Here is a 111,668-nt window from a genome sequence, read left to right on the forward strand (position 1 = left end):
ACGAGCGAGGAGACGGTGTTGACGACGACCAGCATCACCGCCGTCAGCGTGTCGATGCGGAAGGCCCAGTCGACCTGCAACTGGCCGGACGAGATCCAGCTCGCGATCTGGATGCGCGTCGTGCCGTGGCCGAAGCCGACCTGGACGAAGGCGACCCAGGACAGGACAGCGGAGACGATCAGCAGCGAGGTCGTGACGATCTCGGAGCCGCGCGTGCCGATCAGCCGGCCGAAGAGGCCGGCAATCAGGAAGCCGATCAGGGGGAGGAAGACGATCGCGTGATACATGGGCGTGAGGTCCAGGCGCGGCGGCGCGCTCAGCCTTTCATCATGTTGATGTCTTCCACCGCGATCGAACCGCGGTTGCGGAAGTAGACGACGAGAATGGCGAGGCCGATCGCGGCCTCGGCCGCTGCCACCGTGAGCACGAGCAGCGCGAAGACCTGGCCGACGATGTCGTTCATGAAGCTCGAGAAGGCGACGAAGTTCAGGTTGACCGAGAGCAGGATGAGCTCGATCGACATCAGGATGACGATGATGTTCTTGCGGTTGACGAAGATGCCGAGCACGCCGAGCGTGAACAGGATAGCGCTGACTGCGAGATAGTGGCCCAGTCCGATCGTCATCATGCCATCTCCTCCGGAACGCCGGCGCGCGAGGGCACCTGCTTGACCTCCATCGCCGCGTCCTTGGTGCGGGCGTTCTGGGTCGGGACATGCTGGCGCTTGATGCCGTGGCGCTCGCGCAGCGTCAGCACGATGGCGCCGATCATCGCGACCAGCAGCACGAGGCCGGCCGCCTGGAAATAGTAGACATACTGGGTGTAGAGCACTCGCCCGAGCGCCTCGGTGTTGGTGATGCCGGCGGGGATCGCGGCGACCGGCGCCTTGACGATATGCGGATCGATGACCCAGGCGCCGACGACCAGCAGCAGCTCGACCGCGAAGATGAAGCCGATCAGCGCGCCGATCGGCAGGTAGTTCAGGAAGCCCTGGCGGAACTCGGCGAAATCGACGTCGAGCATCATCACCACGAAGAGGAAGAGCACCGCGACCGCGCCGACATAGACGACGACCAGCAGCATCGCGAGGAACTCGGCGCCGAGCAGCATGAACAGCCCGGCCGCGTTGACGAAGGCCAGGATCAGGTAGAGCACCGAATGCACGGGGTTGCGCGAGGCCACCACCATGAAGGCGGATGCCACGGTCACCCCTGCGAAGAGATAGAAGAAAGCCGCTGCGGCATTCATCTCGGCCAGCCCTTTCCGCCCCTTTGTGAAGCGGTCCTCGTTTGGTTCGTGCTCCGGGACTCGGTCCCGCAGCAATTTGGAGCGTCTATAATCAGCCCCGCCGGGCGGGACAACCGCGCGGGGGTCTGTCACTCTAGGTTCGTCATTCTCGGGCGAAGCGAAGCGCCGACCCGAGAATCTCCTGCAGAACGAGGCGTCGGAGCCTTCTTCTTCACGAGATGCTCGGGTCAAGCCCGAGCATGACGGCAATTCACCTCACCGATAGGGCGCGTCCATCGCGATGTTGCGCGCGATCTCGCGCTCCCAGCGCGCGCCGTTCGCGAGCAGCTTGTCCTTGTCGTAGAACAGCTCCTCGCGGGTCTCGGTCGCGAACTCGAAATTCGGGCCCTCGACGATGGCATCGACCGGGCAGGCCTCCTGGCAGAAGCCGCAATAGATGCACTTCGTCATGTCGATGTCGTAACGGGTGGTGCGGCGCGTGCCGTCATTGCGGCGCGGACCGGCCTCGATGGTGATGGCCTGCGCCGGGCAGATCGCCTCGCAGAGCTTGCAGGCGATGCAGCGCTCCTCGCCGTTCGGATAGCGGCGCAGCGCATGCTCGCCACGGAAGCGCGGCGAGAGCTGGCCCTTCTCGAACGGATAGTTCAGCGTCGCCTTCGGCTTGAAGAAGTAGCGCATCGACAGGCCGATAGCCCCGACGAACTCCTTCAGCAGCAGGCCCCTTGCGGCTTGCGCGAGTGACATCGCCTTCGTCCTTCCATCCTCAGCCGAACAGCGTCCGGCCGATCACGAAACCCAGTATCGGCATCAAGCCGATCGTCATTGCCATCAGCGCCCACCGCAGGATGCGGATGCGGCGCTCGTAATCGTCCTTCTCGGCCTCTGTCTCCGAGCGATCCGTGCGCCTGAGCGCCCCGATCACCACGGCCGAGATCAGCCGGTATTCCAGCAGGCCGAGGCCGAAGCCGATCAGGGCGCCGAGCGGGCCGGCCCAACTCATCCGGCGACCGGACCCCAGCCCGTCAGCTGCAGCACCAGCGCCACGATCACCACGCTGGCGAGCGAGAGCGGCAGGAAGACCTTCCAGCCCAGACGCATCAGCTGATCGTAGCGGTAGCGCGGCACGAAGGCCTTCACCAGCGCGAACATGAAGAACACCAGGCAGACCTTGAGCGCGAACCAGAACACGCCGGGCAGCCAGGTGAAGGGCGGCAGCGCGACCGGCGGCGCCCAGCCGCCGAGGAACAGGATCGTCGTCAGCGAGCACATGGTCATGATCGCCACGTATTCGCCGAGCATGAACAGCAGGTACGGCGTCGAGGAATACTCGACCATGAAGCCCGCCACGAGCTCCGATTCCGCCTCGGCCAGATCGAAGGGCGGCCGGTTCGTCTCGGCCAGCGCCGAGACGAAGAAGACGATGAACATTGGGAAGAGCGGCAGGAAATACCAATTGAGGATGCTGAGCCAGGGCACGCCCAGCGCATGCGCCAGGCCGCGGTTCTGCTGCGCCTCGACGATCGCCGAGAGGTTCAGCGAGCCGACGCAGAGCAGCACGGTGATGATGACGAAGCCGATCGAGACCTCGTAGGACACCATCTGCGCCGCCGAGCGCAGCGCGCTCATGAACGGGTATTTCGAGTTCGAGGCCCAGCCGGCCATGATGATGCCGTAGACGCCGAGCGAGGAGATCGCGAGGATGTAGAGCACGCCGACATTGATGTCGGCGATCGCCCAGCCCTCGGCCACCGGGATCACCGCCCAGGCGCCAAGCGCCAGCAGGCAGGAGATGAACGGCGCCAGCAGGAAGATGCCCTTGTTGGCGCCGGACGGGATGATCGGCTCCTTGAGCGCGAACTTGATCAGGTCCGCGAAGCTCTGGAACAGCCCCCAGGGACCGACGACGTTCGGGCCGCGGCGCAGCTGCACCGCCGCCCAGACCTTGCGGTCGGCCAGCAGGATATAGGCGATGAAGACCAGCAGGCAGACCAGCAGCAGCAGGCTCTTGCCGAGGATGATCGCGATATCGAGGACGAGGTCCCAGTTCATGGCCGCTTACTCCGCCGCCTGCTGGTGCCGGCCGGAGGCCAGCGCCGAGCATTCCGCCATCACGGCAGAGGCACGCGCGATCGGGTTGGTCTGATAGAAGTCGCCTATGACCGGGGCGAACCCCGCCCTGTCGGTCTTGCCGCCGAGGCCCGCGAGCTGGCCGATGCCAGCCGCATCATTGCCCGGCAGAACATCGAGCGCGGCGAAATGCGGATGCGCCTCGTAGAGCGCCTTGCGCAGGCCGGCGAGCGAGTCGAAGGGCAGAGTCTTGCCGAGAGCGGCCGAGAGCGCACGCAGGATCGCCCAGTCCTCGCGGGCATCGCCCGGCGGGAAGGTGGCGCGGTCGCCCATCTGCACCCGGCCTTCGGTGTTCACATAGGTGCCGGACTTTTCGGTATAGGCGGCGCCCGGCAGGATGACGTCGGCGCGATGCGCGCCCTTGTCGCCATGCGTGCCCTGGTAGACGACGAAGGCGCCTTCCGGCACCTCGATCTCGTCGGCACCGAGCAGGAAGAGCACGTCGAGCGCACCGGGCTGGAGCATGGCGGCAACGTCCAGGCCGCCTTCGCCGGGCACGAAGCCGAGATCGAGCGCGCCGACGCGGGAGGCCGCGGTGTGGATCACGCCGAAGCCGTTCCACTCGTCCGTCATGGTACCGAGCGCCTGCGCAGCCTTGGCCGCGAGCGAGAGCACCGCTTCGCCGTCGGCACGGGCGAGAGCGCCCTGCCCGACCAGCACCATGGGCCTGCCGCCCTTGGCCTCGGCCGATTTGACGATTTCGGCGAGCGTTTCGGGGCCGGCGCCGAGATAGTCGGAAGCGTAAGTGAGATCGGCCTTCTCGCCGATGACGCTGACCTTGAAATCGCCCCGCAGCCAGCGCTTGCGGATGCGGGCGTTCAGGATCGGCGCCTCACGACGCGGGTTCGAGCCGATGATCAGCAGCGAGGTCGCATCCTCGATGCCGGCGATGCCGGCGTTGAGGACGTAGGAGGCCCTGCCGAGCTTCGGATGGAGCTTCGTTCCGTCCTGACGCGCGTCGAGATTGGCCGATCCGAGCGAGGCGATCAGCGCCTTCAGCGCGAACATCTCCTCGACCGCCGCGAGGTCACCGGCGATGGCGCCGATCTTCTGGGGCGAGGCGGCCTTCACCTTGGCGGCGATGGCGGCGAAGGCTTCGTTCCAGCTCGCGGGGCGCAGCCGGCCGTTCTCGCGGATATAGGGCCGGTCGAGGCGCTGCGTGCGCAGGCCGTCGACGATGTGGCGGGTCTTGTCGGAGATCCACTCCTCGTTCACCGCCTCGTTGAGGCGGGGCAGGACGCGCATCACTTCCTTGCCACGCGAGTCGACGCGGATGGCCGAGCCGACGGCGTCCATCACGTCGATGCTCTCGGTCTTGGAGAGCTCCCAGGGCCGGGCCTTGTTCTGATAGGGCTTGGAGGTCAGCGCGCCCACCGGGCAGAGATCGACGACGTTGCTCTGCAGCTCCGAGCTCATCGCCTGCTCAAGATAGGTCGTGATCTCCATGTCCTCGCCGCGGCCGATGGCGCCGAGATCGGAGGCGCCGGCGACTTCGGTGGTGAAGCGGACGCAGCGCGTGCACTGGATGCAGCGCGTCATCGTCGTCTTGACCAGCGGGCCGATATACTTGTCCTCGACCGCGCGCTTGTTCTCGGCATAGCGGGAGGTATCCGCGCCATACGCCATTGCCTGGTCCTGCAGGTCGCATTCGCCGCCCTGGTCGCAGATCGGGCAGTCGAGCGGGTGGTTGATGAGCAGGAACTCCATCACCCCTTCGCGCGCCTTCTTGACCATCGGCGACTTGGTCAGGACGACCGGCGGCTCGCCGTTCGGGCCGGGGCGCAGATCGCGCACGCCGATGGCGCAGGAGGCCTGCGGCTTCGGCGGCCCGCCCTTCACCTCGACCAGGCACATGCGGCAGTTGCCGGCGATCGAGAGCCGCTCGTGGAAGCAGAAGCGCGGCACCTCGGCGCCAGCGGCCTCGCAGGCCTGGAGCACAGTGTACTCCGGCGGAACGTCGACCTCGATGCCGTCGATGAGGAGTTTGGTCATCGCTCAGTTGGCCTCAACAAATTTCAAAGTCATGCGGCGAACCTTCCCGCATTCAAGGCATCAATCCCGCGCAAGCGTATCCAGTTGCTCACCAGTGCGGACAACCGCCAGAACCCCATTCCACCCATGAGAGCAAGGAAGGGAAAGATCACCAACATTACGCCATCGCCCATGCTCATCCGCATTGCCGGAATGTAGCGGCTAACCAACACAGCAGCGAACAACACGACGGGCAAAAGCACGGAAATCACGATCCAGCGCTCTCGGCCGATCAATCGAACCATTTGATAAACAGACCATACGACTAAGGCGCAGCCCAATACGGCGAGTCCGCTCAGGATATGCCAAGAAAAAACGAGCACAAATCTCGGGAGAGTGACCAGCGTGCTTCCCGCTACAATCAAAAGCCCGATTGCAGCGAGCGTATACCCATAAACTGGAGTGCCAAATCTATCTTCGCACAAGATTTCCTGCATACGCCATGACGCTATGCCGCATGCGATGATCGACACCGATCCGATCATGCTCGCAAGACGCGTAAGCAGCGTTTGGCCCGTCAGGCTACCGCTCAAAGCGATCAACCACGAAGCGCACGCAATTGTAATGACGACAGCCGGCCAAGCTGGAGCGCCGGACGCCAATACGATACGCCAAGCTGCGACCGCAACGATAAGAACAGGTACGATTGGCAAGGCAAAAGTTATAATCAAAATCGAAAAGCCCATGGTCAAAGGCAAGGAAGCCAAGGCTCCCCCGATGACGACCACAATCCAGAAGATGTAGCTGGCGGGCGGCATCACACTCACTCCGCCGCCATCAGCCGCACAGGCTCGCTGTGCGGGTTGGCGGCATAGTCGTCGATGCGCTGCTCGATCTCGTGACGGAAATGCGCGATCAGGCCCTGGATCGGCCAAGCCGCGGCGTCGCCAAGCGCGCAGATGGTGTGGCCCTCGATCTGCTTGGTGACGTCGAGCAGCATGTCGATCTCGCGCTTCTGGGCGCGGCCCTCGGCCATGCGCTCCATGACGCGCCACATCCAGCCCGTGCCCTCGCGGCAAGGCGTGCACTGGCCGCAGCTCTCATGTTTGTAGAAATGGCTGATGCGGGCGATGGCGCGGACGATGTCGGTCGACTTGTCCATCACGATCACCGCAGCCGTGCCGAGGCCGGAGCGCAGCTTGGAGAGCGAGTCGAAATCCATCGGCGTGTCGATGATCTGCTCGGCCGGCACCATGCGCACCGACGAACCGCCGGGGATGACCGCCTTGAGGTTGTCCCAGCCGCCGCGGATGCCGCCGCAATGCTTGTCGATCAGCTCGCGGAAGGGAATACCCATCGCCTCTTCGACGTTGCAGGGCTTGTTCACATGGCCGGAGACGCAGAAGAGCTTGGTGCCGACATTGTTCGGAGTGCCGATCGAGGAGAACCAGGCCGCGCCGCGGCGCAGGATGGTCGGGGCGACCGCGATCGACTCGACGTTGTTCACCGTGGTCGGGCAGCCATAAAGGCCGACATTCGCCGGGAAAGGCGGCTTCAGCCGCGGCATGCCCTTCTTGCCCTCGAGGCTTTCGAGCAGCGCCGTCTCTTCGCCGCAGATATAGGCGCCGGCGCCGTGATGCACATAGAGATCAAAGGGATACCCGTGGACGTTGTCCTTGCCGATGAGCTTGGCCTCATAGGCCTCGTCGACGGCGCGCTGCAGCGCCTCGCGCTCACGGACATACTCGCCACGGATGTAGATATAGGCCGCGTTCGCACCCATGGCGAAGGAGGCGATCAGGCAGCCCTCGACCAGCGTATGCGGGTCGTTGCGCATGATCTCGCGGTCCTTGCAGGTGCCGGGCTCCGACTCGTCGGCGTTGACGACGAGATAGGACGGGCGCCCGTCGCTCTGCTTGGGCATGAACGACCATTTCAGCCCGGTCGGGAAGCCGGCGCCGCCGCGCCCGCGCAGGCCCGACTTCTTCATCTCGTCGATGATCCAGTCTCGGCCCTGCTCCAGGATGAACTTGGTGCCGTCCCAATGGCCACGCTGGATCGCACCCTTCAGGGAGCGGTCGTGAAGGCCGTAGAGATTGGTGAAGATGCGGTCGCGATCTGCGAGCATGTCCTAATGCCTCACTCTGCCGGCTTGTCGCCGCTCTTGGCGGTCTTAGCACGTGCCCGGGTGGGCTTCGGCTTGCCCTCTGCGGAAGGCGTATCCTGGGCGGCGCTGGTCGGCTGAGCCGGGTCGGACGGCTTCGGCCTGGCCGGCGCGGCGGTCTCGCTCGCCGGCTTGGCGGCGGCCGCCGGAGTAGCGTCCACCTTGGCCGCCTCGGCCTTCTTGGCTTCCGCCTCTGCGGCAGCCTTGGCAGCTGCGGCTTCCGCCGCAGCCTTGCGCTGCTCGGCGATGCGCTTCTGCCAATCGCCGGCGCCGATCATCGAGCCGTCATAGAGCGCCTTGTCGTTCAAGGTCTCGCCGCCGCCTTCCGGCTCGGAGCCGGTGCGGCCGTTCTGCGGGCCGGGATTGGTCGGGCGGCCGCTGCGCAGATCGTCGAGGAGCTGGCGGAAATTGGCGGGCGTCAGGTCTTCGTAATAGTCGACATTGATCTGCGCCATCGGCGCATTGCAGCAGGCGCCGAGGCATTCGACCTCGAGCCAGGAGAGCTTGCCGTCGGCGGTCACGGTCGATTGCGGGCCGATGACGTCCTCGCAGACCTTCTTCAGCGCTTCGGCGCCGCGCAGCGCGCAGGGCGTCGTGCCGCAGAGCTGGACGAAATACTCGCCGACCGGCTGCAGATTGAACATGGTGTAGAAGGTCGCGACCTCCAGCACCCGCATCGGCGCCATGCCGAGGCGACGGGCGACGGTCTCGATCACGGCGCGCGACACCCAGCCCTCCTGCTCCTGCGCTTTCCACAGCAGCGGAATGACGGCAGAGGCCTGGCGGCCTTCCGGATACTTGGCAATCTGCTGGTCGATCCAGTTCTCGTTCGCCGCGGTGAAGGCGAAGGAGGCAGGCTGGACCGGATCGGGCGCGAGACGACGGACGGACATATCAATTCACTCCACGCGCGTCATGCTCGGGCTTGACCCGAGCATCTCTGACTCGCTGGCAGATGGCGACGATTCTGCAAGAGACGGCTGAGGGACGGCTCACCGATCGACCTCCCCGAAGACGATGTCCAGCGAGCCGAGGATCGCGGAGACGTCGGCGAGCATGTGCTTGCGGCACATGAAATCCATGGCCTGGAGATGGGCGAAGCCCGGCGCCTTGATCTTGCAGCGATAGGGCTTGTTGGTGCCGTCGGAGACCAGATAGACGCCGAACTCGCCCTTCGGCGCCTCGACGGCGGCATAGACCTCGCCTTCCGGCACCTTGTAGCCTTCGGTGTAGAGCTTGAAGTGATGGATCAGCGCTTCCATCGAGCGCTTCATCTCGCCGCGCTTGGGCGGCACCATCTTGCCGTCGAGCGATGAGACCGGCCCGCCGCCATCGGCAGCCAGCAGCTTGTCGCAGCACTGCTTCATGATGCGCACGGACTGGCGCATCTCCTCCATGCGGATGTGGTAGCGGTCGTAGCAGTCGCCGTTCTTGCCGATCGGAATGTCGAATTCCATCTCCTCGTAGCACTCGTAGGGCTGCGATTTACGCAGGTCCCACGCCGCGCCGGAGCCGCGCACCATCACGCCCGAGAAGCCCCATTTCCAGCAGGTCTCGAGATCGACCACGCCGATATCGACATTGCGCTGCTTGAAGATGCGGTTATCGGTCAGCAGCGTCTCGAGATCGTCGCAGACCTTGAGGAACGGGTCGCACCATTCGGCGATGTCGTGAATCAGCGAAACGGGCAAGTCCTGGTGCACGCCGCCGGGGCGGACATAGGCCGCATGCATGCGCGAGCCCGAAGCGCGCTCGTAGAAGATCATCAGCTTTTCGCGCTCTTCGAAGCCCCAGAGCGGAGGCGTCAGCGCGCCGACGTCCATCGCCTGCGTGGTGACGTTGAGCAGATGCGAGAGGATGCGGCCGATCTCGGAATAGAGCACGCGGATGAGCTGGCCGCGGCGCGGCACGGTCACGCCGACGAGGCGCTCGACCGCGAGCGCATAGGCGTGCTCCTGGTTCATCGGCGCGACATAGTCGAGCCGGTCGAAATAGGGCACTGCCTGGAGATAGGTCTTGGCCTCGATCAGCTTCTCGGTGCCGCGATGCAGCAGGCCGATATGCGGGTCGACGCGCTCGACCACCTCGCCGTCGAGCTCCAGCACGAGGCGCAGGACGCCGTGCGCGGCCGGATGCTGCGGGCCGAAGTTGATCGAGAAGTTGCGGATGTTGTGCTCGGTCATTGCCGGCCTTCCTGCGCAGCGAAGAACTCTGCGACCACCTGCTCGCCCGTCTTGCGTCGCCGCTCGCCGGCGAAGGCATAGAGTTCAGGCTTTTCGTCGATGAAGATTTCCTCGGCAAAGGCGAGGCCGGGGGCATTGTCGAGGCTCGGGAACGCCACCGCGACATGCCCCTCGCCGGAACGCTGCCGCCAGAACAGGCTGGTGCCGCAATTGCGGCAGAAGACGCGCTCGCCCCACTCCGAGGAGTGATAGACACCGAGATGCGCCTCGTCCGCGACCGCGACATCCGTGCACGGCACCGTCATCAGCACGCCGCCGCTCCAGCGCCGGCACATGCTGCAATGACAAACGTCCATCTCCGCCTTCGCGGCGACCGCCATGAAGCGAACGGAGCCGCAGAGACAACCACCGGACAGTTTTTCCGTGCCAGCCGCCATCACGCGCCCTTCGCCTTCTCGTCGCCCGGCAGCACGTAATCCGTGCCTTCCCAGGGCGAGAGGAAATCGAAGTTGCGGAATTCCTGGTTGAGCTTCACCGGCTCGTAGACGACGCGCTTCTGCTCGTCGTCGTAGCGCACCTCGACGAAGCCGGTCAGCGGGAAGTCCTTGCGCAGCGGATAGCCCTCGAAGCCATAGTCGGTGAGGATGCGGCGCAGGTCGGGATGGCCGGAGAACAGGATTCCGTAGAAGTCGTAGGCCTCGCGCTCGAACCAGTTCGCCGCCGGGAAGACGTCGATCACGGAGGGAACGGGCGTCGCCTCGTCGGTCTGGACCTTTACACGGACGCGGCGGTTATGGTGCGGCGCCAGCATATGGTAGACGACGTCGAAGCGCTTCTCGCGGCCGGGATAGTCGGCGCCGGCGATGTCGGTGAAGTTCACGAAGCGGAAGCGCGGATCGCTGTAGAGCGTCCGCAGTACCTCGACGATCGAGGCCGCTTCGGCATGGATCGTCAGCTCCTCGAAGGCGACGACCGCCTCCGTCACCGCGCCGGGCAGCGCGGCCTTGATCTCTTCGCCGAGTTGTACGAGCGCTTCGCTCATCGTCTCACCTTCATCGCCTGCAGCATCGACCGAAAGAGCGCTCAGCGCTCGATCGTGCCGGTGCGCCGGATCTTCTTCTGCAGCAGCAGCACGCCGTAGAGCAGCGCCTCCGCCGTCGGCGGGCAGCCCGGGACATAGATGTCGATCGGGACGATGCGGTCGCAGCCGCGAACCACCGAATAGCTGTAGTGATAGTAGCCGCCGCCATTGGCGCAGGAGCCCATCGAGATGACGTAGCGCGGCTCCGGCATCTGGTCGTAGACCTTGCGCAGGGCCGGAGCCATCTTGTTGGTCAGCGTGCCCGCCACGATCATCACGTCGGACTGGCGCGGAGAGGCGCGCGGCGCGAAGCCGAAGCGCTCGACGTCGTAGCGCGGCATCGAGAGCTGCATCATCTCGACGGCGCAGCACGCCAGGCCGAACGTCATCCACATCAGCGAACCGGTGCGGGCCCAGTTGATCAGGTCGTCGGTCGCGGTGACGAGGAAGCCCTTGTCGGCAAGCTCGTTGTTGATCTCGACGAAGAACGGGTCACGCGTGCCCATGGGCTTGCCGTCGGGGCCGAGCAGCCCCCTCGGTGCCGGCGCGACGAGCGGGTCGCCGCGATCGATCGCTGTGATTGCCATGAACTAAATCCTCGTGACCTTCAGCCTGTCAGATAGAAAGCGGAACGCCGCCTCGCGACCGGACAGTCAGTCCCACTCCAGCGCGCCCTTGCGCCACTCGTAGACGAAGCCCACGGTCAGGACGCCGAGGAACACCATCATCGACCAGAAACCATACCAGCCGAGGGTGCCGAAGGCGACGGCCCAAGGGAACAGGAAAGCGACTTCCAGATCGAAGATGATGAACAAAATCGCGACCAGATAGAACCGGACGTCGAACTTCATGCGCGCATCGTCGAAGGCGTTGAAGCCGCATTCGTAGGCCGAGAGCTTTTCCGCGTCCGGCTTCGAATAGGCGATCGCGAATGGGGCGATCAGCAGGGCCAGGCCGATGACCGCCGAGACGCCGATGAACAGCACCAGCGGCAGGTAGTCACTCAGGATGGATGGCACCGGAACAGCTTGCATGGTCGGACTCACTTCAGACGGCCGCGGGGCGACGCGCTGTCCCAGTCGCTTAGACCCTCGATTAGAATGAAGCAAGACTCCGCCGCGCCGCACAATTGCGCGAGTGGGTTGAATGCAGCGCAGAATGGGGCAGAATTCGCAGGCGCTCGGGCAGCGCTTCGGATATCCGCGGCGAAAATCGGCCCGAAACGCGTATTTGCAGCTCCGCGAGGATGGCATCAATCCGTTCACCGTGCCGAATCGTTGCGGCCCGGCGGGTGTTGCCCTCCGAAAGGCCTTCGATGTTTCGACCTTTTCCGCCGGCCCCCGAACCTGAACTCCCACAGGCACCGGCGGCATAATGAACCCTGCCTGCCTGCGCGCCCGTCTCGCCCCGGCGCTCTTCGTCCTGCTCTCCACGACGACGGCCATTGCCCAAGAGGGCGAGCGCGTGCGCGCGCCGCTGCCGCCGCAGCGCCCCTTCGATCTCGATCTGGAAGGCACGCCGAAGCTGCCGGATATCGTCGTGCCCTCGGCAGCGCCCACCACGACGGCCCCCCCGACTCGCAGCGCGGCTCAGGACACCCCGCCTGCCGCGCCGTCGACAGAGACGCCGGGCGCCACCCCCGCATCGGCAACACCGCCCGCCGAAGGCACCCTGCCCGCGCCCGGCGAGCCGGACGACGACGAGGGCGTGGAATGGCCGAAGCTCACGCCTGGCCAGAAGGCCGGCGCAGAACCCGATTTCGACCCGAACGAGAAGCCCGAGCGGCCGGGTGTCTCGACCGATCCGGGCACTTCGATCGCCTGCCTGCCAGACCCGCTGAAGCAGATCCTCGTGAAGATCGTCGACCGCTACGGCGCGGTGAAGGTGACCTCGACCTGGCGGCCGCCCTGGCGGGCGAGACGCGGCTCCTATCACAAGGGCTGCCAGGCCATGGACTTCCGCGTCCCGGGCGTGCGGCCGCGCGTCGTGCTGGAATGGGCCCGCAACCTGCCGGAGGTCGGTGGTCATCATGTCTACTGGAACGGGCTGATCCACATCGACACCGGCCCGCGCCGGCCCTGGTAGCGAGCGACGGCGCGCTTCAGAGCTCCACTCCGGTCATATCGGCAGAGGCGCATGGCCGGGGACCAGCCCTTCGGCCTTGAGGTCGCTCCACAGGCCAACCGGCACCGGCAGGGCGACCAGATCGAGATTGCGCGCGATCTCGGCGGGCGTCACGGCGCCGAGCACGATGCTGGCGACGGCCGGATGAGCAGCGGCAAAGGCGAGAGCCGCCTGCGGCAGCGCCACACCATGCGCGGCACAGACCGCCTCGATACGCGCGACCCTGGCTAGGATCGCGGGCGGCGCCGGCTGATAGTTGTAATACGCCCCTTCGCGGGCACCGGTGGCGAGGATGCCCGAATTGAAGACGCCGGCCAGCATCACGGCGATCTTCTTCTCCAGAGCCAGCGGCAGGAAGCTATCGAGCGCGCCCTGCTCCAGCAGCGTGTAGCGCCCCGCCAGCATCATCACGTCGAAATCCCCGGCACGGGCGAAACGCTCGCACATCTCGGCTTCGTTGACGCCGACTCCGATGGCCTTGACCCCGCCGCTCGCACGCAGCTTCTCCAGCGCCTTGTAGGCGCCATCCATCGCCTCGGCGAAGCGCTGTTCCATCTGGTCGCCATGCGTCCAGACATCGACGTCGTGGATCAGCAGGATGTCGACATGGTCGGTGCCGAGCCGCAGGAGCGACTGCTCCAGCGAGCGCATCGCGCCATCATAGGAATAGTCGATCACCGCCGGATGCGGCAGGCCGCCGCGATAGCCCGAACCGTCATGCTTCGGCCCGCCGGGCTGCATCCAGCGGCCGACCTTGGTCGAGAGGATGACGCTCTCGCGCGGAACCGTGCGCAGCGCCGCGCCGATGCGGTGTTCAGACAGGCCGTGGCCGTAGAGCGGCGAGGTGTCGACGAGATTGATGCCCGCCGCGAGCGCAGCCGCGACCGTCGCCTGCGCGGTGGCTTCGTTAAGATGGGCATAGAGATCGCCAAGCGGCGCGCCACCGAAGCCGATGAGGCTGGGCAACATCCCGGCGATGGCTCGGCCGGGAGGAACGGTACTAGCGGGGCTCTCGGTCATTGCGCCTCTACCGGGGGCTTCGGCAGTGTCGCCGATGCGATGGCCGACACATCCGCCAGCAGCGCCACACCCGGATCATCGTCATCCATTCTCCCATGAAGCGGCTCAAGCCTCCGATTACCTTTGCGGAGCAAGCCGCTTTCAACAAGCAAAAATGCCCGAGGTAAAGCCTCTCTCGGCATCATCCTCTCTTAGCCAACCCCGGCGTCCGTGACGACGCCGGGCCTCATATCTTTCCCGCCGTAATGTTCGCACAAGCTAAGGGAGAGATTGTCGAGACGAAATCGTTTCGGTTTATGGGTACCTGATGCGCCTGCTGCTGGTGGAAGACGAACCGGAGTTGGCGGCCGCCTTGACGGCTGCGCTCCAACGGCATGACGCCGTGATCGACCATGTCGCGACGTTGGGTCTCGCCATGGCGGCGGTCGACGACCGGGTCCATGACGTCGTGATACTCGACCGCCAGCTCCCGATGGCGATGGCATTGGCCTCATCCGGCATGTGAGAGCGCGCGCCAGCAACGTGCCGGTCATCGTCCTGACGGCGCTCGGCTCCCTACCGGACCGCGTCGACGGGCTCGATCACGGCGCGGACGACTACATCGCCAAGCCTTTCGCCGTGGAGGAACTGCTCGCCCGTATCCGCGCGGTGCTCAGGCGGCCAGCGCAACGCCAGCCCATGCATATCCGGATCGGCCGGCTGGTCTTCGATCTCGACGGGCGCGAAGCACGGATCGGCGAGGCGCCGCTCGATCTGCGGCGCCGGGAATTGCTCGCGCTCGAGGCGCTGGTGCGCCGCCAGGGGCGTACGGTGCTGCGCAGCGCGCTTGAGGACGCGGTCTACAGCTACGACGACGAAATCGCCTCCAACGCCTTGGATTCGCACATCTCTCGCCTGCGCAAGAAGCTCGCCGACGCGGAAGCCGGCGTCGAGATCCATGGCATCCGCGGCGTCGGATATCTGCTGCGACCCTGCGCATGAAACTGGGCTGGCCGCGCTCGCTGCGCCGCAGGCTGATCGTCCAGCTCCTGATGTTCCAGATCGCCGTGCTGTTCGCCTTCTGCACCGCCTTCGTCGCCTACATCCTGCAGGTCGGCGAAGGCGTGTTCCTGATCAATCCCCAATTCGCCGAGGCGGCAGCCCGCGCGATCGTGCGTGAACCGGACGGCACCCTGCGCCTGCAGGAAACCGGGGAACTGGTCGAGCTGCGCCGCACGGCGCCGGACTTCTGGTTCGTGGCACGAAGCAGCCGTGGGGAAATCGTCGAGACCGGAGACGTCCCGGCGATCTACCGGACGATGGCGCGCCACCTCGACAGCATCTACTTCGTCGACATTCGCGACAGCCAGCCGCCCTTCACCTATCTCGCCGTGGCGCGGCGCGCCTCGGGACCGGCCGGCGACTTCACGGTGCTCGGCAAAGGCCCTGTCTTCAGCATGACTTTCGCCGTTCTGCTCCTGTCGAATCTGCTGATGATCCCGATCCTCATCCTCCTCGTGATCGTGACGGTCATCGTCATACCCTGGATCGTCAGCCGCGCTTTCTCCCGCGTCGCCGTGGTTGCGAAGGCGGCCGAGTTCATCGATGTCGACCGGCGTGGCTATCGTCTGCCCAGGGCCGACGTGCCGACGGAAATCCACCCTCTGGTCAGCGCGATCAACGGTGCATTGCAGCGGCTCGACGAGGGCTACGAGCGCCAGCGTCGCTTCATCCTCGATGCCGCCCACGAGCTGAGGACCCCGATCGCCATTCTGCAGACCCGGCTGGACTCGATGCCCCCGGACGCGCTCAGGACGAAATTGCAGACGGATACGGCCCGGATCGCCGGCCTTGCCGAACAGTTGCTGGACATGCAGCGCCTCAGCCATGACGAGACGCGCTTTCGCCATCTCGATCTCGTGGCCTTGTGCCGAACCGTCGTCGCCGACCTCGCCCCGCTGGCGATCGCCGGCGGCTACGAACTCTCCCTCGAAGGGGCCGATGTCCCTGTTGTCGTCGAAGGCGATTCAGGCTCTCTCGAGCGCGTCGTCACCAACCTGATCCAGAATGCGATCGAGCATGGCGGCGGTCGCGGCCTCATCCTCGTGAATGTCGAAGCCGCCGGCACCGTCGAGGTCATGGACGAGGGGCCAGGCGTTCCGGAAGCCGAACGCGACGCGATCTTCGAACCGTTTCACCGCCTGCAGCCACGCGACCATGGCGCCGGGCTGGGACTCAACCTCGTCCGCGAGATCGTGCATCGGCATGCAGGCCAGGTTTCGGTCGTCGAAAGCCCGCTCGGTGGAGCATGCTTCAGGTTGACGCTGCCTCTCGACGATACGCAAACCAAAATACTAAATAAATACTAACAAGATCGGTGCTTTATCTAAAATAAACTTACAATAATCATGTGAATACTCAGGGCGCCCAATTTAGCTGCAATGCAGCGGCTCGACCATGAATGCATCGACGGCGCGTAACCAGATCTTCTCCACGCGCCGGGATCTTCATGGAGAGTTCGATGTTTCGTTCCCTGTTTGCCTTCGCCATGGTCGGCGGCCTGTTGCCGCTGACGGCCAGCGCCGCCGATTTGCGCAGCCGTTATCAAAACCCGCCCGCGGAATATTACGAGCAGCCCGCCTATCGCTGGCAGGGCTTCTATCTCGGCGCCCATGGCGGCCTCGCCTTCGGCAAGAGCTTCAGCTTCTCGTCCGACCGCAACGGCTTCGTCGGCGGTCTTCAGGGCGGCTACAACATGCAGTTCGGTCCGGCCGTCGCGGGCGTCGAGGTCGAGGGCTCGTACATGGGCGGCTCCGAGCGGCTCATCGACGGAGCCCGCGTCGAGCAGAACTGGCGCATTGCCGGCAAGGGGCGGCTCGGTCTCAGCTTCGATCGAACCTTGCTCTACGCCACGGCCGGCTATGCCATGACGGAGTTCGAAGCGCCGAGCGGCTCCGGCGTCTCGGACGGGTGGAAAGGCGGCTATCTCGTCGGCGCCGGTCTCGAGCAGGCCTTTGCCGGCGGCCTTTCGGCAAAGGCCGAGTACAACTATGTCAGCTCGAACGGGGTCAAGGCGATCCTGCCCTTCGGCCGTTCGGAAGGCTCCAATGGCGGCCATGTGCTCAAGGCGGGCCTCAACTATCGCTTCTGATGTCCGGAACTCGGCCCCTCCTCCCGAGGAGGGGCGAAGCGATAGGCTCAGGCGAACAGGCTTTCACCCGTCGGAACGACCGGGCGTATCCAGGCGCAGGGTGACCCGCTTGACCGATATGTCATCCGGGTCGAAGGCGATCTCGAAGCCGAGGCTCTGGCAGAGTGTGAGCATCGGCCCGTTCTCCGCCAGCACCTGGCTATGAACGCGCCGGATGCCTTCGGCTCTGGCCCAGTCGATCATCAACAGCATCAATGCGCGGCCGAGGCCCATGCCTTTCAGGTCCGAGCGAAGCAGGATCGCGTATTCGGCCTCGACATGCCCGGGGTCGGCATGCAGCCGGACCGCCCCGGCAGCCTCGCCGTTATCGTCCTCGATGGCAAGGAACGCCATTTCCCGAGCATAGTCGAGCTGGGTCAGGCGTGCGAGGAAGGTGTGGCTGAAGGACTTCAGCGGCGCGAAGAACCGTAGCCTCAGGTCCTCCGGGGTGACCCGGTTCAGCATCGCGCCGATCAGGAGCTCGTCTTCCGGCTTGATCGGGCGCACCGAAAAGCTGCGGTCACCCAGCACCAGCCGCCTTGTCCATGCGGAAGGATACGGACGGATCGCCGGGCGGCGGCGGCGCATGGGGGCAGGCTCGAGCGCTATGCGCGCATCCACCGCGATGGCACCGTTCGCGTCGGCAAGGACCGGGTTGAGATCGAGCTCCCGGATCTGCGGCAGCTCGGACGCCATTTGCCCCAGCGCGACCAGCACAGTGGCGACCGCCCGTCGGTCGGCGGCAGGCACGTCGCGATAGGCCGCCAGGATGCGCGAAACCCGCGTACGCGAGATCAGGCTCTCGGCCGAAGCGAGATCGAGCGGCGGCAGCGCGACATGCGTATCGGCGATTAGCTCGGCCGCCGTGCCGCCACGGCCGAAGACGATCACCGGCCCGAAGCAGGCATCCGTGGCGAAGCCGGCGATCAGCTCCCGTGCTTTGGCGCGATGGGCCATCGGCTGCACCATGAAGCCGGCCAAGTCAGCCTCCGGTCGCAGCCGGCGGAGACGCTCTGTCATATTCTCTGCGGCCGCACGGACCGCGCCGGCATTGGCCAGGTCCAGTTCGACGCCGCCGACATCGGATTTATGCGGAATGTCGGGAGAGACGATCTTGAGAGCGACCGTCCGCCCTGCACCGAATTGCACCTCTGCCGCCGCGACAGCCGCCTCGACATCCGGAGCGATGACGAGATCGAGCATGGGAATCCGGAACAGCGTGAGCAGCCGCGCGACCTCGTCCGGTTCGAGCCAGCTCCGATGTTCTCCGAGCGCCCGCTCGATGATCGCCTCCGCGGCGGCGACATCGGGCAGATATTGTTCGTCGATCGATGGCGGCGTCGCCATCAGCTCCTTGATTAGCCGAGCGTGGCGGGTGAGATGCTGGAACCCCACCACTGCTTCCTGTTCCGTGGAGAATGAGGGAATCCCCGCGGCAGCGAAGATCGCAGCAGCGCTTTCGCCCGCGCCGATCCATGCCGCGAGGACGGGTTTGGTCCGAGAGGTGCCGCGAGCGCTGGCGACCGCGCGGGCGCAATCTAGCGGATCGGCGGGAGCGACCGGCGCGTTGAGCGCGAGCACCGCATCGACCGTCTCTTCCGCCAGCAGGCGAGAGACCGCGTCGTGATAGTCCTGCGCGCTGCGGACAATCTCAGGCTCCGGGCGTGGCAGCTGCGCGCCTCCGGCCTGACGGAACCGGCCGGCGGCGAGGGCTGCAAGCCCCTCCCCGTTGCTCACGATGGCGAGCCGGCCGGCAGCGGCCGCACGCGTGCGCCCGAGCGTCTCCGCCGCCGCGAAGAGCTCGTCGAGATCGTTCACGCGCAGCAATCCGGCGCGATGAAAGGCCGCGTCATGCGCGGCATCGCTCGTAACGATCAACCCGGAATGCGTCAGGGCAGACGATGCAACATCGAGACGCGGCGGTCGCAGCACAAGCACGGGCTTGATTCGCGCGGCAGCCCGCGCCGAGGACAGGAAGCGCCCGGCATCGGTAACATCGTCGATAGCCAGCAGGATGGTGCGCGTCACCGGATCCGCCGCGAAATGATCGAGGCAGTCGGCGATATCGACATCGGCCCCCTCGCCCACCACCACGGCTCCGGACAGGCCGATCTCGCGCCGCGCGGCCCAGGCCAGGATACCCGCGGCCACGGAGTTGGACTGCGCGACCAGCGCGAGCGTTCCCGCGGAAAGCTGTACGGGCACGGCGGTCGCGTTGAGGCTGAGACGCGGCGCGGCGAGGCCGAGCGATGACGGCCCGACCAGTCTCACGCCGGCCACGCGGGCCGCCACGCGCAGGCGGTTGCGGTCGGCAGCCTCCCCGTCCGGTACAAGCAAACCGGCGCATCCGCGTTGTGTCGCCGCTGCCAGGGTCGTCTCCGCAGCCTCGCTGGAGGCGATGACGAGATCGGTCGGGGGCATCGATGGCAGCTCGTCCACCCCCGCGAGCACGACCAGATTGCCGCGATATCCCCCGGCACGGATTTGCCTCGCCAGCTCATCCGTTTCGGCAGACCCGCCGATCACGGTCGTCGTGGCGGGCTCGAGAAGGCGCTTGATCAAGGCGAGCGTCATCGGTCGGCCACGTCCGTTGCGGTTCCGCCATCTGACACGATCCCGGCCGGTTCGGCCAAGCCGTTCTCAACTGATTCCATGCGAACCGGAGCTGTTTTCGTCGCTGACGAGGGCGAGACGACGCATCGCCCGCAGAATCGGCCCCGCGCATTCTGCGCTGCACGCCGGGTCCGTCTGCGCAATGTCATTTGCTATTGCCCTGCGCTGCGCAATTGGCCAAGACACCGGAACGATCCCCCACTGGTTTGCTCGATGCCGATTTCCCAGGCGTTCTTCCGACGCTCGAACGCCTTTCTGTTGGCCGTCGGCATCGCCGTACTGGTCATCATCGTTTCGACCTCGCTGTGGCTTACGACCGCCAGCGAGCGCTATTTCGGCGAGGTCACGGCGGCGCGCGCGGTTCGCAGCGCTTCTGCCGATCTGCTTTCGCGCGTTCAGGATGCCGAGACGGGACAACGCGGCTATCTGCTCACCCGCGACGAGAGTTATCTCGAGCCCTATACGGCTGCAGTCGCCAATCTGCCGGATAACAAGGCGCGGCTTGAACGGGCGGTTGCAAACCTGCGCGAGGTCGAGCCGAACGTAAAGCGGCTGTCGAGCCGCCTCGACCAGAAGATGGCGGAGCTCGCATCGACGCTCGCGCCGGCGCGCAACGGCGATTTCGAAGCGGCACTCGCCGTGGTCGGAACCGGAGCCGGCAAGCAGCTGATGGACGAGATCCGGACCGACCTCGCGGCGATCCTGAACAAGTCCGAAGCGGAACTGCGGGAGGCGATGGACGCCCAGATCACGGCCTCCACCCGGCTGCGCTGGACGACGATCATCGGCGCCATCCTGATCCTGGCGATGGCCGGCGCGGCCAGCTGGACGATCATCAGCTACACGCGCGAGCTGGTCGCCACCCGCCGCGAGGTCGAGACACTCAATGTCGGCCTGGAGGAGCGGGTCCGCCAGCGAACCGATGCGCTCGTGAAGGCGAATGAGGAGGTCCAGCGCTTCGCCTACATCGTGACGCATGACCTGCGGGCGCCGCTCGTCAACATCATGGGCTTCACCAGCGAGCTGGAGGCGATGTTCAAGCCGATCGACACCTATGTCGCCGCCGGCCCAGCCGCCTCGCCCGAGCAGAAGGCCGAAGCCGAGGAAGCGCTGCGCGTCGACGTGACCGAGGCGATCGGCTTCATCCGGTCCTCGACCCGCAAGATGGACGGGCTGATCAACGCCATCCTCAAGATCTCGCGCGAAGGGCGCAGGGAGCTGCGTATCGAAAGCGTCGATCTTGCGGCGCTGATCGAGGCCGCGGCCGCAGCGGTCCATCATCAGGCGAGCGACGAAGACGGCGGCGGCATCGCGATCGACTCCCAGGCGCCGCGCATCGTCAGCGACCGCCTTTCGCTCGACCAGATCATGGGCAATCTCCTCGACAACGCCATCAAGTATCGGGCGCCGGAGCGGCCGATCCAGATATCCGTCCGGACGCGGCGCGAGCGCGGCGGCTGGGTCAGAATCGAGATCGAGGACAATGGCCGCGGCATCGCGGCCAGCGACCGCGAGCGCATTTTCGAGCTGTTCCGCCGGTCCGGCGTCCAGAACACCGCCGGCGAGGGAATCGGCCTCGCCCATGTGCGGACGTTGGTGCGCAATCTGGGCGGCGACATCGGCGTGCGCTCAGAACTTGGAAAGGGCACGACCTTTACGGTCACCCTGCCGCCGGACCTTGCGGCCTACAAACGGAGTGCCGAAGCGTGACCAACGGAAAACCCGTATCGATCGTCATGATCGAGGATGACGAGGGCCATGCCCGCCTCATCGAGAAGAACATTCGCCGTGCGGGGGTCAGCAACGAGATCATCCCCTTCGCCAACGGAACGGATGCGCTGAATTATCTGCTGGGTCCGGACGGCTCCGGCAGCGTCAGCGTCGGCCGCCAGTTGCTGATCCTGCTCGACCTGAACCTGCCCGACATGGGCGGCGTCGACATCCTGGAGAAGGTCAAGGCCAACATCCACACCAAGCGCTCCCCCGTCGTCGTGCTGACCACGACTGACGACAGCCGCGAAATCCAGCGCTGCTACGATCTGGGCGCCAACGTCTACATCACCAAGCCCGTCGACTATGACGGCTTCGCCCATGCGATCCGCCAGCTCGGGCTGTTTTTCGCCGTCATTCAGGTCCCGGAAACACCATGACCACCTTGCGTGGCCGCTGCTGATGCCGAATCGGCCCATCAACGTTCTGTATATCGACGACGACGCCACGCTCGGACGGCTCGTGCAGCGCATGCTGGCGCGCCATAGCTACGTCGTCGAGCATGTCGAGACCGCCGAGGCCGGCCTTGCTCGCGCCGCCGCAGGAGAGCTGGACGTGGTCATCCTCGATCACGACCTCGGCACGGCGTCGGGCCTCGACGTTCTGGCGGCTCTCGCGACCAGCGAAGCCTCCTTGCCCGTGATCTATGTGACGGCGTCGTCGGAGCTGTCGATCGCCGTCACCGCCCTGAAGGCGGGCGCGATGGACTACGTCGTCAAGACGGTCGGCGAGGATTTCGAGATCCTGCTGACCTCGGCGCTGGAGCATGCCGTCGCCAAGGCCCGCCTGACGCGGGCGCGCGAGCAGGCCGAGCGGGATGTCCGCGCGGCGCGCGATCGCGCCATCATGCTGCTGGCCGAGGTCAACCATCGCGTCGCCAACAGCCTGTCGCTCGTCGGCTCGCTCGTCAGGATGCAGGCCAATTCCGTGGAGGACCCCGGCGCCAAGGCCGCCCTCGCCGAGACGCAGGCTCGCATCACCGCGATCGGCAACCTGCACCGCAGCCTCTACACCTCGGATGATGTCCGGGCGGTCGATCTCGCCGGCTATCTCCGTTCGTTGCTTGACGAATTCGCCCAGTCGCTGGGCAGTTCCGGCCAGATGCCGACCATCCGGTTCGACGCCGAACCCGTGCTGGCGAAGACAGACAAGGCGATCTCGATCGGGCTGATCGCGACCGAGCTCGTCACCAATGCGCTCAAATACGCCTATCCGACCGGCGAAGGCGAAGTGCGCGTAAGCCTGTCCTCTACGGCTGACACAGCCACGCTGAAGGTGCTCGATGACGGGATCGGCTGGAACGGCTCGGGCACGGTGAAGGGAACGGGTCTCGGCAGCAAGATCGTCCGCGCGATGGCGAAAAGCCTGGGCACCGAGCTTCGTTACGACGACACCGGCGGCCGCGGCACGCAGGCCGTCATGGAGCTGTCGCTGGCCGAGATTGCCCCTCCCCCCGCCGAAGCGGATTGAGCGGACGGCTGTCCCAAGGGGGTCAAGCCCTCAAGCGCTCCGTAACAGTTACAAGCTTTCTGACCGGGGCCGGATGTAGTTCGATGTTCGTCGCGATGACACATGCGGCGAGGCACATCATGGATCAATCCGTCTCATCTCCAGTGCCCGTCACGAGACGGAAAACCCTTGCCGCAGCCGCTTTCGTGTCCATGGGGCTTGCCTTCGGCGTCGGCCCCGTCGCGGCGCAGCCCGATCCGCTTCCATCTTGGAATGAGGGCAGCGCCAAGCAGGCGATCAAGGCCTTCGTCGAGAAGGTCACCAAGGAAGGCGCCCGGATTTCGTTCCGGTGGCAGAGCGCATCGCAACCTTCGACAATGACGGAACGCTCTGGTCGGAGCAGCCGAACTACTTCCAGGGCATGTTCCTGGTCGACCGGGTCAAGGCGCTGGCGCCCGGCAAGCCGGAATGGCAGACGCAGGAGCCCTTCAAGTCGCTGCTTGCCGGGGATCTGAAGGGAGTCGCCGCCACCGGCGTCAAGGGCATCGAAGAACTCCTCATGGCGACCCATGCCGGCATGGACAGCGCCGAGTTCGAGCGGATCGTCAGGGAGTGGATGGCGAACGCAAGGCATCCGAAGTTCAACCGGCCCTACAACCAGCTCGTCTACAAGCCGATGGTCGAGCTGCTCGCCTATCTCAGGGCAAACGGCTTCAAGACCTATATCGTGTCCGGCGGCGGGCTGGAGTTCATGCGCCCCTGGGTCGAGGCCGCCTACGGCATCCCACCCGAACAGGTCGTCGGGTCGAGCATCAAGCTCAAATACGAGCTCTCCGGCGACAAGCCGGCCCTGCAACGGCTGCCCGAGGTCGACTTTGTCGACGACGGCCCGGGCAAGCCCGTCGGCATCGCCAAATTCATCGGCCGGCGACCGGTCTTCGCCGCCGGCAACTCCGACGGCGATCCGCAGATGCTGCAGTGGACGACCCTCAACACCGGCCCGCGCTTCGCGCTCATCGTTCACCACACCGACGCCGAGCGCGAATATGCCTATGATCGCCAATCCCATATCGGAAAGCTCGACAAGGCCTTGGACGAAGCTCCGTCGAGGGGCTGGCTGGTCGTCGATATGAAGAACGACTGGAAGACGGTCTACGGCCCGTAAGCGCCACCCGAAACGGTCCAGCGACGATACCGAATGGAGATGCGGACGCACGTCGACCTCGGCGCAGGACCTCCTTGCATCTTGGTGACGGCGCCTCGATGCGGCTAAGAGTGGCCTCGGCGAAAGTTTCGGGGCCATCAGGATGAATAGCCGCCAGATCGAGGTCTTCGCCGCCGTGATGAAGGCGGGGACCATCTCGCGTGCGGCCGAGATCCTGGGGGTCACCCAGCCCGGTATCAGCCGGCTGATCGCAGAGCTCGAAAGATCGCTGGCTTTCGCGCTGTTCGACCGCGTGCGCAACCGGATCGTGCCGACGCCGGAAGGGCGAACCTTCTTCGCGGAGGTTGAAGCCAATTTTCGGGGCATGGACAGGCTGCGAGCGAGCGCCGCCCGCATCCGGGACTATGGCGCCGGGCAGTTGCGCGTCGCCACCCTGTCGGCCCTGAGTTCCTCGATCGTGCCGAATGCCGTGCTGCGCTTCCGCCATCTGCGCCCGGACGCCACGGTGACGCTCATGGTCCTGCCCTCGCGCGACGTCAGGGACGGCGTCGCCGCAGGCACCTTCGACTTGGGCCTGGCAGCCGACGAGATCGATGTGACCGGCGTGGTCCATCAGCCCTTCGTGCAGCCCCGCGCGCTCTGCGCCATCCCGCTCGGCCACCCCTTGGCGGAGCGCGAGACGATCGGCCCGCATGACCTGTCGGGCGTCGACTTCGTCGCCTATGTGCCGGAGGATCGCGCGCGCCAACGCTTCGACATGATCATGTCCGAGGCCGGCGCGGCACCGCCCCGCGTGGTCGTCGAGACGATCTACGCCGCGACGGTCTGTGCGCTGGTATCGGAAGGCGTCGGCGTCGGATTGGTCAGCCCCTATGCGATCGCCGGCCATGACCAGCGCCACCTCGTCCTGCGGCCCTTCGAGCCGGCAGTGCAGAGCCGCAGCCTGCTCATCCTGCCCCCCGACAGGCCGAAGTCGCAGCTCGTGCGCGATTTCATCGACTGCCTCATGGAAGCCCGCTGACGAGGTATAATAATTCGGCATCGAGCTATGCCCTGGCTCGAATTGTAACGCGCTGCTGCGCCGCTACCCTTTGCCTGAACGCGTTCGAGACGCGCGACGACACCGCCCCGGCAAGGGAAACGACCATGCACGACCTGACACTTTGCGTTCATCACCCCCGCGTCGACGAGGACGGCTACGCCAGCCTCGCCGTGCCGACGCACCGCGCCTCGACCATCGTCTATCCCGACGCCAAGACCTTCGCCGCGCGCAAGTATCGCGGCTTCGACGGCTATACCTATGGGCTGCACGGCACCCCGACGACCCGGACGCTGGAGGCGCAGCTCACCGCGCTCCATGGCGGCGTGCGCACGGTGCTCGTCCCCTCGGGCCAAGCTGCCGTCACCATCGTCATGCTCTCCGTGCTGATGCCGGGCGACAAGGTTCTGATCCCCGATCATGTCTACCCGCCGGTGCGCAGCTTCTGTGCCGAATATCTGGCGCCGCGCGGCATCGCCTATGGCGTCTATGATCCGCTGATCGGCTCAGGGATCGCCGATCTCATCGACGAGACCGTCAAGCTGGTCTGGGTCGAGTCGCCGGGCTCCGGCACGATGGAGGTGCAGGATGTGCCGGCCATTGTCGCAGCGGCCAAGGCAAAGGGCGCGCTGGTCGGCTGCGACAACACCTGGGCGACACCGCTGATCTTCAAGCCGCTGGAGCATGGCGCCGATTTCGCCTGCGAGGCGCTGACCAAATATGTCGGCGGCCATTCCGACCTGCTGCTCGGCTCGGTCACGGTCAAGGACATGGCGTTGCGCGAAAAGATGAAGGAGACGCTGCGCGCCTTCGGCGTCGGCGTCTCGCCCGACGAATGCCAGCTCGCTCTGCGCGGCATCGAGACCATGGGCCTGCGCGTCGCCCATATGGGCAAGGTCTCGGAGGATTTCGCGCGCCGGCTGACGAAATCGCCCGCGGTCGAGACCGTGCTGCATCCCGCCCTGCCCTCCTGCCCCGGCCACGATATCTGGAAGCGCGACATGGGCCGCTCCTCGGGCGTGTTCAGCGCCGTGCTGAGGCCGGTCGCGGAGGCGACGCTCGAGGCGGCGCTGACCGCGCTCAAGGTCTTCGCCATCGGCGCCTCATGGGGCGGCACGCGCAGCCTCATCGCCCCGATGGCCGTGGCTGGCGACCGCACGGTCAATCCCTGGACCTACGAGGGCACGGTCCTGCGCATCAGCATCGGACTGGAGGATCCCGACGACCTCTGGAACGACCTCGATGCCCTGCTCGTGAAGCTGGAAAGGGTGCCGGCGGCCAGCGCCGCCTGAAGCCAACGACAGAAAAGGAAAGCGAACGCGGCGGGCCGTTCCCGCCGCGCAGGAACTGCTTTGTCGAAAACCAACCATAAAAAGGGGAAGTCTGATGAAGACCATCATCACCGGATTTGGGATCGCTCTGGCCGCGGCGGGCCTGGCAACGACAGCCGCGTCGGCCGACACGCTCAAGACGATCCGCGACCGCGGCAAGATCATCTGCGGCACCAGCACCGGGGTCGCCGGCTTCTCGACGCAGGACGCCAACGGCCGCTGGCAGGGCTTCGACATCGACATCTGCCGCGCGCTCGCCGTCGTGCTCTTCAACGATACGGAGAAGGCCGCTTTCGTCCCGCTGACCTCGAAGGACCGTCTGATCGCCCTGCAGGCCGGCGAGGTCGACGTCCTGCCGCGCACCACCACCTGGACGCTGGCGCGCAACACCGGCCAGGGCGTCACCTTCACCGGGGTGAACTACTATGACGGGCAGGGTTTCATGGTGCCGAAGAAGCTCGGCGTCGCCAGTGCCAGCAAGCTCGACGGCGCCTCGATCTGCGTCGCGCAGGGCACGACGAGCGAACTCAACCTCGCCGACTATTTCCGCCGCACCAGGATGAAATACGAGGTCGCCGCTTTCGGCACGGCGGAGGATGCCCTCAAGGCCTATGAGTCCGGTCGCTGCGACGCCTACACCACGGACGTCTCGGCACTCTCGGCGAACCTGCTCAAGTTCCGCGACCCGGAAGAGCATGTCGTGCTGCCTGAGGTGATCTCGAAGGAGCCGCTCGGCCCGTGGGTGCGCAGCGGCGACGACAGCTGGTTCAATCTCGTCCGCTGGACGCTGTTCGCCCTGATCAATGCCGAGGAGCTCGGCGTGACCAAAGCCAATGTCAGGGAGCTCGCCGAAACCTCGACCAATCCGGAGATCCGCCGCTTCCTCGGCAAGGACGGCAAATATGGCGAGGGGCTCGGTGTCAACAACGACTGGGCGGTGCGGATCATCGCCACGATCGGCAATTACGGCGAGAGCTTCGAACGCAATCTCGGCATGAGCTCGCCGATGAAGCTGCAGCGCGGCCCCAATGCACTCTGGACGCAAGGCGGGCTGCAATACTCGCCGCCGTTCCGGTAAGGCGCGCCGGCATATGGCGGCCTCAGGCTGAGGCGCGAGAAGCGAACACGCTCTCAAGGCGGCGCGCTCGTTTCATCGCGTCGCTCCCTTCTCTTCCGATCGTCCATCGAACGGAATCACGCCAGGCGCGTTGCACTCTCCGCACCGAGCAACCGCGGAGAACGATGATGAATTTCGATGTCTGGGGCGAAGTCGATCTCGTGCTGCGGCTGCTCGCTGGCATGACGGCGGGCATCGTCGTGGGCTGGGAACGAACCATCAAGCAGCGAGCTGCCGGCATCCGCACCTTCGGGCTTGTCGGCCTCGGCACGGCCGCAGCCGCCACGATCTTCAGCGAACCGCATGAGGCGGACGCCGCGAGCCGGGTCGTGCAAGGATTGCTGACCGGTATCGGCTTCCTCGGCGCGGGCGTCATCGTCTTGCGGAAGGGCGACGAGGCGCCGAGGGGCCTGACCACAGCCGCGGCCGTCTGGGTCACGGCAGCGCTGGGCTGCGCAGCCGGCCTAGGCGATCATGCGATCGTCCTGTCGGCAACGGCTCTCGCTATCCTGCTGCTCGCGATCAACCATTCCGTCGAGCGCTGGGCCGGGCGCGACGCGGGCTGAACCTCCTAGGACCAGTCGTCATCGTCGTCGTGGCGGGCTTCCCATTTCTCGATCGCTTCGAGAAGACCGATCAGCTCGAGCTCCTCCGGCGAACCGGCAGCAGGATTTCCCAGTTCGGCGACTCGCTGGACCGCGCGCTCGTAATCATCCTCGCAGCGGACGATGGCGCGCCCGGGATTCGCTTCGCGCCAGGGGTTGGAGGAGAAGAATGAAAACATGTCGCCTCCTATTCCTTCGGGACCGAAGCAGGCCTCATCTCATAGGCCAGCATGGCGGCGGACAGGTCGAGAAATGCGGCTTCGTCCCGCGCCTCGTCGGGCGTCTCCGCCAAGGCTTCCAATCGTTCGACAGCCTCTCGGTACTGTTCTTCCGTCTCGATCGTCATGGTTCGACCGTTCGTCTCGATGACGGATGAACGCGCAACCCACGATCTTTGATCCCTCCCATGCGTCAGCGAGAGAGTTCCGTCTGCATTCCCGCCCCACTCGGGCGTCATCGTTCCCTCATGAACCTGGGACAGCAAGAATTACGGCGCGCGTTCAAGCGCCTGGATCGCGAACTGCCGCCGCGTCTGGCGGCCTGGATGCGGTGGCTTCGCCACCCGGCGTCGCGGTGGGTGCGACTGCCTGCGGGAGCGCTGCTCATCATCGGCGGATGCCTGTCGATCCTCCCGGTCCTCGGGCTCTGGATGCTGCCGTTGGGCCTCCTGCTGCTGGCGATGGACACGCCGTTCCTGCAGCGCCCGATGGCGCGGCTGGTCACCCGAATCCTGGATTGGCTGGAAAGGCGCAGGCGGCGTGCGGAATCCTAGCGCGTCATTTTCAGCCGAGCGCGCTTCGGTGCGGCATCCCGGCCTGCGCGCCTGGGGCGAGGCAGGATAGCGCGGCGGCGCGGCAACCGAGGTCGAGCGCCTGCCGGAGGCCGAGCCCCTCGTCGAGCGCAGCGGCGACGGCACCGACGAAGGTGTCGCCGGCTCCGGTCGTATCGACGGGTTCGATGCGCGGCGCCGGAACATGAAAAGTCTCGCCGTCGGGTGTGTGAGCAAAGGCACCATCGGCGCCGGCCGTGACGATGCAACTCGTCGTGGTTCCCGTGATGAAGCCGGCGATCCCGGCGCCAGAATTGCCAAGGATGGCGGCGATGTCGGCCGCCTCGTGCTCGTTGACGATCAGGACATCGCTGGCGGCAAGCAGCGCGCTGGCATCCTCCGCACTGAAACCGTCCGGCACAGGCGCGCAATTCCAGATGACCCTGCCGCCGGCCTGCCGCGTGCGCCGTGCGAGCGCAATCGATTGCGCGAAGGGGACTTCCATCTGCAGCACGAGCGTCGCGTCGGAGGTCAGCAGCGCGTCCGGCACATCCTCCGCTTTCGGCGAAAGATTGGCGCCGCTGGCAACCGTGATCGCATTCTCCGCTCGCGCATCGACGGTGATGAAGGCGCAGCCGGTCGGAGAGGCGTCTGCCCGGACCAGCTCGATCCCGACGCCGTTGGCGGCGAGGTTGTCGATCGACTCCCGGCCGAAGCCGTCATCGCCGACACAGGCCGCCATCGCGACCCGGCCGGGCGCGGCAAGGCGCGCGGCCGCGACGGCCTGGTTCGCGCCCTTGCCGCCGAAATGGCGCTCATAGGACGGAGCGAGCACCGTCTTGCCCGGCCCCGGAATGGTCGCGACCCGCGCGACCAGATCGACATTGATCGATCCGAAGACCAGGATCATAGAGCGCCCATCCTCTGCTCAGCCTTCGGCATCCATCTGATGCAGCTTCTCGACGCGGCGGCGGAAGTCCTCGTCGGTCGAGAATTCGGCCGAGAGATAGGACGAAATCAGGTCGCTGGCGAGCCAGGGACCGACGATCTTGGCGCCGATGCACATCACGTTGACGTCGTCATGCTCGACGCTCTGATGGGCGGAGTGGATGTCGTGGCAGACGGCGGCGCGGATGCCCTTCATCTTGTTTGCGGCGATCGAAGCGCCGACGCCGGTGCCGCAGACCATGATGCCGCGCTCGGCCTCTCCGGAGGTGACCTTGCGGGCGACCTCGCGGGCGATATCGGGGAAATCGACCGGCTTGTCGTCATGGGAGCCGACATCGACGACCTCATGACCCAGCGATTTGATGTGGTCGATGACGTGCTGCTTGAGGGACCAGCCGGCATGGTCGGAGCCGATGACGAGACGCATGGGTTTTCCTGTTGTGGTTGGAGCAAGGGGCCGGCGCCCAGGAAGGGCGCCGGCTTGAGGAGCGATCAGCCGCGCATGTTCGCGGGCAGCTCGGTGCCGTGGAACTTCTTGTAGATCGCGTTGAGCTTGCCGTTCTTGAGGTTCTGCTCGACCCAGGCGTCGAGCTTCTCCAGCAGCTTGGGCTCGCCCTTCTTCACGCCGATGGCGAGGTCGAAATTGGTGATCGAGACCTTGGGCTCGAAGGCGCGCACCGGCGCCTTGACGCCGATCTGCGAGACGATCGTCGCCGAGGTCGCGACGCAGTCGGCCTGGCCGGAGATGGCGGCCGTGACCATCGTCGCGTCGTCCTCGAACCGGGCGAGCTTGAGGTCGCGCTCCTTCATGTTGGTCAGGGTCGTGTCCTGCGTGGTGCCGCGCGAGACGGCGATCGTCTTGCCCTTCAGGTCGTCCCAGCCCTTCACATCGAGCGACTTCAGGCAGCCGACGACCGATTGCAGCGCCGCATAGGGCTTGGAGAAGTCGATGACCTTGGCGCGATCCGGCGTGACCGACAGCGTCGAGATGATGATGTCGGCCTTGTTGGTCTGGACGTTGGGGATGCGTGTGGCACCCGTGGTCTGCACGAATTCGAGCTGCAGGCCCCAATCCTTGGCGAGCAGTTCGGCGGTCTCGACATCCGAGCCCGTCGGCTTCATGGCGCCGTCGATCATGCCCGAGGGCGGGATCGCCAGATCGGTCGCGATGCGGATCTTGCCGGCCTTGGTGATGTCGTCGAGCATGTCGGCGCGGGCGGCCTGGCCGGCGCCGACGAGAGCCGTCGTGCCGAGCACGGCGATGGCGAGAAAACGTTTCATCCTTGGTGTCCTTCCCGTTTTTGGTTGTTAGAGCCCGGTTCCGACGAACTGGGCGAGTTCCGGCGTCGCCGGTGCGGAAAGGATCGAGGCACTTCCGGCCTCGTGGACCCTTCCGGCGTGCATGAACACCACCTGGTCGGCGATGCCCCGTGCAAACCCCATCTCATGGGTGACCATGACCATGGTCATGCCATCGGCAGCGAGCTGCTCGATGACCTTGAGCACCTCGCCGGTCAGCTCCGGATCGAGGGCGGAGGTGACCTCGTCGAACAGCATCACCTTGGGCTGCATGGCGAGCGAGCGGGCGATCGCCGCGCGCTGCTGCTGGCCGCCGGAGAGCTGCTCGGGATAGGCGTCGAGCTTCTCGGACAGCCCGACCTTGGCGAGCATGGCCTTGGCGAGCTCGCGGGCCTCGGCCCTCTTGATGCCCTTCACCGAGACCGGCGCCAGCGTGATGTTCTGCTCGATCGTCAGGTGCGGAAACAGGTTGTAGCTCTGGAAGACGATGCCGACGTCCTGCCGGAGCGCGCGCAGGTCGATATCGGCGGCGTCGACGCGATGTTCGCAGACGCGGATTTCGCCTGAATCGATCTTCTCGAAGCGGTCGATGCAGCGCAGCGCCGTGCTCTTGCCGGAGCCGGAGCGGCCGATCAGCACCAGCACATCGCCGCGCGCGACGGTGAAGCTGACGCCGTCGAGCACCTTGAGCGGGCCGAAACTCTTATGGACCTTGTCGAGGACGACGATGGGGCGCTCAGCGGTGGGGCGTTCGATGATGGGGCGTTCCTGGCTCATGGCTTTCACATCTCGTCAGGCCGGCATCAGCTTCGCGCGGCCGACGCCCATGCGGCGCTCGAGACGCCGGCTGAGGAGCGAGATCGGGAAGCAGAGCGCGAAGTAGATCAGGGCGATGATCGCGTAGATCAGGAAGGGCTCGAACAGCGAGTTGTTGATGATCTGGCCGGAGCGGGCGAGCTCGACGAAGCCGACGACCGAGGCCAGCGAGGTGTTCTTGATGATCTGCACCATGAAGCCGACGGTCGGCGGCGTGGCGATGCGCATGGCCTGCGGCAGGATGACCTTGAGCATGCGCTGAGTGCGGCTGAGCCCCAGCCCCTCGGCCGCCTCCCATTGCGGGCGCGGCACGGCCTGGATGCAGCCGCGCCAGATCTCGCCGAAATAGGCGCCGACATAGATCGTCAGCGATGCCCCGGCGGCCCAGAGCGGCGTGATCGAGAAGCCGAGCGCCGAGAGCCCGAAATAGCCGAGGAACATGATCACCAGCAGCGGCGTGCCCTGGATCAGTTGCACATAGGCGCCGCTGAGCAGGCGCACGGCCTTGCTCGGCGAAACCCGGGCGAGCGCGATCAGGAATCCGACGAGGCCGCCGCCGATCAGCGCAATGGCCGACAGCCCGATGGTCCAGAGCGCGCCCTGGCCGAGGAAGAGGAGATGGTTCGCGTTGAGGGAGCCGCCCATCATCGACCTCTAGAGCGACGTGCCGAGGCGCCGGCGGCGCGGGAAGAGCACGAGCCCCAGCGCCCAGAAGCCGGCGCGCAGGACGAGCGAGAGCGCGATATAGGCGAGAGCGACGAGGATATAGGTCTCGAAGGCGCGATAGGTGTCGGACTGCACGTAGTTGGCGACCGCTGTCAGCTCCTCGGCCGATATCTGCGAGGTGACGGAAGACGCCAGCATCAGCAGCACGAACTGGCTGGTCAGCGACGGATAGACCTTCTCGACCGCCGGCAGCAGGATGACGTGCCAGTAAATCTGGAAGCGCGAGAGGGCGAGGCCTTCCGCCGCCTCGATCTGGCCGGGCGGAATTGCCTCGAAACCCGCCCTCATGATCTCGGCGGTATAGGCGCCGACATTGATCGCCAATGCGGCAGCCGCCACCGAGAAGGCCGAGAATTTGAGGCCGATGCTGGCGAGACCGAAATAGACCAGGAAGATCTGGACCAGCAGCGGCGTGTTGCGGATCGTCTCGACATAACCGGCGCAGAGCGCCGCGATGAAGCGATTGCTGCTGCCGCGGCCGATGGCACAGAACGTGCCGATCGCGCCGCCGATCAGGATCGCCATGAAAGCGAGCTGCAGCGTCATCACCGCGCCGTCGAGGAAGAGCGGCCAGCGCTCCAGAACGACGGAGAAGTCGAGATTGAGACCCATGGCCGCGGTCAGGCCCGGTTCGTCATGCGGTCATAGACCTTGAACAGCGCCTGATTGCCGTTGCCGCCTTCGCCATGAGCCCGTGCTTCGATGTACTGGCTGGTGACGAGTGCGGTGCCCGGCAGCGGCACCGAGAGCGCTTGCGCCTGCTCCTGAACGAGGCGCAGATCCTTCAGCATCAGGTCGATGCGGAAGCCCGCCCCGGCATCGCCAGCGATCATCGCGGGGCCGAGCTTGTCGAGCATCCAGGATGCCGCCGAGCCGCCGAGCAGCACGCTGCGCATCTGCTCCAGATCCACGCCGGAGGCCCGGCCGAGCGCGATCGCCTCGCAGACGGCCTGGATGTTGATGCCGCAGATCAGCTGGTTGCAGAGCTTGACCGCCTGGCCGGCGCCGGGCGCCCCGACATGCGTGATCGTCGTGCCCATGCCGCGGAAGAACGGCTCTGCCTTGGCGAAGGCCGCGGCCTCGCCGCCGGCCATGATCGTGAGCGTCGCGTTCTTGGCGCCGAGCGGTCCGCCCGAAACCGGCGCATCGATGAAATCGGTCCCGGCAGCCTTGAGATCGGCATGCATCCTGCGGACGGCGACAGGCGAGATCGTGCTCATGTCGACGATGAGACGCCCGCGTGGCGGCGCAGCTAGCAGCCCGCCCTCACCATAGATGACATCCTCGACCTGCGGCGTATCGGGCAGCATGGTGATCGCGATATCGGCGCTCGCCGCCGCCTCGGCCGGACTCTTCGCCGGCTTCGCACCCTCTGCGACCAATGCGGCCACCGCATCGCCGACGATGTCGAAGACGACGACGGGATGCCCCGCCTTCATCAGGTTGCGCGCCATTTCGCGCCCCATCGTGCCGAGGCCGATGAAGCCGACGCTGCCTTTTTCGTTCCCTGCCATGTTCTGCTCTCTCGGCATCTTGTCTGGTGAATCCGGAGCCCTCAGGCTCCCTGCGCGCTCAGCGTCTCCGGCCTGTCGCCCTCGCCGGTGACGGCGCGGCGCCGGTATTCGTCGCCGATCGCGAAATGGCGCCGCAGCGTCACCTCGGCGCGATCGGGATCGCGTGCGACGATGGTGTCGAAGACGCGTTTGTGGTCGTCGATCAGGTAGCTCTTCATCGAGCTGAATTGCTGGACGAGTTCGCGGCGGCTGCGGTGCGAGCGCGCCAGCAGCGTCGACATGGATTCATGCAGCACCGCGAGCGTCGGCGAGCGCGACGCCAGCACGATGGCACGGTGGAAATCGAAGTCGGCGGAGCCGCCCGCATCGGCATCGTCGATCGTCTCGCCGATCCGGACCAGCGCGCGCTGCAAGCGCTCGAAATCGGCGATGGTGGCGCGCTCGCAGGCCAGGCGCACGGCTTGGCACTCGATCGCGATGCGCGCTTCCATAACGTCGTCGATGAGCTCGGCCTGCTGGGCCAGCGCGAGGGTAAAGAAATCCCGCAGCATCGAGGCGTCCGGCCGCTTCACGATGGTGCCGACGCGCTCGCGGATTTCGACGATGCCGAGCATGTGCAGCGCCCGCAGCGCCTCGCGCACGACCGGCCGGCCGACGCCGAGCTGAGTAGCGAGTTCGCGTTCGGCCATCAGCCGCTCGCCCTGCCTCAGCGTGCCGTCGAGCAACCGCTCCTGCAGGTAGGCGAAGACGCGCTCGAAACCCGACGCGCTGTCGGAACCCTGAGCTTCCATTCCCTGAACCATCGTTTTTTTCTGGTAAGACCAGTACGATGACCAGAGTAAAAGGTCAATCTGGAGCTGGCTCTGCCCTGTGAGCAAACCGGTCGCGGTCCCGCCGCGGCTTCGCTAAGGTGCCGGCTCGCCCCAATGGAACGGCCGACGATGGTCCTGTTCGAATCGATCCTGATCATCATGCTGGCCGCCGTCCTGCTCTCGGCGGCCTCGCGTCGTGTCGGCATTCCCTATCCGGTGGTGCTGGCGGTGGCGGGAACGGGCATCGCCTTCATTCCGAACGCGCCCGAGATCGCGCTCGACCCGGAGCTGGTGCTGGCGCTCTTCGTCGCGCCGATCCTGCTCGACGCCGCCTTCGACACCTCCGTGCGGGATCTTCGCAAGAGATGGCGGACTGTCGGGAGCCTGGTCGTCGTCGCCGTGGGCGTGACGACGATCGCCGTTGCCGCCGTCGCCAGATGGTTCTTGCCGGATCTCCCCTGGGCGGCAGCGGTGGCGCTGGGCGCGATCGTCGCGCCTCCCGATGCCGTCGCCGCCACCGCCATCCTGCGGCGCGTGCGCCCGCCGCATCGCCTCGTCGTCATCCTGGAGGGGGAAAGCCTCCTCAACGATGCCACGGCGCTGCTGATCTACCGGGTTGCGGTCGCCGCTATGATCGCCGGCAGCTTCTCGCCGGCTTCCGCCCTGCCGACCTTCGGCCTCGTGGTCGTCGGGAGCCTCGTCCTCGGCGCGCTGCTCGGCTCGTTCTTCGTCCGTTTTCTCGGGCGCTTCAACGATCCGCCGAGCGCGATTATCCTCCAGTTCATCACGACCTTCGGCGTCTGGATCCTGGCCGAAAAGCTCCATCTCTCCGGCATCATCACCATCGTGGTCTATGCCATGGTGCTGGCGCGCACGGCCCCTGCCCGCACGAGCGCCCGTCTGCGCATTCCATCCTATGCGGTGTGGGAGACCACCGTGTTCGTGCTCCAGACCATGGCCTTCGTGCTGGTCGGCCTGCAATTGCGGCCGATCCTCGCCGATCTCGGCCCGCAGCGAAGCGCCGCCTATGTCGGCATCGCGCTGGCCGTCCTGGCAACGGTGATCGTCGTGCGCCTGAGCTGGGTGATGGCCTATCAGATCGTCGCGAAGCAGGCGGGCCGCGCCGTCGCCCACTCGGCCGGCGAGGAGCCGCCCCGAACCTCGACGCTGAGCGACGGCCTGATCATCGCCTGGTGCGGCATGCGCGGCATCGTCACTTTGGCGGCGGCCTATGCCCTTCCCATAGGTTTTCCCTATCGCGACCTGATCCTGATGTGCGCCTTCGTCGTCGTGGTCGGCACGCTTCTGATCCAGGGCCTCACCTTGCCGCTGCTGCTCAAGCGGCTCGCCCCGGTGGAGGACCGGACGGTCGAGCACGAATTCCGCATGGCCCGCAAGCTCGCGCTCAAGGCGGCGATCGCGACGATCGGCGACGCCCCTTCAGAGGTCGCCGAGGCGATACGCCGGGAATACGGCGCCATGCTGGAACAGACGCGCGACGGCGCGGAGTTCGACACCGCACAGAACCGATTCCGGCGCGACGCCCTCGCCGCGGCGCGCGACACGGCGCTGGCGCTGCGGCGCGACGGCACCATCGGAGACGATGCGTTCCATCGGCTCGAGGAAGAACTCGATTGGCTGGAGCTCGGCGCGGCGCCGAGGGCGGTGGAATGAACAGCGAATATGATGTCGTCGTGATCGGGGCCGGAGCCGCGGGCATCGCCGCCGCCCGGCGGCTTGCGCAGGCGCGGCTTTCCGTTCTCGTCGTCGAAGCCGAGAACCGGATCGGCGGCCGCGCCTGGACGATCCATCACGACGGGCTACCGATCGATCTCGGCTGCGGCTGGCTGCATTCAGCCGACCGGAACCCCTGGGCCGCGCTCGCCCCGACCCTCGGCTTCGCAGTCGACCGAACGCTCCCGCCCTGGGGCCGCCAGTTCCGCAATCTCAGCTTCACCGAGGCCGAGCAGGCAGCAGCACGGGCCGCCTCGGCCCGCTTCGAAGCCGATCTACGGCATGCTCCTGTCGAAACCGACCGAGCGGCCGATCTGCTGGCGGCCGGACACCCATGGAAGCCCTATCTCGAAGCCCTCAGCAGCTACGTCAACGGCGTGGAATTGGAGGCGCTGTCGATCCGCGACTACCTCGCCTATGTCGACGCCGATACCGGCGTGAACTGGCGGGTCGTCAAGGGCTATGGCAGCCTCATCGCCGCGGCTGCCGCAGAGCTGCCGATCGCACTCGGCACCCCCGTCACCGCGATCCGGGCGGATGCACGGTGGCTCGCGATCGTCACGGAAACCGGCACCATCCGGGCCCGGACAGCGATCGTCTCCGTACCCACCGACGTGCTGGCGGCCGGCGTCATCGAGCTGCCCCACGCACTCGACGACTGGATCGAGGCCGCAAGCCGGCTGCCCCTGGGGCTTGCCGACAAGATCGTCTTCCATATCGACGAACCGAGCGATCTGGAACCGGACACCCAGGTCCTCGGCAATCCCCATCTGTCCCGAACGGCGAGCTACCATTTGCGCCCGTTCGGCCGCCCGCTGATCGAGGGTTTCCTGGGCGGCGCCACGGCGCGCGAACTCGAAGAGGACGGCGCGATGGCCGCCTTCGCGCTGGATGAGCTTTCAGGCCTGTTCGGCTCCGGAATGAGGCTCAAGCTGAAGCCGGTCGCTCAATCGCGCTGGGCCCGGCAGCCCTTCGCGCGCGGTTCGTACAGCCACGCCCTCCCGGGCCATGCCGCGGCCCGATCGGTTCTGGCGCGCCCTTGGGACGAACGCATCTTCTTCGCAGGTGAAGCCTGCTCGGCGCAGGACTTCTCGACCGCTCACGGCGCCTATCGGACGGGTCTCGATGTTGCCGACACCATCCTGTCGCTGCAACGCGATACGCGCAGCAATGCCGGCGGCACAGCTGCCGGCTGAGGTCGCAGGCAGACAGATTTCAGCCATGCCGCAAAACTGAAACGCCCTAGGTGCCGCAGAAGGTCGCCAGCACACGCTCGTGAGCGGCGGGCGGCAGCGTGTAGGCCTCTCGCCCGGGCTGATCGTCATAGGGGTTCGCCAGAACAGCCAGCAGCTCCTCGAACGGCGCCAGATCGTCGCGCTCCACGGCGGCCTGGATCACCGCCTCGATTCGATGGTTCCTGGGAATGAACAGCGGATTGACGCCGTGCATCAGGCGCTGCCGCTCCTCCGCGGACAAGGTCTCCTGCTGCAGGCGCTCATGCCAGCGGCTCAGCCAGCCGTCGAATTCGCCTGTGTTGGCAAACAGCTCGCGACAGCGCCGCCCGCCCTCCAGGAGGTCGTCACCGAGCCTCCGGAACGTCAATGTGAAATCGGCCTGTCCTCGTTGCATCGTCTCGAGCAGCGCCTTGATGAGCAGCACATCGTCCGGCGCCTCGCTGACGAGGCCTAGCTTGTGGCGGAAACCGGCAACCAGTCGGCTCTGGAACAGATCGTTGAATCGGTTGAGCGCGTCCTGCGCGATCGTCACCGCCCTCTCCTGGTCATCCGACAGCAGCGGCAGCAGCGCCTCGGCGAGGCGAGTCAGGTTCCACAGCGCGATCGGCGGCTGGTTGCCATAGGCGTAGCGGCCGTGTTCGTCGATGGAGCTGAACACGGTCGCAGGATCGTAGCTGTCCATGAAAGCGCACGGCCCGTAGTCGATCGTCTCGCCCGCGATCGACATGTTGTCCGTGTTCATCACCCCATGGATGAAGCCGATCAGCATCCAGCGCGCGATGAGATCGGCCTGCGCGGCGATGACGGCTTCCAGCAAGGCGAGATACGGCGCTTCGCTGCCGGCCACACCCGGATAATGCCGGGTGATGACGTGGTCGGCCAGGAGGCGAAGGGCCTCGACATCGCGGCGGGCCGCAAAGAACTGGAAGGTCCCGATCCGGATATGGCTGGAAGCGACCCGGGTGAAGATGGCGCCCGGCAGGAGCGTCTCGCGCCTGACGACCTCGCCGGTCAGAACGGCGGCAAGTGCACGCGTCGTCGGCACGCCGAGCGCGGCCATCGCCTCGCTGACGATGTATTCGCGCAGGACCGGACCGACCGCAGCCCTGCCATCCCCCCGGCGCGAGAACGGCGTCGGGCCGGAGCCCTTGAGCTGGATGTCGCGGCGCCGGCCCTCGCGATCAACAACCTCACCGAGCAGGATCGCGCGACCATCCCCGAGCTGTGGGCTGAAGCCACCGAACTGATGGCCGGCATAAGCGGTCGCGATCGGGCTTGCCCCATCGGCGATGCTGTTGCCGGCTAGCATCGCAAGGCCATCCGGCCCCTTCAGCCAATCGGGATCGAGGCCAAGCTCAGAGGCCAGCGTCTCGTTCAGTTTGATAAGCCGTGGCGCGGCGACCGCGGTCGGATCGACCGCGGCATAGAACCGCTCGGGCAGGCGCGCATAGGAGTTGTCGAACGGAATCGCGGTCATGGCTTGTAGATAGGCATAAGCCGCGATGTCGCAACACGGGCGATCAGGCCGCCGCCGGCACGAGGTCCCGCTCGCGCGGCTCACGCACCGCGACGATCGCCACCGCGGCGATCAGGCAGAGCACGCCGGCAATGAAGAAGGCCGGCAGATAGCTCGCATAGACCGTGCGGCTGAAGCCCGCCCCCCAGGCCGCGGTGGCGGCGCCGAGCTGGTGCCCCGCGAAGATCCAGCCGAAGACGAGATTGGCGCGCTCGCCGAAGCGATCGGCCGCGAGCTTCACGGTCGGCGGCACGGTGGCGACCCAGTCGAGCCCGTAGAACACGGCGAAGATCGACAGCTCGTAGAAGCTGAAACTGGTGAAAGGCAGATAGATCAGCGAAAGCCCACGCAGGCCATAATACCAGAACAGCAGCTTGCGGCTGTCGAAACGGTCGGACAGCCAGCCCGAGCCGACCGTGCCGGCGAAGTCGAAGATGCCGATGACCGCGAGCATGCCGGCCGCAGCCACCGGCGCCATGCCGAAATCGCCGCAGAGCGAAACGAAATGGGTCTGCACCAGGCCGTTCGTGCTGGCGCCGCAGACGAAGAACGTGCCGAACAGCGCCCAGAAGATGCCGGAGCGCGAGGCATCCTTCAGCGCGATCAGTGGCGAGGCCAGCATCGCGCGGAACGTCGCGGGCGCCGCCGGCGGCGCGGCTGCCGGGGCCGTCGCGCCATAGGGGGCAAGCCCGATGTCGGAAGGCCGGTCCCGCATCAGCACCAGCACCGCGATGGCGGCGAGCAGCAGCATCACCAGCACGACCGTGAGCGCGCTGCGCCAACCAAGCGTCTCCGTCAGCGAGGCGAGCAGCGGGAGGAAAACGAGCTGGCCTGTCGCCGTGCTGGCCGTGAGCAGGCCGATCACGAGGCCGCGCCGTGCCGAGAACCAGCGTGTCGCCACCGTCGCGCCCAGCACCATGGCGGTCAGCCCCGTGCCAAAGCCGACGACGACGCCGAGGAACAGCATGAGCTGCCAGAGCGTCGTCATGACGAAGGAGCCGAGCACGCCGGCTGCGATCAGCGTCAAGGCCACGGCCGCGACGCGCCTGACGCCGAAGCGGTTCATGAACGCAGCGGCGAACGGCCCGATCAGCCCGAACAGCACCAACCGGATCGCGAAGGCGGAGGAGATCTCCGAGGTCGACCAGCCGAACTCCTGATGCAGCGGGCCGATCAGCACGCCCGGCGCTCCGACGGCGCCGGCCGTGACCAGCATGGTCAGGAAGGTGACCGCCGCGACCACCCAGCCATAGTGGATGCCGCGTCGAGCAAAGAAGCGTGGAAGCGCCGAATTGTCGGCGGAGGCGGCAATCTGCGACATGAGAGCATCCAATTTATGGGTATATACCCGCTTAAGATTAAACGATCAGAGAAGGTCGCTCAGTTCGTTGAGAGCCTTGAGACGCTCGGTGCCAAGGCGCCCGGTGATGTCCTGCTGGCACGTCTCCCAGAGCGGCGACGCCTCTTCCAGAACCGCCTCGCCTTGGCCGCTCAATGACACGACCAGCTCCCGCTGATCGTCTCCGCGCCCGAGCGATACGAGGCCCATCTTCTCGACCACCCGGATATTGCGCCCCATGGTCGATCGATCGAGTTCCAGAAGCCGGCCCAGTTCCGTCAGGCTGACCGGCTGGTACCTGCGGACGTTTCTGAGGATGGCGAACTGGGCGATGTTGATCCCCACCGGCGCCAAAGCGACGTCATAAAGCCCCGCGATCTTGCGGGTCACGGTCTTGAGGCGCGTGCAGTAGCAGGCAATGGACATAGTTGCGGGTATATGCCCGCTTCGATCGGAAATCAAGCGCGATCCGATCACCGCGCCGCGACCTAATCCACCACAGCGGGCCCGCATAATGCCGACTACGAAAAGGAGATCATTCATCTCCAAAACCGGAAAATAACGATAAGGACATTCCCCGTATCGCCCGACTAGATTGCCGACCGAAGAAGGAAATTCTTCGCCTGAGCCGTCGCAAGCGGCATTATCTCGGACCGGCTGAATGTCTCTCAATCATATTCTCGGCGTCGACCATGTCGTCGTCGCCGTTCGCGATCTCGCTCTCTCGGCCAAGACCTGGGAAGAGCTTGGCTTCACCGTCTCGCCGCGCGGCCTTCATTCGTCGCATATGGGCTCAGCCAATCACACGATCATGCTGCAGGACGACTATCTCGAGCTGCTCGGGATCGTCTCCGACACCGACCAGAACAAGCCGACGCGCGATTTCCTGACGAAGCATGAAGGCATCGAGCGCATCGCCTTCACTACGGACGACGCCGCGGCCGGCGCGGCCGAGATCACGGCGCGCGGCTTTCCGGCGATCGGCCCTGTGCATTTCGGCCGGCCGGTGCCGCTGCCCGGCGGCGGCGAGGCCGATGCCAAGTTCAACGTCTTCCGCTGGCCGCTCGACGAGCAGCCCGGCGGCATCCGCATCTTCGCCTGCCAGCACCTGACACGTGAGAACGTCTGGATTCCGGTTCTCCAGCAACACGCCAACAGCGCCGTCGCGCTGCGTCGCGTCGAGATCCTGTCCGCCGATCCGCAGGCCGCCGCGGCGCATCTCTCGCAGCTGATCGACGAGCCGGCGCATCAGGAAGGCGCGGTCTGGCGCGTCGCCTCCGGACGCTCGCGCGCCGACATCCTGTTCTACACCGCCGAGACCTTCGCCGAGCGCTATCCCGACGCCGTGCGCGAAGGCGCCGCAAGCCAAGGCGTCGCGGCGCTCGTGCTCGCCACGCGCGATCTCGACGCCGCCGCCACGGCCTCCGGGGCGATCCGCCACGGCGAAGTAGCCAGCGTTCCCGCCGCCCGGGCCTCCGGCTCGGTGCTCAGCTTCGTGCCGGCCTGACCGGCACGACTACTGCATTCCGTTTTTCAGCCTCCGAGCTCAGATCGTCGAGGATCCCCATGGACTTCACCCGTCGCTCAATCCTGATGACCTCCGCCGCCATCGCGGCCAATGTCGTCAACCCGTTCAAGGCCTTCGCGCAGGAGACCCCGCGCAAGGGCGGCGTCTTCGGCGTCCACTACGGTGCCGAGCAACGCCAGCTCAACCCGAGCCTGCAGGCCTCGACCGGCGTCTACATCATCGGCGGCAAGATCCAGGAGCCGCTGGTCGATCTCGATGCCAACGGCAACCCGATCGGCGTCCTCGCCGAGAGCTGGGAAAGCACGCCCGACGGCAAGACCATCACCTTCAAGCTGCGCAAGGGCGTGACCTGGCATGACGGCCAGCCCTTCACCTCGGCGGACGTCCAGTTCACCGCGATGGAGATGTGGAAGAAGATCCTGAACTACGGCACCACGCTGCAGCTCTTCCTCACCGCCGTCGACACGCCCGATCCGCTGACCGCGGTCTTCCGCTACGAGCGGCCGATGCCGCTCAACCTGCTGCTGCGCGCCCTGCCCGATCTCGGCTACGTCTCGCCGCGCCATCTCTACGAGGGCAAGGGCGACATCCGGAACAACCCGGTCAACCTCGCGCCGATCGGCACGGGCCCGTTCAAGTTCGTCTCCTATGAGCGCGGCCAGCATGTCATCGCCGATCGCAACCCAAACTATTGGCGCGAGAATGCGCCCTATCTCGACCGCATCATCTGGCGCGTGATCACCGACCGCTCGGCCGCCGCCGCCCAGCTCGAGGCCGGCCAGCTCCACTACAGCCCGTTCTCGGGCCTGACGATCTCGGACATGGCCCGCCTGTCCAAGGACAAGCGCTTCATCGTCTCGACCAAGGGCAATGAGGGCAACGCCCGCACCAACACGATCGAGTTCAACTTCCGCCGCAAGGAACTCGCCGATATCCGGGTGCGCCGCGCCATCGCGCATGCGCTCGACATCCCGTTCTTCATCGAGAACTTCCTCGGCGATTTCGCCAAGCGCGGCACCGGGCCGATCCCCTCGGTCTCGACCGATTTCTACCCGGCCGACAACGGCCCGCAATATCCTTTCGACAAGGCGCTCGCGGTCAAGCTGCTGGACGAGGCCGGCTACAAGCCCGGTGCCGGCGGCACGCGCTTCTCGCTCAGGCTCACCCCTGCCCCATGGGGCGAGGACATCTCGCTGTTCTCGACATTCATCCAGCAGTCGCTGGCCCAGGTCGGCATCAAGGTCGACATCGTGCGCGTCGATGGCGGCGGCTTCCTGAAAAGCGTCTACAACGATTGGGATTTCGACCTCGCCACCGGCTGGCACCAGTACCGCAACGACCCGGCCGTCTCGACCACGGTCTGGTACCGTTCCGGCCAGCCCAAGGGCGCGCCCTGGACCAACCAGTGGGACTGGAAGGACGAGGCCGTCGACAAGATCATCGACGACGCAGCGACCGAGGTCGATCCGGCCAAGCGCAAGGCGCTCTATGGCGATTTCGTCCGCAAGGTGAACACGGAACTGCCGATCTGGACCCCGATCGAGCAGATCTTCGTCACCACGATCAGCGCCAAGGCCCGTAACCACTCGAACACCCCGCGCTGGGGCTCGTCGAGCTGGCACGACCTTTGGTTGGCCGAATAAGAACAGGAGAGCGGGCCGGCCCTTCGCACGGCCCGCGACAACACGGCGCGTCGATCATGCGTATCTTGACCCTTGCGGGGCGGCGGCTCGCCGCCTCGATCCCGACCCTGTTGCTGATCCTGATCGGCATCTTCCTGCTGCTGCAGTTCGCACCCGGCGATACCGTCGACGCCATGATGGCGCAGATGGGCGGCGGCGACGCCAAGCTCGCGCAGGAACTGCGCCGCTTCTACGGGCTCGACCTCTCGACCGCCGAGCGGCTCGGACAGTATCTCTGGCGGCTGGTCCGCTTCGACCTCGGCCACTCCGCCATCTACGGCAAGCCGGTCGCCAGCGTCATCGCCGAGCGCCTGCCGGCGACGCTGCTGCTGATGGTTTCCGCCCTCTCCTTCGCCTTCTTCGCCGGCATCGTGCTCGGCGTGCTCGCGGCGCGCGACGTCAATCGCTGGCAGGACACGCTGATCTCGACGCTCGGCCTGATCTTCTACGCCACCCCCTCCTTCTGGTTCGGGCTGATGGCGATCGTAGTCTTCTCCGTGCATCTGCAATGGCTGCCGGCCGGCGATTTCGAGGATATCGGCGCCGGGCTGACGGGCTTCGCCCGCACGCTCGACATCGCGCGCCATCTCGTCCTGCCGACGCTGACGCTTGGGCTGATCTATCTCGCCATCTATCTGCGGCTGATGCGCGGCGCGATGCTTGAGGTGCTCAACCTCGACTTCGTCCGCACCGCCCGCTCCAAGGGCCTCGACGAGACCCGCGTCATCACCCGCCACGTCCTGCGCAACGCCTTGCTGCCGATGGTGACGCTGATCGGCTTGCAGGCCGGCACGATGCTCGGTGGCTCCGTCGTGGTCGAAAGCGTCTTCTCGCTGCCGGGGCTCGGCCGCCTCGCCTATGAATCGGTGATCCAGCGCGACCTCAACACGCTGCTCGGCATCGTCTTCGTCTCGGCGCTGCTGGTCATCGTCGTGAACTTCATCGTCGACCTGCTCTATGCGCGGCTCGACCCGCGCATCGCGCCGGAGGGCTGAGGCGATGGACATCCTCAAGCGCTATCTCCGTAGCCCGGCTGCCGTGATCGGCCTGATCCTCTTGCTGATCGTCATCGCGATGGCGGCGAGCGCCGGCTGGCTCTTCCCGCGCGATCCCCTCGCGCTCGCCGGCCGGCCGCTGCAATGGCCGCTCGCCAATCCGCGCTTCCTGCTCGGCACCGACAATTCCGGCCGGGACATCGCCGCCCAGATTTTTTACGGCGCGCGCATCTCGCTGCTGATCGGCATCGTCGCCACCGTCATCGCAGTCGCGATCGGCATCGTCATCGGCGCGCTCGCCGGCTTCTACGGCGGCAAGGTCGATACCGTGCTGATGCGCATCACCGAGGCCTTCCAGACCCTGCCGAACTTCCTGCTGCTGCTGGTGCTGGTCGTGGTCTTCGGCTCGACGCTGACGACCGTGATGGTGGCGATCGGCATCGTCTCCTGGCCGGCTCCAGCCCGGCTCACCCGCGCCGAGTTCCTGTCGCTGCGCAACCGCGAATTCGTGCAGGCCGGCCGCACCATCGGCCTGCCCGACATCAAGCTGATCTTCGGCGAGATCCTGCCCAACGCCCTGCCGCCGGTGATCGTCTACGCCAGCGTCGTCATGGCGGTCGCGATCCTGCTCGAAAGCTCGCTCGCCTTTCTCAAGCTCTCCGATCCCAACGTCGCCTCCTGGGGCAATCTGATCGGGCTCGGCCGCGATGTGCTGCGCGTGCAGTGGTACGTCTCGGCCATTCCCGGCGTCGCGATCCTGCTCACCGTGCTCGGCGTCTCGCTCGTCGGCCAGGGCTTGAACGACGCCCTCAACCCGAGGCTCAAGGGACGATGAGCGCGATCCTTACCCTCGACGGACTGACAGTCGGCCTGCCCAGGGGCGCTGACCGGCCGCATGCGATGCAGGATGTCTCGCTGGAGCTGAATGCGGGCGAGATCGTCTGCGTCGTCGGCGAATCCGGCTCCGGCAAGTCGATGACGGCCAATGCCATCATGCGCCTGCTCCCCACAGGCGTTGCGATAGAGCGCGGCCGCATCCTCTTCGAGGGCCGCGATATCGCGACCGCCGGCGAAGCGGAGATGCGCAGGATTCGCGGCGCCGGCATCGCCATGATCTTCCAGGAGCCGATGACGGCGCTGAACCCGCTGCGCAGCATCGGCGACCAGATCGGCGAGATGCTCGGCATCCACACCGATCTCGGCAAGCGCGCGATCGCCGCCCGCGTTCAGGAACTGCTCGTGGAAGTGCAAATCCCCGAGCCGGAGCGTGCGGCGAAGGCCTATCCGCATGAGCTCTCGGGCGGCCAGCGTCAGCGCGCCATGATCGCGATGGCGCTCGCGCTGGATCCGAAGGTGCTGATCGCCGACGAGCCGACGACGGCGCTCGACGTCACCACCCAGGCGCAAATCCTGAAGCTCATCCGCGAATTGCAGGCGCGGAAGGGCACCGCCGTGCTCTTCATCACGCATGATTTCGGCGTCGTCGCCGAGATCGCGGATCGCGTCATGGTGATGCAGCACGGCCTCGTCGTCGAGCAGGGCGAGCCCGAGACCGTCCTGAACCATCCCAGCCACCCCTATACGCGCCAGCTCATCGCCGCCGTGCCGGCGCTGAAGCCGCCGCCGCCGCGCCCGCTTTCGGACGAGGCGATCCTGACGATCGAGAACGTCTCGAAGACCTATCGCACCGGCGGCTTCCTCGGCCGTGGCCAGCGCATCACCCACGCGGTCAAGGACGTGACGCTCACCCTGCCGAAGGGCGCGACGCTTGGCATCGTCGGCGAATCCGGCTCCGGCAAGTCGACGCTGGCGCGCTGCATCATCCGGCTGATCGACCCCGACACCGGCGCGATCCGGCTGAACGGCGAGGATCTGACCAAGCTGTCCCGCGCCGAGATGCGCGCGCGCAGCCGGCATATCCAGATGGTGTTCCAGGACCCCTTCGCCTCGCTCAATCCCCGCCGCAAGGCCGGCGATCTCGTCGCGCAAGGGCTCGTCGTCAACGGCATGCCGCGCAGGCAGGCGCTCGAACGCGCCCGCGAACTCTTCGGCCTCGTCGGACTCGATCCCGCTGCGGTCGACCGCTATCCGCACGAGTTCTCCGGCGGCCAGCGCCAGCGCATCGGCTTGGCGCGTGCTCTGGCGCTCGAACCCGATGTCCTCGTCGCCGACGAGCCGGTCTCGGCACTCGATGTCTCCGTGCAGGCGCAGGTGCTGAAGCTGCTCGCAGACCTGCGCGAAAGGCTCGGCCTCTCCATCGTCTTCATCACCCACGACCTGCGCGTCGCCGCACAGGTCTGCGATCTGATCGCTGTGATGAAGAACGGCGAGGTCGTCGAGGCCGGGACGGTGGCCGAGGTCTTCGGCCAACGCCGGCACCCATATACGCAGGCCCTGCTCGCCTCGATCCCCGGGCAAGGCTTCGGCACGACCGAAGCCACCCGCGAGTCGGCGGAGGTTTCGTGATGAAGCGCATCGCAACGCCAGTGCCGATCGCCGACGGTCTTGCCCGCCACGAAGCGCAGGTGAAGCGTGACCTAGCCTTGCTCGGCATCCCGGCCAAGCCCTGGCTTCATCCCAAGGCGATGGCAGACGGCGAGCCGGTCCTCGACGTCGCCATCATCGGCGCCGGCATGAACGGCATCGCCGCCGCCTCGGCCCTGCTGGCCAAGGGCATCGTCAACATCAGCCTATTCGATGCCAACGAGCCCGGCCGCGAAGGCCCGTGGAACAGCTATGCGCGCATGGACACGCTGCGCTCTCCCAAGACGCTGACCGGGCCGGCGCTCGGCATGCCGTCGCTGACCTTCGCCGCCTGGTACAACGCCAGCTTCGGCGAAGCGGCCTGGGAGGCGCTCTACAAGATCCCGAACGCCGTCTGGGTCGATTACCTCAGCTGGCTCCAGCGGGTGCTCGCCCTGCCTGTGCAGCACCGCACGGCGCTGACGAAGCTGCGCCCGCATGACGGCCTACTTGCACTCGATCTGAAGACCGCCGAGGGAACGAAGACCGTATTCGCCCGCCATGTCGTCCTCGCAACCGGACGCGGCGGCGCGGGCGGTGATCTCTGGCCGGATATCGTCCCGCGCGACCTCAAACCCGCTCTCGCGGCCCACAGCAACGACCCGATCGACTTTGAAAGGCTGCGCGGCAAGTCGATCGGTGTGCTCGGCGGCAGCGCCTCGGCCTGGGACAATGCTGCGACCGCCTTGGAGCAAGGCGCGGCGAGCGTCGAGATGTATCTGCGCCGGCCGCATCTGCCGCAGATCAACAAGGGCCGCGGCTCTGCGACCCAGGGCTTCTTCCACGGCTGGAGCGCCCTCCCCGACGCCGACCGCTGGGCGCTCGCAGCCTATCTCGACGACATGCTCGCGCCGCCACCGCACGAGACCGTGCTGCGCGCGCTGAAATCCAGTGGGCTCGGCATCCGCTTCCGGCATCGCGTCGCTTCGGTCAGGCGCGAGTCCGGGCAGGTCGTGCTCGACATCGACACGCCCGACGGTCGCATCGAGCGCCGCCACGACTTCCTCATCGTCGCCACGGGTTTTCAGGTCGACGCTACGCGTATTCAGGAACTGTCGGAATTCGCCGGACATATCGCGCGCTGGAGCGACCGCTATACGCCGCCGGCCGAGCTTGCACGCCCGACATTGGCGCAGGCGCCCTATCTCGGACCGGGATTCGAGCTCCTGCCCAGGGATGCCACCGCGCCGGCCGAACTCTCCCGCATCCATCTCGTCAACCACGGTGCCAATGTCAGCCATGGCGCGATCGCGAGCGACATTCCGGGCGTCGCGATCGCCGGCGAGCGTGTCGCGCAGGCCCTCGCCGCCGCCTTCTTCAGGGAGGACAGCGCCGCAATCAGGCGCGATCTCGAAGCCTTCGACGAGGCGGAACTGAAGGACACGCCCTTCTTCCGGCCGGAGGATTTCCCGCGTTCCTGATGCGGGACAGAAACGCGATCAGCGGGGAGCGTCGGCTTCGCCGCTCTTCGCCTGCCCTTGCGTGATCAGGCGGGCGCTGCGGTGGCCGCTGACATAGATCCACAGCCAGTTCAGCGCGACGGCGAGGCGGTTCCGCAGTCCGATCAGGAAGAAGATGTGCGCGACGCCCCAAGTCCACCAGGCGATGCGCCCTTTCAGCTTGATCCAGCCGAAATCGACGATCGCCGCGCGCTTGCCGATCGTCGCGAGATTGCCGGCATTGCTGTAGGCGAAGGGCGGCGGCGCGGTCTCGCCCTTCAGCCGCGTCTTGATCACTCCGGCGACGTAGCGCCCCTCCTGCTTGGCCGCGGGTGCCACGCCGGGCACCGGCTTGCCGTCGGCCGAGACGACACGGGCCGTGTCGCCGACGACGAAGATATCGCGCTGGCCGGGGACCGTGAGGTCGGGCTCGACCATCACCCGCCCGGCCCTGTCGGCCGGCGCGCCGAGCCACTCCGCCGCAGGCGAAGCAGCGACGCCCGCCGCCCAGAGGATCGTCCTGGCCGGGAGAAAGGCGCCGCCGAGTTCGATCCCGTCCGCGGTGCAGTTCGAGACAGCGTGACCGAGCTTGATTTCGACGCCGAGCCCGATCAGCGCCCGCTCCGCATAGGCCGAAAGGTCCTCGGTGAAGCCAGCCAGGATGCGCGAGCCGGCCTCGACCAGGATGACGCGTGCGGCGCGCGTATCGAAGTTGCGGAAATCGCCGCGCAGCGTGTCATGCGCCAGCTCGGCGATCGTGCCGGCAAGCTCCACACCGGTCGGACCCGCGCCGATGATCACAAAGGTGAGGAGCTCGGCGCGCCGGGCAGCGTCCGTCTCCCATTCCGCCTGCTCGAAGGCGGAGAGAATACGCCGCCTGATCTTCGTCGCATCTTCGAGCGTCTTCAGCCCGGGCGCATAGGGCTCCCACTCGTCATGACCGAAATAGGAGTGTCGCGCCCCGGTCGCCAGGATCAGGCTGTCGAAGGCAAGCGGCGGCTCGCCCTCTATCAGCACCTTCTTGTCGCTCGGATCGACGCCGACGACGCTGCCCAGCAGCGTGGTGACGTTCTTGTAGCGCCGCAGCAGCGAACGGGCCGGCCACGCGATTTCGGAGGTCGGCAGCGACGCCGTCGCGACCTGATAGAGCAGAGGCTGGAAGAGGTGATGGTTGCGCCGGTCGATGAGCGTGATCCTGACCGACTCGCCGGCGAGATTTCGCGCCGCCTCCAGCCCGCCGAAGCCGGCTCCGACGATGACGATGTGATGGGGCGTGCCGGCCGTCACGGGCTACCCGACATGGAACAGGCTGCGATAGCGATATCTGGAGATGCGTCTCATGAGTTCTCCCGCTTCACCAATAAGCCAGCGCCGCCTTTGCGAGAAGCGGGGGATGGCGCGGGACGACAGAACCGTCCCGCAGCCGGCGCTATTGCAGATCGCGGAAAGCTTCCTTCAATCGCTCGACGGCCTCGATCACGGTGGCGCGCGGCGTGGCGAGGTTGAAGCGCAGGAAGCTGTCGCCCCCCGCCCCGAAGCTCGCGCCATGGTTCACCGCGATCTTCGCCTGCTTCTCGACGCGGGCGGTGAATTCCGCCGGCTCCATGCCGGCCCCGCCGAAATCGACCCAGGCGAGATAGGTCGCCTCGAGCGGCATCGAACGCAGGCCGGGGATCGTGTTAACCCCGTCGTCGAACAGCTTCCTGTTGCCGTCGAGATAGGCCACGAGCCGGTCGACCCAGGCCGCGCCTTCGGGACTGTAGGCGGCGGTCGCCATCGCCATGCCGAAGGAATTGGGCGAGATGCCGTGGGCGTTCATCCGGGCGCGGAACCGCTCCCGCAGCGGCTCGTCGGGAATGATGACGTTGCCGACATGGGCGCCCGCGATGTTGAAGGTCTTGGTGGTCGCCGTCATCATCACGAGGCGGTCCGCGATTTCAGGCGCAGCCAGCGGCATGACGGTGTGCCTGGCGCCCGGCATGACCAGATCATGATGGATCTCGTCGGCGACGAGGATCAGGTCGTGGCGCTTGCAGAAGGCCGCGATCTCGCGGAGTTCGTCGCATGTCCAGACGCGCCCGCCCGGATTATGCGGCGAGCACAGCATCAGCATCCGCTCGCGGCCGGTCATCTGCGCGTCCCAGCCGGCGATGTCGAGGACGTAGCGGCCCTCCTCGATCCGCAGCCGGCACTCCACGACCTCCCGGCCGGCCGAGCGGATGATGCGGGCGAAGGCGTGGTAGACCGGCGTCATCAGCACGACGCCATCGCCCGGCGCGGTGAAGGCATCGACGCAGAGCGCCGTGCCATTGACGAGGCCATGGGTGGTGAAGATCGCTTCCGACGCCACGTCCCAGCCATGGCGGGTCTTCATCCACCAGCGGATGGCGTCGCTATTGGTGCGGTCGTCGCCGAAATAGCCATAGACCCCGTGAGCCGCCATGCGCTCGACCGCCTGCTGGACGCAAGGCGGCGGCCGGAAATCCATATCGGCCACCCACATGGCGATGCCGTCGGAAGCGGCCACGCCATAATACTTCTCCATCGTGTCCCATTTGGCCGAATGGGTCCCGCGGCGGTCGATCTGCTCGTCGAAGTCCGGCAACCTAAGCATCGTCATCCTCGGCAACAGCAGAGCGGCCAAGCCGCGGAAAGCGCCGAGAGATGGTGATTCCGACCCGGCCCGTGGCTTCTGTTCTGCCGTGCCGGCTCGCGGGCGTAAACCGGCGCGATCGCGACGGCTGGCCTCCGGATACGACATGGCGCGCGATCTCCCGCCCCCGTCCTTACCTTTGGTTAAACCTATTTGACGACGACACTTTTCCGCCGTAATCGTCACCGGGACGGTTCCCTCACGGGATCAAAAGGGAACGCGGTGCGGGTGGCCAGCCACCCCATGCCGCGGCTGCCCCCGCAACTGTAAGCGGCGAGCCTTTCGCCATACGCCACTGGGACCTCGGACCTGGGAAGGCGGCGAAGGGCATGGACCCGCGAGCCAGGAGACCTGCCGTCAGCCGTGGTCACACGCGAACACGTTCGGACGGGGTGCGCCGATCGCTGATTTGACTGTTTGCCGCCTTTTGCGCGGCGATGGGAGATCGCGTTCGCGGTGACGTGCCACTGACGTCAACGCCCGAGGTCTCCATCGTGATCCCCGCCCTTCCAGCCGCAGAACGCGGCCGCCTGCTGCTATGCGTTTCCTTCCTCGCACTGGCCTGCTCCGCCCCGGTACTCGCCCAGAACGCACCCGCCCCGCTCGCGCTCGACGAGATCGTTGTCAGCGCGACCGGCACGCCGACCCCGGCGCGCGAGATCGCGAGCTCCGTCACCGTCATCACCGCCAGGGAGATCGAGCAGCAGCAGCGCCGCACCCTGCCCCAGGCTCTCGCCACCGTGCCCGGCCTCAACATCGTCCAGACAGGCGGACCGGGCGGCCTGACCTCGGTCTTCATGCGCGGCACCAACTCCAATCACGTCAAGGTTCTGATCGACGGCATCGAGGCGAACGACCCCTCGACGCCCAACCGCTCCTTCGATTTCGGCTCGATGCTGACCGACGACATCGAGCGCATCGAGGTGCTGCGTGGCCCGCAGAGCGGCCTGTACGGCGCCAATGCGATCGGCGGCGTCATCTCGGTCACCACGAAACGCGGTGAGGGGCCGCCCAGGGCGACCGCGCGGGTCGAAGCCGGTTCCCACGGCACCTTCAACCAGTCCGCCGGTTTCAGCGGTGGCGACGATCGTTTCAACTATGCCTTCAACGTCGCGCATTTCCGCACCGATGCGACCGACGTCACGCCGCCGAACCTCGTCCCGCCCGGCCGCCGCATCAATCCGAATGCCTTCGACAACTACAGCTATTCCGGCCGCATCGGCGTCGCGCTCGGCGACACGCTGTCGCTCAACTGGGTCGGCCGCTATCAGGACGGGCAGTTGCGCTATACCGGCGACACCGGCTTCCCGAGCCGCCCCGCCCCCTATCGCTCCCTGCAGAATTACGCACAGGCCTTCACACGCGGCGAGGTCGTCTGGGATCCGTTCGCCGGACGTTTCGTCAACACCTTCGGCGTTTCCTACACGAACCAGGACCGGGCGACGCGAACGGCCAACGGCACGACCGGCATCCTCGGCCTGCCCAACGAAAACCTGGGCGAGCGCACCAAGCTCGACTGGCGCGGCAATATCGAGATCACCAAGGGTCACAACCTGATCATGGGCCTGCAATACGAGCGCGAGCGCTTGGACACCGCGAGCCTCGTCGCTTCCAACGGCAACAAGGCCGCCTATCTCGAATACCAGGGCAATATTCAGGACCGCTATTTCCTGGCGGCCAACATCCGCCACGATAATGAAGACAGCTATGGCGGCCACACCACCTATCGCATCGCGCCGGCCGTCATCGTCCCGGGCATCGAGACCAAGCTGAAGGCGAGCTACGGCACCGGCTTCAAGGCGCCGACGCTGAGCGAGCGCTTCATCGACTATCGCCCCGGCTTCAATTTCTTCGGCAACCCGAACCTGAGCCCGGAAGAAAGCCACGGCTGGGATATCGGCTTCGAGCAGCCGCTCTTCGACAAGCGCCTTCAGTTCGGCGGGACCTGGTTCCAGAACGACATCGACAACCTGATCGTCACCAACACGGCAGGCAACTCCTACGCCAATATCGGCAAGGCGCAGACCAAGGGCGTCGAAGCCTTCGCCGCGCTGGAGATTTCGCCCCAGTTCCGCATCCGCGCCGACTACACCTTCACCCTCGCCAAGGACGAGATTGCGCGGCAGGAATTGCTGCGCCGCCCACGCCACAAGGCGAGCGCAACCGCGACCTGGACGCCGACCGACAAGCTCACCTTCTCGGCGACGCTGCTCTATGTCGGCTCCTGGGTCGACGGCAATCGCGACTTCTCGGTCCCGCGCATGAACGCGAAGGGCGCGACGCTGGTCAATCTCGCCGCCGAGTACAAGGCGACCGACAAGGTCACCGTGTTCGGGCGGATCGACAATCTCTTCGACAAGCGCTGGGAGAACCCCATCGGCTTCCTCGTCCCGGGCTTCGGCGCCTATGGCGGCATCAAGGTGGCGATCGGCGGATGACGCCGTTCCGCGCCAGGCATGGGCTGACCGGCTTGTGCGCTCTCGCCATCGCGGCCTTCGCCGCCATGGCGTTTGGCGCGTCGCCAGCGGCGGCGAAGCCGGCGCGGATCGTCTCGCTCAACATGTGCACGGACGAACTCGTCCTGCGCCTCGCGCCGCCCGAGCACATCGCTTCGATCACCTGGCTCTCGCGCGATCCGCGCAACGCCAATATGGCAGAGGCGGCACGCGCGATCCCGGTCAATCACGGCCTCGTCGAGCAGGTGCTCGCCTCCCGGCCCGACCTCGTCATCGCCGGCGCCTACACCACCCGCGCGACGGTCGCCCTGCTCAAGCGGGTGGGGATGCCCGTGCGCGAGTTTGGCGTGCCCCGCAACATCGCCGAAATGCGCGCGCAGATCGCGGAGATGGCGGCGCTGCTCGGAGAGGAGGAACGCGGCGCGGCGCTCGTTTCCGACATCGACGCGCGCCTCGCCGTTCTGGCGGCGAAGCGTCCGACCGAGCGCCGCCGCGCCATCGTGCTTCGCCCGAACGGCTTCACGGTCGGGCGCGGCTCGCTGGTCGACGAGATCCTGACGCTGGCCGGGCTCGACAACATCGCCGCCGGCCTCGGCATCGACAGCTATGGCCAGATCGCGCTGGAGACAGTGGCGCTCGGCGGCGCGCAGATGCTGATCCTCAACGACACGCCGGGCGGCCAGCCCTCGCTCGCCCATGAGGTGCTGCACCATCCGCTGATCGAGAGGCTCCGCGAGCGCCTGAAGCTGGTCGCCCTGCCCTCGCGATTATGGACCTGCGCCGGTCCGAGCGTGCTCGACGCCATCGAGTTGCTCGCACGCGCCGCCGAAGAGGACCGATGAAGACCTTGCCCTTCCAGCCGCCATCGCTGGCGCTTCTCATCGCGCTGCTCGCGCTCGCGACGCTCGCCGTCTTTGCTCTCTCGACGGCGGTCGGCTACGCCCCGCTCGATCTCGGCGCGGCGATCCGCGATTGGCTGGCTGGGCGCCCGACGCTGCCGGCGCTCGTGCTGACGGAGCTGCGGCTGCCGCGCGCGATCCTCGGCACGCTGGTCGGCTTCAGCCTCGGCCTGTCGGGCGCCGCCATGCAGGGCCTGCTGCGCAATCCGCTGGCCGAGCCCGGTGTCGTCGGCATTTCGAGCGCCGCCGCCTTCGGCGCAGTCGTCGCCTTCTACAGCGGGCTTTCAGCCAGCGTCGCGCTCGCCCTGCCGCTCGGCGGCATCGCAGGCGCCGTCGTCGCCACGCTCCTGCTGTTCATCCTGCTCGGACGCGGCGCCGGCACCACGACGCTGATCCTCGCCGGCGTCGCCATCAACAGCTTCGCCGGTGCCGCCACATCGCTGGCACTGAACCTTGCGCCCAACCCCTATGCGGCGCTGGAGATCGTGTTCTGGCTGATGGGCTCGCTCGCCGACCGCAGCCTGAACCATGTCCTGCTCGCCCTGCCCCTGATGCTCGTCGGCTGGGCGTTGTTGCTCTCGACCGCGCCGGCCCTCGACGCGCTGACGCTGGGCGAAGACACGGCCGCCAGCCTGGGCTTCGATCTCACCTGGCTGCGCGCCCGCCTGATCGGCGGCACGGCGCTCGCCGTCGGCAGCGCGGTCGCGGTCACCGGTGCGATCGGCTTCGTCGGCCTCGTCGTGCCGCATCTGCTGCGCCCGCTGGTCGGCAACCGCCCCGGCCGCCTGCTGCTGGTCAGCGGCTTCGGCGGCGCCAGCCTCGTCCTGCTGGCCGATACCGCGCTCAGGCTCGCCCCGATCCCGCCGGATCTGAAACTCGGTGTGGTCACTGCGCTGATCGGGGCACCCTTCCTCTTCAGCCTCGTCAATCGCATGCGGCGGGAGGCGTGATGGCCATCGAAGCGCACGGCATCACCGTCGAGCTCGGCGGCAAGGCGGTCCTCCAAGAGGCCGACCTCACTGTTCGACCCGGAGAACTCCTCGGCCTCGTCGGCCCCAACGGCGCCGGCAAGACGACGCTGCTGCGCGTCATGGCCGGCCTGCTCGCCCCGGCGCGGGGCGCCGTCCGCTACGATGGCGAGAGCGCCAGAGAACTCCGGCGGCAGGCGCTGGCCCGGCGCGTCTCCTTCCTGGCCCAGGGCGGCGATACCTCCTGGCCGCTCTCGGTCGAGACCGTGGTCGGGCTTGGCCGCCTGCCGCACCGCCGCCCCTTCGGCGGGCTCTCGGAAGCCGACAAGGCGGCCATCGCCACAGCGCTCGACCATTGCGACGTCGCGAGTTTCGTCGATCGCACCATGGGCACGCTTTCCGGCGGCGAACGCCGGCGCGTCCTGCTGGCCCGCGCCCTCGCGGTCGAAGCGCCCTATCTTCTCGCCGACGAACCGCTCGCCGGCCTCGACCCGCTGCACCAGCTCGAAGTGATGGAGCTGCTGCGGCAGACCGCGCGACGCGGCGCCGGCGTCGTGGTCGTGCTGCACGATCTGACGCTGGCAACCCGCTTCTGCGACCGGCTCGCCTTGCTCAATCTCGGTCGGTTGGTCGCCGAGGGCGAGCCGGCAGCCGTCCTCGACGACGCGCGCCTGCGCAGTGTCTTCAGCGTCAGCGCCCTGCGCGGCAGCCATGACGACGAGCCCTTCCTCCTGCCCTGGCGGGCCCTGAGCCACGGAAGATCCAACGATGAGCGATAGCGAAACCATCCGCGCCGTGCTGCGCGAGCACATCCATGACGCATCGAGCCAGTGGAATCTCGGCACCTTCGGCGCGATCGCCGAGTTCATGCGCGATCCCGGCGAGGAGGTCGTGATCGTCGATAAGCCCTCCCGCCTCTCCGCCACGACCGCGCGCGGCGGCATCGGCTTCGACAATCTCGACGGCGCCCCCCTCTTCGCCTCGGAAAGCGCCGTCGGCGCGAGCTGGAGCCCCCGCGTCTCGCTCTGCCTGCTGGAAGACGCCTGCGCTATGAACCGGCGCACCGTTCTCACCGAACTCGGCCCCGATGCCCAAGCGCTGCGCACCGAGGATGCCAACGCGATCCTGTTCGACATGGGGCTCGGCACCCTGCAGACCGACATCTGCATCCGCACCGGCGATCCCGAACTGATCGCGCTGCTGCGCGCCCAGGCCGGCCGCTCGCTGTTCGAGCCCGGCAATCCGGCGATGCCGGCGATCGTCGCTGCCGGGCCGCATCGCGTCTTCCTCGCCCGCATCGGCCGCTGCGAGGTCTACCAGCCGATCCCGCCGGCCGGTGGCAAGAGCCCCGAGGGCCCGCACACCCATGTGCTGCCGCAGCTGCTGCGCAGCGGCCGCACCCATGCCGCGACCGAACCGGTACCAGAGGGCTACGTGCCTTGTGCCCATCTCGTTCCGGCCCATCCGGTCCGCGACGCGATGGGGCACCCGCGCCCCTTCGACGCCGCTGCCCACCAAGGCTTCGAAAGCCTGATCGCCCGTTTCGCCGACCCGGCAATCGCCGCGGTGAAACAGGCGCTGCGCGAAGCCGTCGACAAAGGGGTTTCGCCGGAAGCCTTTGCCGTGCCGGGGACCAAGTTCGAGCGCCACGCCTTGCGCGTCGCGCTGCGCCAGCTCGCCGCCGTTGCGCCCGACACGGCCGGGCTGGCGGACTGGCTCGCCTGGCACGAGGCCCGCGAGCGTGGCGGAGAGACGGAAGCGGACCCCTACGCCCATTGAGCCGGGGTCGGCTTGATCTCCCGGCCTGAGCTCGCCGCATGGCCGCTGCGGCGGGAATGGAGAGGCGTAGCCGTTGAGAGGCGCGGTATCACCCCTTAGGCTGGTCGCGCCTGGGAGCCGGCCCGTCATGACGGCCTGCTCCCTGATTCACGATCTCAACGCTTCCTCGCAAAGGCCTGCACCGAAATGGCTTCCTCCGACGCATTGGCTCCGGTCTTCGATCACATCGAAGCCAACCGCAGCGCCTTCCTCGACCGGCTGATCGCCTATCTGCGCCATCCGAGCATCAGCGCCGAGAACATCGGTATCGCCGAGGTCGGTGCGCTGCTGGTCGAGATGCTGACCGAGATCGGACTGGAAACCAGCCTCATCCAGACCGAGGGCCATCCCATGGTCGTCGCCCGCTGGGAGAAGGCGCCGGGCAAGCCGACTGTGCTGCTCTACGGCCACTACGACGTGCAGCCGCCGGACCCGCTCGAGAAGTGGATTTCGCCGCCCTTCGAGCCCACCATCCGTGACGGCCGGCTCTATGCGCGTGGCGTCGGCGACAACAAGGGCCAGCATTTCGCCCAGATCCTCGCCATCGAATCCCATCTCAAGATCCACAGCGAATTGCCCTGCAACGTCATCCTGCTGCTGGAGGGCGAGGAGGAGATCGGCAGCCCCCGCATCGCGGGCTTCGTGCGCGCCAACAAGGAATTGCTGCAGGCCGACCTCGCCGTCACCGCCGACGGCCCGCGCCATGCCAGCGGCGCGCCGACCATCAAGTTCGGCTCGCGCGGCGTCGTTTCCTTCGACCTGCGCTGCCGCCATGCCAGCCGCGACGTCCATTCGGGCAATTTCGGCGGCGTCGTGCCGAACCCGATCTGGACGCTGGTCCACCTGCTCGCCACCATGAAGAACGAGGCCGGCGAGATCACCATCGAAGGCCTGCACGACGCGGTCGAGCCGCCGACGGCCGAGGATATCGAGGCGATCAAGCACCTGCCGCTCGATATCGACGCGTTCAAGCAGGGGCTCGGCCTCACCCGCCTCGATGCGCCGCTCGACCGGCCCTTCTACGACCGTCTCTGCTTCCAGCCGACGCTGACGATCAACGGCTTCCACGGCGGCTATGGCGGGCCGGGCACCAAGACCGTGCTGCCCAATGAAGCGCTGGTGAAATGCGACATTCGCCTCGTCGAAGCGCAGGACCCGCAGGACATCCTGCGCAAGGTCGCGGCCCATGTCGCCAAGCACGCGCCGGAGGTCGAGTTCATCGTCGAGGAAACCGGCATGCAGCCCTCCAAGACGCAGATCGCCTCGGCCTATACCGCGCCGCTGCGCCGCGCCTTCGTCGCGGCCCATGGCGAGGAGCCGCTGCTGATCCCCGCCGGCTTCGGCAGCCTGCCGAATTACGTGTTCACCAAAATCCTCGGCATCCCCGCCTATGTCACGCCCTATGCCAACCATGACGAGGCCAACCACGCGCCCAACGAGAACATGACGCTGGATTGCTTCCAGAGCGGCATCAGGACGGGCGCGGCGCTGCTGCACGAGCTTGGGCAGTTGCAGAACGAGGGCTGAGCCTGGCCTAAAACTCGTCATTCCGGACAAGCCGCGAAGCGGCGCCGATCCGGAATCCATCGGAGGTCTGGGCGCTCTACGATGGATTCCGGGTCAAGCCCGGAATGACGGCGTGTTTCTGAATCATGCGGGAACCACGCCGAACCTATGCGGCCGACGATCCCTCGTCGGCCTTGCCCCTCAACAGGAAGACCACCGCCCCGGCGCTCATCAGAGCCAGGCAGAACCAGGTCAGCGCATAGACCAGATGCGTGTTGCGGAAGCTGACCTGGGTCATGCCGCCCTGCGGCAGCGGACCGGGCTCCGAAGTGGCGTCGGCATCGACGAAATAAGGCGCGACAGCACCAAGGCTCCCCGCCCCGGCGATCGCCGCCACGTCGCGCGAGTACCAGCGCCCGGCAGCCGCGTCGTTGGCGCGTAGGAAGCCGCCTCCGGGCTCGCTCGGCCGCAGCAGCCCGACCACCCTCGCCTCGCCGGCAACCTTGCGCCGCTCGTCAGGCCCGCGCCGATCCTCCGGCACGAAACCGCGATTGACGAGGACGGTGAAGCCGGCATCGGCCCGGAACGGCGCCAGGACCCAGAAGCCGGGGCCAAGTTCGGTCACGGCCATCGTCAGCGTCTCCGGCGCATCGAGATAGCGCCCCTGCAGGGCGACGCGGCGGTATTCGTCATTGGCTGGATTGAGCGCCGGCCACTCTGCCGGCCCCGGCGCAGCCATGGCCTGCGCATGGATGCGCGCATCGACACGGGCGATCAGATCGAGCTTCCAGCTCCGCCGCTGGACCTGCCAGATCCCGAGCGCGACGAAGACCAGCGTACACAGGCAGAGCGCGGCGGCGAAGACGAAACGTTCTGTGCGCGGGCGGCCCCTCGCTCCTGTTTCCGGCGGCGTCATCGCGGCGCCCTCGGAGACTGTTTGGCAACTCGCTGCGGGGTGTCGAATGGCGGTGCTTTCGAGAACCGGAGCGGAGCGTACTTCGGTACGTGAGCACCGGAAGCCCAGAAAGTGCCGTCAGTCGACCGCAGCAGCAGAGGTGCCAAGCAGTCTCTCACATCTTGTGCAGGTCGCTCGGCATCATGTTGGTATTGAGGTGGTACATCACCCACAGCGAGCCCGAGAGCGCGATCACCACGATGATGATGGTGAAGATCAGCGCCATCATGCTCCAGCCGCCTTCGGCACGGCTGCTCATGTGGAGGAAGTAGATCATGTGAACGACGATCTGCACGGCGGCGAAGGCCATGATCACGATCGCCGTCAGCACGGAGTTGCCGAGCACGTCGTTCATGACGAGCCAGAACGGGATCGCCGTCAGGATGACCGAGAGCACGAAGCCGGTGACATAGCCGCGCAGGCTGCCATGCGGCGCGCCGTGCCCGTCATGGTGGTCGGTATGTGCCTCGGCGTGGTTCTGGCTACCGCTCATTTCAGCACGCCCATCAGGTAGACGAAGGTGAAGACGCCGATCCAGACGACGTCGAGGAAGTGCCAGAACATGCTCAGGCACAGCAAGCGGCGCCGGTTGGCCTCGATCAAACCGCGCTTCGAGACCTGCACCATCAGCACCGTCAGCCAGATCAGGCCGAAGGTGACGTGCAGCCCGTGCGTACCGACCAGCGTGAAGAAGGACGACAGGAAGGCGCTGCGCATCGGCGTCGCACCCTCATGGATGAGGTGCGCGAATTCGTAGAGCTCGATCGCGAGGAAGGCGAGGCCGAAGAGCCCGGTCACCACGAGCCAGCCCTGCATCGCCGCCTGCCGGCCCTTGTCCATCGCCAGCATGGCGAAGCCGTAGGTGATCGAGGAGAACAGCAGCATGGCGGTGTTGACCGCGACCAGCCTGAGGTCGAACAGGTCGGCGCCGGACGGCCCGGCCGCATAGTTGCGCCCGAGCACGCCGAAGGTCGCGAAGAGGACCGCGAAAACCAGGCAGTCGCTCATCAGATAGAGCCAGAAGCCGAGCATGGTCGAGCCGCCCGAATGCTCGTGCTCATCTTCCGTGACGTAGAACGCCGGAACGCTCGCCGCGGCCTGCGCCTGCGCTTTCGCCTTAGCCATCATCGCCCCTCAGGCCCCACGCAGCTGCTCGCTGCGCAAATCCTCTTCGCGCAGAACGGCTTCGGCCGGGATGTGGAAGTCGCGGTCGTAGTTGAAGCTGTGCGCGATCGCCGTCCCGACCACGCCGACGAAGGTCAGCGCCGCCAGCCACCAGATGTACCAGATCAGTGCAAAGCCACAGATCGTCGCCAGCCCCGCGATGATGACGCCGGCGCCGGTATTCCTGGGCATGTGGATCGGCCGGAACCCGCCGAGCGGGCGCCGGTAGCCGCGCTTCTTCATGTCGGCCCAGGCGTCGAGGTCATGCGCGATCGGCGTGAAGGCAAAGTTGTAGGCCGGCGGCGGCGAGGAGGTCGACCACTCCAGCGTGCGCCCGTCCCAGGGGTCGCCGGTCGTGTCGCGCAGCTCTTCGCGGCGCAGGATGCTGACGACGATCTGGATCAGCAAGCACAGGATGCCGAGGGCGATCAGCACCGCGCCGAACGCCGCGACCACGAACCAGATCTGCAGCGAAGGGTCCTCGAAGCGGCTGAGGCGCCGCGTCACGCCCATCAGGCCGAGCACGTAGAGCGGCATGAAGGCGACATAGAAGCCGATGACCCAGAACCAGAACGAGAGCACGCCCCAGAAACGGTCGAGCTTGAAGCCGAAGGCCTTCGGGAACCAGTAGGCGATGCCGGCGAAGACGCCGAAGACCACGCCGCCGATGATGACGTTGTGGAAGTGGGCGATCAGGAACAGGCTGTTGTGCAGCACGAAATCGGCCGGCGGCACGGCGAGCATCACGCCGGTCATGCCGCCGATGACGAAGGTCAGCATGAACGCCAGCAGCCACATCATCGGCAGCTCGAAGCGGATGCGCCCGCGATACATCGTGAACAGCCAGTTGAAGATCTTCGCCCCCGTCGGGATCGAGATGATCATCGTCGTGATGCCGAAGAAGGAGTTCACGCTGGCGCCGGAGCCCATTGTGAAGAAGTGGTGCAGCCAGACGAGGTAGGAGAGGATGGTGATGACCACCGTCGCATAGACCATCGAGGCGTAGCCGAAGAGGCGCTTGCCGCAGAAGGTCGAGGCCACCTCCGAATAGACGCCGAAGATTGGCAGGATCAGGATGTAGACCTCGGGGTGCCCCCAGATCCAGATCAGGTTCACGTACATCATCGGGTTGCCGCCGAGATCGTTCGTGAAGAAGTTGGTCCCGACATAGCGGTCGAGCGTCAGCAGCGCGAGCGTCGCCGCCAGGATCGGGAAGGTCGCGACGATCAGCACGTTGGTGCACAGCGACGTCCAGGTGAAGACCGGCATCTTCATCATGTCCATGCCGGGCGCCCGCATCTTCACGATGGTCGCGATCAGGTTGACGCCCGAGAGCGTCGTGCCCACGCCCGCGATCTGCAGGGCCCAGAGGTAATAGTCCATGCCCACCCCGGGCGAGTATGCCGCCCCCGAGAGCGGCGGGTAGGCGAGCCAGCCCACCTTGGCGAACTCGCCGACGAAGAGCGACGCCATCACCAGCACGGCGCCGCCGACCGTCATCCAGAAGCTGAAATTGTTGAGGAAGGGGAAGGCGACGTCGCGCGCGCCGATCTGCAGCGGCACGACATAGTTCATCAGCCCGGTGACGAAGGGCATCGCCACGAAGAAGATCATGATCACGCCATGCGCCGTGAAGATCTGGTCGTAATGGTGCGGCGGCAGGTAGCCTTCATTGCCGGCGAAGGCGATCGCCTGCTGGCCGCGCATCATAAGCGCGTCGGCGAAGCCGCGCAGCAGCATGATCACGCCCAGGATCATGTACATGATCCCGATCTTCTTGTGGTCCACGCTGGTGAACCACTCGTGCCAGAGATAGCCCCAGAGCTTCAGCCGGGTGACAAGCGCGACGAGTGCCAGGCCGCCGAGCGCGACAGCCGCGAAGGTCCCGATCAGGATCGGCTCGTGATATGGGATCGCCTCGAGCGTGAAGCGTCCGAATACGAGCTTCCACCATTCGGGATAGGAGGTCATGGGTTCCTCGTCTCGCTAGCGCGGAAGCGCTTCAGTTGGCGATGCGGGCGGTCACGCCCGCGGTGCCGTAGACGTCGGTGGGGGTGCAGATCGCCGTCACGAACGGGCGCGGCGGCATCGGCTGCCCGCCCCGGCGCACGCTCTTGTCGTATTCGAGCTGCGCGACGATATGGATGCCTTCCTTGCCGCCGCCGCCCTTGGCGTCCATCGCCATCATGTCGCGCGTGCACATCTTGGCCCGGTCGACGCACATGTTGAGGATGGCCCCGAAGAGATCGGGCGGGACGTCGCGGAACTGTCGTACCGGCTCGCGTTCGCTCGGCTTCTCCAGCACGAGGTATTCGTCGCGCCCGAGCGGGCTGCCCTTGCCGATGGCACCCTGCACCCAATCCCCGAACGCCTTCTCGTCGACGCCGCGGAAGCGGAAACGCATGTCGGAGAAGCCGGCGCCGCTGTAATTCGCGGAGAAGCCCTCGAAGTCGCCGGCATGGTTGATCACGGCATGAAGCTTCGTCTGCATCCCGGGCATGGCGTAGATCTGGCCGGCCAGCGCGGGGATGAAGAGCGAGTTCATCACCGAGGAGGAGGTGATGCGGAACTCGATCGGCTGGTCGACCGGCGCCACCACCTCGTTGAGCGAGGCGATGCCCTGTCCCGGGTAGAGGAACAGCCATTTCCAGTCGAGCGCGACCACCTGGATCACCAGCGGCTGCTTCGCGACCCCGTTCCCGCCAGCTTTGGCCTCGACGCTCGGCTTGGAAGCGCTGATACGGTTGAGCGGCCGATAGGGGTCGAGCAGATGCGTGCCCATCCAGGTCATCGCGCCGAGAACGACGATGATCAGCAGCGGCACCGACCAGATCACCACCTCGAGCGGCAGCGAGTGATTCCAGTTCGGATGGTAGGTAGCCTCCGCCGAGGCGCGGTAGCGCCAGGCGACGAAGATCGTCAGCGCCATCACCGGGATGATGACGAGCAGCATCAGCGCGACCGAGGCCAGCATGAGGTTGCGCTGTTGCAGCGCAACATCGCCGGAGGGCGCCAACAGCACCATCTGACAGCCGCCGAGCAGCACGAAAGCCGGCAAAGCCGCTAGAAATCGATAGATCCGCAAGAGACTCAAGACCTCCCTAATCCGGGAACAGCCCTCTCCTATTCCCATTCTTTCGCACCGCACATCGGACAATCTGTCCCATTGCGATGGTTTGACGGGTAGCTTCTATCCACCGTATCCATTTGTATGAGGCGCGGGCAAGTCCGGTCGCTCCGGCAACCCCGCCAGCCTCGAGCATTTTCGAGCGAAGCGGACACCGGTTCGCGTGAAGAGAATGCGACAGGACAGAGAGCTAGGAATTCGCGGTCATGAGCGCTGACGCGGCGAACCATTCATCGGGGCATCTGACGGACGAGCACGGGCGCGACCATGTCACGCCTGCCGATATCGCGCTGGGCGTCATCATCGGGCGAACGTCGGAATATTTCGACTTCTTCGTCTTCGGCCTCGGCTGCGTGCTGGTCTTCCCCGAGCTGGTCTTCCCCTTCGCCGACCGGCTGACGGGCACGCTCTACGCCTTCGGCATCTTCGCGCTCGCTTTCGTGACGCGCCCGATCGGCTCGGTGCTGTTCTTCGGGATCGACCGCCGGTATGGCCGGGCGACCAAGCTCACCGTCGCGCTCTTCCTGCTTGGCGGATCGACGGCCGCCATCGCCTTCCTGCCGGGCTATGCGACGCTCGGCATCTGGTCCGTCGTCATCCTCGCCGGCTTCCGCCTGCTGCAGGGCATCGCACTCGGCGGCGCCTGGGACGGGCTGTCCTCGCTGCTGGCGCTCAACGCTCCGCCCAACCGGCGCGGCTGGTATGCGATGCTGCCGCAGCTCGGCGCGCCCTTCGGCTTCATCCTCGCTGCCGGGCTGTTCGCCTATTTCGAGGGCGCTCTGTCGAACGAGGATTTCCTCGGCTGGGGCTGGCGCTATCCCTTCTTCGTCGCGCTGACGATCAATGTCGTGGCGCTGTTCGCGCGGCTTCGCATGGTCGCCACCCAGGAGTTCGCCGAGCTCATGGAAACCCGCGAGCTCGTGCCGATTCCGGTTCTCGAACTCATCCGCGCCCGCGGCGGTGCGCTCGTCCTCGGCGCCTTCGTGCCGCTGGCAAGCTTCGCGCTCTTCCACCTTGTCACCATCTTCCCGGTGAGCTGGATCAATCTCTTCACCGATCGCTCGGTCTCGGAGTTCCTGCTGGTGCAGGCCGCGGGCGGCGTGGTTGGCGCCGGCGCGATCGTCACCTCCGGCCTGATCGCCGACCAGATCGGCCGCCGCAACACGCTGTTGCTCTCGGGCGCGATGATCGCCCTGTTCAGCCTGTCGAGCATCGTCGCGCCGCTGCTCTTCGGCGACAGCCTCGCCGGCCAGACGATCTACGTCATCATCGGCTTCGGCCTGCTCGGCCTCTCCTACGGCCAGACGGCCGGCGCCGTGGCGTCGAGCTTCGGCACGCAGTACCGCTACACCGGCGCGGCGCTGACCTCCGACCTCGCCTGGTTGCTCGGCGCCGGTTTCGCGCCGCTGGTGGCGCTCACGGTATCGAGCACCTTCGGCCTCGCCTGGGTCGGCGTCTACCTGCTGTCCGGCGCGCTCTGCACGCTGGTCGCATTGTCGCTCGATCGCAGGCTGGAGAGCCGCTACGGCTGAACCGTAGCGGCCCGTTTTCTCTGATCAGCGCCCCGTCCAGTTGGGCGTGCGCTTGGCGAGGAAGGCTTCCATGCCCTCGCGGAAATCGGCGCTCGTATAGCAGAGCGTCACGAGATCCTTGCCCTCCAAGCCGTCGGCGGCAGCAGCGGTCAGGCGGCGCATCGCCTCCTTCGTCGCGCGCATCGTCAGCGGCGCGTGGCCGGCGATGATTTGCGCCAGCTCGCCAGCCCGCCGCATCAGCGCGGCATGGTCCGGCAGCAATTCGCTGTAGAGGCCGAAGCGCTGCCCCTCCTCCGCCTCGACCAGCCGCGCCGTGAACACGATGTCCTTGACCCGCGCCGGACCGAGCATGGCGTAGAGCCGCGCATAATTCTCCATCGACAGGCAATTGCCGAGCGTGCGCGCGATCGGGAAGCCGAAACGCGCCGTCACGCTCGCGATCCGAAGATCGCAAGCCAGAGCGATCGCCGCCCCGCCGCCGGTCACCGCACCGGAAATCGCGGCAAGAGTCGGCACCGCACAGCGCTCGATCGTCCCGATCACCGTCTCGATGCGCTCCTCATAGACGAGCGCATCCTCGGCGCTCTCGAAAGCGCGGAACTGCGAGATGTCGGTGCCGGCGCCGAAGGCCTTTTCCCCTGCCCCGGTCATGATGATCACGCGCGGGTCGCCATGATCAGCCGGCTTCCGGCAGATCTCGGCGATGCGCTCATACATGGCGAAGGTCAGCGCATTGCGCGCCTGCGGCCGGTTGAGCGTGATCGTCCCGACCCCGTTCTCGACCGCATACAGGATTTCGTCGTCGCTCACTCCGGGCCTCCGTCAGATCACGCCTGCGGCCCGCAGATGCGCGAGCCCCGCTTCGTCATAGCCGAGTTCGGCCAGGATCTCGTCGTTATGCGCGCCGGCCGCCGGCGTCGGCGTCACGACGTCGGCCGGCGTGCGCGAGAGCGTCACCGGCTGACCGACGAGGCGGATATCGCCGAGTTCCGGATGCTTCACCGGTTTGGCGATGCCGAGATGGCAGACCTGGGGATCCTCGAACATCTCGTCGACCGCATAGATCGGCCCGGCCGGCACGCTGTGGCGCTCCATCACGGCCAGCCAGTCGGCACTGTCAGCCTCGCCAAGCCGCTCCTCGATCAGCTCGCGCAGCTCCGGCCGGCGCTCGAAGCGCTTCTCCGTGCTGTCGTAGCGGGCATCCGTGCCCCATTCGGGCCGTTCGATCGCCCGGCAGAAGGAGCGCCATTGCTCCTCGCCGCCGACGCCGAGATTGATCGCGCCGTCCCGCGTCCGGTAGACGCCCATCGGCGTCTGGTAGGGGTGGTCGTTGCCGGCCTGCGGCGGCACCGAGCCCTCGACGAGATAGCGCGCGGCCTGAAAATCCATCATCGCGATCTGGGCTTCGAGCAGCGAGGTCTGCACCCACTGTCCCTTGCCGGAGACGGCGCGCTCCTGCAGCGCGACCAGCGCGCCGACGGCGCCATAGAGCCCGGCCGAGGAATCGGCGAGCGCGATGCCGGCCCTGACCGGCCCCTGCCCCGGAAGGCCGGTCACCGACATCATCCCGCCCATGCCCTGCGCGATCTGGTCGAAGCCGGCGCGCGTCCGGTACGGACCGGACTGGCCGAAGCCGGAGATCGAGACCAGGATCAGCCGCGGGTTGCGCGCATGTAGCGTCTCGAAATCGAGGCCGAGCCGCTCCTTCACGTCCGGCCGGAAGTTCTCGACGAGCAGATCGGCCTCGTCGACCAGCTTCATCAGGATCGCCTTGCCTTCGGGCGTCTTCAGGTTGATCGCCAGCGAGCGCTTGTTGCGATGCAGATTCTGCATGTCGTAGCCGAGGCGCGGCCCGCTCATGTTCTCGTTCGGGTCGAAACCAGGCGGGCTCTCGACCTTGATCACGTCGGCTCCGAAATCGGCGAAGACGCGCACACAGGTCGGCCCGGCCCGCACACGCGTCAGATCCAGAACCCTGAGCCCTGCCAGGGCGGTGGACGCTCGTGGCTGTGCCATCTCTTGTTCGCTCCTTCCCCGGAGCGAACTATCCGGCCCCCTCGCCCGGACCGTCAATCATCACTTGCATACTGCATGCAGTCATGAGGCGCATGGCGGAGCGTGCGTCAAGCGTGTCGACCTACGCCGCATTTCCTCTCACCAGCCCCGAACCAGTCTCATGCAAAACCCAAATTTCCCTCTTGAACCTGAAGTGGCTACAGCTTGTAGAGAGTGTGTCCGTAGCGAAGCGAGACGGAGACACGCCATGGCCGCCCATCCCGAAACCGAGCCCGAGACCCTGTCCTGGAAGGTCGGCGGCATGGATTGCGCGAGTTGCGCAACCAAGATTCGCGGTGCGGTGGAGCGCCTGCCCGGCGTCAGCGACGTGAAGCTCTCGGTCATGTCGGAAACGCTGACGCTCTCGCTCGATGCGGCGCAAACAACACCCCAAGCGGTCGAAAAGCGCGTCAACGGCCTGGGTTACACCACCGCCGCTCTTGCGACGACACCTGCCGCGAAGCCGGAGGCAAAGGATGCGTGCTGCGGCGGGCACGACCACGATCATCACGCGCACGACCATGACGAGCGCGCACACGACCACGGCAAGCATGAGCATGGCGACGCCTACTGCTCGGGTCATGCGCACGCCCATGATCGCAAGCATGGACACGATCACGCCGGTCCCGACCATTCAGGTCACGACCACGGCGCTGGGAGCACGAAGCCGGCCGCGACCGGGAGCGATCACGGCCACGGCCTGCCCGGCCATGTCCACGAGAGCACGCCCGATGGTGCGAGCTGGTACCAGACTGGCAAGGGCCGCCTCGTCATCGCGACCGGCCTGCTGCTCGGCGCCGCCTATGCCGCCGGCCTGATCTGGCCCGGCATCGGCCACTGGGCCTTCATTCTGGCCTGCGTCATCGGCGTGCTGCCGGTGGCGAAGCGCGCCTTCGCGGCGGCCCGCGCCCGCATCCCCTTCACCATCGAGATGCTGATGACGATCGCCGCCATCGGCGCGCTCTTCATCGGCGCGGCGGAGGAGGCGGCGCTGGTCGTCTTCCTCTTCGCGGTCGGCGAAGTCCTGGAAGGCGTCGCGGCCGATCGTGCCCGCGCCTCGATCCGGGCGTTGGGTAATCTCGTGCCCAAGACGGCGCTGGTCGAGGAGAGCGGCACGACCCGTCAGGTCGATGCTGCCAGCCTCGCGATCGGCCAGATCGTGCTGGTTCGCCCCGGTGACCGCATCCCGGCCGATGGCGAGATCACCGACGGCACCTCGGGCATCGACGAAAGCCCGGTCACCGGCGAATCCATCCCGAAGACCAAGGGCATCGGCGACCCCGTCTATGCCGGCTCGGTCAACCGTGAGGCGGCGCTTCGCGTGCGCGTCGACAAGGCGGCCGAGGACAACACCATCGCCCGCATCATCCGCCTCGTCGAGGAGGCGCAGGAGGCGCGGGCCCCGACCGAGCGCTTCATCGACCGCTTCTCGCGCTGGTACATGCCCGCGATCGTCGGCCTCGCGCTGCTGGTCGCGCTGGTGCCCCCGCTCCTGCTCGGCGGAGAATGGTCGGTCTGGATCTATCGGGCGCTGGCCCTGCTGCTGATCGGCTGCCCCTGCGCGCTCGTCATCTCCGTGCCGGCCTCGATCGCCGCCGCGCTCTCGGCCGGCGCGCGCCAGGGCCTGCTGATGAAGGGCGGCGTCGTCATCGAGACCGCCGCGAAGACCGGTCTCGTCGCCTTCGACAAGACGGGGACGCTGACCCAGGGCAAGCCGCGCGTCACCAATGTCGTGGCGCTCGCCGGCAGCGAGGCCGAAGTGCTGGCTCTCGCGGCTGCCGTCGAGCACGGCTCCGCCCACCCGCTCGCCGAAGCCGTCCTCGAACGCACCCGCACCGACGGCATCGCCTATGTGCCGGCAGCCGAGGCCGCGGCGATCGCCGGCCAGGGCGTCACCGGCAAGGTCGATGGCCGCGCCGTCTTCGTCGGCGCACCCCGCCATGCCAGCGCGCGCGCGCCATTCGACGGACGGGCGCAAGCTGCCGCGAACGAGCTGGAAGCGTCCGGCAAGACCGTCGCAGCCGTCGTGGTCGATGGCGCGCTCGCAGGCCTCATCGCCCTGCGCGACGAGCCGCGCGACGACGCCGCCGCGGCCATCGCCGAGCTCAAGGCTATGGGCATCCGCTCGACCATGCTGACCGGAGACAATGCCCGCACCGGCGCCGCCATCGCCGGCAGCCTCGGCATGGAGCACAAGGCCGAGCTGATGCCCGACGACAAGGTCGCGGCGATCAAGGCCTTCGCCGCCGAGACATCCGTGATGATGGTCGGCGACGGCATCAACGACGCCCCTGCCCTCGCGGCCGCGGGTGTCGGCATCGCCATGGGCTCGGGAACCGATGTCGCGCTGGAGACGGCTGATGGTGCCGTGCTGAAGAGCCGGGTCCGCGATGTCGCTGCCCTGATCCGGCTGGCGCGCGGGACGATGGCCAACATCCACACCAACATCACGATCGCGCTTGGCCTGAAGGCCGTGTTCCTCGTGACAAGCGTGCTGGGCTACACCGGGCTCTGGGTCGCGATCCTGGCCGATACCGGCGCGACCGTGATCGTCACCGCCAATGCGCTGCGGCTCCTGCGCTTCGACGCCAGCAAGACCGGCTGAGCGGCAGGGTCGTCAAAACGAACTGCGAGGCCGGGCGCCAAGCCTGGCCTCGCGCGCGACTCAGACCGTGATGTCGGCGAGCGCGCCAGTGCGCTGCTCGCCCTTCTCTTCCATCTGCTTCAGCATCTCGTCGCGGACTTTGGCCATCACATCCGCCTTGGCCTTCGAATCGAGCTTGTTGAACTGCTCCTCGGTCATGCCGAGCTTGTCCAGGATCGCCTTCTGAACCCGCTCCTCGGGCGTCATCCGGGCGAACTTGAGGAACTCGGCCTGAATCGAATCGGCGGAGGGTGAGGAAGAAGCCGAGGCGGAAGCGGTCGCATCCTGCTTCGCTTCGTCCTTTGCGGTCGGCTTGATCGGGTTGGTGACCGGCAGATTGGTCGGCCAGTTCGAGGTCGAGAACGAGATCGACATCGCGTGCTCCTGTTTTGCTTCAAGCGCACAGGCAAGCTCCAGGCCGAGCCTCGCAATTCAGATAGCAATACAATTCAATATCTTGCTGAGACCGCCGCCTGGCGGAACCCGGCCCACAGGGAGAATCCGGCAATTTCTGCCCGGCAAACATGATCCGGCACGGCATGCGAGCCTGCGACGGATTGGCTCATGACGGCGCCCGACAACGCCTTCCGCCGGGGCGATGCCCTGTCTTTTGCAACGCAAAATTGCCTGCGCGCACCGATGCGCGATTTAGCACCTGCAACATGCCCAACAGATAATCAGCGACAAGGCCGCGCCGATTGAATTTCGTTGATTGCCTAATTATTATGCCGATTAGCGACCACATTTTGGCCGCAAGCGTTACACCAGCGCAGGTCGATCTCACGAAAATGACCGAAAACTTAATTCGTCATGCGCATGGAGCATAACAGAGCTGATTGGCAGCCCCTATTTGAGGCACCCCGTCTGACTTATATGCAGTGCACAACGAAATTATCGCTGTGGGCACCGTCCCGCTCCGGAAACCGCAAGGAATATCGCCATGTTCGTCACCATGATTGCTGCCAAGATTCGCGCCTATCTCCGCTATCGCGAGACCGTCCGCGAGCTGTCCCGCCTGACCGACCGCGAGCTCGATGATCTCGGCCTGTCGCGCTCGGAGATCAACTTCATCGCCCGCTCGCACGCTGCGGCCTGAAGTCTCTGAATGAGAACAGCCGCGCACAGGGCGCGGTGCGTTCCGAGTAGTTTCTCCTGAGGCTCGTGTTTCCCCTCCCCTCGAGCTTCGGTCGAAGAGCGAATGCCCGCCTCACGGCGGGCATTTTGCATTTCCGGCTGCCTTTCCCTTGACCTGGAGCCCGGCTGCGGACACATCCCAGCCATGGAACCCGTACACATCATCGGCGGCGGGCTCGCCGGCTCCGAAGCCGCCTGGCAGGTCGCAGAGGCCGGCGTCCCGGTCGTCATCCACGAGATGCGCCCCGTGCGCGGCACCGACGCCCACAAGACCGAAGGACTGGCCGAGCTCGTCTGCTCCAACTCCTTCCGCTCCGACGATTCGTCGAGCAATGCCGTCGGCCAGCTTCATTGGGAGATGCGCCGGCTCGGCTCCCTGATCATGGCCAAGGGCGACGCCCATCAGGTACCCGCGGGCGGCGCGCTCGCGGTCGACCGCGACGGCTTCTCCCAGGCCGTCACCGCCGCGCTGGAGGCGCACCCGCTCGTCACCATCGCGCGCGGCGAGATCTCCGGGCTGCCGCCGGCCGACTGGAGCAATGTGATCGTCGCCACCGGCCCGCTCACCTCGCCCGCGCTCGCACAGGGCCTCCAGTCGCTGACATCGGAGGATTCGCTCGCCTTCTTCGATGCGATCGCGCCGATCGTCCATTTCGAGTCGGTCGACATGGACCAGGCCTGGTTCCAGTCGCGCTACGACAAGGCCGGGCCCGGCGGCACCGGCGCCGACTACATCAATTGCCCGCTCGACCGCGACCAGTACGAGGCCTTCATCGACGCGCTGCTCGCCGCCGAGAAGACCGAGTTCAAGGAGTGGGAGGGCACGCCCTATTTCGACGGCTGCCTGCCGATCGAAGTGATGGCCGAGCGCGGCCGCGAGACGCTGCGCTGGGGTCCGATGAAGCCGGTCGGCCTGACCAACAAGCACAACCCGACCGTGAAGGCCTATGCCGTGGTGCAGCTCCGGCAAGACAATGCGCTCGGCACGCTCTTCAACATGACCGGCTTCCAGACCAAGCTGAAATACGGCGAGCAGGCCGCGATCTTCCGGATGATCCCGGGCTTGCAGAACGCGGAGTTCGCTCGGCTCGGCGGCATTCACCGCAACACCTATCTCAACTCGCCGAAGCTGCTCGATGCGGCGCTGCGCCTGAAGGCCGATCCGCGCCTGCGCTTCGCCGGCCAGATCACCGGCTGCGAGGGCTATGTCGAGAGCGCGGCGACCGGCCTGCTCGCAGGCCGGATGGCGGCGGCGGAACGGCTCGGCCGCGAACTGCCGCTGCCGCCTGCCACGACGGCGCTGGGCGCGCTCGTCAACCACATCACGGGCGGCCACATCGTCACGATCGGCGAGGGGCCGCGCTCCTTCCAGCCGATGAACATCAATTTCGGGCTGTTCCCGCATATCGAGGGCGTTGCCAAAACCGGCCCGGACGGCAAGCGCCTGAAGGGCCCGGCCAAGAGCCTCGCGCGCAAGCAGGCGCTGACGGCGCGGGCCAAGACCGAGATGGAACGCTGGGTTTCCAGCCTGACGGAATCAGCCGCGGCCTGAGCCACGCCATGCGCCCAGCGGATGGCGCAAAAGGTTCCGCATGGGCGCCACGCCCTCCCGGCATGGGTCGCTCCGGAATTGTCGACTAACAGGTCTCCAAGAATATCTGGAGGCCCTGAGACGATGGTAACGACAACGACGGCCGGCCGCGCGAGCGCGAGCCCGGCCAGCATCCGCAAGGCGGTGACCGCGGCGACGGTCGGTACCGTGATCGAGTGGTACGATTACGCGCTCTACGGCGCGGCCTCGGGCCTGATCATCAACAAGCTGTTCTTTCCCAACCTGTCGCCGGTCGCCGGCGTGCTCGCCGCCTTCGCCACCTTCGCGGTCGGCTATTTCGCTCGCCCGGTCGGCGGCATCGTCATCGCCCATATCGGCGACAAGTTCGGCCGCAAGCCGGCGCTGATCCTGACCATCGCCCTGATGGGCCTCGCCACTGTCGGCATGGGCCTGCTGCCGACCTATGGGCAGATCGGCGCTTTGGCGCCGGTCCTGCTCGTGCTGATGCGGCTGATCCAGGGCTTCGGTGCCGGCGCGGAGCTGGCGGGCGCGATCGTGCTCGTCGCCGAATACGCCCCGCCGAACCGGCGTGCCTTCTATACCGGCCTGCCCAACGCCGCGACGCTGGTCGGCATCATGCTGGCGACGCTGTCCTTCCTTTTCATCTCCTACCTGCCGGAAGAGACGCTGCTGGGCTGGGCCTGGCGCGTGCCCTTCCTGCTCTCGGGCGTGCTCTTCCTCGTCGCGCTCTATATCCGCAAGCATCTCGACGAGACGCCCGAATACGTCGAGGCCGTGGCCCGCGCCGAGGAGCGCAAGCACGAGCAGCAGGTCCCGATCGGCCAGCTCTTCCGCGAAAGCCCGAAGGAAGTGCTGTTCGGCTTCCTGTCGGTCACCGGGCATAACGCCAACGCCTATATCCTCTCGACCTTCTCGCTGAGCTACATGACGAACACGGTCGGCATGGCTCGCTCGGACGGCCTGATCGCCGTCACCATCGGCTCGCTCTTCGGCATCATCGGCGTGCCCTTCCTCGGCACGCTCGCGGATAGGATCGGCAGCGCCAAGGTCTATATGGGCGGCGCGCTCTTCGTGCTGCTGCTGGCCTATCCGCTGTTCCTGATGCTCGACACCGGCAGCCTGTTCTGGTCGGCGGTCGGCATCAGCCTTGGCTACGGCATCGGCTTCGGCGCCATGGCCGGCGCGCAGGGCGCGTTCCTCGCGAACCTGTTCCCGACGCGCTACCGCTTCTCGGGGCTGGCGATGTCGCGTGAACTGAACGGCGTCCTCGTCGCCGGCCCGACGCCGTTCATCGCGGCAACGCTGGTCGCTGCCGCCGACGGCAAGCCGATCTATGTCGCGGCCTATCTCATGGCTTGCTGCGCGCTGACGATCATCGCCGTGCTGACGATCCAGCACCGCTCGGTCCACGAATAAGCGACAAGACAGGCGGTGCGGTCAGCGCGACCGTGCCGCCCGCCAAAGCACCCACTGCCGGCGCCAGGCCGGCAGGGTTATGATGGTGCGGTAGGGATCGTACCCCCCGGCTTCCATCCGCTTGAGATAGGGCTCCACCAGCGCGACGGGCAGGAAGGCCGGCTTCAGCGCCGGCGGAATCGTCTCTCGCAGGCTGGTGAGCTTCTTGAGGTGGCCGCGGGCGATCTCGCGCAATTCCTTGAGCGTGTAGAGCACGCCCGGCCCGCCACGCCCGCGCACGATGTCGTCGCGCGTCACGCCGTTGCGGGTCAGGATGTCGGCCGGCAGATAGACCTGCCCCTCCGCCGCATGCCAGGGGAAGGCGCGCATCAGCCCGGTCAGCGCATAGGCGACGCCGGCATGGCCGCAGGCCGTCGCCCCGCCCGGATCGCGCCCGCCCGCCAGAATGATGCTGGCAAGCCGAAACAACGCGCTCGCGGTCTCCCCCGCATAGCCTTCCAGGTCTCGCAGCGAAGGCATCGGGTCGTCGTAGATGTCGAAGATGCGCGCATCGATCAGCGCCGTCAGCGGGGCGATCGGCAGGCGGTAGCGCTTGACGGTGTCGAGCAGCGCCGCGGCTACCGGATGCGCCTGCGACTCGCCGGCCGGCTCGCCTTCGAGCACGTCGCGCCACCATTGCAGCCTGACCTCGCCTGGCAGCGGCTCGCTGACCAGCGCCCGCACCCGCGCGATCTCAAGGCTGAAGGCGTAAAGCGCGAACAGCGCCGCCCGCCGATCCTCCGGCGCGTAGAGGCCGGCGATATAGCGATCCTGATCCTGCTCGCGCACCAGCGCGGCGCAATGGGCATAGGCCTCCGGCAGGCGCGCCGGCGCGGTTTCCCTGCGGTCGTCGGTCTCGGTCTGCGGCATGGTCCCGCCTCGGCCCGTCATCACTCGCCCCCGGCCCTCGCCCAGTTTAGGCCAAGCACGGCATCGCCGCTACGCACCACTTACATGGCTGGCTTACAAGATTGCCGGCAGGTCGTACTAGTCGACCGCGATCAACGCCGCGGCAACACGCCGGTCCTCGCCGACCAGGACATTGTAGGTCCGCGCCGCAGCGCCCGTCGCCATCCCCTCGACCGTGATCCCGGCCTGCTTCAGCGGATCACGCAGAGCGGGCGGAATGAAGGCGATATCGGCGCCTGTCCCGATCAGCAGGAAGTCGATGCCATCAGCCTCGTCCAGCACCGACTGCAGGCTCTCGACCGTCACTTCGGAAAAACGCGTCACCGGCCAGATGCGGATGCCGGCCGGCGTCGCGATGATCGAGCCCTTGTGGCTCATCTCCGCGAAGCGAAAGCCGCCGGCTCCAATCGCATCGAGCGGAAAGCGGCCGGGAACGAAGCCGTCGAAGCGCGGCATCGGCCGCGATCAGGCCTTGGCCTTGGCGGCTGCGGCCTTCGTGCGCGCGGCCTCCTGCGCCTCTTCGCGGGCGCCGGCCGAGCGGACGTCCATGTAGAGCAGCACCGGCGTCGAGATGAACATCGCCGAATAGGTGCAGACCACGACGCCGAACAGCATGACCAGCGCGAAGCCCTCGATCGCCGAGCCGCCGAACAGCACCAGCGCCAGCAGCGACAGGAAGGTCGTCGTCGCCGTCATCGCCGTGCGCGACAGCGTCGAGTTGACCGAGAGGTCGAGCAGCTCGGCGATCGGCATCGTCTTGTAGCGGCGCAGCAATTCGCGCGTGCGGTCGAACACCACGACCGTCTCGTTCAGCGAGTAGCCGACGATGGTCAGGATCGCCGCGATCGAGGTCAGGTTGAATTCGAGCTGCGTGATCAGGAAGAAGCCGATGGTCAGCACGATGTCGTGCAGCGTGCCGAGGATCGCGCCGATCGCCAGCGGCATCTCGAAGCGGAACCAGAGATAGATCAGCACGCCGACGATCGCGAGCACGACGCCGAGCGTGCCGGCCTGCACCAGCTCGCCCGAAACGCGCGGGCCGACGGTCTCGACACGGCGGAAATCATAGTTCGAGGCGAAGGCCTCGCGCGCCTTGACGACGACCGCCTGCTGCGCGGTCTCGCCGCCCGGCTGCATGCCGAAGCGCATCGAGACTTCGCCGGCGGCGCCGAACTCCTGCACCTCCGCCTCGCCGAAGCCGAGCCCGTTGGCGGTGTGGCGGATCTGCGCGATGTCGACGGCGCCCGCCTTCGACTGCATCTCGATCAGCGTGCCGCCCTTGAAGTCGATGCCGAAATTCAGGCCGACCGTCAGGAACAGCGTGATCACCAGGATCGAATAGGCGGCCGAGAGCGGATAACTGAAGCGGCGGAACCAGACGAATTTGAAACGGGTGTTGTCGGGGACGATACGAAGCAGGCGCATGCGCATGGCCAATCTCCTGAGGGGTTGGCAGCGTCAGAACGGAAGGTGCTTGGGCTTGGCCCAGCGATACCAGAGCGCGATCAGCATCCGCGTCAGCGTCACCGCCGTGATGACGGTGGTGAGAATGCCGAGGATGAACACGACCGCGAAGCCGCGCACCGGGCCGGAGCCGAGCGAGAACAGCGCCACCGCCGCGATCAGCATCGTGACGTTGGAGTCGATGATCGTCGCGAAGGCGCGCTGGAAGCCGGCTTCGAGCGCCGAGACCAGGCTGCGGCCCTGATGCTCCTCCTCGCGCATGCGCTCATAGATCAGCACGTTGGAGTCGACCGCCGTGCCGATGGTCAGCACGATGCCGGCGATGCCGGGCAGCGTCATCGTCGCGCCGAGGAAGGACATCAGGCCGAAGATCAGGCCGACATGGACGACCAGCGCGATGCTCGCGATCATGCCGAAGATGCCGTAGGTCGCGAGCATATAGATCACCACCAGCACGGTCGCGATCAGCGTCGCCATCTTGCCGGCCTGGATCGAGTCGGCGCCGAGGCCGGGGCCGACGGTCCGTTCTTCCACGATCGTCATCTTGGCGGGCAACGCGCCGGCGCGCAGCAGGATCGCGAGGTTGTTGACCTGCTCGACCGTGAAGTTGCCTGAGATCTGGCCGGAGCCGCCGGTGATCGGCGACTGGATGACGGGCGAGGAGATCACCTTGTTGTCGAGCACGATCGCCAGCGGGCGGCCGAGATTCTCGGTGGTGATCTGGCCGAAGCGCTGGGCGCCGCGGATGTTGAAGCGGAAGTTCACGATCGGCGTACCCGAGCGCGAATCGAAGGCCGGCTGCGCATCGATCAGGTCGGCGCCGTCGACCGAGGGCTGGCGCAGCACCGGGACGGGCTGGCCGCCGGCATCCTGCGACGGCAGCATGTCGACATCGCTGCTGCTCGCGTCGCCGACGAGGCGGAATTCGAGCTTGGCGGTATCGCCGAGGATCTGCTTCAGGCGCTGCGGATCCTGGAGGCCCGGCACCTGCACCAGAATGCGGTCGAGACCCTGGCGCTGGATGTTCGGCTCGGTCGTGCCGAGCGCGTCGACGCGCCGGCGCAGAACCTCCATCGCCTGCTCGACCGCGCGGCGGATGCGCTCGTTCGAGCCGGCCTCCGTCACGGTGAGCTGGACCAGCCCGTCAGGCTGCTCGGTGATGGCGATCGACTGGTTGCCCGATGGCCCGAAGGCACCGAGCGTGCCGACCGGCTGGGCTAGTTCGCGCAGCTTCGGCAGCACGCGGGCCCGCTCGGCGGCGTCGGGGATACGGACCTGCACCCCGCGCGTCGTCGTCTGGATGCCGCCCTGGAAGCTGGCGCGCTCCTCGCGCAGGATGCGGCGGACATCGTCGCGCAGCTGCGTCACCTGGCTGCGCACCAGCTCGGCACGGTCGATCTCGAGCAGGACGTGCGAGCCGCCCTGCAGATCGAGCCCCAGCACCACCGCATGGATCGGCAGGAAGGCGCGCGGAATCCAGGCCGGCGCGTTGTCGGCGATGGCCTTGCGCGTCTCCGCCGAGAACAGGTTCGGCACGGCGAGCCCGCAGCCGACGATCAGCACGAGCAGGACGAGAATGACCTTGCGGGCCTGGAGACGAAGCATCTGCGTGAACAGCCTTGTTGTCGTGCCTTGGAGCATGTTCCGCAAAAGTGGAAATCACTTCAGCGGTGAGACCATGCTCGGCTTTTGATCCTGCGCGGATTTTCTCGTTCTGCTGACAGCCGAACGAAAATGCGCGCCAGGCCCCTCGAGGGGCCCAGCCGTCATATTCTCAGCTCTTGACCGGCTCGCTCTTGGAGCGGACGTCCTGGATCATGCTCCGGACGATGCGCACGCGCACGCCATCGGCGATCTCGGCTTCGAGTTCGCCGTCGTCGACCACCTTCGACACTTTCGCGATCAAGCCGCCGGAGGTCACGATCGTGTCGCCGCGGCGCACGTTCTTGATCATCTCCTGATGGGTCTTGGCCCGGCGCTGCTGCGGCCGGATGATCAGGAACCACATGATGACGAAGATGAGGAGGAACGGCACGAGCTGGATCAGCATGTCGGTGCCGCCACCGGCTCCTGTCGCCTGGGCGAAAGCGGGGGTAATCACTGAAGGACTCCTCTGGAACGACGACGCAGCACGCCGCCGGCCGCAAGACACGGCAAAAGCATCGTCTGGCCGGAAAATCGCGCGGACTATAGCCAGCGACGCTGTGAAATCAATCGGACGTACCCAGTCTCCCAGACACGGCTCCTCACCTATGGGCTTGCCGCCATTCGCGCAATGCCCCTTGCGCTCGATCCACGACGCGGTTTAGCTAGCCGCAGTAACCGTACCGGACGTTACGGTACGGTTGGAAGAGACGAAGCGAAGGCGCCAGTGCCATGACCGATACGACCCTATCCCCCCCCGACCAGACCCTGGCGACGCTGCTGCGGATCGCCGATGCGCTGGAGCGCATCGCCCCGCCGCCGCGCAAGGCCGCCGACCTCAAGGCCGCCGATGCCTTCGTCTGGCACGCAGCGGGCTCCGAGCTCGTACCTGTGCCGAAGGTCAACCGCGTCGCGCTCTCGCTGCTGCGCGGCGTCGACCGCGTGCGCGACACGCTGGCCGAGAACACCGAGCGCTTCGCCAAGGGCCTACCGGCCAACAATGTGCTGCTCTGGGGCGCGCGCGGCATGGGCAAGTCCTCCCTGGTCAAGGCTGTTCATGCCGACACCAACCTTCACCTCGCCAAAAGCGAGCTGCCGCTGAAGCTGATCGAGATCCACCGCGAGGACATCGAGAGCCTGCCGGCGCTGATGGGCCAGCTGCGTGCCGATGCCCATCGCGCCATCGTCTTCTGCGACGATCTGTCCTTCGACAGCGACGACACGTCCTACAAGTCGCTGAAGGCGGTGCTCGACGGTGGCGTCGAGGGGCGCCCGGAGAACGTCGTGTTCTATGCGACCTCGAATCGCCGCCACCTGCTGCCGCGCGACATGATGGACAACGAGCGCTCGACCTCGATCAATCCGGGCGAGGCGATCGAGGAGAAGGTCTCGCTCTCGGACCGCTTCGGGCTCTGGCTCGGCTTCCACAAATGCAGCCAGGACGAGTATCTGGAGATGATCAACGGCTATGCCGGTCATTTCGGGCTCGACGTCGCGCCCGACGAACTGCGCCGCGACGCGCTCGAATGGGCGACGACCCGCGGCTCGCGCTCCGGCCGCACCGCCTGGCAATACATCGAGGACCTCGCCGGCCGGCTGGGTCGGAAGCTGGAGGGCTGAGCCCCGTGAGGTCTTAGCCGCTGGTCGACGCCTTCCGCGCTTTCTCGGATGGAACCAACGGCAGAGCCCTACGACATGCTGATTTTTCGCGGAGCTACGCCGTCATCCCGGGCTTGACCCGGGATCCATGCCAGAGCCTGTCCGAACGAGGTTCAGGCATGGTCCGGGATCTCCGCTTCGCTGCGTCAGGGATCACCAGCGCCTCTATGAAGATGCAGCGCGCTCCAAGAAACTCGATCAGGAGATGCTCGGATCGAGCCCGAGCATGACGGTGGCGCAAAGAACAAGAACGGGGCGGCCCTTTCTGGGGCCGCCCCGTTCCTTTTTCGATCGGGAGGGTCTCGCGAACCGATCGAAATTTGAAACTCTGGTCGCTTCGAATCTGGCTCAGTTGTTCAGATAAGGCGTCGGATCGACCGGGCTCGAGCCCTTGCGCAGTTCGAAATGCAGCTGCGGCGAGGAGACGTTGCCGGTCTGGCCGGAATTCGCCACGACCTGGCCGCGCTTGACGGTGTCGCCGCGCTTTACCTTCAGCTCGCCGTTATGGGCATAGGCCGAGACGTAGCCGTTCGGGTGACGGATCAGCACGAGGTTGCCATAGCCCTTCAGCTCGCTGCCGGCATAGGCGACGGTGCCGCCCTCGGCCGCCTTGACCGGCGTGCCCTCGGGAACCGCGATGTTGATGCCCTCATTGCCGCCCTTGGTATAGCCGGAGATCACGCGGCCGCGCGCCGGCCAGCGGAAATCCGCCTTGTCGGCCGAGGAACCCGCTTCCTCTTCCTGCTTCGGCAGGCTGGCGGTGGTCTTGGGCTCGGCCACAGGCTCCGCTCGCGGGGCAGCGGCCGGCTTCGGCTCGGTGGCAGGCGCGCTCGCCACCACGGTCGGCTTGGCCGGCGCAGGCGCAGGCGCAGCGATCTTCACAGGCTGCGGAGCGGGGGCAGGCTTCGCCTCGGCGACGGGCTTGGTGGCGGGCAGCGCAGGGCTGGCCTTGCGGGCGTCGACCTTGGCCTTTGCCTCGGCGGCGAAACGGGCACGCGATTCGCGCATCGCCTGGGCATCGGCGGCCGCCTTGGTCTTGGCCTCAGTGGCGGCAGCGGCCTTCGCCTCGGCAGCGGCCTTGGCCTGAGCCTTCGGATCGACGGCCGGAGCGGGCTGGCGGGACGGGGCCGGCCCGGCGACGAAGCGCTGCGACGGGGCCGGAGCCTGCGCAACCTGGGGAGCCGGCGCGGAAGGCGCAGCCGAAGCCGAGCCACCGCCGGCATTGTAGACCGGGATCATGATGCGGGTGCCGGGCGTGACATTGGCGCTGCTGAGCCCGTTGGCGGACATGATCGCCGCACGCGGCACACCGTAGCGCGACGAGATCATGTCGAGGCTTTCGCCCTGGGCGAGCACGATCGGCGTACCGCCCTGCGCCGACCAGCCGGCAGCGCTGCCGGAGACCGCCTGCGGCGGCGCGGCGCTCAGCGCGACGGCCGACTGCGGGGGCGGCAGGGGCTGTGCCCTCACGACCGGCGAAGACGCGACCGGCTGCAGCGGCGCGCTGGCGGACCGGCCGATCGAGCCGGTGGTCGCCGGGTCGCGTGCCGGAGCAGGCGCCTGCGCCGTCCTGAACGGATTGTCGAAGGGGGTCTCGGTGAAGCGCATCGTGTCCGAGGAACAGGCGCTGACACCGACGGCAAGCAGGCAGACCGTCGACAGGCGGCGGAATGCGCGATGATTGATCGATTCGGCTTGGCTACGCATGAACAGAGTACTCGCGAACGACGCAACTCGATGGGAGCCATTAAAGTCCCGTTGAGGTTACGAAAGCGTTTCGCTCGCGAAGCCGTCTTCACTTTTTTGGATTTTCCGCGGAGGACACCGGCAATCACCATGCTCCTGCAAGGCAGCGCCGTTTGACCGGTCGAGCCTCAGAGCGCGCGGGAAATCCCCGGCGTCAGCGGCGGCAGGCGCAGGACCGGCCCGGTCGCGTGGTCGAATTGCCCGTCATCGAGCCGCGTGACCACGACGCGCCGCGCCACGCCCTCGATGCGCAAGGCGCCGACGAGCCGCCCGCCATTGGACAGCCGCATCAGCAGCGCCTCCGGCACCGCATGGGTAACGCCGTTGACGAGGATGCGGTCGAAGCGACCGAGCGTGCGGTCGGGCTGGAAGCCGTCGGCATGGCGCAGATCGATCATCTTGCCGAAGCCGCTCGCACTGACGCGCTCATGCGCCGCCAGCGCGAGCGAGCGATAGCGTTCCAGCGAAACCACCTCGCCGCCAAGCGCCGCGAGCAGCGCCGAGACATAGCCTGAGCCGGTGCCGACTTCGAGAACGCGCGCGCCCGTCTGCATGTCGAGCGCACCGAGCAGATTCGCGACGGTATACGGCGCCGTCATCGTCTGTCCGCAGGGCAGCGGCACCGAGACGTCCTCGCGCGCCAGATCGGCGAATCGCGCGGGGGCGAAACGATCGCGCGGCACCCGCTCCATCGCGCGCAGCAGGGGCAGATCGCGCACGCCCCGCGCCCTGAGCGACAGCAGGAAGGCAACGGTGCGCTCGCCCTCGCTGGCCGGCGCCTCTTCGCTCATGTCCCCTCCCCGCGGCCTCTCAGGCGAAGACTTGAGCGAAGCGCGTCAGCGTCGGCTCATGCGTCAGGTCGAGTTCGAGCGGAGTGATCGAGATGCGATTCTCGGCCATGGCGCGCAGGTCGGTGCCGTTCGCCGGCTCCTTGCGGGAGCGCTGGAAGGCGATCCAGTAATAGGGATTGCCGCGCCCGTCCTTGCGGGGTTCGAGCTTGACCAGTTCCTGGTCGCGCCGGCCCTGCACCGTGACGGATACGCCCTTCACTTCGCCCGGCCCGACATTCGGGAAGTTGAGGTTGAAGAGCACGTCCTCGGGAATGCCCTCCTCCAGCAGCCGGCGGATGATGCCGGGCGCGTGGTGCTCGGCGCAGTCCCAATGGATCACGTCGCGATTGCCCGGCATATAGGCCTGGCTGATCGCAATCGAGGGAATGCCGAGCAGAGTGCCCTCCATCGCCGCAGCGATCGTGCCGGAATAGGTCACGTCCTCGGCGACGTTCGAGCCGCGGTTGACGCCCGAGAGCACGAGATCGGGCTTCGCCTCGGCCAGGATCGAGCGCACGGCCATGATGACGCAATCGGTCGGCGTGCCCGCCACGGCGAAGCGCCTGTCGCTGATCTGGCGCAGCCTGAGCGGGTTCGACAGCGACAGCGAATGCGCAACGCCAGACTGGTCGCTTTCCGGCGCCACGACCCAGACGTCATCCGAGAGCTGGCGCGCGATCCGCTCCAGCACTTCGAGGCCTTCGGCGTGGATGCCGTCGTCGTTGGTCACAAGGATACGCATATCAGGCAGCCTTCTCGATCTTCGTCACGCCGCGCATATACGGCACCAGAACCTCCGGCACGGTGATCGAGCCGTCGGCGTTCTGGTAATTCTCCATCACCGCGATCAGCGCGCGGCCGACCGCCGTGCCCGAACCGTTGAGGGTGTGCACGAAGAACGGCCCCTTGCCGTCCTTGGTCTTGTAGCGGGCATTCATCCGCCGCGCCTGGAAATCGCCGCAGACCGAGCAGGACGAGATCTCGCGATAGGTCTTCTGCCCGGGCAGCCAGGCCTCGATGTCCCAGGTCTTCTGCGAGGCGAAGCCCATATCGCCGGTGCACAGCGTCATCACGCGATAATGCAGGTCGAGCTTCTTCAACACGGCCTCGGCACAGGCGAGCATGCGCTCATGCTCCTCCCGCGACTTCTCCGGCGCCGTGATCGAGACGAGCTCGACCTTCTCGAACTGGTGCTGGCGCAGCATGCCGCGCGTATCGCGCCCGGCCGAGCCTGCTTCCGAACGGAAGCAGGGCGTGAGCGCGGTGAATCGCAAAGGCAGCTCTTCCTCGGAAAGGATTGATTCCCTTGCGAGATTGGTCAGCGGCACCTCGGCGGTCGGGATCAGCCAATGCTCATCGCCGGCGCGGAACTGGTCGTCGCGGAACTTCGGCAGTTGCGCCGTGCCGAACATGGCATCGTCACGAACGAGCAGCGGCGGATTCACCTCGGTATAGCCGTGCTCCTCGGTGTGCACATCGAGCATGAACTGCCCGATCGCGCGCGAGAGCCGCGCGATCTGGTTCTGCAGCACCACGAAGCGCGAGCCGGAAAGCTTCGCCGCCTTCTCGAAATCCATCTGGCCGAGCGCTTCGCCAAGCTCGAAATGCTGCTTGGGATCGTTGATGCCCCTGAGCAGCCCGCGCTCCTCCGGCTTCATGCCATGGACATGCGACACGACGTTGCCGTGCTCGTCGGCACCATCCGGCACATCGTCGAAAGGCACATTCGGAATCGCCGCGAGCGTCTCGTCGAGCGCCTCCTTGGCTGCCTTCTCCTCGGCTTCGAGTGCCGGCTGCTCTTCCTTGAGCGCCGCGACCTCGGCCTTGAGCTGGTCGGCGAGCGCGACATCCTTCGCGCCCATCGCCTTGCCGATCTCCTTGGAGAGCGCGTTGCGGCGTTCCTGCACGCCTTGAGCCTTCGCGATAGCCGAGCGGCGGACATCGTCGAGCGCGAGCAGCGACGACGACAGCGGCTCCAGGCCCCGTCGCGTCAAGCCTCCATCGAACGCCGCGGCGTTCTCGCGAATCCATCTGATGTCGTACATCGTCGTCCGGCCATGCATCGCTGCGGAATACAGCGCAGGATGCTCTAGACCGGGACGACGCGCGAGGGAACCACTCTCGTCGGCGTTGCGTACGGTTCTCCCGTCATGGTCGCGCTTGTCCCGACCATCCACGTATTCTTCGCTGACGAGCAGCGCTCAAGACATGGAGATGCTCGCCACGAGGGCGAGCATGACAACAGCGCCCTACTCCGCTGCCTCGTCCTCGGCCTTCACCGCCGCGCTCTTCTTCTCCACCCGGCGCACCGAGAAGATCGAGAGCTCGTAGAGCAGCAGCATCGGCACGGCCAGCATGAGCTGCGAGATCACGTCCGGCGGGGTCAGCACCGCCGCCACGACGAAGACGAAGACGATGGCGTAGCGCCGCTTGTCCTTCAGGAACTGCGAATCGATGATGCCCGCCTGCCCCAGCAACGTCAGGATCACCGGCAGCTGGAAGGCGACGCCGAAGGCGAAGATCAGCGTCATGATCAGCGAGAGATATTCGCTGACCTTCGGCAGGAGGGCGATGCCAGCCTGCGTCTCGGTCGCGGCCTGCTGCATGCCGAGCGAGAACTTCATCAGCACCGGCATGGCGAAGAAGAACACCAGCGCCGCACCGAGCGTGAAGAACACCGGCGTCGCCACGAGATAGGGCGCGAAGGCCGATTTCTCGTTCTTGTAGAGGCCGGGCGCCACGAATTTGTAGACCTGCGTCGCGATCACCGGGAAGGCGAAGAAGCCGGCACCGAAGGCCGCGACCTTGATGTGCGTGAACAGCAGCTCGAGCGGGCCGGTATAGATCAGCTGCGCGTTGGCGGCGCTGCCGGCGGCCCAGACATAGGGCAGCACGAGGATGTTGTAGATCTGCGTCGAGAACCCGAAGCAGATGAAGAACATGATCAGGAAAGCGATCAGCGACTTGATCAGCCGCGAGCGCAGCTCGATCAAATGCTCGATGAGCGGTGCGCGCGAGGCTTCGATCTCGTCTTCGCCATCGCGAGGATTGGCGACGCTCATGCAGAAGTCTCCTCGCCCTTGGCGGTCTTGCGCTTGCGGGCAGGCTTGGCAGTTTCGACTACGGGCTCGGCAGGTGCCACAACAGCGCTCGCGGCCTTGGGCTTGCGCGCCGGCTTGGCCACCTTGACCGGCTCGGCAGCGACGGAGCTTTCGACCGGCGCGGAGGCCTTGGCGGAACGGGTGCGGGCCGGCTTGGCGACAATCGGCTTGGCGGCAACCGGCTGGGCAGGAGCGGGCTCGACCACGGGAGCAGGCGCGGGTAGCTCCTCAGCGACAGGCGCAGCCTCCACCTTGGCCTTGCGCGCCCGCTTCGGCTTCTGCGTTTCCGGGGCAATCTCGACCGGCGGCAGCGGACCCGGCGGGGGCAGCGAAGCGAGCTTGGCCTCGGCCTCCTTCAGGGCGGCATCGTCCGGCTTCGCGGCATCGGTTTTCGAAGCCTCGAAATCCTTGATCGGATCGATCGGCTTGAAGTCGTTGTTCAGCGCGCTCGACACAGATCCGCCGACATCCTCGACCTGCTTCTTCAGATCGGCGAGCTCGGCCTCGCGCATCGCCTCGTTGAACTGCCCCTGGAACTCCGACGCCATGCGCCGGACCCGGCCGATCGTCTGGCCGACCGTGCGCAGGGCTTTGGGCAGATCCTTGGGGCCGATCACGACGAGCGCGACTGCGCCGATCAGCACCATTTCGCTCCAGGCGATGTCGAACATCGACGGCTCGTCCTCTCAGGCTACGCCGTTGCAGCGCAGCGGCATCAGGCCTTGTTCTCGGCCTTGGCCTGAGTCTGCGCGGCCGCGTTGCTGGCCTGCGTGTGGTCGATCACCTTGGGATCGACATTGGTCGCGCTCGGCGTCGGCTCGTCATCCTCCGCCATGCCCTTCTTGAACGATTTGATGCCCTTGGCGACATCACCCATCAGCTCGGACACCTTGCCGCGCCCGAAGAGCAGCATCACGATGACGCCGACGACGATCCAATGCCAAATGCTCACGCCACCCATGGCGAACTCCTCCGAAATTGCTCCGACCGGGGGCCGTCCCCAACCAAGTCCTGACCCGGTCGATTGCTCGGCGGCGGAACCTATTGATCCGCCGCGGGAAACACAAGGACTTCGTCCGACGGAATCTCGACCCCGACCTCGTCGCCCACCTCGATCTCGTCCGACAGCGGCGCGCGCACCGAAAGCGCCCGGTCGAAGCCTTCGATCGCGACCAGCAGGTGATCGACCTCGCCGAGGAAGCGCCGCGCCACCAGCCGGCCCGGCAGATAATAGCCCTTCGGCACGATCCGGACCCGGTGCGGCCGGATGCAGACGATCGCCTCCTCGCCATCGGCCAGCCCGGGCGCCGCAAAGCGCCCGAACGCCGTATCGACCGCCCCGCCGGAAACGCGGCCCTCGATCTCGGTAAAATCGCAGAAAAATCGGGCGGCAAAGAGGCTGCCGGGCCTCCGGTAGAGCTCCTCACCCGTGCCGACCTGGACGATGCGCCCGGCCCGCATCAGCACGATCCGGTCGGCGATGCGCATCGCATCCTCGGGATCATGCGTCACGATAATCGAGGTGGCGCCGGTTTCCTCCAGCAGGGCCGCCGTCTCGTCGCGCACCACGTCGCGCAGGCGCCGGTCGAGATTGGAGAAAGGCTCGTCCATCAGCAGCACGCCCGACCGTGGCGCGATGGCGCGCGCCAGCGCCACGCGCTGCTGCTCGCCGCCGGACAGCATATGCGGATAGGCCCCGTAGAAATCAGCGAGTCCGACGCGGTCGAGCGCCCTAAGGGCCGTGGCCTCCGCCGCCGCAGTGCCCCGGCCGCGGAGGCCGAAGCGGACATTCTCGCCCACTGTCAGATGCGGGAACAGCGCATAGTCCTGAAAGACGAAGCCGACGCCGCGATGCTCCGGCTCGACGAAATTCGCGGGCGCCGAAACGTCCCGCCCCTCCAGCAGCACCCTGCCCGCGCTCGGCCGTTCGACACCGGCTGCAAGCCTCAGCAGCGTCGTCTTGCCGCAGCCCGACTGGCCGAGCAGCGCGACGATCTCACCGGGTTTGACGGCAAGCGAGACATCGGAGAGCGCCGTCACCGCGCCAAAGCGCTGCGTCACGCCCTCGAAGCCGAGCGCCATCGGAATCGCCGCGCCCGCCGTCCCGCGCCGGCCCCAGCCAAGCCATCCCGCCTTGATGTCGCTGCGCGCCAATCCCTGCTCCATATACCCAACGTGACGCGGTCATCCCGGGCGCAGCGAAGCGGAGACCCGGGATCCATGCCAGACCATCACCGGAGACGTTCGGGCATGGATCCCGGGTCTTCCTCCGGTCGCCCGGGATGACATGCGGACTGCAAAGCCGCTTTTACTCCTGTTGCGGTCCGCCCTCGCCATCGTCAAGCGGGCTGAACAGATCGCCGAGCGGGTCCTCGTCGTCGCGCAAGCCAGGATCATCGTCCGGCACGGGCACGGTGAGGTCCCGCGTCAGCTGGCCTTCGATGAAGCCCGTGCCCTTCAACTCCTCAAGCCCCGGCAGATCGTCGATGCGATCCAGCCCGAAATGGTCGAGGAAGCCCGGCGTCGTGCCGTAGGTGACCGGGCGCCCCGGCGAACGGCGACGTCCGCGCAGACGCACCCAGCCGGCTTCCAGCAGGATGTCGAGCGTGCCCTTGGCGGTGGCCACGCCCCGTATCTCCTCGATCTCGGCGCGCGTCACCGGCTGATGATAGGCGATGATCGAGAGCACCTCGAGCGCGGCGCGGGAGAGTCTGCGTGGCGGCTCAGCCTCGGCCGCGAGCAGGTAGCCGAGGTCCGGCGCCGTGCGGAAGGCCCAGCCGCCCGCGACCTGCCGCAGATTGACGCCGCGTGTCGCGTAGACCTCCGCGAGCCCGGCCAGCACCTGCTCGATCACGATGCCGGCCGGGACCGATCGGGCCAGCACTTCGGCCGACAATGGCACTGCCGAGGCGAAGAGCAGCGCCTCGACGATGCGCAGCGCCTGGGCGAAAGCCTCCGCCCCGCCGCCATCCTCCTCCTCGATGGTCTCAGCCGTCGCACGCGTCATGACGCATCCCGGCCGGCGAAAGGCAGGATCGCCGGCCGCTCCGAGCGGCGGCGCACCTGGATCGGCGCGAAGGCCTCGTCCTGTCGCAGGTCGAGCACCCCTTCCCTGACCATTTCGAGCATCGCCGACAGGGCCGAGGCGCGCACCGTCGCCCGCATCTCCCGCACCGGCAGGCCCTGCGCCGCCATGTAATGCGTCAGATAGCCATCGAGCTCGGTCCAGTCCCCGGCCTCGCCGATCAGGCGCTGCAGCGCCTCACGCGCCTCTACCAGCGACCAGACGACGCGATGGCCGACCGAGATATGCCCCTGCACCCGCTTCTGACGCTGCTGTGCATAGGCCGCGAGCAGATCGTAGAGCTCGGCCTCCCAAACCGGCCGCGCGCCCGCAACGATGTCCTCGGGCGCGCCGCGGGCGAACACGTCCTGCCCCAGCCGCTCGCGCGCAGCGAGCTTGCGGGCGGCGGCGCGGATCGCTTCCAGCCGGCGCAGGCGCAGCGCCAGCGCGGTCGCGAGGTCCGCCGCGCTCGGCTCCTCGCCCTTCGGCGGCTCCGGAAGCAGCAGGCGCGACTTCAGATAGGCGAGCCAGGCCGCCATCACGAGATAGTCGGCTGCGAGTTCGAGCCTCAGCGCCCGCGCCTCCTCGACGAAGGCGAGGTACTGCTCCGCCAGCGCCAGGATCGAGATGCGATGGAGGTCGACCTTCTGGCGCCGTGCGAGATCGAGCAGCAGGTCGAGCGGCCCCTCATAGCCGTCGACATCGACGACGAGCGAGGGTTCGCCCGCGCGCCGGCCGTTATCCTCCTCGAATGGCAATTCGGCCGTCATCTGAGGCCCTGCCCCCGCCTGTCATCCCCGAAGATGCAGGTTCCGCCGTTCAGGCGTCCAGCGCAAGGGCGCTGACCAGCTCCGCACGCGCCGCCGCCAGGTCGACCGGCTCAGGCTCGTGCCGGATGCGCCCGAGCGCGGCTGCGGCGCGGCGCGCCCGTGCCCCGGTCATCTCCGGCACGGCGCCCGCGATCGCGACCATCTCCTCCATGATGCCATGGCAATGCAGGATTACGTCGACGCCGGCGCGGATGGCGGCTCGGGCCTTGGCCTCGAACGAGCCCGAAAGCGCCTTCATCGAGATGTCGTCGGTCATGATCAGCCCGTCGAAGCCGATCTCGCCGCGCATGATCTCGCGCACGATTGTCCGCGAAACCGTGGCCGCATGCTTCGGGTCGAGCGCCGTGAACACCACATGCGCCGTCATCGCGAGCGGCATGTCGGCGAGGTGCCGGAACGGGCGGAAATCATGCGCCCTGAGTTCGTCGAGCGTCGCATCGACGACCGGCAGGTCGTGGTGGCTGTCGGCCCGCGCCCGGCCATGGCCGGGCATGTGCTTGACGACCGGCAGCACGCCGCCGGCGATCAGCCCCTCCGCCGCCGCCCGGCCGAGCCGCGCGACATGGTCTGGATCATGGGCATAGGCGCGATCGCCGATCACGTCGTGGCTGCCGGCGACCGGTACGTCGAGCACCGGCAGGCAGTCGACATCGATGCCGACGCTTTTCAGATCGTGCGCCATCAGGCGCGCCGAGAGCCGCACGATCTCGCGCTGGCGGATAAGGTCGTTGATGGCGAGGAAGGCGCGCGCCGGCGGGTATTTCGGCCAGTTCGGCGGTGCCATGCGCTGCACGCGCCCGCCCTCCTGGTCGATCAGGATCGGAGCGTGCCAGCCCACGGTCTCGCGCATTTCAGCCGTCAGCGCCGCGACTTGCTCGGGCGTCTGCGTGTTGCGCCTGAACAGGATGAAGCCCCAAGGCCGGGCGTCGCGGAAGAAGGCCCGCTCATCCGGGGTGAGGCTCGTGCCGAGGCAGCCGGCGATGAAGGCGCGCGAGGTCATGGCACCGGGTTAGGGCATCGGCCCGAAAAGGGGAATGCGGTTTTCGGATAACGTCGATGCGGAGGCGGGCAATGGCGCGGTCGAGCACGGCCTTCGCACCATCCCCGTCATCCCGGACAAGCCGCCTCCGGCGGCGCCGATCCGGAATCCATGCCGGAGCGCTCCCAATGAAAGTTCAGGCATGGATCCCGGGTCGACCTGCGGTCGCCCCGGGATGACATGTGACGGGACGGAAGCGCGCCCTCACTTCACCTGCTGGTAGTTCTGCGCGTTGAACGCGTCGAACGGCAGCTCGGCGATGCGGAACCAGAGCTGCTCCTTCTTCCAGTACGGCAGGAAGGAATCGTAGAAGGTCTTGAAGTTGGGGTTGCTGGCCGCGAGCTCGCCATACATCGCGTAGGCTTCCTTGAACGCCGCCGCCATCACCTCCTGCGGGAAGGGCCGCAGCTCGGCGCCGGTGCCGGCCAGGCGAATCAGCGCATCGGGATTGTGATGGTCGTATTTCGCGAGGCAGAGCGCGTTGGCCTCGGCGCAGGCCGCTTCGACGATCGCCCTGTAGGATGCGGGCAGCTCGTTCCACTTGTCCTGGTTGGCGAGGAAGCTGACATTGGCGTTCCCCTCCCAGAAGCCCGGATAGTAGTAGTACTTCGCGACCTTCACGAAGCCGAGCTTCTCGTCGTCATAGGGACCGGAGAACTCGACGGCATCGAGCGTGCCGCGCTCAAGCGCCGGGTAGATGTCGGCGCCGCCGATGGTCTGCGGCACGACGCCGAGGCGCGCCATGATCCGCCCGCCGAGGCCGGCGATGCGGAACTTCAGGCCCTTCAAATCCTCCAGCGACTTGATCTCCTTGCGGAACCAGCCGCCCATCTGCGCGCCGGTGTTGCCCGACGGGATGGTGTAGACGTTGTAGCCCTTCATGAAGGCGCGGCAGAGTTCGAGGCCGCCGCCCTGATAGAGCCAGGCGTTCTGCTGGCGGGCGTTGAAGCCGAAGGGCAGCGAGGTCTCGAAGGCGAAGGCCGGGTCCTTGCCGATATAGAAGCTCGCGAGCGTGTGGCTGCACTCCACGGTACCGTTCTGCACGGCATCGAGCGCCTGCAATGCCGGAACGATCTCACCCGGCGCAAAGACCTGGATCTGGAAATTGTTGTCGGTGGCTTCGGCCACGCGCTTCGCGACATGGGTCGAGATGCCGTAGAGCGTGTCGAGGCTCTTCGGATAGCTCGAGGTCAGGCGCCAGGAGACCTTGGGCTGTGACTGGGCGATAGCGGGGGCGGCGATGGCCGCGCTGCCGGCCACGCCAGCGCCCGCGACCTTGACGAAACGACGGCGATCCATGGGTAACCTCCAGCTTTAAGACGAGCGCCCGACGAGCGGAGCGGCTTCTGTTGTTGGGAGGCTACTCGCATGGGCCGGCCGGCGAAACAAGCACGGCCCCGCATCGTGCCATGCGTCGGATTCAAAGCAGAACGGCGGCACCCTGCCGGATGCCGCCGCCCTTTTTCCAAGTCGTTTCGCGCGGCGTCAGTTCTTCGCGATGAAGCACTGTCCGCCGGCAGCCTGCAGCGCCGTGCACATCGAGGAGGCATCCTCGCGGGAATAAGGGCCGACGCGCAGGCGATAGACGGTCTTGCCGCCAGCCAGATCGGTCTTGCGAACGATCGGCGCCTGCCCGCCCAGCTGCTGCGGATATTTGCGCTGGAGCGCCGCGAAGGTCGCACGCGCTTCGGACTCGCTGCCCGGCGCGCCAAGTTGGACCACGAAGTCGCCCGTGCCGGCCCGGATGGCTGCCGTCGCCGGAGCCGGCGGGGCAGCGGCAGGTGCCGGAGCCGCGCTGGCGAGCCGCAGCGGAGCGGCCGGCGTCGTCGCGGCCGGCGGTGTCGTCGCGCGCTCCTGGACCTTGGGGGCGGCCGGAGCGGCGGGTGCTGCCGCCGTGGTCGGGCGCTGTGCCGCGGGCAGCGTGCTCGAAGGCGCGTTGCCGATCGAACGGGTCGGCGCCGAGCCGGTCGCGATCGGTTGGTCGACCGCCACGGGGTTCCCGGCCGGCGTGCCATCGGGGCGGATCGCGACCGTGCGGACCCTGCGCGGCTCGCCAAGCCCCGGAACCGGCGGCATCGGGGTCAGGCCGGGCTCGGCCGGCGTGATGCTGCGATCGGGTGCAGTCGGGGCAGCCGCCAGCGCGGAGCCGGATCCCGGCATGACGACGCGGGGCGGCATCGAGCGGGCAGCCTGCTGGACGTCGACCGGCTGCTCCTCGTTGTTGACCATCTTGCTCTGGCCCTGCGGAGCCTCGGCACTGCGCTCGTAGATCTGCTTGTTCTGGTTGGGGATCTCGGCTCCGCCGGGATTGGCCGGCTCGACCTTGACCGGGCCGCGATCGGCCGCGATCACCGGCGGCTGGCCGTTGTTGGCTGCGGAACCGCCGCCGCGCAACGCGAAGGTCGCGCCGACACCGATGAGGCCGACGGCGATGACGGCCGCAGCAGCCCAGAGCCCCTTGCGCGAGCGGCGCGGCTCCAGATCCGGCAGGTCGTCCTCGGCATATTCATGGACCGGGGCGCCGTACTGGGCCTGCGCATACTGATGAGGGGCAGGCTCATCGTCATAGGCGGCCGGCATCGCATGCGCCCGGGCTTCCTCGTCGAGGTCGCGGACCGGCGCAGCGCCCTGCATCGGCACCGGCCGCGCATACGGCACGGGCTCGGGCTGATCGAAATCGTCGTACTGCGGCGCGATGTAGGCTTGCTGCTGCACCGCCGGAGCGGCCTCGGGGCGCTTCGGCTCCGTGCGGCGCAGCAAAGCCTCGAACTCGTCGAGCGCGCCGCGCAGTTCGGCCGGCGGAGCTGCCGGCTCGGGGACGTCCGGGGCCGGCGCCTGCGGCACGACCTCGAAGCTCGGCTCGTGACGCATCGCCGGACGCGGTGCTTGCGCGCGGCGCTCGGCGAAGATGTCCTTCAGCGGATCGTCCTGGCCGACGATGCGGGTCAGCTCCGCCAGCGGATCGGGCGACTGGCCGGGACGCGGCGCCTGCCCGGCTCCACGAAGCTGACGCTCAAGATCTTCGAGATCGAGCGCGAAACGATTCCTAGCGGGCTCACTCATGGTACGATCCATTCCAGCACAAGCCGCCTCCCCTACGGAGAAAGCGATAACCCGCGCGGTCAACCTGACCTTGTGCGCGCCGCCGGAAAGCGTCCGTCAGCGCATCTCTTCCGGCGCCGCAACTCCGGCGACAGCCAGACCGGAAGCAAGGACGCTGCGCACTGCATGCACAAACGCCAATCTTGCCAAGGTCGACTTTCGATCAGTTTGATTAACGAACCGTAATTGCGGCGAGTCTTTGCCCTTGTTCCACAAGGAGTGGAAAGCGCTCGCCAGTTCGTGCACGAAGAATGCCACGCGGTGCGGCTCATGCGCCGCCGCAGCGGCTTCGATGATTCGCGGATAGGCCGCGAGCGACTTGACGATGCCGACCTCGGCCTCGTCGGTCAGGATCGAGAGGTCGGCCTGCGCCAGGGCCTCCGGCGTAACCTCGAGATCGGGATAGACCTCGCGCGCCTGCCGGAAGATCGAGGCGCAGCGCGCATGCGCATACTGGACGTAGAAGACCGGGTTGTCCTTCGACTGCTCGACCACCTTCGCAAGATCGAAGTCGAGGGTCGCGTCGTTCTTGCGGAAGATCATCATGAAGCGCACGGCGTCGCGGCCGACCTCGTCGATGACCTCGCGCAGCGTCACGAAATCGCCGGAGCGCTTGGACATGCGCACCTGCTCGCCATTGCGCAGCAACCGCACGAGCTGGCAGAGCTTGACGTCGAGCGCACCCTGCCCGTTGGTCACGGCCTTCACCGCCGCCTGCATGCGCTTGACATAGCCGCCATGGTCGGCGCCCCAGACGTCGATCATCTCGGGGAAGCCGCGGACGAACTTGGAGCGGTGATAGGCGATGTCGTTGGCAAAATAGGTGTAGCTGCCGTCGGACTTCAGCAGCGGCCGGTCGACGTCGTCGCCGAACGCGGTGGCGCGGAACAGCGTCTGCTCGCGATCCTCCCAATCCTCGTCCTTCTGGCCCTTCGGCGGCGGCAGGCGGCCCTCATAGACGAGGTCGCGCGAACGCAGGTCCTCGATCGTCTCGGCGACCGCATCCTTGTTGCCGTCGATCTTCTGCAGGGAGCGCTCTGAGAAGAAGATCTCGTGGACGACACCGAGCGCCGCGAGATCGTCGCGGATCATCGCCATCATGCCGTCGATGGCGGCCTTGCGGACCAGCGTCAGCCACTCGGCCTCCGGCTTGTCCTTCAGCGCCGGGCCATGCGCCTTGGCCAGCGCCTCGCCGACCGACTTCAGATAATCGCCCGGATACAGCCCTTCCGGAATGGCGCCGATATCCTCGCCCAGAGCCTCGCGGTAGCGCAGGAAGGCGGAGCGGGCGAGCACGTCGACCTGCGCGCCGGCATCGTTGATGTAATATTCGCGGGTGACGTCATGCCCGGCGAAGGCGAGCAGGCTCGCCAGCGCATCGCCGAACACCGCGCCGCGGCCATGGCCGACATGCATCGGCCCGGTCGGATTGGCCGAGACGTACTCGACATTGACCCTGGGCTCGGGCTTCGGCGTGCCGCGGCCGTAATCCAGCCCCGCTTCGATCGCTGTCTTGAGCACCGCCGTGAACACCGCCGGCTGCAGCGTCAGGTTGATGAAGCCGGGGCCGGCGATCTCCGCCTTGGTGATTTCCGGGTCCTTCGAAAGCTCCTCGACCAGCAGCGTTGCCAGTGCGCGCGGGTTCGTGCCGGCATCCTTGGCCAGCACCATCGCCGCATTCGTGGCGAGATCGCCATGGGCCGGGTCCTTGGTCGGCTCGACCACGACGCGCGCGAGATTGAGGCCGGCCGGGATCGCGCCTCGTTCGGCCAGAGCCGAAAGCGCGGCGTGAAGACGGGCGGAATAGATCTCGAACAGGTTCATTGCGGCCACGGTTGCGGAAGGAAAGCCGCCCGGCCCTATCGCAGCGAGGGGGTGGCGTCAAACAGGCGCCGGTGCTCGTCCAGTGCGTACCAGTCGGTCATGCCGGCGATATAGTCGGCGATCCGCCGCGCACGACGGTGCTCGTCTAGGGGGTCGCAGCCTGCCGCCCATTCCGCCGGCATCGCGTCAGGGTCGGCGCTGAACCGCGCGAACAGATCCCGCACCACCTGCGCGGCCTGTTCGCGGATCGGCGCGATGCGCGGATGGCGGTACATGTTGGGATAGAGGAAGCCCTTGATGTCGCGGTCCGCGGCCTCGATCGCCGGCGAGAAGGCGACGACCGGCCCGTCAGCCCGCCGTATCGCGTCGGCATCCACAGGCGCCAGCACCGTCAGGCGCTTTTGCGATTCACCGATCACGTCCTCGACAAAGCGCGTGATGACCCTCCGGACCAGTTCGTTGGTGGCACGCGCCCGCTCCAGCCCCGGATGCAGCCGCTCGATCTCGTCCAGCAGATCCGCCAGGAACGGCACGGCTCGCAGTTCGGCATGGCCGAACAGCCCGGCCCGCAGGCCGTCATCGATGTCGTGCGCGTTATAGGCGATGTCATCGGCCAGCGCGGCCGCCTGCGCCTCCGCCGAGGCATAGCTGTCGAGCCAGAGATCCTGGCGCTGCTGATACTCGACAATCGCGACCGGGATGCCGGCCTTCGCATAGCGCGCGGTCGGCTGCCCATGGGCATCGAGCAGCGGACCGTTATGCTTGACCAGCCCTTCCAGCGTCTCCCAGCTCAGGTTGAGCCCGTCGAAATCGGCATAGCGCCGCTCCAGCCGCGTCACGATCCGCAGCGTCTGCGCGTTATGGTCGAACCCGCCGAAGCCGGCCATGCACTCTTCCAGCGCATCCTCGCCGGTATGGCCGAAGGGCGTGTGGCCGAGGTCGTGAGCCAGCGCCAGCGCCTCGGCGAGATCCTCGTCGAGGCCTAGCGCGCGGGCGAGCGCACGGGCGATCTGCGCCACCTCGATCGTATGCGTCAGCCGCGTGCGGTAATGGTCGCCCTCATGCGAGACGAAGACCTGCGTCTTGTGCTTCAGCCGCCGGAAGGCGGTCGAGTGGATGATGCGGTCGCGGTCGCGCTGGAACTCGCCGCGCGTCGCGGAAGCCGGCTCGGCGACGAGGCGCCCGCGGCTCCTGCTGGAGCGGCAGGCATAGGGCGCGCGCCAGCGCTCGCCGGGTTCGGCGCCGGGCGCAGGAGAAAAGCCGAAAGGCGGGCTCTGTGGATGCGGCATGGCTGCCCCGTCGCGGCCCCGTGCTTGTAGAGGCGCTCCGGGGCCATTACCTTTGCGGGCAAGCAGGGTGCAAGGAGCATCTGCCCGAGGAGCCTGATCATGTCGACCGATCTTGCGGTCAACCCGCGCGGCATCGCGGTGACCGCGAACGCCGCCAAGCGGATTCTTTCTGTGATGGCCAAGGAGCCACCGGGCTCGATGCTGCGCGTCAGCGTCGCCGGCGGCGGCTGCTCCGGCTTCCAGTACATCTTCGACGTCGATCGCGAGCAGGCCCCGGACGATCTCGTCATCGAGCGCGACGGCGCGACCGTGCTGATCGACGAGACTTCTCTCGATCTGCTCGAAGGTTGCACCATCGACTTCGTCGACGACCTGATCGGCCAGTCCTTCCGCATCACCAACCCGAACGCGACGAGCTCCTGCGGCTGCGGAACCTCCTTCGCCGTCTAGGCGGCGGTCCCGGTTCGACGGCCCGAAGCCGTCGTGGCTTCGGCCTGCCGGCCCAGCCTGGCTGCGGAGGCCGCCACGATCACCTCTCCGAAAACCCGCACCAGATCGAGATCGAGCTTCTCCGCCATCCCGACCAGAATGGCATAAGCCTCTTCAGGGGGTTTGGGTGCCCTGTAGGATCGCCGCTCGATCAGGGCGGCATAGATGTCGCAGATCGTGATGATCCGGACCGGGTCGGGAATCTGACCCGCCCGCAGCCCCTGCGGATAGCCGGTGCCGTCGAGATATTCGTGGTGCGAGAGCACCGCAGCCAGAACCATCGGGGCAAATCCCCCCTGCGCCGTCAGCATCTCGTGCCCGATGCGCGGGTGTTGCCGGATGATCTCGTGTTCTTCGGCGCTCAGCTTGCCCGGCTTGCGCAGGATATCCAGCGGAATCCGAGCCTTTCCGATATCGTGCAGCACCGCCGCGCCGGTGATCAGCCTTCGGTCGGCCTCGCCGAAGCCAAGGCGATGCGCGAAGGCGGCGGCCAGGCCTGAGACCAGCAGGCAATGCTGGTAGGTTGCATCGTCGTGCTGCCATACGAGATCGAGCCAGGCGTCGAGATCGCCGCCTTCGGCCGCCCGGTTGAGAGCCTCGACGCTGTCGTCGATCGCCGAGGCCGGCAAATGACCGCCGCTCGCAGCCGTGTCGAGCAGGTCGCCGAGGGCAGCGGAGGCAGCGATGAAACGGCGGTGCAGCCCGGCGGGCGCGTTCGCCGCGCCCGGGCCTAGCATCGCATCGACCTTGTCGAGCAGGACGGCGCGCGGCGTTTCGGCCGGCAGGATCGCCGTCGCGCCGAGCGCATTCGCCTGCGTCTGGCAGCGCGGCGACATATCCCTCAACAGGAAGAGGCAGGGCGTTCCTGCTTGCCTATAGGGTGTAAGCGCAAGACGCGCCGCTTCGATGGTTTCCCGCCTCGACAGATCGAGATCAGCGACGAGCAGGCGGCCCGGTTGAGAGCCCGTGCCCGCGAGCTCGCTCAGATCGCATGGCCGGCACGATCCCCAGAGGGAGAGCGTGCGCTGCAGCGACTGGCGCCGACCATCGTGATCGCTGACGAGGAAAATGACGAGGGCCTCCGAAGAGGCCCCATCATAGCCGTGCCAATTGAGGAACCGTAAAAGCTACGGCGCCACTTCGCCTAATCGCCGAAAAATCGGCGCCAGCAGGCCGGCGAAACGTCCGATCGCGAGATTATGCTTAGCCGTTCGTCAATGCGAAGCGGCGGGGCCGCCCTGTTCCAACCGGATCTCGGCTGCCATCAGTCCCTTGGGACCGGGCCCGTAGCGCACCAGCACGGCCTGCCCCGGGATCAGCTCGACGAGACCGTAGCGCCGCAGCGTCTCCATATGGACGAAGATGTCCGGCGCGCCTTCACCCTTCGAGACGAAGCCGAACCCGCGCAGCCGGTTGAACCACTTCACCACCATGCGCTCGAGACCGCTCGTCGGCGTCACCGCGACATTGGTGCGGGCCATAGGCATTTCGGAAGGATGCCGCCCGGCCGAGGTGTCGATCGAGAGTACGCGCACGGCCTGGCGGCCCCGCGCCTTATCGATCACTTCGAGTACGATGCGAGCACCCTCGGCTATGGTGTTGAATCCATCGCGCTTCAGGATCGTGACATGCAGCAGGATATCGGTGCCGCCCGACTCGGGAACCACGAAGCCGTAGCCCTTTGAGACGTCGAACCATTTGACGTAGCCAGCGACCTCGACGGCGATTTCCGCCGCTTGGCTGCTCGGCCCATCGAGCCTTACGACACGATTGAGTGATTGGATGGGACCCATCGGTGGCCGCCCGCTCTCACCGAATTCGTCGGACATGTACCGCTCACCCCCATGCGCAACGCTTGATTCGCGCCATCAAGATAACACCGCTGTGGGTTCGGGCTACAGCCCGCATCAGGTCGTCCACATCAACGCATCGGGCCGCTGCGCGTGCAGCGCTGATCGAATCGCCGGCTGCGTGCTAGTTTGTCGCCAGCGCCCGATACATGCCGCCGAGGCCCCATGCTCGATCTGTCCACGCTCGCGCTCTTCACCGCCGCGGCGGCGGTGCTCACGGCAACGCCGGGGCCGGACATGCTGCTTATCGCGTCGCGCAGTCTCGGCCAGGGGCGGGCGGCCGGCTTCCTCACCTATGCCGGCATCGCGGTCGGCAGCTATCTGCAGGCCTTCGCCGCGGCGTTCGGCCTGTCGCAGCTCTTCATCCTCGTACCGACGGCCTATGACGTGCTGCGCTGGCTGGGTGCAGCCTATCTCGCCTATCTTGCCTGGACGACCCTGCGCTCGCAGGCGCTGCTCTTCGCGCCGGGCCGTGTGCCGGCTGTCTCCTTGCGAAGGATATTCCTGCAGGGGCTCTGGACCAACCTGCTCAACCCCAAGATGGCGCTCTTCATGCTGGCGCTGCTGCCGCAGTTCCTGAAGCCGGAAGCCGGCTCCATCGCGCTACAGGTCATGGTCCTCGCGACGATCCTCAACGCGATGGGCCTAGTCACCAACGGCCTCGTCATTCTGACCGCGAGCCGGCTTGGCCGCGCGCTCGCCTCCCGCCCACATCTCGCGCGCCTGCCGCAGAAGCTGATGGGCGCGGTGTTCGGGGCGCTGGCGGTGAGGCTGGCTGTGGCGTCGCGGGAGTGACGAGAAGGCAAGGACAGCGCTTCGGATGGGGCGCGGTTCGATCACCATCGCGGGAAGGGGGCGATTTGGTAACGGCGCTTCTGCGATCATGCTGGCGGCACTCGATCCAATTTGCGCGCCCGCTATGCTTTACAGTGCCGGCAACGCGCTGCCGCTTGGAAGGTCAGGCTGGAATCATGCAACGGCTGCTTCGCTGGTTGGTCATTGCTATTATGACTACCTGGCCGGCGCATGCGGCTTTGGCCCAAAGGATGGAGTTGTCGGCAATCGCCCCGACTGCGCCGAGAGAGCTCGCAGTACCGCACGCAAGCGAGCGCTTCGATCCTTACGAGGCATTGCACGGATCCTTTAGTTCGCCCGTCCATTGCGCAGTCGTCCCCGGCGGTCTTTGGATCGAGGTCGACGGCAAGGGCGACTGCTTGCGCTCGTATGCGCAAGGCCTGAATGAGGTCGATAATCCCAAGGTTCTGGTATTTTTCAGCGGCGACGTCATGCTGAAGACCAAAGCAGGCGTTCGCTTTGTGTCGCCGGGCTATGAACGGCGCTCTCCCGACGCGATCAAGCGCGACATGGCGCGTTGGTCGGAGCAGGCGGGTCAGCCGGCAATTTTCCTGGCGCGTCCCGGAATGTACGGTTCATCGGGCGATCACAACCAGCGCCGCGAGCTGCGCGAGGTGATGCTGACGGAACGCGCGCTCGATGCGATCAAACGCCGCCATCGCGTCTCGGCGTTCATTCTGGCCGGCCAATCGGGCGGCGGCCACATTGCCGCATCCCTGCTCAACCGGCGTCGCGATGTGTCGGCTGTGGTCCTGTCATCGGCATTGTTGTCCGTGCGTGAGGTCACTGAGCATTGGGATAAGCGGCGTACGGTTCAAAGCGCCAATATCCAGGCACTTCATGATCCCATCGACTATCTCAGCCGCATCCGCACCGATCCCAAACCGCTGATTTTCGTCTTGACGGATCGGGAGGATCGGATCGTGCCCTATGCGAGCCAATTGACCTATGTGCGCCGGTTGCAGGCGGCCGGATTCGAGCCGCAGCATGTCCTGCTTTCTGCCACGGACAAGAGCCGGCACGCCCTCGCGCGTCACGGGCAGCGTGCAGCCGCACTCATCGCGCGCGGTGAGCCGGCAGGCGCCATTAGGGCCGCACTTGAGGCACCGGGCGTGCAGACCGTTGAATGATATCGGGACGGTCAGACCTTCGAAGCGCGTAAGACTGATGTGGGCTAAAATGGCTCTCTGTCTGCTGCGGGTAGCTGAGATCAGTCGGCATGGTTGGCAATGGCACCACTAGAAAAACCTATCCCGCCAACCGCCCCAGCACCGCCCCGATCTCGGCCCGCACCACCAGATCGGCGATCTCGTCCAGTTCGGTCGGCTCGCGGTTGAGGATGACGAGCTTCGCCCCCTGCCGCCTGGCGATCACCGGCAGCGTCGCCGCCGGGTAGACGACGAGCGAGGAACCGACGACCAGGAACAGGTCGCACTCCAGCGCCAGCGCCTGCGCACGCATCATCGCCTCCTGCGGCATCGCCTGGCCGAAGGAGATCGTCGCCGACTTCACCGGCGCGGCGCACATGATGCAGCTCGGCGGATCTCCTGTCGCCTCGAAGATTGGGCGGATCGCGTCGAGTTCGTGGCGCCAGCCGCAGTTCAGGCAGGTCGCGTAGGTGCCGTTGCCGTGCAGTTCGACCACCTGCTCGTCCGGCACGCCCGAGGCCTGGTGCAGCCCGTCGATGTTCTGGGTGACGATGGCGGGCGAACGCCCCTCCGTCACCAGCCGCGCCAGCGCCTGGTGGCCAATGTTCGGTCGCGCATCGCGATAATGGTCGTCCATCGCGAACTTGCGGCGCCAGGCCTCGATCCGCGCCTCCGGGCTCTTTACGAAGGCCTCGAAGGGGATCGGCTTGTTGACCATCCAGGGCGAGCCGGGCGTACGGAAATCCGGCACGCCCGATTCCGTCGAGATGCCCGCGCCGGTGAAGCTGACGATGCTGTCGGCTCGCTGGAGCATCGCATGGAGCTCGGCGATCGCGTCCTCGGTCTCGTCCTGCATGGGCCGGCCCCGTGGTTGAACTGGAAGCCTTCCAGATATGGACCGGACCTGCGACGCTTCCAAGGCGATTGACGGAAACCGATGCGCGCCGCAAAGCAGACGAACCATGTCGACGACCACCCACGCACCGCTCAACCCCGACCTCATCGACACCGGCACGCCCCCGATCCCGGAGGCGCAGGGCTGGGCGCGAGCCTATGACGGCCGCTTCGGCCCGCTGATCGATCTTTCGCAGGCGGTGCCCGGCTCGCCACCGCCGCAGGAGCTGCTCGACAAGCTCGCGGAAGCCGCCGCCGATCCCGCGGCCACGCGCTATGGCGGCATCACCGGCGACGCCACCCTGCGGGAGGCCTATGCGGCCGAGATATCGCGGGTTTACGGCGCTTCTTTCACGCCCGGCGAGGTCTCCATCACCTCGGGCTGCAACCAGGCCTATGTCGTGACGATGATGGCGCTCGCCCGTGCCGGCGACAACGTCCTGCTGCCGACGCCCTGGTACTTCAACCACGAGATGACGCTGACCATGCTCGGCGTCGAGGCCCGGCCGCTGCCCTGCGCGCCGGAGGCCGGCTTCGTGCCGGATGTCGCGACGGCCGAGGCGCTGATCGACGCCCGCACCCGCGCGATCGTGCTGGTCACGCCCAACAACCCGACCGGGGCGGTCTATCCGCCCGAAACCATCGCGGCCTTTGCCGCGCTCTGCGCCCGGCGCGGCATCTGGCTCGTGCTCGATGAGACCTATCGCGATTTCCTGCCGGCCCCGGTTGCCGGGCCACACGAAGTCTTTGCCGCAAGCAACTGGCGGGATTCCGTGATCGGTCTCTACAGCTTCTCCAAGGCCTATGCCGTTCCGGGCTGGCGGCTCGGGGCCATTACCGCCAGCGAGCCGGTCATCGCGCAGATCGGCAAGGTGCTCGACTGCGTCCAGATCAGCCCGGTCCGCTCCGGTCAGGCAGCTGTGACCTGGGGCATCGACGGCATCCGCGAATGGCGCGAGCGCAACCGCGCCGAGATCAACGACCGCGCCGCGCTCTTCCGTGCGGCGATGGCACCGTTGAACGACTGGCGGGTGCTCTCGGCCGGCGCCTATTTCGCCTATGTCGCGCATCCCTTCGCGGGCGTGCCGGCCGCCGATGTGGTCCGTCGGCTGGTCGAGGAGCGCGGCGTGCTCGCCCTGCCCGGTCCCTATTTCGGCCCCGGGCAGGAGAACCACCTGCGCATCGCCATCGCCAATGTCGCCGCCAAGCGGATCGGCTTGCTCGGCGAGCGGCTGAAGGGGTTTTCGCTTTAACAGGAAGCCGTCATGCCCGGGCCTGACCCGGGCATCTCATGTAAGCAGAGGTTCCCGAGCCTCTTCCTGAACGAAATTCTCGGGTCGAAGCTCCGCTTCGCCCGAGAATGACGCGCAAGCTTACCGGAACAGCGCCGCGTAGCGATCCCGATAGGCCCAGACCAGCAGCAGCCCCAGCACGACGAGAATGGCCGCGACCGGCAGGCCCTGCGGATTCAGCACGAGGTGGAAGAACGCGATCACCGTCATGATCGGCGCGATCAGCGCCAAGCCGAACGCCGGAACCACGTTGAACAGCAGGCTAAGGCCACCGATGAGGTTCACCACCTTGATCATCGGCCAGATGAAGCCCGAATTCTGCAAGGCCGCCTCGAATGCGAGCCCGCGCTCGCTTGTCGGCGGGTGGATGAAATTGGTCCCGGTCGCCAGCCACCAGAAGCCGTCGATGGCGCTGACGAGGAAAAGCAGCCCGAGCAGGATGCGCGGGATGGTGACGAGCAGAATGGTCTTCATGATAACCCCAACCGACAATGAGAGGGCCGGCCCGCTTCGCAGCGGTTCCGGCCCCTGTGCATAGGTCGCACCAGACTTCGGTCGGGTTCAATGGGCCCGGGATCGACCAAGCCCGATGTCACATCGTCGCGCCGATCTGCCAGGGCACGAATTCGGCGTCGCCATAGCCGAGCTGCTCGGATTTGGTCTTCTCGCCGGAGGCGACCTTGAGCAGCTTCTCGAAGATCTCGCGGCCCTTCTGCTCCAGCGAAACGCCGTCGAGGACGTCGCCGCAATTGATGTCCATGTCGTCGATCATCCGCTCGTAGATCGGCGTGTTGGTCGCGAGCTTCATCGAAGGCGTGGGCTTGCAGCCATAAGCGGAGCCGCGACCGGTGGTGAAAGCGAGAATATTGGCGCCGCCGGCCACCTGCCCCGTCGCCGCGACCGGGTCGTAGCCAGGCGTGTCCATATAGACGAAGCCCTTGTCCTTCACCGGCTCGGCATAATGATAGACGGCCGCCAGCGTCTTGGTGCCGCCCTTGGCGGCTGCGCCCAGCGACTTCTCCAGGATGGTGGTCAGCCCGCCCGCCTTGTTGCCCGGCGAGGGGTTGTTGTTCATGTCCATCCGGGCGCGGGCGGTATAATCCTCCCACCACTTGATGATGCCGACGAGCTTCTCGCCGACCTCGCGTGTCGCGGCGCGGCGGGTCAGCAAATGCTCGGCGCCATAAATCTCTGGCGTCTCGGAGAGGATCGCCGTGCCGCCATGCTCGACCAGGATGTCGACGGCCGCACCGAGCGCCGGGTTGGCGGTGATGCCGGAATAGCCGTCCGAGCCGCCGCATTGCAGGGCAAGCATCAGTTCCGAGGCCGGCACCGTCTCGCGCTTCGCCCGGTTGGCGATAGGCAGCATGACCTTGAGCGCATCGATACCGGCCGCGACTGCTTTCTTCGTCCCGCCGGTCTCCTGGATCGTCAGCGTGCGGAAGACGTCGCTCTCGCTGATGCCATAGGCTTCCTTCATGCGGCTGATCTGAAAGCCTTCGCAGCCGAGGCCTACGACCAGCACCGCCGCCATGTTCGGATTGCAGGCATAGCCCCAGGTGGTGCGCTTCAGCACCTCGAAGCTCTCGCCATTGTAGTCGATGCCGCAGCCGGTGCCGTGGGTCAGCGCAATCACGCCGTCGACATTCGGATAATCGTCGAGCAGGCCGGAGCGCTTCACCTCCTCGGCCATGAAGCGCGCGGCGGAGGCCGAGCAGTTCACCGAGGTCAGGATGCCGACATAGTTGCGCGTACCAGCCTTGCCGCCCGCGCGGCGGAAGCCCTCGAAGGTCGCCTGCTGCTCGACCGGCAGGACGAATTCGGGCTTGGCCTCGGCGCTGAAGGCGTAGTCGCGATCGAAGGCATGGAAGCCGGTATTGTGCTCGTGGACCCATTCGCCCGGCGGGATATCGACGGTGGCGAAGCCGATGATCTGGCCGAACTTGCGGATCGGCTCGTCCTTGGCGATCGGTGCGATCGCCATCTTGTGCCCGCGCGGAATGCGCTTCAGCGCCTCGACGCCGGCGGCACTCACACCGAGATCGACCGGATCGACAGCGACGACGACATTGTCGGCGGCGTTGAGCTTGAGCGTGCGGGGCGGCACTGATTTGTCGAGCATGGCGGGACCGGAAACCTCTGGGCGCGAAAAAAGCGCGTGCTCATAGAAATGCGCTCATCGAGCCGCGTTTTCAATCGGTTCAAAAGAGAAAACGGCCATGCGCAGTCTGATGAAGCTGAAAGCCGGCGGCTTGCCTCTGGCCGGCTTTCGACCCTTCGCGGCCCCGTAGATCACCGCAGAACCGCAAGGCCTAGTTGGCCGGTTTGGCCTCCGGAAACGTCCACTTGCCGCTCAGGATTTCTGCGCGTGGGCGGTAAAGCCGAACAAGGTAGTTCCAGCCATTCGTGATGGGCAAGCAATTGACAATCTTGCCGTCGCAGCCGCCGAACTGGACATTGACCGAGCCATCGAGCTCGCGCTTCGCGGTGATATTGTTGATCGTGTAGGCGTTCTGCGGGTTCTTCTCGAAATAACCCTGCGCATTGTAGACGCTGATCGACCAGAACGCGTCGACGGGTACGTCCTTCACATTCAGCTTGTAGATTGTCTTGCCGTCGTTCTTCTCAGGCGTCAGGCCGACATAAGTCGCATCCTTGTCCGGATTTCCGCCCCAGCCGGCTGCAGCGCCAATCAGCCGATGGACCGGATCGACCGCTCCCTTCGGACCGAACGAGCCCTTGAAGTCTTTCATCGTGGACGCCAGCACCAGCAGCGCTTCGCGCACCTTCTTATGGCTTGCCTGATCCCAATTAGGCACCTCGAACTTGCCCGGCCCGTTTTGAGTCACGCGCACCCCGTCTTGCAGGACGTGGACCTTCTTCACGTCTTCCGGATCGGCCGGATCAACCAGCGTGCGCATCAGCAGCGCCATGTAGCGCGTGCCTATTTCCTTTCGCGTGAAGGTATAGGTGCCGGACTTGTAGATCACGCGCGGGGTGAATTGATCCTGATCGACGACCTGCACCGAGCGAAAACGCTTGCCTGCATCCGGAAGCGTGACGGTGACGGGACCGGCATCGAGATCGAAAGCAGCAAACGAATAGAGCGTGTCGCGGTTCATCCGGATCACGGTCTGGTTGTCGATCGACGCCGGTTCACGCGTATGAATGAATTTCCCGAGCGCCCCGTCCTTCACGAAATTGCCGAAGTACATATCCGTCTCGGCGCGCATGAAATTGTCCGGCGTCACCGGGATGCCCTCGGCCTTGGAGGTTGGCGTCTGGGCGTGGGCCGCGCCGACCATGAAAATGCATAGCGCTAAAGCGGAAATCTGCGATCGAATTACCATGCTGGCCTCCCGACGAAGCCCAATCAGTGCATGGGATACCGTCTACGCGCAACCAGGCCGCGCCGCGCGGGAATATCCGAAACTTGTAGTGGCGGACATTCGGACACGAGGAGCCACTCCAGCCAATGAAAAACCCCGGCCTTGGGGGCCGGGGTTTTCAAACGCAACTGAACTCACTCGGTCTCGGCCGCCTTTCGGCGGCCGGCAGGCATCACGCCTTCACGGCCGGGACAGCCTTCGAGACGATGCCCTCGAACGGCTTGTAGGCGTCCTTGGCCAGAGCGGTGTAGAGCTCGCCCATCTTGGTGAGCTGGGCGACGGCGCCCTCGAACGAGGTCTTGACATAGTCGGCCTGGATCTCGAGCGCCTTGTCGAAGGTCTTCACGCCGGCGAGCTTCTCGAGCGCGGCGGTGCCAGCCTCGAAGGACTTCTTGGCGTAGTCGGTCGCCTCGACGGCGATCGTCTGCACGCCCTTGGAGGTGGCGCCGAAAGCCTTCAGAGCGGCATCGACGTTCTCTTTGGAAGCCTTCTGGATGGTGTCGAACTGCTGGATCATGGGTCGTCTCCTGAGCACCTGAGGTGCCACATTAGGTGAATGGGCCATACGGCCGGATGTATCGCCCCAAGGTCGTATGAAGAGATCATCACCGGGGACTGCCCGTATATTGTGCATTGCAACATGAATGTCAAGAGAACGCTGCAATGCACCAAACGCAGATCGTTCCGATCGCAACCGTTCAAGTTTTAACGGCTCCGTAACCGCATCCACCTAACCTCCTTCTACTGTGTCCTGCGCGCCACGATGGAGCCGGCAGCGGGGCAGAACCAAACAGTACGAGTTCGAGGCGAGTTCATGGTTCTGGGTTGCGTTGGGTTTCAGCGGCCGCGTCTGCGGGCCGTCGTCGGGCTGATCGGCATCGCCGCTGTGGCGGCGACGATCGCGACCTCCCCTGCCGAGGCGCGCAAGCGCCGTCATCACGCAGGAGGCGGCGGCTACACGCCGCCCTATGCCGCGATGGTGGTCGACGCCAGGAGCGGCCGGACCTTGCACGCGGTCAACGAGGATGCCGCCCGCATCCCGGCCTCGCTCACCAAGGTCATGACGCTCTACATGCTGTTCGAGCAGATGGAGCGCGGCCGCTTCTCGATGGATTCCGAGCTCAAGGTCTCGTCCTATGCGGCCTCGCAGCCGCCGACCAAGCTCGGCCTCCGCGCCGGTTCGACCATCTCGGTCGAGGACGCGATCAAGAGTATGATCACGCTCTCGGCCAACGACTCCTCCGTCGTCGTCGCCGAGAACATCGCCGGCTCCGAGGAGGCCTTCGCCGATCAGATGACGCGCAGAGCACGCGCGCTCGGAATGGGCTCGACGCGGTTCTACAACCCGCACGGCCTGCCGCATTCCCCGCCCAACCTGACCACGGCGCGCGATCTCACCATCCTCGCCCGCGCCCTCCAGGAGCGCTTTCCGAAATACTATCCGCTGTTCTCGATGCGCGCCTTCCAGTACGGCAGCCGCACCATCCGCGGCCATAACCGCCTGCTCGGCAAGGTCGAGGGCGTCGACGGCATCAAGACCGGCTATACCCGCGCCTCCGGCTTCAACCTGATGACCTCGGCGAAGGCGGAAGGCCGCCACATCGTCTCGGTCGTGCTCGGCGGCCGCTCCGGCGCCTCCCGCGACAAGATCATGACCGATCTCGTGCTGGCCAGCCTGCCGCGCGCCACGACCAGCGGCCGTTCCTCCGTGATGGTCGCCGAGGCGCCCGAGCCGGAAGAGCGTCCGCGCATGGAAGAGCGCCCACGCGCCGTAGCGGTTCAGCAGGCCGCCGTCGCCGAGCCGACGCCGATGCCGGTCCCGGTGCCGCGTCCGCGCCAGCAGGTCGAGGAGCAGCAGCCCCTGCCGGCCGCCGCCCGCGCCTATGCGCCTATGCCGACGACGACTCCGATCGCCCCGCCGCGTCCGGTCGCTACCGCCGGCCAGCCGGTCCAGCTCTCCGGCATGCGGCCGGTCGCCGCGACCACGACGCCATCAGCCATGCGCTGGTCGATCGGCGCCCAGCCGGCCGATGCCAAGGTCCTGCGTCCGCCGGCGAATGTCGACGTCACCTCCTCGATCGCCAGGGCGCCGGAACCCGTCGCCGAGCCGGTGAAGGTCGCCGACGCCAGGATCGAAGTTCCGGCCACCAGCGTCGCCCGCAAGGCAGAGGCCGCCCCGGCCAAGGTGCAGGCTCCCGAGCCCACCCCTGCGATGTCCCACCAGGCCGCCGTCGTCTCCTCCGGGAAATGGGTGATCCAGCTCGGCGCCACCGATGACGAGGGCAAGGCCAAGGAAATCCTGGCCCGCGCCCGTGCCAAGGCTATCGGCTCGCTCGCCAGCGCCTCGCCCTTCACCGAGAAGGTCGAGAAGGGCGGCTCCACGCTCTTCCGTGCCCGCTTCGCCGGCTTCGACGACTCGAAGGACGCGCAGAACGCCTGCACGCAGCTGAAGCGCGGCGGCTTCTCCTGCTTCGCAACCCGCAGCTGATCGGTCAGGGAAAGGAGTTCCCGCCATGTCGCAGACGCACTTCCCGAACCCCTCGCTATCGCTGCTTCACAAGGACGTCCTTGGCCTGGTTGACGCGAGCGGCAAGACCGCTGGTGCCCCCGGCGTCCGGGTGGATGCGCTTCATCAGAGCCCGGTGGGCTTCGCGGATCGCCTCCTCGCCCGCCCCCGGCTGAAGCCCCAGGATCTCGTAGGCCTCCTGCTGCGTCATCGCGCCCGTGCCCGGCGTGCCGCCCTGCCCCGTGTCGCCGTCACGCTGAGCGTCTTCACGCCAGCCGGGCGACCGGCGGTCGAGATATGCCTCTAGCAGGCGTGCCCCATCCGGGTCGCGCGCCAGGCATTCGCGCAGCAGCGCGCTGATATCGGCCATGCCCAGGCCGTCGAGGTCGCGGCCGGCATAGGCGCCGGCCTTGACCCGACCCTTCATAGCGCCGCTGTCGTGGTCGAGCTCCATATCCAGCAGCGCGGACTGCACTTGCGAGGTCGTACCCGCCGTCGGGCCGCTCCGATCGGCCCAGGGGAAGCGAATGCCCCCCGGTCCCGTCGCGCTCCAGCCGAGCAGCCAAGCGCCGACACCACCGAGAAAGATCGCCATGTCCAGCCGGCCGCGCACCATCAGGAGCCCGGCGACGCCGAGCGAGGCCACGCCCCCGACCGTCTTCGCCAGCCGCGCCACGACCTTAGGGTTGGCGCCGGCGAACAGCTTCACCAGCCACCAGATCAGGATCAGGACGGCAACGCCGTAGAGCAGGCTCACCGCCGGCCTCCATCCATGGCCGCGATCAACCCCTTCACCGCGGGGCTCGACCCGGCTAGCCGCAGCATCGCCTCGCGCCCCCCTGTGGCATAGGCGGCCGCTCCGCGCAGAAGCTCGAGCAGCGAGGCCGGCGCGTCGACGTCGAAGCGCGCATGCGCCCCGCCCGTCAGCCGCGCGATTGTCGCGAAGGCCGCGCTTGCCGCCGGCTCCTGCCCTTCCTGAAAGACGAAGCCGCGGATGCCGCGCAGGCCAAGCTCGCCGGCCAGAGCCGCGAGGGCATCGACATCCTCCTCCATCGCATCGCCGACGAAGACGAAGGCGCGCAGCGGCACGCTCTTCGCCTCGTCGCGGACATGGCGCAACACGCGCGCGATCTGCGTCTGCCCGCCCTCGCAGGCGATCCTGCGCATCAGCCCGGTCAGCCGCTCGGGCTCGCCGACCCAGCCGGAAGCCCGGCATTCGCCGATGCCTCGGAAATAGACGAGTTGCACCGCGAGACCGCCACTCTGCCCGGTCACTTCGAACATGCGCGCCTGTAGCGAGCAGGCGAGGTCCCAGCTCGGTTGGCGGCTCATCGTGGCGTCGAGGGCGAAGACGAGCCGACCCGCCTGCCCCGTCGCCAACGGCGCCAGCCGCTTCGCCGCGCCGAGAAAACGGTCGATCTCGCCCGGCTGCGAATGTTCGGCTGGCGCGGTCGCAGCAGCCTTGCCGACGGCACGCTCGTTCCTGTCGCTCATCAATCCCTTCGATCCGGCTGAATCGTTCTCATCCTCCTGATATTGGCCATCGCCGCCGCATTTGCTACCCGTCCCGGACAGGGGTTGGCCTGTTCCTCTCAGCCCTCATCCTGAGGAGCGGACGAAGTCCGCGTCTCGAAGGCTGTTTCAGATGGTTTCCGAACCTGAAGCACCCTGCGAGACGCTGCCATGCGGCCCTCACGATGCAGGCCGAGAAGATCGACGCAGACGAGAAAGAGAAGGCCATGGCTGGGATCACG

Annotated in this window: 106 protein-coding genes, 2 pseudogenes and 1 riboswitch (2 of these 109 cut by a window edge); of the genes and pseudogenes, 39 read left to right on the forward strand and 69 right to left on the reverse strand. The window is 66.6% G+C overall.

Annotation, left to right across the window (positions count from 1 at the left end; all coding sequences use genetic code 11):
- The 15 genes from nuoL to NWE53_RS06945 form a co-directional block, all read right to left on the reverse strand.
- A protein-coding gene (gene nuoL, locus NWE53_RS06875) for an NADH-quinone oxidoreductase subunit L (protein WP_265053609.1) crosses the window boundary here: on the reverse strand, window positions 1–287 show its 5' portion. 1,762 nt of this gene lie to the left of the window's left edge; 287 of the gene's 2,049 nt are visible here — the first part of the coding sequence; its start codon is at window positions 285–287; the stop codon falls past the left edge of the window.
- A gap of 29 nt (window positions 288–316) precedes the next feature.
- A complete protein-coding gene (gene nuoK / locus NWE53_RS06880) occupies window positions 317–625 on the reverse strand; it encodes an NADH-quinone oxidoreductase subunit NuoK (protein ID WP_265053610.1) in 309 nt (102 codons plus the stop codon).
- Complete coding sequence (locus NWE53_RS06885) at window positions 625–1,248, reverse strand: NADH-quinone oxidoreductase subunit J (RefSeq protein WP_265053611.1); 624 nt, start codon at window positions 1,246–1,248, stop codon at window positions 625–627. Before NWE53_RS06885 ends, nuoK begins: the two co-directional genes overlap by 1 nt.
- A gap of 255 nt (window positions 1,249–1,503) precedes the next feature.
- Complete coding sequence (gene nuoI, locus NWE53_RS06890) at window positions 1,504–1,992, reverse strand: NADH-quinone oxidoreductase subunit NuoI (protein WP_038367698.1); 489 nt, start codon at window positions 1,990–1,992, stop codon at window positions 1,504–1,506.
- 19 nt (window positions 1,993–2,011) lie between these two features.
- Window positions 2,012–2,248 carry a hypothetical protein gene (locus tag NWE53_RS06895; protein WP_265053612.1) on the reverse strand — a complete coding sequence of 79 codons (237 nt, stop codon included), beginning with the start codon at window positions 2,246–2,248 and terminating at the stop codon, window positions 2,012–2,014.
- Window positions 2,245–3,297 carry an NADH-quinone oxidoreductase subunit NuoH gene (gene nuoH / locus NWE53_RS06900; protein WP_265053613.1) on the reverse strand — a complete coding sequence of 351 codons (1,053 nt, stop codon included), beginning with the start codon at window positions 3,295–3,297 and terminating at the stop codon, window positions 2,245–2,247. Before nuoH ends, NWE53_RS06895 begins: the two co-directional genes overlap by 4 nt.
- Window positions 3,298–3,303: 6 nt before the next feature.
- Window positions 3,304–5,367: an NADH-quinone oxidoreductase subunit NuoG gene (gene nuoG / locus NWE53_RS06905; protein ID WP_265053614.1), complete on the reverse strand. Its 2,064-nt coding sequence runs from the start codon at window positions 5,365–5,367 to the stop codon at window positions 3,304–3,306.
- A 29-nt stretch (window positions 5,368–5,396) separates the two neighbouring features.
- Window positions 5,397–6,164: a hypothetical protein gene (locus NWE53_RS06910; protein WP_265053615.1), complete on the reverse strand. Its 768-nt coding sequence runs from the start codon at window positions 6,162–6,164 to the stop codon at window positions 5,397–5,399.
- A gap of 5 nt (window positions 6,165–6,169) precedes the next feature.
- Entirely contained in the window at window positions 6,170–7,474 is a 1,305-nt protein-coding gene (nuoF, locus tag NWE53_RS06915; protein ID WP_265053616.1) for an NADH-quinone oxidoreductase subunit NuoF, read from the reverse strand.
- Window positions 7,475–7,485: 11 nt separating this feature from the next.
- Window positions 7,486–8,403 carry an NADH-quinone oxidoreductase subunit NuoE gene (gene nuoE, locus NWE53_RS06920; protein ID WP_265053617.1) on the reverse strand — a complete coding sequence of 306 codons (918 nt, stop codon included), beginning with the start codon at window positions 8,401–8,403 and terminating at the stop codon, window positions 7,486–7,488.
- Between the two features lie 99 nt (window positions 8,404–8,502).
- On the reverse strand, window positions 8,503–9,693 hold the full coding sequence (locus NWE53_RS06925; protein ID WP_265053618.1) for an NADH-quinone oxidoreductase subunit D: 1,191 nt from the start codon (window positions 9,691–9,693) through the stop codon (window positions 8,503–8,505).
- Window positions 9,690–10,130 carry a GFA family protein gene (locus NWE53_RS06930; RefSeq protein WP_265053619.1) on the reverse strand — a complete coding sequence of 147 codons (441 nt, stop codon included), beginning with the start codon at window positions 10,128–10,130 and terminating at the stop codon, window positions 9,690–9,692. The genes NWE53_RS06925 and NWE53_RS06930 overlap by 4 nt, the downstream gene beginning before the upstream one ends.
- Window positions 10,130–10,735 carry an NADH-quinone oxidoreductase subunit C gene (locus NWE53_RS06935; protein ID WP_265053620.1) on the reverse strand — a complete coding sequence of 202 codons (606 nt, stop codon included), beginning with the start codon at window positions 10,733–10,735 and terminating at the stop codon, window positions 10,130–10,132. Before NWE53_RS06935 ends, NWE53_RS06930 begins: the two co-directional genes overlap by 1 nt.
- A gap of 41 nt (window positions 10,736–10,776) precedes the next feature.
- A complete protein-coding gene (locus tag NWE53_RS06940; protein ID WP_265053621.1) occupies window positions 10,777–11,361 on the reverse strand; it encodes a NuoB/complex I 20 kDa subunit family protein in 585 nt (194 codons plus the stop codon).
- Between the two features lie 66 nt (window positions 11,362–11,427).
- Window positions 11,428–11,808, reverse strand: coding sequence for an NADH-quinone oxidoreductase subunit A (locus NWE53_RS06945; protein WP_442864984.1), 381 nt, complete (start codon window positions 11,806–11,808; stop codon window positions 11,428–11,430).
- 340 nt (window positions 11,809–12,148) lie between these two features.
- On the opposite strand from NWE53_RS06945, the gene NWE53_RS06950 reads away from it, so the two are divergent.
- On the forward strand, window positions 12,149–12,859 hold the full coding sequence (locus tag NWE53_RS06950) for a YcbK family protein (RefSeq protein ID WP_265053622.1): 711 nt from the start codon (window positions 12,149–12,151) through the stop codon (window positions 12,857–12,859).
- A 33-nt stretch (window positions 12,860–12,892) separates the two neighbouring features.
- Here NWE53_RS06950 and NWE53_RS06955 read toward each other — a convergent pair whose 3' ends face one another.
- Window positions 12,893–13,867: an aldo/keto reductase gene (locus NWE53_RS06955; protein WP_265053623.1), complete on the reverse strand. Its 975-nt coding sequence runs from the start codon at window positions 13,865–13,867 to the stop codon at window positions 12,893–12,895.
- Window positions 13,868–14,225: 358 nt separating this feature from the next.
- On the opposite strand from NWE53_RS06955, the pseudogene NWE53_RS06960 reads away from it, so the two are divergent.
- From NWE53_RS06960 to NWE53_RS06970, 3 genes and pseudogenes are all read left to right on the forward strand, one after another.
- Window positions 14,226–14,899, forward strand: a pseudogene (locus NWE53_RS06960) (response regulator transcription factor).
- Complete coding sequence (locus tag NWE53_RS06965; protein WP_265053624.1) at window positions 14,896–16,266, forward strand: sensor histidine kinase; 1,371 nt, start codon at window positions 14,896–14,898, stop codon at window positions 16,264–16,266. The pseudogene NWE53_RS06960 and the gene NWE53_RS06965 overlap by 4 nt, the downstream one beginning before the upstream one ends.
- Before the next feature lie 152 nt (window positions 16,267–16,418).
- Entirely contained in the window at window positions 16,419–17,048 is a 630-nt protein-coding gene (locus NWE53_RS06970; RefSeq protein WP_265053625.1) for an outer membrane protein, read from the forward strand.
- 63 nt (window positions 17,049–17,111) lie between these two features.
- On the opposite strand, the gene NWE53_RS06975 is transcribed toward NWE53_RS06970, so the two are convergent.
- Window positions 17,112–19,661, reverse strand: a complete 2,550-nt coding sequence (locus tag NWE53_RS06975; RefSeq protein ID WP_265053626.1) for a bifunctional acetate--CoA ligase family protein/GNAT family N-acetyltransferase — start codon at window positions 19,659–19,661, stop codon at window positions 17,112–17,114.
- Window positions 19,662–19,913: 252 nt separating this feature from the next.
- Between NWE53_RS06975 and NWE53_RS06980 the strand changes: the two genes are divergently transcribed.
- The 8 genes and pseudogenes from NWE53_RS06980 to NWE53_RS07015 all read left to right on the forward strand — a co-directional run bounded on the left by NWE53_RS06980 (window position 19,914) and on the right by NWE53_RS07015 (window position 28,137).
- Window positions 19,914–21,410: a sensor histidine kinase gene (locus NWE53_RS06980; protein ID WP_265053627.1), complete on the forward strand. Its 1,497-nt coding sequence runs from the start codon at window positions 19,914–19,916 to the stop codon at window positions 21,408–21,410.
- A 26-nt stretch (window positions 21,411–21,436) separates the two neighbouring features.
- On the forward strand, window positions 21,437–21,850 hold the full coding sequence (locus tag NWE53_RS06985; protein ID WP_265054835.1) for a response regulator: 414 nt from the start codon (window positions 21,437–21,439) through the stop codon (window positions 21,848–21,850).
- A 22-nt stretch (window positions 21,851–21,872) separates the two neighbouring features.
- Window positions 21,873–22,940, forward strand: a complete 1,068-nt coding sequence (locus NWE53_RS06990; protein ID WP_265053628.1) for a response regulator — start codon at window positions 21,873–21,875, stop codon at window positions 22,938–22,940.
- 191 nt (window positions 22,941–23,131) lie between these two features.
- Window positions 23,132–24,084 (forward strand): annotated as a pseudogene (locus tag NWE53_RS06995) (HAD family hydrolase).
- Window positions 24,085–24,226: 142 nt separating this feature from the next.
- A complete protein-coding gene (locus NWE53_RS07000; protein WP_265053629.1) occupies window positions 24,227–25,105 on the forward strand; it encodes a LysR substrate-binding domain-containing protein in 879 nt (292 codons plus the stop codon).
- Between the two features lie 125 nt (window positions 25,106–25,230).
- Window positions 25,231–26,415 carry a cystathionine beta-lyase gene (metC, locus tag NWE53_RS07005; protein ID WP_265053630.1) on the forward strand — a complete coding sequence of 395 codons (1,185 nt, stop codon included), beginning with the start codon at window positions 25,231–25,233 and terminating at the stop codon, window positions 26,413–26,415.
- Between the two features lie 94 nt (window positions 26,416–26,509).
- Window positions 26,510–27,532: an amino acid ABC transporter substrate-binding protein gene (locus NWE53_RS07010; RefSeq protein WP_265053631.1), complete on the forward strand. Its 1,023-nt coding sequence runs from the start codon at window positions 26,510–26,512 to the stop codon at window positions 27,530–27,532.
- A gap of 167 nt (window positions 27,533–27,699) precedes the next feature.
- Window positions 27,700–28,137 carry an MgtC/SapB family protein gene (locus tag NWE53_RS07015; RefSeq protein ID WP_265053632.1) on the forward strand — a complete coding sequence of 146 codons (438 nt, stop codon included), beginning with the start codon at window positions 27,700–27,702 and terminating at the stop codon, window positions 28,135–28,137.
- Between the two features lie 5 nt (window positions 28,138–28,142).
- Here the strand turns inward: NWE53_RS07015 and NWE53_RS07020 are convergent, their stop codons facing one another.
- Window positions 28,143–28,355: a hypothetical protein gene (locus NWE53_RS07020; RefSeq protein WP_265053633.1), complete on the reverse strand. Its 213-nt coding sequence runs from the start codon at window positions 28,353–28,355 to the stop codon at window positions 28,143–28,145.
- A gap of 8 nt (window positions 28,356–28,363) precedes the next feature.
- Window positions 28,364–28,522, reverse strand: a complete 159-nt coding sequence (locus NWE53_RS07025; protein WP_265053634.1) for a hypothetical protein — start codon at window positions 28,520–28,522, stop codon at window positions 28,364–28,366.
- A gap of 120 nt (window positions 28,523–28,642) precedes the next feature.
- Between NWE53_RS07025 and NWE53_RS07030 the strand changes: the two genes are divergently transcribed.
- The gene (locus NWE53_RS07030; protein ID WP_265053635.1) at window positions 28,643–28,948 is read left to right on the forward strand and encodes a hypothetical protein; all 306 of its coding nucleotides are present in this window, start codon (window positions 28,643–28,645) and stop codon (window positions 28,946–28,948) included.
- A gap of 10 nt (window positions 28,949–28,958) precedes the next feature.
- Here NWE53_RS07030 and NWE53_RS07035 read toward each other — a convergent pair whose 3' ends face one another.
- The 8 genes from NWE53_RS07035 to NWE53_RS07070 form a co-directional block, all read right to left on the reverse strand.
- Window positions 28,959–29,855 carry a ribokinase gene (locus NWE53_RS07035; RefSeq protein ID WP_265053636.1) on the reverse strand — a complete coding sequence of 299 codons (897 nt, stop codon included), beginning with the start codon at window positions 29,853–29,855 and terminating at the stop codon, window positions 28,959–28,961.
- 18 nt (window positions 29,856–29,873) lie between these two features.
- Window positions 29,874–30,320, reverse strand: a complete 447-nt coding sequence (gene rpiB, locus NWE53_RS07040; RefSeq protein WP_149128891.1) for a ribose 5-phosphate isomerase B — start codon at window positions 30,318–30,320, stop codon at window positions 29,874–29,876.
- Between the two features lie 65 nt (window positions 30,321–30,385).
- Window positions 30,386–31,174, reverse strand: a complete 789-nt coding sequence (locus NWE53_RS07045) for a transporter substrate-binding domain-containing protein (RefSeq protein WP_265053637.1) — start codon at window positions 31,172–31,174, stop codon at window positions 30,386–30,388.
- A gap of 27 nt (window positions 31,175–31,201) precedes the next feature.
- Complete coding sequence (locus NWE53_RS07050) at window positions 31,202–31,969, reverse strand: amino acid ABC transporter ATP-binding protein (RefSeq protein ID WP_265053638.1); 768 nt, start codon at window positions 31,967–31,969, stop codon at window positions 31,202–31,204.
- A 15-nt stretch (window positions 31,970–31,984) separates the two neighbouring features.
- Window positions 31,985–32,653, reverse strand: a complete 669-nt coding sequence (locus NWE53_RS07055) for an amino acid ABC transporter permease (protein ID WP_265053639.1) — start codon at window positions 32,651–32,653, stop codon at window positions 31,985–31,987.
- A gap of 9 nt (window positions 32,654–32,662) precedes the next feature.
- The gene (locus NWE53_RS07060; protein ID WP_265053640.1) at window positions 32,663–33,346 is read right to left on the reverse strand and encodes an amino acid ABC transporter permease; all 684 of its coding nucleotides are present in this window, start codon (window positions 33,344–33,346) and stop codon (window positions 32,663–32,665) included.
- Between the two features lie 8 nt (window positions 33,347–33,354).
- Window positions 33,355–34,248: an NAD(P)-dependent oxidoreductase gene (locus NWE53_RS07065; RefSeq protein ID WP_265053641.1), complete on the reverse strand. Its 894-nt coding sequence runs from the start codon at window positions 34,246–34,248 to the stop codon at window positions 33,355–33,357.
- 41 nt (window positions 34,249–34,289) lie between these two features.
- Window positions 34,290–35,051: a FadR/GntR family transcriptional regulator gene (locus NWE53_RS07070; protein ID WP_265053642.1), complete on the reverse strand. Its 762-nt coding sequence runs from the start codon at window positions 35,049–35,051 to the stop codon at window positions 34,290–34,292.
- 138 nt (window positions 35,052–35,189) lie between these two features.
- On the opposite strand from NWE53_RS07070, the gene NWE53_RS07075 reads away from it, so the two are divergent.
- The gene (locus tag NWE53_RS07075) at window positions 35,190–36,734 is read left to right on the forward strand and encodes a cation:proton antiporter (RefSeq protein WP_265053643.1); all 1,545 of its coding nucleotides are present in this window, start codon (window positions 35,190–35,192) and stop codon (window positions 36,732–36,734) included.
- Window positions 36,731–37,990 carry a flavin monoamine oxidase family protein gene (locus NWE53_RS07080; protein ID WP_265053644.1) on the forward strand — a complete coding sequence of 420 codons (1,260 nt, stop codon included), beginning with the start codon at window positions 36,731–36,733 and terminating at the stop codon, window positions 37,988–37,990. Before NWE53_RS07075 ends, NWE53_RS07080 begins: the two co-directional genes overlap by 4 nt.
- A gap of 46 nt (window positions 37,991–38,036) precedes the next feature.
- On the opposite strand, the gene NWE53_RS07085 is transcribed toward NWE53_RS07080, so the two are convergent.
- From NWE53_RS07085 to NWE53_RS07095, 3 genes are read right to left on the reverse strand one after another with little or no spacing between them, the layout of a single operon-like run.
- Window positions 38,037–39,506 carry a protein adenylyltransferase SelO gene (locus NWE53_RS07085; protein ID WP_265053645.1) on the reverse strand — a complete coding sequence of 490 codons (1,470 nt, stop codon included), beginning with the start codon at window positions 39,504–39,506 and terminating at the stop codon, window positions 38,037–38,039.
- Window positions 39,507–39,549: 43 nt separating this feature from the next.
- Window positions 39,550–40,866 (reverse strand): MFS transporter, encoded by a 1,317-nt coding sequence (locus tag NWE53_RS07090; protein WP_265053646.1) that lies wholly within the window; start codon window positions 40,864–40,866, stop codon window positions 39,550–39,552.
- A 45-nt stretch (window positions 40,867–40,911) separates the two neighbouring features.
- Window positions 40,912–41,556, reverse strand: coding sequence for a MarR family winged helix-turn-helix transcriptional regulator (locus NWE53_RS07095; RefSeq protein WP_265053647.1), 645 nt, complete (start codon window positions 41,554–41,556; stop codon window positions 40,912–40,914).
- On the opposite strand from NWE53_RS07095, the gene NWE53_RS07100 reads away from it, so the two are divergent.
- Genes NWE53_RS07100 through NWE53_RS07125 form a run of 6 tightly spaced genes read left to right on the forward strand, consistent with a single transcriptional unit; the run spans window position 41,546 to window position 49,033 of the window.
- Window positions 41,546–42,391: a VOC family protein gene (locus tag NWE53_RS07100; RefSeq protein WP_265053648.1), complete on the forward strand. Its 846-nt coding sequence runs from the start codon at window positions 41,546–41,548 to the stop codon at window positions 42,389–42,391. The two genes, NWE53_RS07095 and NWE53_RS07100, sit on opposite strands and share 11 nt — an antisense overlap.
- Window positions 42,392–42,450: 59 nt before the next feature.
- Entirely contained in the window at window positions 42,451–44,055 is a 1,605-nt protein-coding gene (locus NWE53_RS07105) for an ABC transporter substrate-binding protein (protein ID WP_265053649.1), read from the forward strand.
- Between the two features lie 56 nt (window positions 44,056–44,111).
- Window positions 44,112–45,089 (forward strand): ABC transporter permease, encoded by a 978-nt coding sequence (locus tag NWE53_RS07110; RefSeq protein ID WP_265053650.1) that lies wholly within the window; start codon window positions 44,112–44,114, stop codon window positions 45,087–45,089.
- A gap of 4 nt (window positions 45,090–45,093) precedes the next feature.
- A complete protein-coding gene (locus NWE53_RS07115) occupies window positions 45,094–45,924 on the forward strand; it encodes an ABC transporter permease (RefSeq protein ID WP_265053651.1) in 831 nt (276 codons plus the stop codon).
- Entirely contained in the window at window positions 45,921–47,555 is a 1,635-nt protein-coding gene (locus NWE53_RS07120) for an ABC transporter ATP-binding protein (RefSeq protein WP_265053652.1), read from the forward strand. The genes NWE53_RS07115 and NWE53_RS07120 overlap by 4 nt, the downstream gene beginning before the upstream one ends.
- Window positions 47,555–49,033 carry an NAD(P)-binding domain-containing protein gene (locus NWE53_RS07125; protein WP_265053653.1) on the forward strand — a complete coding sequence of 493 codons (1,479 nt, stop codon included), beginning with the start codon at window positions 47,555–47,557 and terminating at the stop codon, window positions 49,031–49,033. Before NWE53_RS07120 ends, NWE53_RS07125 begins: the two co-directional genes overlap by 1 nt.
- An 18-nt stretch (window positions 49,034–49,051) precedes the next feature.
- On the opposite strand, the gene NWE53_RS07130 is transcribed toward NWE53_RS07125, so the two are convergent.
- Window positions 49,052–50,338, reverse strand: coding sequence for an NAD(P)/FAD-dependent oxidoreductase (locus NWE53_RS07130; RefSeq protein WP_265053654.1), 1,287 nt, complete (start codon window positions 50,336–50,338; stop codon window positions 49,052–49,054).
- A gap of 142 nt (window positions 50,339–50,480) precedes the next feature.
- On the reverse strand, window positions 50,481–51,665 hold the full coding sequence (locus NWE53_RS07135; protein WP_265053655.1) for a MalY/PatB family protein: 1,185 nt from the start codon (window positions 51,663–51,665) through the stop codon (window positions 50,481–50,483).
- Window positions 51,666–51,879: 214 nt separating this feature from the next.
- A riboswitch (cobalamin riboswitch) is annotated at window positions 51,880–52,077 on the forward strand.
- Window positions 52,078–52,165: 88 nt separating this feature from the next.
- Here NWE53_RS07135 and NWE53_RS07140 point away from each other — a divergent pair.
- The 6 genes from NWE53_RS07140 (at window position 52,166) to NWE53_RS07165 (ending at window position 59,372) form a co-directional block, all read left to right on the forward strand.
- Window positions 52,166–54,142, forward strand: a complete 1,977-nt coding sequence (locus tag NWE53_RS07140) for a TonB-dependent receptor plug domain-containing protein (protein WP_265053656.1) — start codon at window positions 52,166–52,168, stop codon at window positions 54,140–54,142.
- Entirely contained in the window at window positions 54,139–55,002 is an 864-nt protein-coding gene (locus NWE53_RS07145; RefSeq protein ID WP_265053657.1) for an ABC transporter substrate-binding protein, read from the forward strand. The genes NWE53_RS07140 and NWE53_RS07145 overlap by 4 nt, the downstream gene beginning before the upstream one ends.
- The gene (locus NWE53_RS07150; RefSeq protein WP_265053658.1) at window positions 54,999–56,009 is read left to right on the forward strand and encodes a FecCD family ABC transporter permease; all 1,011 of its coding nucleotides are present in this window, start codon (window positions 54,999–55,001) and stop codon (window positions 56,007–56,009) included. The genes NWE53_RS07145 and NWE53_RS07150 overlap by 4 nt, the downstream gene beginning before the upstream one ends.
- Window positions 56,009–56,806, forward strand: coding sequence for an ABC transporter ATP-binding protein (locus NWE53_RS07155; RefSeq protein WP_265053659.1), 798 nt, complete (start codon window positions 56,009–56,011; stop codon window positions 56,804–56,806). Before NWE53_RS07150 ends, NWE53_RS07155 begins: the two co-directional genes overlap by 1 nt.
- Complete coding sequence (locus NWE53_RS07160) at window positions 56,796–57,806, forward strand: DUF6925 family protein (RefSeq protein WP_265053660.1); 1,011 nt, start codon at window positions 56,796–56,798, stop codon at window positions 57,804–57,806. The genes NWE53_RS07155 and NWE53_RS07160 overlap by 11 nt, the downstream gene beginning before the upstream one ends.
- 186 nt (window positions 57,807–57,992) lie before the next feature.
- On the forward strand, window positions 57,993–59,372 hold the full coding sequence (locus NWE53_RS07165) for a M20/M25/M40 family metallo-hydrolase (RefSeq protein WP_265053661.1): 1,380 nt from the start codon (window positions 57,993–57,995) through the stop codon (window positions 59,370–59,372).
- Between the two features lie 145 nt (window positions 59,373–59,517).
- Here the strand turns inward: NWE53_RS07165 and NWE53_RS07170 are convergent, their stop codons facing one another.
- The 5 genes from NWE53_RS07170 to cyoA form a co-directional block, all read right to left on the reverse strand.
- Window positions 59,518–60,267 (reverse strand): SURF1 family protein, encoded by a 750-nt coding sequence (locus NWE53_RS07170; RefSeq protein ID WP_265053662.1) that lies wholly within the window; start codon window positions 60,265–60,267, stop codon window positions 59,518–59,520.
- Window positions 60,268–60,421: 154 nt separating this feature from the next.
- A complete protein-coding gene (gene cyoD / locus NWE53_RS07175) occupies window positions 60,422–60,799 on the reverse strand; it encodes a cytochrome o ubiquinol oxidase subunit IV (RefSeq protein WP_265053663.1) in 378 nt (125 codons plus the stop codon).
- On the reverse strand, window positions 60,796–61,431 hold the full coding sequence (cyoC, locus tag NWE53_RS07180; RefSeq protein WP_265053664.1) for a cytochrome o ubiquinol oxidase subunit III: 636 nt from the start codon (window positions 61,429–61,431) through the stop codon (window positions 60,796–60,798). Before cyoC ends, cyoD begins: the two co-directional genes overlap by 4 nt.
- Window positions 61,432–61,440: 9 nt before the next feature.
- A complete protein-coding gene (gene cyoB / locus NWE53_RS07185; RefSeq protein WP_265053665.1) occupies window positions 61,441–63,441 on the reverse strand; it encodes a cytochrome o ubiquinol oxidase subunit I in 2,001 nt (666 codons plus the stop codon).
- A gap of 31 nt (window positions 63,442–63,472) precedes the next feature.
- The gene (gene cyoA, locus NWE53_RS07190; RefSeq protein ID WP_442864986.1) at window positions 63,473–64,603 is read right to left on the reverse strand and encodes a ubiquinol oxidase subunit II; all 1,131 of its coding nucleotides are present in this window, start codon (window positions 64,601–64,603) and stop codon (window positions 63,473–63,475) included.
- 200 nt (window positions 64,604–64,803) lie between these two features.
- On the opposite strand from cyoA, the gene NWE53_RS07195 reads away from it, so the two are divergent.
- Window positions 64,804–66,129: an MFS transporter gene (locus NWE53_RS07195; protein WP_265053667.1), complete on the forward strand. Its 1,326-nt coding sequence runs from the start codon at window positions 64,804–64,806 to the stop codon at window positions 66,127–66,129.
- Between the two features lie 24 nt (window positions 66,130–66,153).
- On the opposite strand, the gene NWE53_RS07200 is transcribed toward NWE53_RS07195, so the two are convergent.
- Together NWE53_RS07200 and NWE53_RS07205 are read right to left on the reverse strand one after the other, a co-directional pair.
- The gene (locus tag NWE53_RS07200) at window positions 66,154–66,939 is read right to left on the reverse strand and encodes an enoyl-CoA hydratase/isomerase family protein (protein ID WP_265053668.1); all 786 of its coding nucleotides are present in this window, start codon (window positions 66,937–66,939) and stop codon (window positions 66,154–66,156) included.
- A 12-nt stretch (window positions 66,940–66,951) separates the two neighbouring features.
- The gene (locus tag NWE53_RS07205) at window positions 66,952–68,145 is read right to left on the reverse strand and encodes a CaiB/BaiF CoA transferase family protein (protein ID WP_265053669.1); all 1,194 of its coding nucleotides are present in this window, start codon (window positions 68,143–68,145) and stop codon (window positions 66,952–66,954) included.
- A gap of 247 nt (window positions 68,146–68,392) precedes the next feature.
- Between NWE53_RS07205 and NWE53_RS07210 the strand changes: the two genes are divergently transcribed.
- Complete coding sequence (locus NWE53_RS07210; protein WP_265053670.1) at window positions 68,393–70,789, forward strand: heavy metal translocating P-type ATPase; 2,397 nt, start codon at window positions 68,393–68,395, stop codon at window positions 70,787–70,789.
- Between the two features lie 60 nt (window positions 70,790–70,849).
- Here NWE53_RS07210 and NWE53_RS07215 read toward each other — a convergent pair whose 3' ends face one another.
- A complete protein-coding gene (locus tag NWE53_RS07215; RefSeq protein ID WP_265053671.1) occupies window positions 70,850–71,203 on the reverse strand; it encodes a hypothetical protein in 354 nt (117 codons plus the stop codon).
- Window positions 71,204–71,768: 565 nt separating this feature from the next.
- On the opposite strand from NWE53_RS07215, the gene NWE53_RS07220 reads away from it, so the two are divergent.
- The 3 genes from NWE53_RS07220 to NWE53_RS07230 all read left to right on the forward strand — a co-directional run bounded on the left by NWE53_RS07220 (window position 71,769) and on the right by NWE53_RS07230 (window position 74,951).
- Entirely contained in the window at window positions 71,769–71,924 is a 156-nt protein-coding gene (locus NWE53_RS07220) for a DUF1127 domain-containing protein (RefSeq protein WP_081925531.1), read from the forward strand.
- Window positions 71,925–72,107: 183 nt separating this feature from the next.
- Window positions 72,108–73,514, forward strand: coding sequence for a methylenetetrahydrofolate--tRNA-(uracil(54)-C(5))-methyltransferase (FADH(2)-oxidizing) TrmFO (gene trmFO / locus NWE53_RS07225; RefSeq protein ID WP_265053672.1), 1,407 nt, complete (start codon window positions 72,108–72,110; stop codon window positions 73,512–73,514).
- A gap of 123 nt (window positions 73,515–73,637) precedes the next feature.
- Window positions 73,638–74,951, forward strand: a complete 1,314-nt coding sequence (locus NWE53_RS07230; RefSeq protein ID WP_265053673.1) for an MFS transporter — start codon at window positions 73,638–73,640, stop codon at window positions 74,949–74,951.
- Window positions 74,952–74,972: 21 nt separating this feature from the next.
- On the opposite strand, the gene NWE53_RS07235 is transcribed toward NWE53_RS07230, so the two are convergent.
- The 5 genes from NWE53_RS07235 to yajC all read right to left on the reverse strand — a co-directional run bounded on the left by NWE53_RS07235 (window position 74,973) and on the right by yajC (window position 79,413).
- The gene (locus tag NWE53_RS07235; protein WP_265053674.1) at window positions 74,973–75,860 is read right to left on the reverse strand and encodes a phytoene/squalene synthase family protein; all 888 of its coding nucleotides are present in this window, start codon (window positions 75,858–75,860) and stop codon (window positions 74,973–74,975) included.
- 117 nt (window positions 75,861–75,977) lie between these two features.
- Window positions 75,978–76,355 (reverse strand): Mth938-like domain-containing protein, encoded by a 378-nt coding sequence (locus NWE53_RS07240; RefSeq protein WP_265053675.1) that lies wholly within the window; start codon window positions 76,353–76,355, stop codon window positions 75,978–75,980.
- A 9-nt stretch (window positions 76,356–76,364) separates the two neighbouring features.
- Window positions 76,365–77,324: a protein translocase subunit SecF gene (gene secF, locus NWE53_RS07245; RefSeq protein WP_265054836.1), complete on the reverse strand. Its 960-nt coding sequence runs from the start codon at window positions 77,322–77,324 to the stop codon at window positions 76,365–76,367.
- 33 nt (window positions 77,325–77,357) lie between these two features.
- Entirely contained in the window at window positions 77,358–78,968 is a 1,611-nt protein-coding gene (gene secD / locus NWE53_RS07250) for a protein translocase subunit SecD (protein WP_265053676.1), read from the reverse strand.
- A gap of 169 nt (window positions 78,969–79,137) precedes the next feature.
- Window positions 79,138–79,413 (reverse strand): preprotein translocase subunit YajC, encoded by a 276-nt coding sequence (yajC, locus tag NWE53_RS07255; protein WP_265054837.1) that lies wholly within the window; start codon window positions 79,411–79,413, stop codon window positions 79,138–79,140.
- 326 nt (window positions 79,414–79,739) lie between these two features.
- Here yajC and NWE53_RS07260 point away from each other — a divergent pair, with 326 nt between their 5' ends.
- Window positions 79,740–80,627, forward strand: coding sequence for an ATP-binding protein (locus NWE53_RS07260; RefSeq protein WP_265053677.1), 888 nt, complete (start codon window positions 79,740–79,742; stop codon window positions 80,625–80,627).
- 387 nt (window positions 80,628–81,014) lie between these two features.
- Here NWE53_RS07260 and NWE53_RS07265 read toward each other — a convergent pair whose 3' ends face one another.
- From NWE53_RS07265 to NWE53_RS07335, 15 genes are all read right to left on the reverse strand, one after another.
- Window positions 81,015–82,373, reverse strand: coding sequence for a peptidoglycan DD-metalloendopeptidase family protein (locus NWE53_RS07265; protein ID WP_265053678.1), 1,359 nt, complete (start codon window positions 82,371–82,373; stop codon window positions 81,015–81,017).
- A 167-nt stretch (window positions 82,374–82,540) separates the two neighbouring features.
- A complete protein-coding gene (locus tag NWE53_RS07270) occupies window positions 82,541–83,203 on the reverse strand; it encodes a protein-L-isoaspartate O-methyltransferase family protein (RefSeq protein ID WP_265053679.1) in 663 nt (220 codons plus the stop codon).
- Window positions 83,204–83,222: 19 nt separating this feature from the next.
- Complete coding sequence (surE, locus tag NWE53_RS07275) at window positions 83,223–83,984, reverse strand: 5'/3'-nucleotidase SurE (protein ID WP_265053680.1); 762 nt, start codon at window positions 83,982–83,984, stop codon at window positions 83,223–83,225.
- A gap of 1 nt (window position 83,985) precedes the next feature.
- The gene (serS, locus tag NWE53_RS07280; RefSeq protein WP_265053681.1) at window positions 83,986–85,287 is read right to left on the reverse strand and encodes a serine--tRNA ligase; all 1,302 of its coding nucleotides are present in this window, start codon (window positions 85,285–85,287) and stop codon (window positions 83,986–83,988) included.
- A 204-nt stretch (window positions 85,288–85,491) separates the two neighbouring features.
- Window positions 85,492–86,304, reverse strand: a complete 813-nt coding sequence (gene tatC / locus NWE53_RS07285; protein ID WP_265053682.1) for a twin-arginine translocase subunit TatC — start codon at window positions 86,302–86,304, stop codon at window positions 85,492–85,494.
- Window positions 86,301–87,014 carry a Sec-independent protein translocase protein TatB gene (gene tatB, locus NWE53_RS07290; RefSeq protein ID WP_265053683.1) on the reverse strand — a complete coding sequence of 238 codons (714 nt, stop codon included), beginning with the start codon at window positions 87,012–87,014 and terminating at the stop codon, window positions 86,301–86,303. Before tatB ends, tatC begins: the two co-directional genes overlap by 4 nt.
- Before the next feature lie 44 nt (window positions 87,015–87,058).
- A complete protein-coding gene (locus tag NWE53_RS07295) occupies window positions 87,059–87,304 on the reverse strand; it encodes a twin-arginine translocase TatA/TatE family subunit (protein ID WP_265053684.1) in 246 nt (81 codons plus the stop codon).
- Window positions 87,305–87,384: 80 nt separating this feature from the next.
- On the reverse strand, window positions 87,385–88,425 hold the full coding sequence (locus tag NWE53_RS07300; RefSeq protein ID WP_442865019.1) for an ABC transporter ATP-binding protein: 1,041 nt from the start codon (window positions 88,423–88,425) through the stop codon (window positions 87,385–87,387).
- 226 nt (window positions 88,426–88,651) lie between these two features.
- Window positions 88,652–89,350: an SMC-Scp complex subunit ScpB gene (gene scpB / locus NWE53_RS07305; protein WP_265053686.1), complete on the reverse strand. Its 699-nt coding sequence runs from the start codon at window positions 89,348–89,350 to the stop codon at window positions 88,652–88,654.
- Window positions 89,347–90,177 (reverse strand): segregation and condensation protein A, encoded by an 831-nt coding sequence (locus NWE53_RS07310; protein ID WP_265053687.1) that lies wholly within the window; start codon window positions 90,175–90,177, stop codon window positions 89,347–89,349. The genes scpB and NWE53_RS07310 overlap by 4 nt, the downstream gene beginning before the upstream one ends.
- A 49-nt stretch (window positions 90,178–90,226) precedes the next feature.
- The gene (gene nagZ, locus NWE53_RS07315) at window positions 90,227–91,237 is read right to left on the reverse strand and encodes a beta-N-acetylhexosaminidase (RefSeq protein WP_265053688.1); all 1,011 of its coding nucleotides are present in this window, start codon (window positions 91,235–91,237) and stop codon (window positions 90,227–90,229) included.
- Between the two features lie 243 nt (window positions 91,238–91,480).
- Window positions 91,481–92,575 carry a TRAP transporter substrate-binding protein gene (locus tag NWE53_RS07320; protein ID WP_265053689.1) on the reverse strand — a complete coding sequence of 365 codons (1,095 nt, stop codon included), beginning with the start codon at window positions 92,573–92,575 and terminating at the stop codon, window positions 91,481–91,483.
- Window positions 92,576–92,761: 186 nt separating this feature from the next.
- Window positions 92,762–94,339 carry an SPOR domain-containing protein gene (locus NWE53_RS07325; RefSeq protein WP_265053690.1) on the reverse strand — a complete coding sequence of 526 codons (1,578 nt, stop codon included), beginning with the start codon at window positions 94,337–94,339 and terminating at the stop codon, window positions 92,762–92,764.
- Window positions 94,340–94,435: 96 nt separating this feature from the next.
- Window positions 94,436–96,202, reverse strand: coding sequence for an arginine--tRNA ligase (argS, locus tag NWE53_RS07330; protein WP_265053691.1), 1,767 nt, complete (start codon window positions 96,200–96,202; stop codon window positions 94,436–94,438).
- 35 nt (window positions 96,203–96,237) lie between these two features.
- On the reverse strand, window positions 96,238–97,491 hold the full coding sequence (locus tag NWE53_RS07335; RefSeq protein WP_265053692.1) for a deoxyguanosinetriphosphate triphosphohydrolase: 1,254 nt from the start codon (window positions 97,489–97,491) through the stop codon (window positions 96,238–96,240).
- Between the two features lie 99 nt (window positions 97,492–97,590).
- Here NWE53_RS07335 and NWE53_RS07340 point away from each other — a divergent pair, with 99 nt between their 5' ends.
- Window positions 97,591–97,941, forward strand: a complete 351-nt coding sequence (locus tag NWE53_RS07340) for a HesB/IscA family protein (protein WP_265053693.1) — start codon at window positions 97,591–97,593, stop codon at window positions 97,939–97,941.
- Here NWE53_RS07340 and NWE53_RS07345 read toward each other — a convergent pair.
- Window positions 97,938–98,816 (reverse strand): HD-GYP domain-containing protein, encoded by an 879-nt coding sequence (locus NWE53_RS07345; protein WP_265053694.1) that lies wholly within the window; start codon window positions 98,814–98,816, stop codon window positions 97,938–97,940. The two genes, NWE53_RS07340 and NWE53_RS07345, sit on opposite strands and share 4 nt — an antisense overlap.
- Before the next feature lie 378 nt (window positions 98,817–99,194).
- Window positions 99,195–99,809, reverse strand: a complete 615-nt coding sequence (locus NWE53_RS07350) for a cold-shock protein (protein ID WP_442864987.1) — start codon at window positions 99,807–99,809, stop codon at window positions 99,195–99,197.
- A 186-nt stretch (window positions 99,810–99,995) separates the two neighbouring features.
- Here NWE53_RS07350 and NWE53_RS07355 point away from each other — a divergent pair, with 186 nt between their 5' ends.
- Entirely contained in the window at window positions 99,996–100,625 is a 630-nt protein-coding gene (locus tag NWE53_RS07355; protein WP_265053695.1) for a LysE family translocator, read from the forward strand.
- A gap of 176 nt (window positions 100,626–100,801) precedes the next feature.
- A complete protein-coding gene (locus tag NWE53_RS07360) occupies window positions 100,802–101,815 on the forward strand; it encodes an alpha/beta hydrolase family protein (protein ID WP_265053696.1) in 1,014 nt (337 codons plus the stop codon).
- 118 nt (window positions 101,816–101,933) lie between these two features.
- Here NWE53_RS07360 and NWE53_RS07365 read toward each other — a convergent pair whose 3' ends face one another.
- Window positions 101,934–102,689, reverse strand: a complete 756-nt coding sequence (locus NWE53_RS07365) for an SIR2 family NAD-dependent protein deacylase (RefSeq protein ID WP_265053697.1) — start codon at window positions 102,687–102,689, stop codon at window positions 101,934–101,936.
- A 106-nt stretch (window positions 102,690–102,795) separates the two neighbouring features.
- On the opposite strand from NWE53_RS07365, the gene NWE53_RS07370 reads away from it, so the two are divergent.
- A complete protein-coding gene (locus NWE53_RS07370; RefSeq protein WP_265053698.1) occupies window positions 102,796–103,980 on the forward strand; it encodes an aminotransferase in 1,185 nt (394 codons plus the stop codon).
- 120 nt (window positions 103,981–104,100) lie between these two features.
- Here the strand turns inward: NWE53_RS07370 and NWE53_RS07375 are convergent, their stop codons facing one another.
- The 4 genes from NWE53_RS07375 to NWE53_RS07390 form a co-directional block, all read right to left on the reverse strand.
- A complete protein-coding gene (locus NWE53_RS07375; protein ID WP_265053699.1) occupies window positions 104,101–104,493 on the reverse strand; it encodes a hypothetical protein in 393 nt (130 codons plus the stop codon).
- Window positions 104,494–104,611: 118 nt separating this feature from the next.
- The gene (locus NWE53_RS07380; RefSeq protein ID WP_265053700.1) at window positions 104,612–106,141 is read right to left on the reverse strand and encodes a UxaA family hydrolase; all 1,530 of its coding nucleotides are present in this window, start codon (window positions 106,139–106,141) and stop codon (window positions 104,612–104,614) included.
- Window positions 106,142–106,331: 190 nt separating this feature from the next.
- Window positions 106,332–107,369, reverse strand: coding sequence for a DUF1254 domain-containing protein (locus NWE53_RS07385; protein WP_265053701.1), 1,038 nt, complete (start codon window positions 107,367–107,369; stop codon window positions 106,332–106,334).
- 211 nt (window positions 107,370–107,580) lie between these two features.
- The gene (locus tag NWE53_RS07390; protein ID WP_265053702.1) at window positions 107,581–107,925 is read right to left on the reverse strand and encodes a phasin family protein; all 345 of its coding nucleotides are present in this window, start codon (window positions 107,923–107,925) and stop codon (window positions 107,581–107,583) included.
- Between the two features lie 297 nt (window positions 107,926–108,222).
- On the opposite strand from NWE53_RS07390, the gene NWE53_RS07395 reads away from it, so the two are divergent.
- Window positions 108,223–109,896: an SPOR domain-containing protein gene (locus NWE53_RS07395; RefSeq protein ID WP_265053703.1), complete on the forward strand. Its 1,674-nt coding sequence runs from the start codon at window positions 108,223–108,225 to the stop codon at window positions 109,894–109,896.
- 55 nt (window positions 109,897–109,951) lie between these two features.
- Here the strand turns inward: NWE53_RS07395 and NWE53_RS07400 are convergent, their stop codons facing one another.
- Together NWE53_RS07400 and NWE53_RS07405 are read right to left on the reverse strand one after the other, a co-directional pair.
- Window positions 109,952–110,671, reverse strand: coding sequence for a DnaJ domain-containing protein (locus tag NWE53_RS07400; protein ID WP_265053704.1), 720 nt, complete (start codon window positions 110,669–110,671; stop codon window positions 109,952–109,954).
- Complete coding sequence (locus NWE53_RS07405; RefSeq protein ID WP_265053705.1) at window positions 110,668–111,408, reverse strand: VWA domain-containing protein; 741 nt, start codon at window positions 111,406–111,408, stop codon at window positions 110,668–110,670. Before NWE53_RS07405 ends, NWE53_RS07400 begins: the two co-directional genes overlap by 4 nt.
- 245 nt (window positions 111,409–111,653) lie before the next feature.
- Here NWE53_RS07405 and panC point away from each other — a divergent pair, with 245 nt between their 5' ends.
- On the forward strand, window positions 111,654–111,668 hold the 5' portion of the coding sequence (panC, locus tag NWE53_RS07410) for a pantoate--beta-alanine ligase (RefSeq protein WP_265053706.1). Its footprint extends 834 nt past the window's final position; the window shows 15 of its 849 coding nt (coding positions 1–15); the start codon lies at window positions 111,654–111,656; the stop codon falls past the right edge of the window.

It is taken from the genome of Bosea sp. NBC_00550 (assembly GCF_026020075.1).
Taxonomy (GTDB): Bacteria; Pseudomonadota; Alphaproteobacteria; order Rhizobiales; family Beijerinckiaceae; genus Allobosea.

Coding starts and splice junctions, on each gene's coding strand:
- tatB (WP_265053683.1), bottom strand. CDS start 87,014: ATGTTCGACATCGCCTGGAGCGAAATGGTGCTGATCGGCGCAGTCGCG.
- NWE53_RS06910 (WP_265053615.1), bottom strand. CDS start 6,164: ATGCCGCCCGCCAGCTACATCTTCTGGATTGTGGTCGTCATCGGGGGA.
- NWE53_RS07035 (WP_265053636.1), bottom strand. CDS start 29,855: ATGATCCTGGTCTTCGGATCGATCAATGTCGATCTGGTCGCGCGGGTC.
- NWE53_RS07195 (WP_265053667.1), top strand. CDS start 64,804: ATGAGCGCTGACGCGGCGAACCATTCATCGGGGCATCTGACGGACGAG.
- NWE53_RS06965 (WP_265053624.1), top strand. CDS start 14,896: ATGAAACTGGGCTGGCCGCGCTCGCTGCGCCGCAGGCTGATCGTCCAG.
- nuoG (WP_265053614.1), bottom strand. CDS start 5,367: ATGACCAAACTCCTCATCGACGGCATCGAGGTCGACGTTCCGCCGGAG.
- secD (WP_265053676.1), bottom strand. CDS start 78,968: ATGCTTCGTCTCCAGGCCCGCAAGGTCATTCTCGTCCTGCTCGTGCTG.
- surE (WP_265053680.1), bottom strand. CDS start 83,984: ATGCGTATCCTTGTGACCAACGACGACGGCATCCACGCCGAAGGCCTC.
- NWE53_RS07240 (WP_265053675.1), bottom strand. CDS start 76,355: ATGCCGCGCTTCGACGGCTTCGTTCCCGGCCGCTTTCCGCTCGATGCG.
- NWE53_RS06925 (WP_265053618.1), bottom strand. CDS start 9,693: ATGACCGAGCACAACATCCGCAACTTCTCGATCAACTTCGGCCCGCAG.
- NWE53_RS06945 (WP_442864984.1), bottom strand. CDS start 11,808: ATGCAAGCTGTTCCGGTGCCATCCATCCTGAGTGACTACCTGCCGCTG.
- NWE53_RS07000 (WP_265053629.1), top strand. CDS start 24,227: ATGAATAGCCGCCAGATCGAGGTCTTCGCCGCCGTGATGAAGGCGGGG.
- NWE53_RS07215 (WP_265053671.1), bottom strand. CDS start 71,203: ATGTCGATCTCGTTCTCGACCTCGAACTGGCCGACCAATCTGCCGGTC.
- NWE53_RS07065 (WP_265053641.1), bottom strand. CDS start 34,248: ATGGCAGGGAACGAAAAAGGCAGCGTCGGCTTCATCGGCCTCGGCACG.
- NWE53_RS07395 (WP_265053703.1), top strand. CDS start 108,223: ATGGTTCTGGGTTGCGTTGGGTTTCAGCGGCCGCGTCTGCGGGCCGTC.
- nuoK (WP_265053610.1), bottom strand. CDS start 625: ATGACGATCGGACTGGGCCACTATCTCGCAGTCAGCGCTATCCTGTTC.
- NWE53_RS06930 (WP_265053619.1), bottom strand. CDS start 10,130: ATGGCGGCTGGCACGGAAAAACTGTCCGGTGGTTGTCTCTGCGGCTCC.
- NWE53_RS07230 (WP_265053673.1), top strand. CDS start 73,638: ATGGTAACGACAACGACGGCCGGCCGCGCGAGCGCGAGCCCGGCCAGC.
- NWE53_RS07135 (WP_265053655.1), bottom strand. CDS start 51,665: ATGCTTAGGTTGCCGGACTTCGACGAGCAGATCGACCGCCGCGGGACC.
- NWE53_RS07405 (WP_265053705.1), bottom strand. CDS start 111,408: ATGAGCGACAGGAACGAGCGTGCCGTCGGCAAGGCTGCTGCGACCGCG.
- NWE53_RS06895 (WP_265053612.1), bottom strand. CDS start 2,248: ATGAGTTGGGCCGGCCCGCTCGGCGCCCTGATCGGCTTCGGCCTCGGC.
- NWE53_RS07235 (WP_265053674.1), bottom strand. CDS start 75,860: ATGCCGCAGACCGAGACCGACGACCGCAGGGAAACCGCGCCGGCGCGC.
- NWE53_RS07110 (WP_265053650.1), top strand. CDS start 44,112: ATGCGTATCTTGACCCTTGCGGGGCGGCGGCTCGCCGCCTCGATCCCG.
- argS (WP_265053691.1), bottom strand. CDS start 96,202: ATGAACCTGTTCGAGATCTATTCCGCCCGTCTTCACGCCGCGCTTTCG.
- NWE53_RS06985 (WP_265054835.1), top strand. CDS start 21,437: ATGATCGAGGATGACGAGGGCCATGCCCGCCTCATCGAGAAGAACATT.
- NWE53_RS07125 (WP_265053653.1), top strand. CDS start 47,555: ATGAAGCGCATCGCAACGCCAGTGCCGATCGCCGACGGTCTTGCCCGC.
- NWE53_RS07375 (WP_265053699.1), bottom strand. CDS start 104,493: ATGAAGACCATTCTGCTCGTCACCATCCCGCGCATCCTGCTCGGGCTG.
- NWE53_RS07070 (WP_265053642.1), bottom strand. CDS start 35,051: ATGGTTCAGGGAATGGAAGCTCAGGGTTCCGACAGCGCGTCGGGTTTC.
- cyoD (WP_265053663.1), bottom strand. CDS start 60,799: ATGAGCGGTAGCCAGAACCACGCCGAGGCACATACCGACCACCATGAC.
- NWE53_RS07310 (WP_265053687.1), bottom strand. CDS start 90,177: ATGACGGCCGAATTGCCATTCGAGGAGGATAACGGCCGGCGCGCGGGC.
- serS (WP_265053681.1), bottom strand. CDS start 85,287: ATGTACGACATCAGATGGATTCGCGAGAACGCCGCGGCGTTCGATGGA.
- NWE53_RS07050 (WP_265053638.1), bottom strand. CDS start 31,969: ATGAGCCAGGAACGCCCCATCATCGAACGCCCCACCGCTGAGCGCCCC.
- NWE53_RS07385 (WP_265053701.1), bottom strand. CDS start 107,369: ATGGTAATTCGATCGCAGATTTCCGCTTTAGCGCTATGCATTTTCATG.
- NWE53_RS06885 (WP_265053611.1), bottom strand. CDS start 1,248: ATGAATGCCGCAGCGGCTTTCTTCTATCTCTTCGCAGGGGTGACCGTG.
- NWE53_RS07380 (WP_265053700.1), bottom strand. CDS start 106,141: ATGCTCGACAAATCAGTGCCGCCCCGCACGCTCAAGCTCAACGCCGCC.
- NWE53_RS06940 (WP_265053621.1), bottom strand. CDS start 11,361: ATGGCAATCACAGCGATCGATCGCGGCGACCCGCTCGTCGCGCCGGCA.
- NWE53_RS07365 (WP_265053697.1), bottom strand. CDS start 102,689: ATGCAGGACGAGACCGAGGACGCGATCGCCGAGCTCCATGCGATGCTC.
- NWE53_RS06980 (WP_265053627.1), top strand. CDS start 19,914: ATGCCGATTTCCCAGGCGTTCTTCCGACGCTCGAACGCCTTTCTGTTG.
- NWE53_RS07160 (WP_265053660.1), top strand. CDS start 56,796: ATGAGCGATAGCGAAACCATCCGCGCCGTGCTGCGCGAGCACATCCAT.
- NWE53_RS07060 (WP_265053640.1), bottom strand. CDS start 33,346: ATGGGTCTCAATCTCGACTTCTCCGTCGTTCTGGAGCGCTGGCCGCTC.
- scpB (WP_265053686.1), bottom strand. CDS start 89,350: ATGACGCGTGCGACGGCTGAGACCATCGAGGAGGAGGATGGCGGCGGG.
- NWE53_RS07030 (WP_265053635.1), top strand. CDS start 28,643: ATGAACCTGGGACAGCAAGAATTACGGCGCGCGTTCAAGCGCCTGGAT.
- NWE53_RS07260 (WP_265053677.1), top strand. CDS start 79,740: ATGACCGATACGACCCTATCCCCCCCCGACCAGACCCTGGCGACGCTG.
- NWE53_RS07150 (WP_265053658.1), top strand. CDS start 54,999: ATGAAGACCTTGCCCTTCCAGCCGCCATCGCTGGCGCTTCTCATCGCG.
- NWE53_RS07090 (WP_265053646.1), bottom strand. CDS start 40,866: ATGTCGCAGATTGCCGCCTCCGCCGACAATTCGGCGCTTCCACGCTTC.
- NWE53_RS07025 (WP_265053634.1), bottom strand. CDS start 28,522: ATGACGATCGAGACGGAAGAACAGTACCGAGAGGCTGTCGAACGATTG.
- cyoC (WP_265053664.1), bottom strand. CDS start 61,431: ATGGCTAAGGCGAAAGCGCAGGCGCAGGCCGCGGCGAGCGTTCCGGCG.
- yajC (WP_265054837.1), bottom strand. CDS start 79,413: ATGCTGATCCAGCTCGTGCCGTTCCTCCTCATCTTCGTCATCATGTGG.
- tatC (WP_265053682.1), bottom strand. CDS start 86,304: ATGAGCGTCGCCAATCCTCGCGATGGCGAAGACGAGATCGAAGCCTCG.
- NWE53_RS07075 (WP_265053643.1), top strand. CDS start 35,190: ATGGTCCTGTTCGAATCGATCCTGATCATCATGCTGGCCGCCGTCCTG.
- nuoE (WP_265053617.1), bottom strand. CDS start 8,403: ATGTCCGTCCGTCGTCTCGCGCCCGATCCGGTCCAGCCTGCCTCCTTC.
- nagZ (WP_265053688.1), bottom strand. CDS start 91,237: ATGACCTCGCGCGCCTTCATCGCCGGCTGCCTCGGCACGAGCCTCACC.
- NWE53_RS07155 (WP_265053659.1), top strand. CDS start 56,009: ATGGCCATCGAAGCGCACGGCATCACCGTCGAGCTCGGCGGCAAGGCG.
- NWE53_RS07100 (WP_265053648.1), top strand. CDS start 41,546: ATGTCTCTCAATCATATTCTCGGCGTCGACCATGTCGTCGTCGCCGTT.
- NWE53_RS07300 (WP_442865019.1), bottom strand. CDS start 88,425: ATGGCGCTCGGCTTCGAGGGCGTGACGCAGCGCTTTGGCGCGGTGACG.
- trmFO (WP_265053672.1), top strand. CDS start 72,108: ATGGAACCCGTACACATCATCGGCGGCGGGCTCGCCGGCTCCGAAGCC.
- NWE53_RS06935 (WP_265053620.1), bottom strand. CDS start 10,735: ATGAGCGAAGCGCTCGTACAACTCGGCGAAGAGATCAAGGCCGCGCTG.
- NWE53_RS07345 (WP_265053694.1), bottom strand. CDS start 98,816: ATGTCGCCGCGCTGCCAGACGCAGGCGAATGCGCTCGGCGCGACGGCG.
- NWE53_RS07325 (WP_265053690.1), bottom strand. CDS start 94,339: ATGAGTGAGCCCGCTAGGAATCGTTTCGCGCTCGATCTCGAAGATCTT.
- NWE53_RS07320 (WP_265053689.1), bottom strand. CDS start 92,575: ATGGATCGCCGTCGTTTCGTCAAGGTCGCGGGCGCTGGCGTGGCCGGC.
- nuoH (WP_265053613.1), bottom strand. CDS start 3,297: ATGAACTGGGACCTCGTCCTCGATATCGCGATCATCCTCGGCAAGAGC.
- NWE53_RS07265 (WP_265053678.1), bottom strand. CDS start 82,373: ATGCGTAGCCAAGCCGAATCGATCAATCATCGCGCATTCCGCCGCCTG.
- NWE53_RS07340 (WP_265053693.1), top strand. CDS start 97,591: ATGTCGACCGATCTTGCGGTCAACCCGCGCGGCATCGCGGTGACCGCG.
- NWE53_RS06970 (WP_265053625.1), top strand. CDS start 16,419: ATGTTTCGTTCCCTGTTTGCCTTCGCCATGGTCGGCGGCCTGTTGCCG.
- metC (WP_265053630.1), top strand. CDS start 25,231: ATGCACGACCTGACACTTTGCGTTCATCACCCCCGCGTCGACGAGGAC.
- NWE53_RS07170 (WP_265053662.1), bottom strand. CDS start 60,267: ATGACGCCGCCGGAAACAGGAGCGAGGGGCCGCCCGCGCACAGAACGT.
- NWE53_RS07015 (WP_265053632.1), top strand. CDS start 27,700: ATGAATTTCGATGTCTGGGGCGAAGTCGATCTCGTGCTGCGGCTGCTC.
- cyoA (WP_442864986.1), bottom strand. CDS start 64,603: ATGGGAATAGGAGAGGGCTGTTCCCGGATTAGGGAGGTCTTGAGTCTC.
- NWE53_RS07390 (WP_265053702.1), bottom strand. CDS start 107,925: ATGATCCAGCAGTTCGACACCATCCAGAAGGCTTCCAAAGAGAACGTC.
- NWE53_RS07080 (WP_265053644.1), top strand. CDS start 36,731: ATGAACAGCGAATATGATGTCGTCGTGATCGGGGCCGGAGCCGCGGGC.
- NWE53_RS07355 (WP_265053695.1), top strand. CDS start 99,996: ATGCTCGATCTGTCCACGCTCGCGCTCTTCACCGCCGCGGCGGCGGTG.
- NWE53_RS07270 (WP_265053679.1), bottom strand. CDS start 83,203: ATGAGCGAAGAGGCGCCGGCCAGCGAGGGCGAGCGCACCGTTGCCTTC.
- NWE53_RS07115 (WP_265053651.1), top strand. CDS start 45,094: ATGGACATCCTCAAGCGCTATCTCCGTAGCCCGGCTGCCGTGATCGGC.
- NWE53_RS07335 (WP_265053692.1), bottom strand. CDS start 97,491: ATGCCGCATCCACAGAGCCCGCCTTTCGGCTTTTCTCCTGCGCCCGGC.
- NWE53_RS06950 (WP_265053622.1), top strand. CDS start 12,149: ATGAACCCTGCCTGCCTGCGCGCCCGTCTCGCCCCGGCGCTCTTCGTC.
- rpiB (WP_149128891.1), bottom strand. CDS start 30,320: ATGCGTCTCGTCATCGGCTCCGACCATGCCGGCTGGTCCCTCAAGCAG.
- NWE53_RS07350 (WP_442864987.1), bottom strand. CDS start 99,809: ATGTCCGACGAATTCGGTGAGAGCGGGCGGCCACCGATGGGTCCCATC.
- NWE53_RS07145 (WP_265053657.1), top strand. CDS start 54,139: ATGACGCCGTTCCGCGCCAGGCATGGGCTGACCGGCTTGTGCGCTCTC.
- NWE53_RS07120 (WP_265053652.1), top strand. CDS start 45,921: ATGAGCGCGATCCTTACCCTCGACGGACTGACAGTCGGCCTGCCCAGG.
- NWE53_RS07360 (WP_265053696.1), top strand. CDS start 100,802: ATGCAACGGCTGCTTCGCTGGTTGGTCATTGCTATTATGACTACCTGG.
- NWE53_RS07370 (WP_265053698.1), top strand. CDS start 102,796: ATGTCGACGACCACCCACGCACCGCTCAACCCCGACCTCATCGACACC.
- NWE53_RS07010 (WP_265053631.1), top strand. CDS start 26,510: ATGAAGACCATCATCACCGGATTTGGGATCGCTCTGGCCGCGGCGGGC.
- NWE53_RS07055 (WP_265053639.1), bottom strand. CDS start 32,653: ATGGGCGGCTCCCTCAACGCGAACCATCTCCTCTTCCTCGGCCAGGGC.
- NWE53_RS07210 (WP_265053670.1), top strand. CDS start 68,393: ATGGCCGCCCATCCCGAAACCGAGCCCGAGACCCTGTCCTGGAAGGTC.
- NWE53_RS07045 (WP_265053637.1), bottom strand. CDS start 31,174: ATGAAACGTTTTCTCGCCATCGCCGTGCTCGGCACGACGGCTCTCGTC.
- NWE53_RS07220 (WP_081925531.1), top strand. CDS start 71,769: ATGTTCGTCACCATGATTGCTGCCAAGATTCGCGCCTATCTCCGCTAT.
- NWE53_RS06955 (WP_265053623.1), bottom strand. CDS start 13,867: ATGTTGCCCAGCCTCATCGGCTTCGGTGGCGCGCCGCTTGGCGATCTC.
- NWE53_RS06975 (WP_265053626.1), bottom strand. CDS start 19,661: ATGACGCTCGCCTTGATCAAGCGCCTTCTCGAGCCCGCCACGACGACC.
- NWE53_RS07105 (WP_265053649.1), top strand. CDS start 42,451: ATGGACTTCACCCGTCGCTCAATCCTGATGACCTCCGCCGCCATCGCG.
- NWE53_RS07295 (WP_265053684.1), bottom strand. CDS start 87,304: ATGGGTGGCGTGAGCATTTGGCATTGGATCGTCGTCGGCGTCATCGTG.
- NWE53_RS06990 (WP_265053628.1), top strand. CDS start 21,873: ATGCCGAATCGGCCCATCAACGTTCTGTATATCGACGACGACGCCACG.
- nuoF (WP_265053616.1), bottom strand. CDS start 7,474: ATGCTCGCAGATCGCGACCGCATCTTCACCAATCTCTACGGCCTTCAC.
- cyoB (WP_265053665.1), bottom strand. CDS start 63,441: ATGACCTCCTATCCCGAATGGTGGAAGCTCGTATTCGGACGCTTCACG.
- secF (WP_265054836.1), bottom strand. CDS start 77,324: ATGCGCCTGCTTCGTATCGTCCCCGACAACACCCGTTTCAAATTCGTC.
- NWE53_RS07165 (WP_265053661.1), top strand. CDS start 57,993: ATGGCTTCCTCCGACGCATTGGCTCCGGTCTTCGATCACATCGAAGCC.
- nuoI (WP_038367698.1), bottom strand. CDS start 1,992: ATGTCACTCGCGCAAGCCGCAAGGGGCCTGCTGCTGAAGGAGTTCGTC.
- NWE53_RS07020 (WP_265053633.1), bottom strand. CDS start 28,355: ATGTTTTCATTCTTCTCCTCCAACCCCTGGCGCGAAGCGAATCCCGGG.
- NWE53_RS07205 (WP_265053669.1), bottom strand. CDS start 68,145: ATGGCACAGCCACGAGCGTCCACCGCCCTGGCAGGGCTCAGGGTTCTG.
- NWE53_RS07085 (WP_265053645.1), bottom strand. CDS start 39,506: ATGACCGCGATTCCGTTCGACAACTCCTATGCGCGCCTGCCCGAGCGG.